This window comes from Alphaproteobacteria bacterium (assembly GCA_019695395.1).
Taxonomy (GTDB): Bacteria; Pseudomonadota; Alphaproteobacteria; order JAEUKQ01; family JAIBAD01; genus JAIBAD01.
In genome coordinates, this window is sequence record JAIBAD010000002.1 from 1 (window position 1) to 87485 (window position 87485).

The window sequence follows — 87485 nt, forward strand, 5'->3', positions numbered from 1 at the left end:
ATATTTTGTTATAGTTTTTAAATTTTTTGAAAATAAATTAACTTAAAAAATTTTTAATAGTAAGTTAATTGAATAATAAAAAAATTCATCTGATTACAGATACATGTAGTAGAATTTAGGGATTTATTATTAAATTTAAAAAATAATTTATATATATATTTGAATCAATATATTATTATAATAATGTATAAAATATTATATTTTAAAAAATTAATTGTTTTTTAACTATTACCCAATCAAATTAAAATATATTTAAAAATATTTTTTTACTATAAGGAATAATGCAATGGTTAACAAAAAAAATATTCTAATGCTTTCGCTCTTATCTATTATATTAGTATCCTGTGGTGACAAAACCTATGGTCCTCCAAAGTCAGCCTCACCAGTCTATGATACTTTTTATAATGAGATGGATAAATGGGATATTAGACGTGATATTCTCAGTAATGATAATGAATCTAAAGAGCGGGATACCCAAGTTGAAAAGAATGGTAATCCCGGACCAAATTCTTAATACACAAATTAATTTTTGTTAAATCGCCCCGGATTAATTTGGGGCGATTTTCTTTAGATGATAATTTTAATTAACGGTGATTCTAAAATTTTATATAATTACGGTTTCATAAAATCATAATATTAAAATTATATTATCTAATATATATTTATAATATAAATATACCGTTAAATTGTAACAATAATCCGTACTTTCAAGGAGGATTATATATGATAGTCACCAACAAAATTCTTCTAATTTTAATAAGTATGATTTTAAGTGTAAGCGCATGCCAGGCACAAGAATATAATCCAACTTATAATTCTACTGATAGAAAAGAACCTTTTTATAATGCAAGAAAAAATAGGGACATTAAAGAAAGAAACAATTTATGGTATAACACCACAAATGATCATATCCAAGAATATAATCCAACTTATGATTCTACCGATACAAGAGAACCTGTTTCTAATGCAAGAAAGAATTGGGATATTAAAGAAAGAACAAATTTTTGGTATAACACCACAAATGATAATGATAAAAAATAACATACTTAGAACTTTAGACATGACATCTCTTTTTTTGTTCAGTAACCTTAGGATAGATTTTTTAAACAAAAACATCAGATATTAGAATCCATTTACTTACATAATAAGTAAGAACCATAAACCTCATAAACGAAATGTTGAAAAACGAACCTTACAAAGCTAGCCCAAATACTTAATCCAATTTAATTAGATTGTTGAAAATGCTTCAAAAATATCTGGGCATTTTTTTATATAAGAGAAATAATTGATGTTCATATATTAGTATGAGTTTATATACCCATATTAGTATTATTAGATAGATAGGCCCCCAAAGGTAACTTTGGGGGTTTTTTTATGCAATAATAGGGACTATTGTATTTTCTTTTTTCCATTGATTTATATAATCCCGGGTTTGGGGTACAGCGTCACGTTTTTTGGTGATTTGAATTTGAAAAACAACAGATGTCCCAAATTCAAATGAAGCTTCACATCCAGCTAGATAAAAATCCCACATTCGGCAAAAACGTTCATCATACATAGATTTAACTGTATCCCATTGATTATGGAAACGTTCCCGCCAATGATGTAGGGTTTTAGCATAATGCAATCGCCATATTTCAATATCTGTAATAAAAAGATTTTGTCGTTCAATGGCCGCTGTTACTTCAGATAATGATGGGGTATAGCCACCTGGAAAAATATATTTTGTAAGCCATGCTGCATTATTTCCCGGTTCATCCATATGACCAATAGTATGAAGAAGCATCACACCATCATCTTTTAAAAGATCACGGGATTTTTCAAAAAATTTATCATAATGCATAACACCTACATGTTCAAACATCCCAACGGACATAATACGATCAAATTGATCATTAATATGGCGGTAATCTTTAAGTTCAAATTGAACCCTATTTTGTAACCCCAATTTTTGTAATCGTTCTTGGGCCAAATTTAATTGCCGCGCTGAAAGAGTAATTCCCTTGATTTTTAAATTTTCTAACTGCGCACAATAAAGGGCCAGTCCACCCCACCCGCACCCTATATCTAATACACTATTACCTGGTTGTAACCGTAATTTGGATGCAATATGCTGTTTTTTATGAAGCTGGGCAGTTTCTAAATCATCACTATCATATTCAAAATAGGCACAACTATATTGCATATCTTGATCCAAAAAAAGACGATAAAAATCATTACCCAAATCATAATGATGGGCTACATTACGTCTTGATTCCAAGGGGGTATTAAGATTCATTAAACGTTTACGAAAATAACGAATGACTTTTTCCAGATTCGTAAGTTTTTTTCCTTTAATTAAACCGCGGGCATAAATTTCCATTAAAGAATAAATATCACCATCTACTGTTAACGTCCCATCCATATAGGCTTCGCCCACAGCTAAACCTGGATTAAAAGCTATTTTCCAAAATGTTTTCCAATTATGGATACGTACTGTTACCTCTGGACCTTTTTCAACACCTTCGATTACATGGTTTTTTCCATCAGGGTCAACAATGATTAAATACCCATGACGTATATAATGTTTTAAAAATTTTTCCACCAACATGAAAGTTCCCCCTCGTTTGTTATAAAAATAGGACTTTTTTAATTTATTTTCTACAGCTTTTATTTATTGCTTAATAGTTTTTTAATGTTTAATTTTTATATTAAAAACAATTTTATTATTAACATTTTACTTTTTTAAAGGATTACTAATGTCTTATAAAAAAAATTATTTTTATTTAATAGTTCTATTCTCTTTATCCCTTTTATCCGCTTGTGGCAGTAAAACTTATGGTCCTCCCTCTTCTGCACATCCAGTTTTTGATCGTATTGACAGTTGGGGACCAGAAGATCTTAAAGATCCATTTCCCAATATAAATTATACAACCAGTAATGATAACGAAACTAAAACACGTGAAGTACAATCAGAAAAATCCAGTGATATTAATTTAAGACCATAAATTAAAGTTTTATTAGCTTCATTCTAAAAATATCCTAATATTAAAATTATTAGGATATTTCTTTTATGTATCGAGCGATCCATTATTTCTAATCAGATTTATTTTTAGCAACCCCAACCATGGCTGGACGCAAAAGCCTGTCGTGAAGTTTATAACCCGCTTGTAAAACCTGAACTACCGTTCCATCTGTTTGTGTTGTATCTGGTATTTCAAACATCGCTTGATGATGATGACTATCAAATTTTTCATGCAAAGGTTCAAATTTTTTAACATGATGTTTTTCAAAAGTTGCTAATAATTGACGCTCTGTCATCTCAACCCCATCTAGCAAAGTTTTAAGAGGACCATCCTGCAATTGATCACGGTCCGTAACACTTTCAAGTGCCCGATGTAAATTATCAGCAACATTTAAAAGATCCCTGGCAAAAGCAGTAATTGCATATTTCTGGGTTTCTTCCTTGTCTCTTTGGCCACGTCTTCTAACATTTTCTACTTCAGCCAGTGCTCTTAAAAGCTGATCTTTAAGACCCGCAATTTCTTCTTGGGTCTTGGATTGATTCTCATCTACAAATTCTAATTTTTCTTCTTCATTCATGGATTTTTTTAAATCATCTTCCGTGCTTTCTACCTTCAATTGATCATCTTCTGAAAAGAAAGCTTCTTCATCATTATGTATTTTATGTTTATCCATTCTTAACACCTAGTTTTGTTGTCTATTATTATCTTAATTCTATCTTATACATCATATATAAATGATATGAATTTTAAATTAGCTCATTAACCTACTTATAACCTTAGCTGTATAATCTACCATAGGAATAATTCGAGCATAATCAAGTCTTTTGGGTCCAATCACCCCAATAGCCCCAATCAGTTTTTTTTGATTATTACGGTAAGGTGCAATAACCAAAGAACACCCAGCTAAATCAAAAAATTCGTTTTCTGATCCAATAAAAATTTGAACACCTTCTGCCGATTCTGTCACATCAATAAGCCTTAAAAGAGCTTCTTTACTCTCTAAGGCCGTAAATAACATTCTAATTCGTTCTAAATCAGCCATAGCTGTAATATCATCAAGTAAATGTTGCTGACCCCGAACAATAAGTGCCCCATCTTTGCTATCACCCGACCAAATAGCAAGACCAGACTCGACAACTTTGCGGGTTAGAGAATCAAGTTCTGCTTTATCGCGATCCAATTGAGTTAAAACCTCTGCGCGTGCTTCATTCAGACGCCGTCCTACCAAATGGGTCGCTAAATAATTGCTGGCTTCAACTAAAGCAGAATTTGGAAGTCCCCTTGGCACATCAAGAATACGGTTTTCAACTTGGCCATCTTCTGTAACCATAACAACTAAAGCTCTTCCTGGCCCTAAATGGACAAATTCTATATGTTTAAGGGCCAAATCTGTTTTAGGCGCCACAACTAATCCCGCACATTTAGAAAGCCCGGATAAGGTTCTGGTTACTTCATCTAAAACTTCGGTAAAACTTCGCCCCAATCCTGCACATTGATGGTCTAAACTTTGCCGTTCTTCTTCAGTTGGTCCTCCTACTTCTAAAAGGCCATCCACAAACATATGTAATCCTTGCTCTGTAGGTAATCTTCCAGCTGATGTATGCGGGGCATAAAGAAGACCCGCTTCTTCTAAATCCGCCATCACATTACGGATAGTGGCCGCAGATAATCCCAACCCTAAGCGATGTGAAATTGTTCTAGAGCCAATTGGTTCACCCGTCTCAACATAAGCATCAACAATATGGCGAAATATTTCACGCGAACGTTCATTAAGTTTTGTCCCAAAATCTGGATTTTTTCTTTTAGGAATAATAATCATTATAATAGTCCATAATTTTCTATACAATTCTAGATAATTTATCCTTATTAAAAGTCAATAATTACAAAGAATTTTCTTTTTATTATAGCTAATTTTGACCCTAAGACCCAAATAGAAAATCAAGAATTTTCAATAAAAAAAGGCAAAAGTAAAAATTAGGGTTTTTATTTTTTTAATTTTTAGCTATGAATAAGACTATGAATGCTTTCCCCCCTAGACCATCAGGTCGCGCCGATGATGCTTTGCGTGCTGTTTTTATTGAAACAGGCGTTAATAAATTTGCCGAAGGTTCCTGTTTTTTACGAATTGGTGACACTCAAATTTTATGTACAGCAACTGTCGAAGATAAAGTCCCCCCTTTTCTTAGAAATACAGGGCGTGGATGGATCACCGCAGAATATGGTATGTTACCACGAGCAACCGAAATACGTATTGATCGTGAAGCAAGCCGGGGGAAACAAACTGGCAGAACCCATGAAATTCAGCGTTTGATTGGAAGATCTTTGCGTTCTATTACCGATCTTAATGGATTTGGTGAAAGACAAGTTAAAGTTGATTGTGATGTTGTTCAGGCTGATGGGGGAACTAGAACTGCATCTATCACCGCAGGTTATATTGCGCTGCATTTAGCTTTCCAAAAAATGCTTGAAAGAAAAGTAATCAAAACCATTCCTTTAAAAGACCAAATTGCCGCCATATCATGTGGTATTATTGGTGGAAGACCTGTTCTTGATCTTGATTATCAAGAAGACAGCCAAGCAGATGTCGATGCCAATTTTGTTTTAACCGGTAATGGAAGCTTGGTTGAAGTTCAATCAACAGCAGAACATGCTTTATTTACTGAACAAACGCTTTTAGAAATGTTATCTTTAGCAAGATTAGGTATTTCCATTTTAATGGATCAGCAACGCAAATCTTTAGGATTCAAATCTTAAATCTATTTATCTTATTAAAGCTTTATGACCCATCGTAGCTTTACCCATGATTCTTTAATTATTGCTACCCATAATAAAGGTAAGCAAAAAGAAATTATGGTATTGTTTAAACCTTTTGTAAAAAAACTTTTTACTGCTCAAGATTTTAATCTCTCAGAACCTGAGGAAACAGGTCTAACTTTTATAGAGAATGCAGAATTAAAATCCCTAGCCGCATCTATGAAGACCAATCTTCCCGCTTTAGCTGACGATTCTGGATTGGTTATTCCTGCACTTGATGGGGAGCCTGGTATTTATTCGGCCCGTTGGGCTGGCCCCCAAAAAGATTTTAATTGTGCTATGGATCAAGTTCAACAAAAGCTTGAAAAAAAAGGAGCACATACGAAAGAGCAACGTAAAGCATGGTTTATATGTGTTTTGTCACTTGCTTGGCCTGACCACCATGTTGAAAATTTTGAAGGTAGAATTGATGGCCATATTACGTGGTCCCCACGTGGTCATAATGGATTTGGCTATGATCCCATTTTCGTACCAGATGGATACGATATAACCTTTGGTGAAATGGACCCAAATCAAAAACATTTAATAAATCATCGAGCGTTAGCTTTTAATCAACTTATTCAAAATTGTTTTTCATGACAGAAAAACAACGCCCTTTTGGTCTTTATATTCATTGGCCTTTTTGTTTATCTAAATGTCCTTATTGTGATTTTAACAGTCATGTTCGTAATCATGTTGATTTTTCTTTATGGGAAAAAGCTTTGTTGGCTGAGCTTGAGTATTATGGCAAACAAACGAAGGGTAGAATTTTAACATCAATTTTTTTTGGAGGTGGAACACCTTCTTTAATGCCCCCTTTTCTTGTGGCTAGACTTATTGACCAATGTTCTGTTTATTGGAATCTTAATCCATCCCTAGAAATTACCCTAGAAGCCAATCCTACCTCAAGCGAATCTTTATCTTTTAAGGCTTTGGCCAAGGCTGGCGTTAATCGTTTATCCTTGGGTATTCAAGCCCTTAATGATCAAGATTTACATTTTTTAGGAAGACAGCATAAAGCAGAAGAAGCACTTAATGCGTTATATATGGCCCAGGATATTTTTCCCCGTTTTTCTTTTGATTTGATTTATGCAAGACCCAACCAGTCTTTAAAAAATTGGGAACAAGAATTAAAACAAGCCCTTGCCCTAAAATCAAATCACCTGTCGCTTTATCAACTTACGATTGAGCCTAATACAGCTTTTGCAACCTTTGTACATCAAAAAAAATTTATTCCTCTTGATGAAGAGCCTTCTGATAATCTTTATGATTTAACCCAATCCATGTTAGAAGATCATGATCTACCTGCTTACGAAATTTCCAATCACGCACGTAAGGGGCACGAATCTTTGCACAATCTTATTTACTGGCATTATGATGATTATATTGGTATTGGACCAGGTGCACATGGAAGGCTTACTTTAGATAACATTAAATATACCACCTATCAAGAAAGATTGCCAGAAACTTGGCTTAAAACAGTTTTACATCAAGGTCATGCCACCCATACTAAATCGTTATTAACCTTTGAAGAAAAATTTCAAGAATTCATGCTAATGAATTTACGACTTAAAGATGGGTTTACCTTAAAACGTTTTGATGCGGAATTTAATCAATCTTTTGATACTTTGTTAAATCCCAAAATAGTACAAAATCTAATTGATTATAATCTTGTGGTTAAGAATGACGAAAATTTTTCTTTAACTAAAAATGGTTTCAAAAAGTTAAATGCTGTTCTTTATCACCTTTTAGCTTAAGAGCTTTAATTAATTAAAGGATCTAAACTTTGAGGAGCAGGGTCCCGAATGACAATTTGGCCAGATTGTACTTCAAAAATTGCCAATCCTCGTTCAACTAATCCATTAGGTGTAAGTCTAAAAATACCATCAATTCCTTCAAACCCATTTCTTTGTGTAAGTGTTGGTAAAGCAAAAGGATCGTTCATATTTTTTTTGGATAAAAGAGCAGCCATCGCCACCATATCATAAGCAAGCGCTGTAAGTCTGGGAGGATCATTTTTATACAATTGACGATAACGAACTTGAAATTGATCCCATTGTTCCGTAGGGGGGGCCGCATACCATCCACCTTCCAATGATTGTTCTCGGCCAATATTTTCGTTGGCCCAAAGACTAGTTCCTAAATAGCGGATTTTTTTAGAATCTAATTCATGGCTATTTGCTAAAAAAGCAAGGCTTCTCAATTTTTGTCCTTCTTCAGCAAGAAGAAGTGCATCTATAGATTTTGTCGGATCACTTTTTAATTGATTTATAACGGGCATCAAATCACGATTTTGAGGATCATAAAGTATTTGATTAACAGGAATTAATTTTAAATTTGCCAAGGTATTTTTTGCCGTTTCAACAATAAGCCTTCCATAAGGGCCAGCAGGGGCAACCACTGCAAAATTTCTAAGACCTTGGCTATAAGCATAAGTTAAAATACGATTAACCTGAAGTGACGGAAGATTACCAATAATATGAACACCTTTGGTTACTGCTGAAGAATCTGTCGAAAAACTTATAACATGAATATTGGTGGGATTTGCAATAAGTGAAACAGGCAAAACTTCACTCCCGAAAACAGGGCCCAAAATCAACCGTGCCCCTTCACGTATAGCTTCACTTGCGGCTTGGGCAGCACTTGTTGGGGTACCTCCCGTATTTTTTATAATAAGTTCAAATTCTGGTCCCGCATGATCAAAAACTGCTAATTCGGCTGCATGGCCCATTGCTTGTCCTAAGGCCATATTTTTACCTGATAAAGGTAAAAGGAGAGCAACTTTAACAGTTGGTGAATTTAAAACTTGTTGATTAACAGATTTAGGGGCAGGGGTAAGAACAGGTTGAGAGCGTGTCGGATATGATTTTGATGGGACAGAGCGATCAAAAGCTTGACAGCCTGCTAAACTCATTAATAAAAAACAACAAAAGACAGATTTTTTTAAAATATACATGATATTTAGATCCTAAATGATCAAGGTAATAAATAACTTTCATCCTAATTTAACTCTGTTAAGATTTTAAGTAAACTAAAGTTTTAAGTACAAATCATAATCATGACCAAAGTTTTAGATACTTCATTTTTACCTAAATTAGATTTAGAGTTAACCGAAAAAAACTCCCAAGCAATTTCTTCGGGTCTTTACTTAGTTGCAACCCCAATTGGTAATTTACAAGATATTTCACTTCGAGCTTTAACTACTTTGGCCAAGGCTAATCTTATTGCCTGCGAAGATACACGAATTACCAAAAGATTACTTAATAAATACGGTATTACAACACCCGTTTTATCCTATCATGATCATAATGCTGAAAAAATTCGTCCGATTTTATTAACAAGATTAGCCCATGGTGAATCGATTGCTTTAGTCAGTGATGCTGGTACACCTCTTATATCTGATCCTGGATACAAACTTGTCCGGGCTTGTATAGATAAAAAAATTATGGTGACAACTATTCCTGGAGCTTCTTCTTTGCTTTCTGCCCTTCAGTTATCTGGTCTACCAACCGATCGATTTTTCTTTGTTGGGTTTTTACCCCCCAAATCCCATGCACGTAAGGTTATTTTGCAAGAGATAATCCACATACCTGCAACCTTAATTTTTTTTGAAACAGGACCAAGATTAATTGCATCTCTGCAAGATATGGCTGAAATATGGGGTGAAAGGCAAGCATCTGTGGCAAGGGAGCTTACAAAAGTTTTTGAAGAAACCAAACGTGATACACTTGCCAACCTTTACACTTATTATAACCAACATGGTCATCCTAAAGGGGAAATTGTTATTGTAGTGGGGCCCCCTTCAAATGAAACATTGAACTATGACATTGATACTTTATTAAAAGAAGCCTTAGCAACAATGTCCTGCCGCGATGCTGTTAAAGAGATTGCCCAAAAAACAAATATATCAAAGCAAAAAATATATAAACAAGCTTTAAAGAAAAATATAGAATAATGATAAAACCAGCTTTACATAAACAAAAATATTATGCATGGAAAAAAGGAAAAAAAGCTGAATTTTTAGCGCGATGGTATCTTCGAATTTGTGGGTACAAAATACTTGATTATAATATTAAAACGTCATTAGGCGAAATTGATATAATTGCCCGAAAAAAATCTTGTATCTTTATTATTGAAGTAAAAGCCAGAAAAGATTTAGATAAAGGATTAGAAGCTATTCAACACTATCAACAAAAACGTATTCACAAAGCAACTTTATTGTGGTTACAAAAAACACCCCAATTTGGTGACTATTCAGTAAGATTTGTTGCTCTTTTAATTATACCTTTGCGTTTACCCAAATTAATTTTAGATGCCTGGTTCATTGAATAAAAATAAATTTTATTTAAGTTATTTAATTTTATATTCTCTCTTCCTAGATGGATGCAGTTGGCAAAGTGCTGCCACCGGTACAGCTGCAACCATCGGCATTATGGCAACCCAAGAACGTGGATTTGGTGATACTGTAACCGATAATACTATGTGGCTTGCTCTTAATAAAAAATTATTAAGCTATTCAAACTTCATTTTTTTACATGTGGATAGTATTGTTTATGAGGGAAGAGTTTTATTAACAGGCTATGTCAAAAACCCCCACCACAGATTATTGGCTGTCAAACTAGCTTGGCAAACCCAGGGGGTTCAAGAAGTTATTAATGAAATAATTATTACAAAAAAATCTGATCTTTTAGATTATGCGCATGATGCATGGATTATTGGGCAATTAAAATCCAAAATTCTTATTGATCAAAAAATTCGTGCTATCAATTATGCAATTGAAGCAGCAGGGGGTATTGTTTATTTCTTGGGTATTGCCCAAGATCATGACGAGCTTCAACAAATTATTAATCATGCCCGTGATATACCCTATGTTAAAAAAGTTGTAAGTTATGTACGAATAAAAGAATTATGATTATAATTTTTTGTGATATTACATTTTTGTAGAAAGTATAAGGAATGTTAAAAATAGCCCTACAAATGGATCCCATTGAAACAATCAATATTAAAAAAGATAGCACCTTTCTTTTAGGACTAGAGGCACAAAGACGTGGGTATGAGCTTTTTTATTATAATCCTAAAAATTTAAGTTTAGAGGGAAAAAAACTATATGCCACAGGGCATTTCATATCTTTATACAATAATGCTGATAAATTTGTGGATTTAAAAAGTGTAGAAAAAATTGATCTTAGAACTTTTAATATTATCCTTTTGCGCCAAGATCCACCCTTTGATATGGCATATATTACAACAACCTATTTTTTAGAGCGTCTTCATCCCAAAACTTTGGTTGTGAATAATCCTTTATCTGTTCGTAGCGGTCCAGAAAAACTTTTGACAATGGATTTTGTTGATTTTATTCCACCAACTTTAATCACATCTAATACGGATGATATTATTAGTTTTCGTAAAGAACACAAGGATATTATTATTAAACCTCTTTACGGCAACGGAGGAGCAGGTGTTTTTCATATTAAATCTGATGACGAAAATTTCAAAGTTGTTCTAGAATTTTATGGTCAATTTTTTAAAGAACCCGTGGTTGTGCAACAATACATACCAGATGTACGTTCAGGAGATAAAAGAATTATTTTAATTAATGGTAGTGCAGCAGGTGCAATTAACCGCATTCCACCCATGGGGGAGGTACGTTCTAATATGCATATAGGGGGATTGCCCCAGGCAACCACATTAACCAAGCGTGACCAAGAAATTTGTGAAGCTTTAAAACCCATGTTAAAAAAACAAGGTCTTATTTTTACAGGCATTGATGTTATTGGAAACTATTTAACAGAAATTAATATCACATCACCTACAGGACTTCATGAAATTAATCATTTTGATCATGTTCATCTTGAGCGTATTTTATGGGATTCAATAGAAGAGGTTTATACGCAAACTAGATCATCATAAAGATTTAACTTGGCGTTTAATAGTTTCACGGTGCGCAATATAAAGCCCACTTGAAATAATAATCACAGCACCTAATATAAGCGTAAAAGTTGGCGTAAAATGCCAAATCAAATAATCAAAAATCATAGCAAAAACCAAATGTAAATATTCAAAAGGTGCAATGATGGATACAGACGCAAAACGAAATGCTTGTGTCATTAAAAGTTGGCCACATCCCCCCAATATGCCTATAAGAGCCAACATAAAAAAATGAAAGGGTGTTGGTAAAACCCATCCCAAAGGCCAAGTTGCAAGACCAATAAGAGCTGCAAAAAAGGTAAAATAAAAAACAATTCTTTGGGGTGGTTCTGTTGCCGTCAATTTACGAATAGCAATCATAGCAAGTGCGTAAAAAAAAGCACCCATAATAGGAAGAAGTAAAGTTAAACGTAAAGATTCTATATCCCAAAATCTTGTCATAATAAGAACACCAACAAATCCAATAATAACGGCCATCCATCTTCTGATACCTACTTTTTCTTGAAGGAGAGGGATAGAAAGTACTGTTAGAAATATCGGACCTGAAAGACCAAAAGCAGTCGCTTCAGCCAAAGGCAAAAAGGAAAGTCCTGCAAAAAAGCCCACCATGGATATCACCCCATACAAAGAGCGAAGCAAATGATTTTTCCACTGGCTAGCTTTTAAAAGGCTAAAAATATCTGAACGGAAAAAAAGAACACTAATGGGAATAAAAGCAAAAAAATTACGGCAAAAAACAATTTGCCCTGTGGGATAATATTGGGAAATCCATTTAATAACAACATCCATACAACTAAAAAAAATTACAGATAAAACCATAAAAATAATACCTTTGGATGGTTTATTATCATGATAGGTACGAGACAAAGATGTCATAGAATAAACTATAAGTTAAATTTATTTTTAAAAATTACATTACAAAACCTTTAAGCTTTTATTCAAAAAGCTTAGATTTTTTAAATTTAATTGAAGATGAATCATCAAAGAAAATTAAAAATCATTCTATCTAATTATTGACATGAATGCAATCTATCAGAAGATTTTTTAATGGATTTTATTGAAAAATAATTTAGATTTTAAATTGCTTCTAAATTTTAAAGTAACGTAATAATTATGGTTGCACACATAAAAACAGTTGCCTTTCGTGGTATTGATGTTCTTGAAGTTGATGTTCAAGTTCAATTATCTTCGGGTCTTCCAAGTTTTACCTTGGTTGGATTACCCGATAAAGCCGTTGGTGAAAGTAAAGAGCGAATTAGGGCTGCTTTTAATGCTCTGGGGTTAGCTTTACCTTCTAAAAGAATTACCGTTAATCTTGCCCCTGCTGATCTTTTTAAAGAGGGAAGTCATTATGATTTACCAATTGCAGTTGGATTATTGGTTGCTTTAAACGTTTTACCAGCTGAAGAAATCAGTGAGTATTATATTTTGGGTGAGCTTGGCTTAGATGGTAGTATATCTGCTGTCACAGGGATTTTACCAGCATCTATTCAAGCTTATGCAAAAAATATGGGACTTATTTGTCCCCTCTCTCAGGGAAGTGAAGCTGCATGGTCAGGATCAAAATCTATTTTAGCAGCTGCTAATATTTTAAATCTAATCAATCATTTTAAGGGTACCCAAATTTTATCCCCACCAGAAGCAAAATTAACCAACCATTCTGAAAAATTTTCTGATCTTCAAGATATCAAAGGCCAGAATTCTGCTAAAAGAGCCCTAGAAATCGCTGCTGCAGGTGGCCATAATTTGGTTATGATTGGTCCACCTGGATCAGGTAAATCCATGTTGGCATCAAGATTACCAGGTTTACTTCCGCCACTTTCTTCACAGGAAGCTTTAGAAATAAGCATGATCCACAGTTTGGCAGGGCAATTAAATACCAATGGACTTGTTCAAACAAGACCTTTTCGTGAGCCCCATCATTCGGCGTCTCTTGCCTCTATGGTGGGGGGTGGAAATAAAGCAAAACCCGGTGAAATTTCATTGGCCCATCTTGGGGTTTTATTTTTAGACGAATTACCAGAATTTTCCAGACAAACTTTGGAATCATTACGTCAACCTCTTGAAACTGGATCTGTTACAATTGCCAGAGCATCTCATCACGTGACATATCCCGCACGTTTTCAATTGATTGCTGCTATGAATCCATGCAGATGTGGATATCTTGATAATTCAAAGCTTGCTTGTACCAAAGCACCCAAATGCGCCATGGATTATCAAGCAAAAATTTCTGGGCCCTTTTTTGATCGTCTTGATCTTTATTGTGATGTGCCTGCAATTAAACCTGATGATTTATCTTCTTCACCAAAAAGTGAACCTTCAGAACAAGTGGCAATGCGGGTTTTAAAAGCACGACAAAAACAACAGGGACGATTTCAATCTCTCCAAACAAATTATATTCCAAGATATAATGCAGAAATGACAAGTAAACTAGTTGATGAAACATCAAAGCCTGACACAGAAGGATTAACCATGCTTAATCAAGCTTGTGAAAAATTCCATCTTTCAGCAAGATCTTACTATCGCATTTTAAAAGTAGCGCGAACCATTGCCGATCTTTGCGACGAACCAGCTGTTAGAAAAAACCATATTGCTGAAGCTTTAACCTATCGCCGCCTTGTTTACAATTAAGTATAAATCAGATTTCTTTTCTTTTAACTGAAACCATAGGCCCCAATTCTTGCCCCCCCATCAAATGCACATGAAAATGGGGAACCTCCTGATGTGCGTTTTTTCCATGATTAGCAATAAGCCTATACCCATCTTCATCAAGGCCAAGATCTGTGGCAATTTTTCCGACAGCTTTGATAAAACCAGCCATTTCTTGGTCTGATGCCTTTTTTGAAAAATCAGCAAAAGAAACATAGTTTTTTTTGGGTATAATTAAAATATGGTGTTGAGTTTGAGGTCTAATATCCTGAAAAGCTAAAACGTGATCATTTTCATAAATTTTAGCACAGGGCAATTCACCCCGTAAAATACGGGCAAAAATATTTTGTGGATCATAAGATATCATACTTATCTTTCAATTTTTAAATTAATATTTTACATATTTATTTTAATTACTTTTTATATCTTGAACTGATGATTTTTGTAAAGGTATACAGAGATCTGTTAAAAGATCTGGTTCTGGTGTATTTGTCCAACTATTTAAATAAATATCCAAACAAGGTCTTTCATTATCAATTAAATAGGGGCTTTGGGGCAACCAACTTCCTATCATTTGTTGAAAAATATTTCCTATTTTTGTATAGGATCCTTGATGTCTGGTTATAGCCCAATATCCACCTGGAAATGTACCAAACTTCATAGGGGGTTCAATCTTTATATCTTTTTCATTATTGATAGAAAAAGCAGCATCATAGCGCAATTGATGGGCTGGTACTACAGAAGGATCATCCCATGAAAATCCATAGATAGCTGTATCTCTTTTAATGTATCCTCGTGATCCAGCCCAGGGAAGCAATTGTTTAAAAACATTTCCAACCTCATTATAAGGACCAACATGATGGATATAAACAATAGGATGTGATTTAATTTCTTTAATTGTAACGTTCATAGGAGATTCCTTTATAACGGGTTCAAATGTTAATTTTAAGGGTGAAAATTCTGCACGAACTGCATAATTTCCAAAATTATAAGGACCAGTCTTTATATCATGAGCTAACAGGTGCGACGGATTAAAACCAAAATATTTTTTAAAAGCTCGGCTGAAAGATTCCAAATTTTCATAGCCAATTTCAAATGCTGTTTGGGTAACATCCAAATGACCTTGGGTTAAAAGATGATATGCATATTCTAATCTTAAACGACGGATTAAATCTGCAACTGTTTCACCTGTTAATCCTCGAAAAATTCTATGAAAGTGAAAAGGTGAAAAACATGCAACTTCAGCAAGTTTATCCAAAGATATATGTTGGTTAAGATTTTGACATATATAATCAAGAGAACGTCCTATACGATCAATATAAAACTCTGTTGTCTTTTTCATTTTCATAAAATTTATATCTCTATTAACTTGTTTAAAAAATGATCCTTTTTCAAATAACCTTATAGAAATTATATTTTAATGCTTGATGAAGTTTGCTATTTTAAAAAATTATTTCAATACTTGTTCATGAAATGTATTGTCATAATGGTTTTTGTAAAATACACTTTCATTTTATTTTTACTCAATGAAATAAAACCTTTATATCTTTAAGTAATTTTAAAATATTTAAACACACCCCTTGAAGTATTATAAAATTTAGCCTATTTGAAACATATGTCTTCTTCTGAACAACAATGGCACGGAACCACAATTCTTTCTGTCCGCAAAAAAGGGCAAGTCGTCATCGCTGGTGATGGCCAGGTTTCCTTTGGATCAACTGTTATCAAATCTAATGCAAAAAAGGTAAGACGTTTAGGTAAAGGTAATGTTATTGCGGGGTTTGCAGGAGCAACCGCAGATGCTTTAACTTTATTTGAGCGCTTAGAAGCTAAATTAGAACAATATCCAAGCCAATTAGCTAGAGCTTGTGTTGATTTAGCTAAAGATTGGCGTACAGATCGATATTTACGAAGGCTTGAAGCTATGATGGCGGTAGCTGATGATACCGTTAGTTTAATCTTAACAGGTACAGGTGATGTTTTAGAACCTGAAGATGGATTAATTGGTATTGGTTCTGGGGGACAATTTGCCCTTGCTGCAGCAAGAGCTTTACTTGATCAAGATTCTTTTTCTGCAGAACAAATAGCCAGAAAATCTATGAAAATTGCTGCAGATATTTGTATTTACACCAACACCAACATTCTTATTGAAACATTATGAGCTTTGATACACCCCTACCTATGGATGAAGCTACATCCCATAGTTTTACACCACGTGAAATTGTTTCCGAATTGGACAGATTTATTATTGGTCAAAATGATGCCAAGCGTGCTGTTGCTATTGCTTTACGTAATAGATGGCGTCGGCAACAATTACCCGACGATCTTAAAGAAGAAGTTTTACCCAAAAACATTTTAATGATAGGACCCACAGGTGTAGGTAAAACAGAAATTGCTCGGCGTCTTGCCAAACTTGCCCAAGCGCCCTTTATAAAAGTTGAAGCAACAAAATTTACCGAAGTAGGGTATGTAGGACGTGATGTTGAGCAAATTATCCGTGATCTTATCGAAATCAGCATGTCTATTACCAAAGAACGTCTGCGCCGCCAAGTAGAAGCCAAAGCCGAGCTTCAAGCAGAAGAACGTGTTCTTGACTCTTTGGTTGGTGACCAATCAACCCCAGAAACACGATCGAAATTTAGACGTATGCTTAGAAACGGTGAATTAGATGACCGTGAAATTGATCTCCAAGTTAAAGATACGTCCTCTAACAAAATGTCCACTTTTGAAATCCCTGGCATGCCTGGGGCAAGTATGGGCATGCTTAATCTTAACGATATTTTAGGTCAAACCTTAGGGGGTCAACGTACTAAAACAAAAAGATTAAAAGTTAAAGATAGTTATAAAATTCTTATCGCTGAGGAAAGCGATAAACTTCTTGATCAAGAAAAATTAATTAGTTTGGCAATTCAATCTGTTGAAGAAAATGGCATCGTTTTTATTGATGAAATCGATAAAATTTGTACAAGATCAGAACGGGTTGGTGCTGATGTAAGCCGTGAGGGTGTGCAGCGTGATTTATTACCTTTAATAGAAGGAACCCAGGTTAATACAAAATATGGACCTATTAAAACAGATCATATTTTATTTATTGCATCGGGGGCTTTTCATTTGGCAAAGCCTTCTGATTTGCTTCCTGAACTTCAGGGAAGATTACCCATTCGTGTTGAACTTCAAGCTTTAGACCGGCATGATCTTAAAAAGATTTTAATTGAACCAGAAGCAAGTTTAATTAAACAATATAAAGCTTTACTTAAAACAGAAAATGTTACCTTAAACTTTACGGAAGAAGGTCTTGATAAACTAGCAGATTTGGCCGCAGAAATTAATGCGCAGGTTGAAAATATCGGGGCTCGAAGATTACACACGGTTATGGAACGGTTACTTGAGGAAATAAGTTTTTCTGCAACAGATCAAGCGGGAAGTGAAATTAAAATAGATTCAGATTATGTTGAGAAAAAAGTTTCTATCCTAGCCAAAAATACAGATCTTAGTAGATTTATTCTTTAAGTTATTTTTCTTCTTCCAGTATAAATAATATTTGGTTGATTTGATCTAAATTAAGCTTTCCTATTTTTAAGGCTAATTTATTAGCTAATTCTGTTGCCTGGGGTATAAGACCTGCTGTTTCTATAGTGATTTTGGGGTCTGATAAATCTGCCAATTTTTTTAATTCATCCACATCATCCCATACTAAATTAAAATAAGCAGCAATTTGTTGAATTAAACCACTGCTGGGTTTGCTGCGCCATCCATGTTCTAGAGCAGAAAGATAAGCCGATGAAACTTTTAAAGCTTGAGCCATATCTTTAAGGTTAAGATTTTTTTTTGCCCGCAATTCACGTAATTTTTTACCAAATGGCGTCATGATTTTTTCCTTTTAAGTAAAACATAAAAAGCACCTGTACCCCCATGTCGATTTTGGGCATAAGAAAAACTTAGAACTAAGGGTCTGATATCTGGTAAATTAAGCCATTCAGGAACTTTTTGATTCAAAATCCCCTTGCCACTTTTAGTAAAATTTCCTTTCCCTGCAATAATAAGAACACATCGTTTTCCTTGAAACGCTTGCTTTTTTAAAAAGATGGACAAATAATCCAAAGCTTCGCCTTGGGTCATTCCATGCAAATCTAATGTGCCATCTAATAACAATTTACCCTTAACAAGTTTTTTACCTAAATTTTTATCAACTTCTTTTCGGTCACCTAATTCTAAATAAGAAAGTTGACGCGGTTTTTTTTGACCCATTAAAGGTTCTTGTTTTAATTTTAATAATTTTTTTTCTTCGGGTTTATTGTCTATTTTTTTTTCTATTAAATTTTTTTTCTTTAAGGGTTTTATATCTTGACGATAAAATTCCCACAAAAGATTTTCCTGGTCATTTTGTTTTTGCTTGCTCATCTACAAGTATCACATGCATATGTTTTGTTTTGTCAACATTTTGCACCGTATTGGTTTCTGTATTCATTTCACAAATAATTTCAACTTTTATATCATAATTTTTTAATTCTTCATGCAAAAATTTATCGCATTGTTTCCATGCTTCTTCTAACCTAGTTACAATTTGATCCCCACGCACAACCACAACATGTAGATTGGGTAAATGTATTTTTGATATTTGGGCATCCGGCCCAGAAAATAACATTAAACTTCCGCTATCTACAATACCCGCAAAAACTGTTGAAACAAAAATTTTATCAAATTCATCAAGAAATCCAGTTATTATATCAAATTTAGGATATTTATTCCAAGGAAGGTTTAATAAAAATGGATCTTCGTAAAGCTTAAGACTTAAAGAAAAATTATGAGATGAAAGAAAATTATAAAGGGCACCAGGAATATGATCAAATTTTGCTACCCGTGATAAAGTTAATGTTGTTTTTTCAATTTTTTCTTCAAACAAATCTAAATCTGAACGAAAAACCCAGGGGACTAGAGGAGGCATCCAAAAATTGCCTTGTTTTTTTTCTGTATTATTTTGCCTAAACATAAAAGAGGGTGGATGAAAATCCGATCCAGAGGATTTAAATTTTTTAAAAAAATTCCCTAAGGAGGTTTTTATTTTTCGAATAAAGCGCATAAAAATTTATAATCTATTGGTTTTTATACCTTGGGGTAACAGAATATAATAAGTTCCATAATTTTTAAACGAACTGGCCTTTACCATAGCTTGATCCGCTGTACCAAAAAATATATCTCCTCTTATTTTACCTTTAATTGCTCCACCTGTATCTTGTGCTAAAACCAATTTTTGCCATGAGCTTTGACCTTCTTTTAAATCAACCCATAAAGGTATACCTAAAGGTATATAAGAAGGATCAACAGCGATACTTCTCTCTGGCGTTAATTCAACACCTAATGCACCAATAGGCCCATTTTTAGATCCATTTATTTCACGGAAAAAAATATAACTTGGATTTAAATACATTGTCTGTTGGGCTTGGTTTGGATGGGCGCGTAGCCAATCAACAATACCCAACATAGATACGGTATCTTTTGTAAAAAAACCATCATCAATTAATTTTTTTCCAATAGGAAAATAAGGATGACCATTTTTGCCATCATACCCAATTCTTATTTTTTCCCCTTGACCTAAACTTATAAGACCTGAACCCTGGATAGAAAGAAAAAACGCATCAACCCTATCTTTAAGCCATATAAGCTCCAGATTTTTAGCAGATAATGCCCCTTGATCAATTTCTTCATATTTAAAATAGGGTAGTAATTTACCTTTAACATTTCTACCCCATATTGTTCTTTTTTCTTCTTGTATAAATTTAGCAAGATTAACCTCAATCAGATCGGGGGGACGGCGGTAAAGAGGCACTTGATACAAAGATGTTTTGACACGCGATCCTTGAAGTAAAGGTTCATAATACCCCGTGAACAAACCTTCAGGCTCTGATTTAAAAACATAAGGGATAAACCATTTTTCAAAAAATTTTCTTGCATCATTTTGGTCTGAAATTTTTAAATTTTTAGCATTATCACAAAGATCAAACCAGTTATATGAAAATTCTATATGTTCAATGCGGTTTTTTTGATTAAAATTATTTTTTTCATAAGCCTGGCATGAGGCAAGCAAAGCGGGCAAAGCTTGATCTTGCTGATCTTTATTCCATCCAGGTAATAAAGCATAAGAAATAGGGTAAAAATTATTAGTTTTTAAAGAAATTGATTGATCTATTGTATCAGAAGATGAACAACCTGCTAATAGAATTACACCGCATAACATACTACCTAAAAATCTTTTCATCAAAAACTAATCTGATACGTTTTTAGTTGAAACTAAAACCCAATTTGGGTTTGATGAATTAACATGTCGGCTAAAAGTCCATAAATTTTTAACTTCAAAAATTTTTGTTGGATGACCTTCTTCAACTTCTTTATTACTATTATAAACAACATCAATTTGTTCAGAAACAAAAAGAACAGATATAAATGCTTTTGAATTATTTATAAGAATATCTGAAATTTTAACCTCTTTAAATCCAACAATTGTTAGATGATGGGATAAATTTTGGTCTTTATATTTTTTGATTACATTTTCAAAGTTTTTAAAAACCTGATCATCTAAAAGTTTTTTCAAAGATTTTAAATCTCCATGGGCAAAAGAAGATAATATTAGTTCAAAAGCCGTTTTTGCCCCATCTAAAAATCTTTTAATATTAAATTTTGGATCTACTTTTTTTAAAGCCTGTAATTTTTCAAAAGTTTGAATGGGATCAGATAGATAATCTTTTTCTTGATCGCTGGTTAAACCTTCATCCATCATCACTTTTTTAGTTGGAAGTTTTGCATAGGGAGAATTTTGTTTTTCTACTGTTTTAAGCCATGAAATCCTTTTTTTCTCTGATCCTGTTCGTTGACCCAAAACGTTACGTAATTTTAAAACAAGCAGTAAAGTAATAACTGCAAAAATAAGAAGTTGAAGTAAATCGTAAGTCGTCATAATAAAAATCCCGGATTTCATTTTTTAGATTATATGATCACTAAATAAATATAAGACGAAAATCATAAAAATACTAAAATATTTTTATTATTCTTGTCATATTTAAGTATAATTTGCTAGTTTAGGGTCAAACATTTTTGCTTTAAGGTTTTCATATGTCTGATCCTACCTCTATAAATTCTGTAAATAATACTATTACCTACAAACTTATTGCTCAATACCTTAAAGATCTTTCTTATGAAAACCCGCATGCTTTAGCCATTGTGGAAAATTCCAAAAGAAATTATCAAGGTAATTTTACTTTTAATATAGTACCTCAACAGGTTAATGTGAACCATTATGAAGTTAGTTTAAAAATTAAAAGTGTTCTTGAATTTGAAACAAAAGTCTTTTGTTTATTGGAAATGGATTATGCGGGGCTTTTCTATATTGCAACAGACGACAATGATATAAAAAATGCTTTTCTTATGGTTCAAGCACCTCATCTTATTTTTCCTTTTGCCCGTCATATTTTCAGTACAATTTCTAAAGAAGGTCTTCTTCACCTTCCCCCACCAGAACCTATTGATTTTTTAAAAGTTTATGAACAGCAAAAAGCAACAAATCGCCTTAAAGAAGAAACATCATCAAAAGAAGCTAGTATTCATTAATTTTTAAATAATAACCATTTGGCATCTTTTAATTTTTGGATAAGAAGCACATGAGCTTCATATTCTTCTGTGGTGGGGTTAAAGGGTCGTGCTGGACGAGATATTTTTTGATAACGCAATGCCAAAGTTTCATTATTAATTAAATTACCTTCATAATCAATACTTTGGTTATTGGTTTCTGTTTGAAAAATTTCAAATTTAACCTGTCTACCACCTTTTAATTCTAAATAAACATCAGCTAATAATTGTGCATCTAATAAAGCACCGTGATATGATCTGGCTGAAAGATCAATATTAAATCTTTTGCACAAAGCATCTAAACTTGCGGGCGCACCTGGAAATTTTTTCCGAGCCATGGCTAACGTATCAACAGTTTGCTCTTTAAACAAAAGAATTTTTTCTAATCTTTGAAGTTCAGCATTAATAAAACCCAAATCAAATTCGGCATTATGAATAACTAAAGGTGTTGTCCCAATAAACGTTAATAAGTCATCAACAATATCTTTAAAAAGAGGTTTATCTAAAAGAAATTCCGAACTAATTCCATGGACAGCTGTTGCTTCAGCAGAAACAGATCTTTCTGGATTTATATAGCTATGCCAATGTTTACCGGTAGGAACATGATTAATTAATTCTACACATGCAATTTCGATAATTCTATCCCCATTCTTGGGATTAAGACCTGTTGTTTCAGTATCAAGAACAATTTCGCGCATATATTTTCCTATTGGTTTTTTTTGAATAATTTTGTTTTAAAAGATAGAAAAGTTGATAGTGGGTATGTCTTTTAGTCAAACTTGTTTTTACCACATAATCAGCATAACGTCGTTTACGATAATCTGACCATTGATTTTTTTCAATAAGTGATAAAAAATCTTTTGTCATACCCAGTCTTTTTTCTAATCTTAAAAGTTGAATAAAACGGGGGGCTGTGACCACAATAACTTCACTGCAAAAACGCTCTGCCTTTGTTTCATAAAGCAAGGGTATATCTAAAACAATTAAAGGTGCACGGTGGCCACGCCAAAATTTTATAAATTTTTGTTCATAATGACGGATTATAGGGTGAAAAGCTTCTTCTAATTTTTTTAAAAGACTGGGATTTTTTATAACCTCTTCTCTTAATTTATGTCGATCTAATTTATTATGTACAAATAAGTCTTTATTGTTTGAGGATAAAATTTCTTTCATTTTTTTTTGCCAGTTATTTTGCCATAAATGAATATACTGATCTGCATCAAATACCGGCACTTTTTTTTGCTTAAAAAAAAGTAACGCCGTACTCTTCCCCATACCTATAGAACCAGTTAGTCCAATTATTCTCATGTGATTGCTTTTTGGGTTATAAATTTTTGTAATTTATCGTCAATTGAAGGATATATACCGTACCATTTTTCAAAAGCGGGTGCTGCTTGATACATAAGCATCCCAAGCCCATCAATAATCTGATATCCCTGATTTTTTGCCTTTTTTAAAAAATTGGTTTGCAGGGGATTATAAACTAAATCATAAAAAATCGCATCAGAATTAAACATTTTATAATCAAGATTAAAATCTTGAAACCCATTCATTCCAAGATTTGTTGCATTAACAATTAAAGAAATATCTGAAGGAAAGGATAAATTTTCTTCCCACGCAAAGACAGAAAGTATATTGTATCTTTCAGAAAAATATTTTTGGGTTCTTTCTTTATTTCTTGCCACAATTATAATGGATTTTATATCTTCTTTTATCAATGTACCAATAATTGCTTTTGCGGCCCCACCTGCGCCAAAAATTAAAACAGATTTTATTTTTTTTCTCCAATCTGGAATTTTTTGTTCAAGATATTTTACGAAACCATATCCATCTGTATTATCTCCAATTAAACCTTTTTGCGGATCTTTCATGACAACATTAACTGTTTGAAGATATTTTGCTTCAGGTGTTAGATCATTTAAATATTTAATTATACTTTCCTTATAAGGCATCGTTACATTAAAACCCAAAAAATCTTGTGCTATAAAATTTTGGATTTCTGATGATAATTTCTCAGGTGCAACAGGATATAAAGTATATGATCCTTTGATCTTATATTTCTTCAACCAATATGTATGAATATAAGATGACAAACTGTAGTGAATTGGCCATCCAATTAAACCTGTTTTATAAAAAGGTTTTTTAATTTCCATAAATCATTCATTTCAGAAGTTATAGATTTTGCTGTTCATCTCTTTCATGAAGCATTTGCATAATTGTAGCTGCGGTTTCTTCGACAGATCTTCTGGTAATATCAATAATTGGCCAATGATGTTCTGCACATAATTTTTTAACTAAAGAAAGTTCTTCCGACACAGCATTAAAATCCACATAACTTGTGTTATTTTGCATCAAAAAACGTAATCTGTTTTGCCTTATTTCTATAAGCCGGTCTGGTTCTTTGGTTAAACCTATTATTAAAGATCTTTTATTATGACGAAGATTATCTGGCATTATAAATCCAGGAACAATTGGTATATTGGCAGCTTTAATCCCACGATGAGCAAGATAAATACATGTGGGAGTTTTAGATGTTCTTGAAACACCTATTAAAATAACATCTGCTTGATCATAACCTTCAGATCCTAAGCCATCATCATGAACCATCGCATAAGTAAGTGCATCTATCTTTTGGAAATATTGATCATCCATTTCATGTTGGCGACCTGGTTGTCCCTTAGCCTGATGACCAACGATATTACTTAAAGCCAGCATTAAAGGATCAAGAACTGAAACAAAAGGAACTTTCAGTTTTTTACATCCCTTCTGAAGTTGCTCACGTAAATTATCATTAACCATTGTAAAAACGACCAACCCTGGTTTTTCTTTAACAGAATCCAAAATTTTATCTATTTGACTAGGGGTTCTTATAAGCGGCCAATGATGTTCTAAAGGTATAAAGTTTTCAAATTGAGCTATACACGCACGTGTTATGCTATGAATAGTTTCCCCTGTTGCATCGGATACAAGATGTATATGATATTCTGACATTTTTTATCTACATACTTATCTGGATAATTTGTGGTTAAACTAACTTTCTTTATTTAAAATAAAAATCATCCTTTTTAAACCTATATTTATAAACACTTATAATAACAGCTGAATAATTTTATCCTAGTCTTGTTTATAAAATTAATTGTAAAAGAAGTTTGTATTTAATTAAAAAAAACTTTGTTTAAAAACATGGTTTTACATAAACTTCGCTATAAAAAAGATTAAATATATAATAAAAATTACCTCTTTATATTTTTGGGGATAAAATAAAAAATACTTTTTATTCAACCTTCCCACAATATACTACCACTACTACTACCTAATTATAAGTATAATAGATGTAAAAATATTTTAACCTCACATAGAAAGAAAATAATTATTTTGTCTAAAAAAAGCATTTTAGATCTTTTTCAATCTAATAAACCTTTGAATAAAAAAGTCCCTTTTTGGTTTATGCGCCAAGCTGGAAGATATCTTCCAGAATATTTGGTCTTAAGACATAAACGAGAAAAATTCCTGGATCTTTGTCTTGACCCAAAATTAGCAACAGAAATTACTTTGCAACCAATTCACCGATTTGATATGGATGCTGCTATTCTTTTTTCAGATATTCTTATAGTACCCTATGCACTTGGTATCCCAGTTGATTTTAAAGATGGATTTGGTCCTAAATTAAAGTCTTTAGATCACAAGGATGATATAAAAAAAATTAATCAGAAAAAGTTTTTAGATTTATGTAGCCCAGTTTTTGAAACGGTTCAAAATATTTCAAAAAAACTTTCCCCAAATAAAACCCTTATTGGTTTCTCTGGGGCACCTTGGACATTAGCAACTTATATGATAGAAGGCCAAAGCAGTAAGGATTTTAAAAAAACGAAATTATGGGCCTATAATGATCCTTATTCTTTTCAAAAACTTATTGATATCTTAATCGAATCTATAGTTCTTTATGTATGTGAACAGATTAAAAATGGGGCAGAAATTATTCAAATTTTTGATAGTTGGGCAGGCGTATTGTCATGTAGCCAATTAGATTTGTGGTCTATAAATCCTTTAAAATCTATTATTGAGCAAGTAAAAAAATATTATCCCCATATACCTTTTATTGTTTTTCCCAAGGGGGTTGGGGTTAATTATTATAAATATGATTTTTGTGATGGATTAGGATTTGATTCACATACACCAAGATCATGGATTTTAGAGAATATACCGAATAAAATTGTTATCCAAGGGAATTTAGATCCCCTACTTTTAGTCACAGGAGGGACAAGCATGGAAGAAGAAACCATTAATATTTTAAATACTTTTTCCAAGCGAAAATTTATTTTTAACTTAGGTCATGGCGTTCTTCCAGAAACACCTATTGATCACATGGCTAGACTTTGTCAATTAATTCGCCAATATAAAAAATATGAATAGAAAAGATTCGGTGAAATAAAAATTTAGGAGAGTTTAAAGTTTTGGTTCGTAAAAAATTAGCGGTGGTTTTATTTAATCTTGGGGGTCCAGATAGTTTGGATGCAGTTAAACCATTCTTATTCAATCTTTTTTATGATAAAGCCATCATTAATCTTAATAATCCATGGCGATGGTTACTTGCCAAATTGATTTCTTCTAGAAGACATAAGAAAGCGCAAGGTATTTATAGTAAAATAGGTGGTTTTTCACCGCTTTTGAAAAATACGCAAGCTCAAGCTCTTGCCTTAGAAAATGAATTAGCAAAACAATTTGATTGTGAGGTGAAAGTTTTTATAACAATGCGATATTGGTATCCACGTGTTGAAGAAACCACCGACAGAGTAGTAAATTTTAACCCAGATGAAATAATTCTTTTACCTTTGTATCCTCAATATTCAAAGACAACAACAGGATCAAGTATAAAGGATTGGAATTTAGAAGCAGCTAAGAAGAAGATTAATGTACCAACAAAGATTATTTGTTGTTATCCTTTACTAGATGGTTATGTTAATACAATATCTAAAATTTTATCTGATAAATTGGTGGAAGCAAAAAGAACATTTCCTAAAGTCAGAATTTTATTTTCTGTTCATGGGTTACCGGAAAAAATTATTAAAGAAGGTGATCCTTATAAATTTCATATAGAAAAAACCGCAAAAAAAATTGTAGAAAATGCTGGAATTCAAAATGAAGATTGGATTGTTTGTTATCAAAGCAGGGTTGGTCCGGTGAAATGGATAGAACCTTTTTTGATTGATGAAATAAAAAGAGCAGGAAAAGACAAAATACCTGTTCTTGTCGCCCCTATAGGGTTTGTTTCTGAACATTCTGAAACATTGGTTGAATTAGATATAGATATGAAACTTTTATCTGAAAAATTGGGGGTTCCAGCTTTTTGGCGGGTTCCAACTGTTAGTACAAGAGATACCTTCATTAAAGGCTTGGTAAAAATGGTTAAAGATGTTTATAACAGATCAGAGATATGCCCACAAAATATAAAAGAATGTGAAGATCACTATTTATTATGTCAAAGACGGTTATTAAATATTCCAAGGTGATTTATGATTGAAAATAGTTATTTATGGTTGAAAATAGGTCATATCGTTTCAATTGTAACCTGGATGGCTGGTATGTTTTATCTACCAAGACTTTATGTTTACCACGCCCAATTAAATTATAATGACCAGGCTTATGAAATATTCAAAACAATGGAAAGGAAACTCTTAAGAATTATTATTAATCCTTCTATGGTTATGGCATGGGGTTTTGGATTATTATTAGCTTGGCAGGCTAATTATTGGATGCAAGGTTGGTTTCACGCAAAATTAACTTTGGTTATTATTCTACAAATTCTTCATATTTGTTTAGCAAAATGGCGCCGCGATTTTGAAAAAGGAAAAAATAGGCATAGCCCACGTTTTTATAAGTGGATTAATGAAATACCAACTTTGGTTCTAATTTTTATAGTTATTCTTGTAATTTTGAAGCCTTTTTAAAAATAGTGTTGACATTGTGTTTTTTTTGCGTTAAGGCGGACAGAGAACATTTCAATATATTCATCTTTAATTATTCACCAGGGTTTTTTCTTATATTTACATAAGCATCATCGAAGATATAAAGTAACCCCTTTTTTCAATTTCTCTTTCAATTTTCCCCATAAATTATTTAGGTTTTCATGAATCTTCAAGAATTAAAACGTAAGTCACCTGCCGAACTTTTAGCTTTTGCTGAAGAATTGCAGATAGAAAATGCCAGTAATTTGCGCAAACAGGATATGGTTTTTGCTGTTTTAAAAAGGTTAGCAGATAATGGAACCGCCATATTTGGGGATGGTGTTCTTGAAATTTTACAAGATGGATTTGGTTTTCTTCGCTCACCAGAAGCTAACTATTTACCAGGACCTGATGATATTTATGTAAGTCCAAGCCAAGTTAGACGCTTTGGGCTACGTACAGGGGATACGGTTGAAGGTCAAATTCGTTCTCCTAATGATGGGGAAAGATATTTTGCTTTATTAAAAGTTAATACCATAAATTTTGATCAACCAGAGAAACTTCGCCACCGAATCAATTTTGATAATTTAACACCTCTTTATCCTGAACGACGTTTAAAATGTGAAATTGAAGATCCCACCCGTAAAGAATTAACCACAAGGGTTATTGATCTTATAGCCCCTTTGGGTAAAGGCCAACGTGCTTTAATTGTAGCCCCACCGCGTACGGGTAAAACGGTTATGTTACAAAATATAGCCCACGCTATTTCAACCAATCATCCTGAATGTTATTTGATTGTTTTATTAATCGATGAACGTCCAGAAGAAGTAACCGATATGGCACGTTCCGTCAAAGGAGAGGTTATAAGTTCCACTTTTGATGAACCAGCAGCGCGCCATGTTCAAGTTGCCGAAATGGTTATAGAAAAAGCAAAAAGATTGGTTGAACATAAACGTGATGTTGTTATTCTTCTTGATTCGATAACAAGATTGGCAAGGGCTTATAACACGGTTGTCCCATCCTCTGGTAAAGTTTTAACAGGAGGGGTTGATGCCAATGCCCTGCAACGTCCCAAGCGTTTCTTTGGGGCGGCAAGAAATATCGAAGAAGGTGGATCTTTAACCATTATTGCAACGGCTTTGATTGAAACAGGAAGCCGGATGGATGAAGTTATATTTGAAGAATTTAAAGGAACAGGGAATTCAGAAATTATTCTTGATCGTAAAATTTCAGATAAAAGAACATTTCCTGCTATTGATATTACCAAATCTGGAACCAGAAAGGAAGAATTGTTAGTTGATAAAGCTACCCTTTCTAAAATGTGGGTCTTGCGCCGTATTTTAATGCCTATGGGTGCTGTTGATGGGATGGAATTTTTACTGGAAAAATTAAAGAATGCAAAAACCAATAATGATTTCTTTAATTCTATGAATCAATAATTTATAGATTTATATAAAAATTTATTTATAGATCTTAATCTTTTTGCCATAGTTTTTTTGATTGATTAATCATTAAATCAAGGTCTTCTTTAAATTTTTCAGTTGGGCCCTTTACTAAAAGAGATCTGGATGCAATGGGAATTAATCTTTTTCGATTTGGCCATGTTTCCAAATCCTTAATACTAGCCCCTTGTGCACCAATTCCAGGGCACAGAACAAGGGCATTTCCCAATTTTGACAAATCATTTACCTGAAGATCACGTCGTGTTGCCCCGATAACCGCACCAATTAAAGGCTGAGCTAAATTATTTTGATTATAAAGGTTAATTTCATCTAGTAAATGTTGCATAATAGTACGCCCATCTTTTAATTGGGCTTGCTGAAGTTTTATCCCATCAGGATTGGAAGAAGCAACAACCACAAAGATACCAGTACCATCTTTTTTTGATTGGTCTAAAAAGGGACTAAGAGAACCAAACCCCAAATAGGGATTAACTGTTAAAGCATCTGCTTTAAGATAACTGTTGGGACCCAAAAGCCCATCTGCATAAGCTTTGGAGGTTGATCCAATATCCCCTCTTTTGGCATCAAGCAGGATAAGAATATTATTCTTATGGGCCTTTTCAATAAAGTCTTTTAAAACAAACCAGCCATCGCCGCCAAATCGTTCAAAAAAGGCAATTTGAGGTTTAAGTAAAGATATTTTTTTCTCTAGGGTTGTAAGCAAGCTTTCACAAAATTTGGAAAGTCCTTCAGCCGTATCAGGTAATTGCCAAGCATTCAAAATTTCTGAACTAGGATCAACGCCTAAACAAAAAGGTGATTTACTTTGGGATAATTTTTCAAATTGTTCGGTAAAATTAAACATGGGTAAACTTAAACATAAAATTTTATATAAAATTAGAAACTTAATTTTTTGATAATATCATTAAGCTGCTCCGGCTTGGAAAAATAAATAGTTATATGTCCTGGCTCACGCCCCTTGATATTTGCATTGTAATCAAGCGAAACACGTAACCCTAAAAATTGAGAAATATTCTTTTCAAGTTCAAGCGTTTCGTCATCTTTGCTGTGGATGGATATTTTTTTTCTTCTGGGGGAAGAGTTTGGTTTTGTTCTGGTCAGAGACATTATTTTTTCTACTTGCCGTACAGATAAATTTTTATCAATAATTTCTTTGGCAAGAGGAACAGGGTCTTTACTGTTTAATAAGGCACGTGCATGACCAAAACTTAAATGGCCCGTTTTAATCATTAAACGAATTTCTGCAGGTAAATTTAAAAGACGGATGATATTGGTAATATGGCTTCGGCTTTTACCAACATGTTTAGCAATCGTTTCCTGTGTATGTCCAAATTGATCTTGAAGTTTGCGGTAGGCTTCCGCTTCTTCCAAAGGGTTTAAATCTTGGCGTTGAACATTTTCAATGATGGCCCATTCTAAGGCTTGATTATCATTAAGGTCTTTAAGAATAATGGGTACCTGATGCAGTTGTGCAAGTTGGGCTGCCCGCCATCTGCGTTCTCCTGCAATAATTTCGTAAAACCCATTTTTATCTTTTTTGGGTCGAACAAGAATAGGTTGAATAATACCATGATGTTTAATGGATTCAGCTAAGGAAGAAAGTTCTTCTTCATCAAAATAGGTACGGGGTTGGCTTACACCTGGCATCAATTTTTCAATGGACACTATAGACGTGGATTTACTTTCCTGATTTTCTACCAAAGGACTTTCATTACTTGGAGAAGTAATAAGAGCAGAAAGACCACGTCCCAGATTTTTTTTGGTGGAAGAATTTTGCATAAGAAATATCCTTTGATTTTAGATTATGCGGAAAGTTTATTAAAATTATTGTTTTGTGCCAAAAGTTCGGCTGCAAGATTGATATAAGCTTGCGATCCTTGGCAGCGATGATCATAAACAAGAACGGGTTGGCCATGGGATGGTGCTTCAGAAATACGAACATTACGCGGGATAATGGTTTGATAAACTTTATCCTTAAAATAGGTACGAACATCATCAGCAACCATATCACATAAATTATTACGTTTGTCATACATCGTTAAGACAATCCCCTGAAGATCAAGAGTTGGATTTAAGGATTTTTTGACCATATCTATGGTTTTTAAAAGTTGGCTTAATCCTTCAAGCGCATAAAACTCACATTGAAGAGGAACAAGAACACTATGGGCGGTGGTTAAAGCATTAAGGGTTAAAAGCGATAAGGAAGGTGGACAATCAATTAAAACCGTATGGTATTTTGCCAAATTCATATGTTTTAAACTATTTGACAAGCGATATTCGCGCCTATCTATATCAACTAATTCAATTTCTGCCCCTGATAGGTCAAGAGATGCAGGTATGATATCAAGATTCGCAATAGATGTTGGAAGAATAGATTTTAAATAATCTTCACTTTGGACTAATAAATCATAACTAGTTTTAACCCGTTGATCGTGATTAATACCAAGCCCGGTGCTGGCATTTGCTTGGGGATCAAAATCAATAAGTAAAACTTGTTTATCACACGCAGCAAGAGCTGTGGCAAGATTTATGGCGGTTGTGGTTTTTCCAACGCCACCTTTTTGATTAGCAAGGGCGATAATTTTTGTCATAAATGGGGCCTATTCTTTATTTATATCTTTACCAGGAAAAATATTAAAATCATAGTAAAACTATTAAACCGAATTCATCTAAAATATAGACTAAGAAACTTTTTGTAAGTTTGAAATTTTAACAATAATTCCTGTGGGGTCAGAAATGCTCGGGAAAAGATCAATTTTTGCGTGCCAGTTTTTTTTCATTTCTTCCAATTCTTGGGGTACATTTTTTCCTTTAAGAAAGAGAGCATATCCTTTATTTTCAATAAAAGGATAGGCATAAAAAACAAGATCATCCAATTTTGTTAAGCCACGTGCTGTTATAACATCGATAGTATGGTTTGAATTTTGTGAATCGTGAATATTAAAATCTTTTAAATCAATATCTTGTATAAGCTTTGGATGGATTTCCACTTGATTACTAGGTAATTGATGCCCAGATGATTTTAAATTAGAATACTGATTTAAATTAAGATGTCCATTTAAATTAAGATTTCTGGCAAGTTCATTTAAAAAAGCAGATTTTCTTTGATCAGATTCAACAAGATGGACTTTTTTAATTCCCATCAGGGCTAAAACCATTCCAGGAAATCCAGCCCCACTTCCTAAATCCATAAGAGTAGCATTTGGATCTATATAAGAATAAAGTTGAGCAGAATCCAAAAAATGTCTTCGCCAAATATATTTTAGGCTTTCTGGGCTAACCAAATTTATTGATTTTTGCCATTGTTCTAAAAGAGATTTATAAATTTTGAACCTATCTAATGTTTCACGTGAAACATGGATGATTTTTTGAAAATCATCAGATGTGAAAAAAGAATTCATTACGCAAATTTTTTATCATCATCCAGATTTTTATTACTCAACACGCGATCTTGGCGTGCAAAACGTAAAAGAGCAGTAAGAGCCGCGGGGGTAATTCCAGGAATTCTAGCAGCTGCACCAAGCGTAGTGGGCTTTATTTGTGATAATTTTTGTTTAAGTTCATTAGAAAGACTTGAAATTGCAAAATAATCAAGATCATTGGGTATTTTAAAAAAATGATCTTTACGATAGTTTTTTATATCAGCTTCTTGTCTTTTTAAATACCCAGAATATTTGGCATCAATTTCCAATTGTTCTGCGATAATGGGGTGAATTTCTTTTAGTTCGGGCCAAATTTGCCCTAATTTATCCATAGATAGATCCGAATAACTTAAAAACTCTAATGCTGTCCGGCGAACCCCATCATGATTTATAGTAAATCCTTTATTTTTTAATTCATTAGGGGTAAGGGCAAAAGATTCCAAAAGCAACCGCGCTTTTTGAAGATCATTCATTTTTTTAGTAAAACTTTCTTTTCTTGACAAACCAACTAAACCAATAGATATACCTTTTTCTGTGAGTCTACGATCCGCATTATCCGCACGTAAACTTAATCGATATTCAGCTCTAGATGTAAACATGCGATAAGGTTCTGTGGTGCCAAGTGTTACAAGATCATCAATCATTACCCCAATATAGGCTTCAGCCCGATCGAGCGTAAAAGTTTTATCTTGATTACCAGTGCAAAGGGCTGCATTTGTGCCTGCAATTAATCCTTGGGCAGCAGCTTCTTCATAACCGGTGGTGCCATTAATTTGTCCTGCAAGAAAAAGATTAGAAACCTTTTTAGTGGCCAATGTTGGATATAGTTCACGTGGATCGACAAAATCATATTCTATGGCATAACCATGGCGAATAATTTTTGCTTTTTCCAATCCTGGAATTGTTTGAATAAAAGCGTCTTGAATATCAGCAGGAAGTGAGGTGGAAATACCATTAGGGTAAATTGTAGAATCATCTAATCCTTCTGGTTCTAAGAAAATTTGATGACTTTCTCTTTGACCAAAACGAACAATTTTATCTTCAATGGATGGGCAATAGCGTGGGCCAGTGCTTTCAATTTGTCCTGAATAAATAGGTGATGCATGGATATTTTTTTGAATAATTTCATGAGTCAAATGGGTTGTTTTGGTAATATGACATGCAATTTGGGGTGTTGTTATCTTGTCGGTTAAATAGGAAAAGGGTAAAGGGGGCGTATCACCTTCTTGAAGAGTAAGATTAGCCCAATCAATAGTTTTACCCTCTAATCTTGGGGGTGTGCCGGTTTTTAAACGACCTAAAGAAAATCCTAAACGCTCCAAGGTTAAAGAAAGACCCATAGAGGGTGCTTCATTAATGCGACCAGCGGGTATTTTTTGTTGACCAATATGAATTAAGCCTCTTAAAAAGGTACCTGTTGTTAAAACCACAGATTGGCAAGTAAAAATTTGACCATCCGCCGTTTTGATCCCATCAACTTTTTTAGTGTCAGATGAAAGAATAAAATCTTCAACCGCGAAAGAATAAATTGTAAGGTTAGGGTAATCATGGAGCGCATCTTGCATGGCTTGACGATATAATTTTCGGTCAGCTTGGGCCCTTGGTCCGCGAACAGCTGGACCTTTGCTCCGGTTTAAAAGACGAAATTGAATACCAGCTTTGTCGATAATTTTACCCATTAATCCATCGAGGGCATCTATTTCTCTGACCAAATGTCCTTTACCCAAACCACCAATGGCGGGGTTACAAGACATTTCACCAATTTTTGCTGCATCATGGGTTAAAAGAAGGGTTTTTGCCCCCATTCTTGCTGATGCAGCTGCAGCTTCGCATCCAGCATGGCCACCCCCCACAATAATAACATCAAAAAGATTACTTTTAGAATTTTCGTATTTCATTATGTTTCACGTGGAACAAAATCATTTGCCTAAATTATTTACCTATACAGAATTCTTTAAAAACAACATCCAAAAGATCCTCGATATTGACCGCTCCTGTAATTTTACCCAGCGTGCGCAAAGCTAGGCGCAGATCCTCTGCAATCATTTCTTCAGTTTCGGTGGTCAAAGCACGATGAATAGAATCGTGACATTCTTGTAAAGCATTCTGGTGTCGTTGTCGAGTAAAAGCAGGAATTTCATAGGAATTTTTACCAAGATAATAATTAATCATCTGAGAAAATTGGTTATGAAAAGAATCAAGACCCAAATTTTCCTTTAAGCTTATAAAAACCGGCTTGGTTGAAAGAGTTGGAAAAATTTTTTGATAATCAATATGTCTATTTTTTAAAAGATCTATTTTATTAAAAACAATCAAGGTTTGTGGATCAATAAGATCAACTAACCTTTGATCTAGATTAGATAGATTATCAACGTCAATAAGAATAATTTTTAGATCTGCTTCATAAGCTCGATCCAGACTTCGTTTTATGGCTTCATTTTCAATAGGGTGCTTAGTTTTATGAATGCCGGCTGTATCACATAGCAAAATAGGAATCCCATCTAAATCCATTTTTATTTCGATACTATCTCTGGTTGTTCCAGCAATTGGGGATGTAATCGCTGTTTCTTTCTGGGTTAAATAATTTAAAAATGTAGATTTTCCGGCATTAGGTGGGCCAAATAAAACAATTTTAATCCCATCACGAATATGAATCCCGCGTTTATCTTGAAGATGGGAAGCAATTTGGTGTTTTAATTCTTGCAAAGAAATAAAAATTTTTTCTTTTAAATCCTGGGGTAAATCTTCATCCGGAAAATCAATTAATGCTTCAAATTGAGCCAAAGCATAAAGAAGAATATGCCGCCATTTTTGATAAAGATTAGATAATTGTCCCTGATATTGTTGAAATGCTTGACGATGTTGGGCAACTGTTTCTGCAGCAACAAGATCTGCCAGTCCTTCAACTTTAGTTAAATCTAATTTTTGATTATAGAAAGCTCTTTTTGTGAATTCTCCCGCTTCTGCCATTCTTGTTTGGCCAAATGTTTGAAGAGCATCAAAAAATAAATTTAAAACTGCGGGTCCCCCATGAAGATGAAATTCAACACTATCTTCTCCCGTAAAACTTTTGGGGCCTGGAAACCACAAGATAAGAGCTTGATCAATAATTTGTTGGTCGCTGGGGTGATAGAGATATCTTAAACTTGCCAGCCTAGCCTGTGGCACAGTTTTTTTGGTTAAGGTTTCTAAAATGATAGCAGATTGCGGTCCTGAAACACGAACCACCGAAATAGCAGATTTCCCCATACCGGATGCAAGTGCAAAAATAGTATCAGTCATAAAAGGACGAAGATTATTAAACCCTATTAATTTTTATCAAGAAGCAATCTTGTAACCACTTTACCTTGTTTTAAATGGGTATCTAAGATTTCTTCAACATCTTCGATAGTTTGATAATGATACCATACGCCTGCAGGATAAATAACCATAACAGGACCTTTTTCGCACTGATCAAGACATCCAGAATTATTAATGCGCACATCGGAAAGGCCAATTTCCTTTGCCCTTGCTTTCATATAATTTCGAAGCTTTTCAGAATTTTTATTAAGACAACATCCGCGGGGATGCTGATCTGGTCTTTGGTTTGTGCAGCAAAAGACATGCTGGTTATAAATATTTTGTGAGTTCTCAATTTGTTCTTTTGACATGATAACCTATAAAATATGGAAATTACTTTTTAAAGTTTGAAGAAAAAAAATCTTTAAAGTAATTCTGCATAACATCTGTTTGTTGTAAACCATTATTCAACCATTGTTGCATCATGGTGGTCATATCTATTTTACCAAGACCTTCTTTCATTTTTTTTTGGGCTTCTTTGATAAAATCATTTTGCAAAGGCTCAAAATCGATCATACCTAAAAATTGCCGTGCCTCTTTGGGATCACATTCAATATCAATTTTTATTTTCATCAGCAAATCCTTTCTTACTTGACCTCTTTAAAGATACAATATTTACTTTATTTTTTAAATTGACTTAATTTTATAACAAGATACCTTCCAGCTTTGAATTATTCATGGAGAATTTTTCCTTGAAGAAGATGGGGAATTTATAATCATGGCGGATATAAAGATTACAAGCAAGGATGGAGTTTTTTCTGCTTACTTGGCTGAGCCTAAGGAAAAGCAAGAAAGAAATGCCACCATTATTGTTATTCAAGAAATTTTTGGGGTAAATCAAACTATGCGTGCCCTATGTGATGAATGGGCCTTGCAAGGATATCGGGCAATTTGCCCAGATTTGTTTTGGCGGCAAGAACCAAATCTTCAATTAAATGATCATATTGATGAAGATCGGCAAAAAGCTTTTGCCCTTTACAGCGAATTTGATGAAGATAAAGCCATTGAAGATTTAAAATCTGTCTTGGCTTATTGTAAATCACTACCTGATTCTAATGGTAAGATTGGAAGTGTTGGGCATTGTTTAGGGGGCAAGCTTGCCTATTTAATGGCAACACGAAGTGATATTGATTGTAGTGTTGGATATTATGGTGTTGGTATAGAAAAAGCTTTAAAAGAAGTTAAAATGATCAGAAGACCGTTGCTTCTTCATATTGCTGAAGAAGATGAATTTGTATCTAAAGATGCCCAATCAGAAATTATGGTAGCTTTAGCAGGTCGCCCGCACATTCAAGTTTATAGTTATCCTTTGGTCCATCATGCGTTTGCCAGACGTGGGGGCGATCATTGGAATCAAGAAGCGGCCCAATTGGCTGACCAACGCACAAGAGAATTTTTTGAAGAAAATCTTCAATAGAGAATTTTATAAATAAAGCTATCGAGATTTTATCCTATACTTTAAAATCAACTCCCCGTGGTGATTTTCACAAAATTATGCAGGAAACTAATGTTTCCTTACATAAAAATGGGAATAGAAATTATTATTTTGGTAATTCTCTATATACCCCAGATAGGTTATTATTAATTCGAGCTTATAAAGATTTAAAACAACTTAATTTGTTGGAAGATCGTTTTTATGGAAGTGATGTTTGAAAAAAGGGCCACGTACTGATGAACGCATAGTACCTAGTTTCAAAATCGTCATGTAGGCCAATCTAGATAGTTAAAGAGTTAACATTCTATAATGAATAAATTTTTATAAATTTAAAGTTTTGAAATGAAAACTAAAAGAATATATATTGATACTTATGGCAAACCAGATGTTTTACGTTATGGTGACATAGCTATTGATGAACCCGGTATAAATGATGTGCTTATTCACCACAAAGCAATAGGTGTTAATTATATAGATATTTATCATCGCACGGGACTTTATCCTGTATCCTTGCCAAGTGGATTAGGTTTAGAGGGTGTTGGTATTATTGAAGCTGTTGGCAAAAAGGTAAAAGATTTATCTGTTGGTGACCGTGTGGGGTATGCATCTGCCCCTATTGGGGCTTATGCCGAAAAAAGAATAATGCCCGCAGACCGATTGGTTAAACTTCCAGATTTTTTATCTGATGATGAAGCTGCCACAATAATGTTACGGGGATTAACGGTTGAATATCTGGTCCGTCGTACGTTTAGTTTAGAAGCCCATCATACTCTATTGCTTCAAGCCGCAGCAGGGGGGCTTGGTTTATTATTATGTCAGTGGGCAAAATATATAGGAGCAACAGTTATTGGAACTGTAGGATCAAAAGAAAAATATGAAAAAGCTAAAATGGCCGGATGCGATCATGTTATAATATCTTCAGAAGAAGATATCGCACAAAAGGTTAGGTTATTTACAAATGATCAAGGGGTTGATGTCGTTTATGATGGGGTTGGTAAAGCAACTTTTGAAAATTCTCTGGACTGTCTTAAACCCCGGGGATTAATGGTAAGTTTTGGTAATGCGTCGGGTCCTGTGGGTCAAGTTGATTTAGCTATGCTTAATAAAAAAGGTTCTTTGTTTTTAACACGACCATCCTTGGCCCATTACACATTAACAAGACAAGAGTTATTGGAAGGTGCAGATGCCCTTTTTGATGTTTTAAAGAAAGGTGCCGTGAAAACCCAGTTGGCTTACCGTTATCCACTAAAAGATGCGGGTTTAGCCCACAAAATGTTAGAATCAAGGAAAGTGACAGGTTCAATCATTCTAACAGTTTAATTTTAAATTAAACTATACTTTTATATAGAATCTATTTTATACGAGCTATTTTATAAAGGGTTTGTTGGCATAAGGCATCCATAGGAAACCCAGTTTTTTTACATTCTTTTTCGGCATCAATAAGATAGCTAAAGATAGATATGATATGGTCAAAGGACCAGGCATTAACCTGTTTACAAAAACGCTCTTTCATTTTAAAGAAAACGGGTGGTTTTAAAAGAAGCAAAGCTTTATCAAGATTAGGTGTATTAATCAAAGAGATTTTAACGGTTAAGATTCTTAAAAAATGTCGATTTATAGATCGTAAAATGGTGATGGGATTGTGACCATCACTAAGACATTTGTAAAAAATTTGATCAAGATTTGAAAGATTATTATCCCCCACCGCATATACTAAAGAATCTAAGGAAAAACCAAGATTATCACTATAACATTCTATAATGTTTTTGGAGGTTAAGGGTAAAGATGGCTTAGGATCATGATGATAAAGGGCAATTTTTTCAATTTCTGAACGGGTAATTCCACGATCACTGCTTACATTTTCCCCGCTCAAATTTTCTTTTAAAAAAGACAGGGCTTCTTGGTTAAGTGAAAGGTTATATTGCTTTAATTGGGTTTTGATCAATTGTTCTAAGGCACTTCCTTCATCATGATAACACGCAAGCGCTGCCCCAAAATCTGATGTTTCAAATAATTTTCTTAAAGTAGATTTAGGGCCAAGATCACCTGCTGTCACCAAAATAAATGAACCTGATGGCGGACTAGATAAAGATGTAAGAGAGTTAAAAAAATGATCAATTAAAGAGGTTATTTTATCTGTCGCATCTATCAGTCTAATTAATCGTCTTCCCCCCATCATAGGAATTTCAAAAAAACTATCGGATAAAAGACTTGGGTCATCTGACAATTGTGATACAGAAAGATCAATAATACGAAAAGGATCTGTTATATCATCAACAATTGCTTTGGCAATTAAATTGGCCCGCTCTAATTTAACACCCGTATCGGGTCCGTAAACTAAGGTTGCGCAAAATCTTTTATCAGGATTTTTAGCAAAACTATCAGCAGAATAAGAAGTAATTTTCATAACTATTTAATCGAAAAGCTTTTTCAAACATCATGATGATTTTTAAATCAAGGCTTTGTTGTTTCAGATAAAAAAGCAGCAAGTCTGTTACGTATCGTTTCACTTAATTCAATGGCCCCTCTTCGATATGCTTCTTTGGCTGAAGAAGCAGATGCAAAAGCTGAGGTTAGATAATTGTAATTGGTAAAAGATTGAACTCTACCTTTAGTTAAAATTTGATTTGTTTGGATATTTTTTAATGTATATAAGGCAGTTAATGTATAATTAACCCTCGTGGCTGTTTCATCGCGTGTAAACCCAACTTCATCCTCATCAGATTCTAAAGTGACATCAAGTTGATATAATGGATAACGAGGTGGACCAGAAGGGTTAAGCCTATCCCGCAAATTATTATAAAGGATTTGCCCCGTCCGATTAGCAATCGATGATATTTTTATGGCTGCCAATAATTTTACAATAGATGTATCATCATGCTTTTGATATTGATACATAGGGTGAAATCCACAATTGTTTAAAAAAACACTGATCACTATACATAATAAAAATTGCCAAAATCTGTGGATCATTATGGTTCCTAGATAACTATATTGACGATACGATTAACAACAACAATAATTTTTTTGATAGGTTTTCCTTCAAAAGATTTTTTAAATTGGATATTTTCTAACGCCAATGTTTCAAGCTCTTTAGCCGATAAATTATTTGGAACATCCACCGTTGCTTTAAGTTTGCCATTAAGTTGCAAGGCAATAGTAACCTTAGTTTCTTGCAATAAATCTTTATTAAAAGATGGCCAAGCTGTTTCTGCAACTAAAGAAGAATGTCCAAGTTTTTGCCAAATTTCTTCAGCAAGATGGGGCATCATCGGAGATATAAGTAAACATAAAGCTTCTAAAGCTTCACGAAGAACAAGGCCTTGATCTTGATCTTTACTTTGACTTTTAAATTCTTCAATGGCGTTGACAAGTTCATGAATACGCGCAACCGCACGATTGAAATGAAATTTTTCTATATCCTCCCCAACGGCACAAATTGTTTTATGAACAATATGACGTAATTTTTGATTCTGATCATTAAGGGTAGATGGAATTGGCACCCCTATTTTAGAGAGCATGGGATAAGATTCATCAACAAGGCGCCATAATTTTTGGTTAAAACGCCAAGCCCCTTGAATACCGGCATCGGTCCATTCCAAATCCCGTTCTGGGGGGCTATCTGATAAAATAAACCATCTGGCTGTATCTGCCCCATAAAGATCAATAATATGGTTTGGATCAACCACATTTTTTTTCGATTTGCTCATTTTCTCGGACCTGCCTCTATGGACAGGTTGACCGGTTTTTTCATGAATATATTGTGTATTTTCTTTTTTTACTTCATCAGGATATAACCAATTTCCTGAAAGATCCCGGTAGGTTTCATGACATACCATACCTTGGGTAAATAAACCTTGGAAAGGTTCCTCTAAATCAACATATCCACAATCTTTAAGGGCTTTGGTAAAGAATCTTGCGTAAAGAAGATGCAAAATAGCATGTTCAATTCCACCTATATATTGGTCAACAGGTAGCCAATGCTTAATAGCTTTTTTATCCAAAGGATTGGGTGCTGTTTGGGGCGTACAAAATCTGATAAAATACCAAGATGATTCAAAAAAGGTATCCAGTGTATCTGTTTCTCTTTGGGCTTTTGTTTGACATTTGGGGCATAAAACGTGTTTCCAGGTTGGATGATGATCCAAAGGATTACCTGGTTTATTAAATTCAACATCATCAGGTAATAAAACAGGAAGATCATTATCAGGTATAGCAACAGGTCCACATTGTGGACAATGAATAATGGGTATGGGGCATCCCCAATAACGTTGTCGTGAAATTCCCCAATCGCGTAAGCGATAGATGGTGGTACCTTCGCCCTGGCCTATTTCTTTTAATTTTTGGATAATTTTTTTCTTGGCTTCATCGGTTGACATACCATCAAGAAAAGAAGAATTAATCATAACCCCTTTATCAGTGAAAGGTATTTTAGGTGATTCGGATGATGTGGAATGATCAGGAATCACAACTGTTTTAATAGGTAATTTGTAAAGAGTTGCAAATTCAAAATCACGTTGATCATGGGCAGGGCATCCAAAAAGAGCACCTGTTCCATAATCCATCATCACGAAATTGGCAATATAAACAGGTAAATATAAATTAGGTATAAAAGGATGTTGAACCTTAAGATCTGTATCGATGCCCTTTTTTTCGATTGTACTTATGGCTGATTCTTGGGTGGATGATTGATTAACAATTTTAATAAAATTTTGGACGGCAGAATTATGGGCAGCAATCTTTTGGGCCAAAGGATGATGGGCAGAAATAGCTATAAAAGATGCCCCAAATAATGTTTCTGGCCGGGTCGAAAAGACTTCAATAAAATCTTGGCTATCCGATAGATTAAAGCGGATTTTTGCCCCCATGGATTGACCAATCCAATTTTCTTGCATTAATCTAACTTTTTCTGGCCATCCCTCTAATTTTTCTAAATCTTTTAAAAGGGCATTTGTTTTATCAGTAATTTTAAAGAACCATTGGGGCAATTCACGTTTTTCGACCAAGGCCCCTGAACGCCACCCTCTTCCTTCGATAACTTGTTCATTGGCTAAAACTGTTTGATCAACAGGATCCCAATTTACAATTCCCTTTTTTTGATAAATAAGATTATGGCGATAAAAATCCAGGAACATTTTTTGTTCATAACGGTAATAGTCAGGATGACATGTTGCAATTTCCCTGGACCAATCTATAGATAACCCCATAGATTTAAGTTGCTCCCGCATCGTTTTAATATTTTGGTAGGTCCAAGTTTTAGGATGAACATTTTGGGCAATGGCCGCATTTTCTGCGGGTAATCCAAAAGCATCCCATCCCATAGGATGCAAAACATTATACCCTTGGGCCCGCTTATAACGGGCAATAACATCACCCAGCGTATAATTACGGACATGCCCCATATGGATTCGCCCAGATGGATAAGGAAACATTTCCAACACATAATATTTAGGCCTAGAATAGGATAAATCGCTTTCAAAACAGTGACGATCAAGCCAAATTTTTTGCCATTTTATTTCTGATTCTTTAAAATTATACCGCGACATAAATTTACCCTAAACTATTAATTATTCCCCATTTTGGGCAATACGTAATTCTCGGGCTTTGACCAGAATGGCATTTTCAAGATTGGTTAATGTGTCATTGCTTACATTACTATCCAACCATTCTTCACCTGTTTTTTCTTGTCGAAAAACGGATGCGCTAATTCCATCGGCCCGCAAATCCCTACTTAAAATACGCACGTTTACTTTAAATCGTTCATTGGGTGATTCTGGTGGTGAATACCAATCTGTAATAATAACCCCCCCAAAAGGATCAGCAGATGCCAAAGGCATGAAAGCAAGCGTATCAATGGCAGCGCGCCATAAAAAACTATTAACGCCTATACCATTTCCTGTATTTTCATCTGTGGGTTGATCAGTTTTGCCAAAAAGCTGTAGCCCTTCATCCCCCCAAATTGTACCCGGAGGTTGCTTCGCAGCCCGCCGTCTTTTAGCACCACTTGATTCTTCAATGGGGTTATCATAAGTGCCAACCGAAGAACAAGAAACACAATAAAAACTAAGACATATGATAATTAAAAATCGAATCCCCTGTTTTTTGTTAAAAAGGTGATTAAGAATTGGTTTGATGAGGATTTGATCAAAAACAAAGCTTTTTTTAAAAAAATTGATGAAAAGTAATAAAAGATTACTTAACAAACTATTATATTTCATACCAAATCCTTATGATTAATCTGGAAATTAAAATAAATCGAACAAAGGGATTATTTTAACAGTTAACTAGGCTTACTGATTCTTGAATTTTTAAATTCTATTATAATGACATAAAACAAAATTTTAAGAAAATCTAGAGGTTTCAAATTAAAAAACCTTAAAAAACTGGGTTTTTTTCTTAAAACAAGAAAGAATAACTTAGCCCTTAGATAGGTCAAAATCTAAATTTCTTGGATTGTTGATTATTAATTAATTTTTAAACTCTATTCTTTTAAAATTGATTTAATAATTATTATATTTTTTTGATCTTTTATCAGGTTAGTATACAATAAAAGTATAATATTTTTGAAATGTAGGGGAATTTTCAATTATTTTAATTTTAAATTGGGTTTTTTTAAATGGGAAGACAAAATTGTGTCTTGCGCGCAACAGTATTTTTTAAAACCCTTAATTTTTAGTTAAAACATTCTTGACCCTGCCTTTCAACTCTATAGTATCGCTAAAGAGCAAGGGTTTTATTCTTGTTAAAGATTAAAATCAATGCACGTCTGGTGACGCCGCAAGGCAAGAATATGGGGGCTGGCCCTCCAGGTTAAGACGCCAGTCAACCATTATAGTTTAAAATAGTTTTGTTATAGGGAAGTGTACGATGAAACAAATTCTTTTCGGAACAACCGCTCTTGTAGCTGCCGGAATGCTAACGGGAACAGCCTTTGCGGAAGATCCCATAAAGCTCAGCCTTGGGGGTTTTTATCAGGCTGCTATGGGTCACGTTTTTGATGATGGCGAAGAAAATGATAGTGAACGCTCTGCCAATGACCATCATGATTATGCAATTAAACAAAATATCGAAATTTACTTTTTAGGTAGCACAACATTAGACAACGGTTTAACAGTTGGTACCCGCGTTGAATTAGAAGGTCAAAACAACGGTGACCAAATTGACGCTGCTTATGCTTATTTCCGCGGTGGTTTCGGGGAAATTCGTGTGGGTGATTTCGGTTCTGTCGGTGGTTTGATGTGTCTTGAAGTACCATCTGCCGGTCTTTTTGGTGCTTCTGGTATGAATGCTGCCTTTATCTTCACAAACGTTCAAGGCCGTGTTGCTGATGGTGGTGGTCGTTTCCCAGCACAAGAAATTGATAACAATACAATGTGCGACACTGTAGGAAGCAGTGATAAAGCAACCAAAATTGCTTACTTCACCCCTGTTCTTTCAGGTTTCCGTATGGGTGTTTCATATGCACCAAACGATGCTGAAGACGAACCAGCTAACCAAAATGGTACAAGAAGTGACAAAGACGAAGGCCAAAATTCTGAACAATTGTCCTTGGGTGCAGAATACTCTAATAAATTTGGCGCAGTTGGCGTTAATATGGCAGCTTTTTGGGAACGCGCTTTCAAACGTGAAAAACGTGGTGGCGGTAAAGATGGCCAACATATGGGTGATAATGAAACTTGGGGTATTGGTGGTACAGTAGGATTTGCTGGCTTTACCTTGGGTGCCAACTTTAACCAAACAAGTAACATTGACAATATTGTAGATGATATTGATTCAACCAAATGGGGTCTTGGTGCCACATATAATTGGGATGAATGGACACTTGGTTTAGGTTATGCCCATGGTTCATATGATGCCGTAAGTCTTGATGGTCTTCACAAAAATGGTCACGATCGTGATACATTGGATACAGTATCATTTAGCATGCAATATGCCTTGGGACCAGGGATTACTCTTGATGCGGGCTTAAACTATGATGTTTATGACGATGCAAGAGACGAAGGTCAAAATGATTTAGATGGTGATTACAAAGGTGTCAGCATTGCCACTGGTTTTGGTATTACATTCTAATAAATTTACCATTTAGTTACAGAAAAGGGGAAGCTTCGGCTTCCCTTTTTTCATGTGGATTTCATTTTAAATAAAATGGTACATTAATATATGTGCGTTATTCTAAAAATAAATTTGTCTGGATTAAATAATGAATGACACAAAAAATTTAATTGAACAGCAAGAAATTATTAAACAAAGATTTTTTCAAATTAAATCCCAGATAGAAGAAAAAATTAAATCTAAAAAAAGTAACACAGTAAATAGCATTAAAATCTTCCCTAAAATTGCACTTGCGACAAAAACCCAACCCCCTGAGTATATAGAACCTTTATTAAAAATTGGTCATCGCTGTTTCGCAGAAAATAAAGTCCAAGAAGCTTACAATAAATGGCCCTTATTTCGGCAGGATTATTCCGATATTGATTTACATTTAATTGGTCCATTACAAACCAATAAAATAAAACAAGCCCTAACTTTATTTGACGTTATTGAAACCATAGATCGTATATCTTTGGCAGAATCAATGGCAGTTTTATTAAAAAAAAATCCAAAGAAAATAAAATTTTTAATCCAAGTTAATACAGGAAATGAACCACAAAAGTCTGGGGTAAAATTAAATGACACAGAATATTTTATAGATTTTTGTCTGAAAAAACTTGCTTTGCCAATCGTTGGATTGATGTGTATCCCACCTTATGGCCAAAATCCAATACCGCATTTTAAATTACTAGCGGATTTAGCCCACAAATATAAATTTCAAGAATTAAGTATGGGGATGAGCAACGATTTTCTACAGGCTCTTGATGCAGGGGCTACTGAGGTACGAATTGGCACAGCGATTTTTGGTTTAAGAAAATAGCCTAAAAATTTTTATAAAACTATAGGCATTCTAGCTTTTAAAACTAAGCTGCATTTAAAAATAAATTACTTATCCTTTTTAATATGTGAAGGGTTAAGTTTTCGTAAAAATGATAATAAAACGAATCTCTCACCCTGTAATAAAGGTTTTGCTTCATGCAAAATTGTTGTTGAAAAGATTAATGCAGATCCAGCTTCTGGACGATAATCATTGAAACCATATTCAGGAAAATAAAGATTACCTCCAACAAAATCGTCATTTAGATTAAGTGACATTGCAAATACCCGGTCGCTTGTTTCTTCTGATGCATCATCACGATGCGGTTTGAAATAGTCACCACGTTCTGCATTATAGCAGGTCAGATGAAATTGGTCGAAATAAAAACCTTGAAACCGAAAAACTTTTTGTAATTCTGGGGCGATGCGTCTACCAATTGTAAAACTTAATTTTTGAATAAGATCGGGCTCTTTAATAGGTTGATAACGATTTTTTTTCAAATCATAATGAACACGTTCAACAGCTTGACCATCAATTACAGATAAAACTTTACCTTCTTCAATGGTCTCTTTATTCCATCTTTCAATTAAACTTTGGCATGTGTTAAAATCCAGAACCCTGGGTAACATTAAAACGGGGGCAAAATTGCTTAAAATATGGGATGAAAAATTTTTATTTAGAGTATCAATTTTGGATAAAATAATATCCCATATTTCAGAATTTTCTTCATATATCTGAAGAATTCTTTGATTAGGGTCAAGTAAAAGACCGAGATTCTTTTGTCCATGATTTTTTTCCCCATGATTTTTTTGGGAAGATAAATCTACAACTGCTTCAAAGTAGGCTTTTGAAATTTTACCCAAGGGATCAGATAATAATTTTATATCGGAATTTGTATTAATTGTATTGGCAAATTTTGTTATTACTTCTGGGCTGGTAACAATAATGATATGTGCTTTTTGATAAAATTTTTCTTGATGATCAAAAAAATATTTGGCTTTAATTTCTGCGTCAGAATTGTTTGATTGAATGAAATATAACAGAATATATTGACCTTTGACCAAATCATAAAAAGATCTTAGTTTGCCTAAAGAATCAGGAAGGGCAAAATTGGGTGCTCTATCGCCTACTGTTAAAATTAATTTTGAAGGATTCATGAAAGTATCTGGGGTACAGGGTTATTTATTAAAATTTATCTTATGGTTCATTTTTTCTTGTTTAGCCTGAAGGTAATTTTTATTATGAGTATTTGGTTTTATATTGATTAAAGTTTGATTGGCAACATGGATACCGTTTTTTTCCATATGATTAATTTTTTGCGGGCTGTTGGTCAAAAGATTAATAGTTGTAATATTAAGCATTTTTAAAATAGTTGCGGCAGTTTCATAAGAACGTTCATCTGCATCAAACCCCAAAAATTGGTTGGCCTGATAGGTGTCAATCCCTTGATCTTGCAATTGATAAGAACGTAATTTATTAATTAAGCCAATGCCCCGACCTTCTTGATTTAAATAAAGCAAAACACCCCCATCATTTTGAGACAAAGTAATTAAAGCTTGATGAAGTTGTTCACCACAATCGCATCTAAGGCTGGCTAATAAATCACCTGTAAAGCAAGAAGAATGAATCCGACAAGAAACAGGATTAGATGATGGTTCGTAATTAACTAAAATGGCTAAATGATCTTTTAAATGGTCCGAGGTTCGAAATACTAAGATTTTAGCTAATATATTATGAGCCAAGGGAAGGTTGGCTTCGGCTATTTGGGTTAATATTTCTTCTTGATTTAGTGTAATATCTTTAAGAATTGCGCCATCTATATTCAAACATAAAGATAAATGAAAAAAAGAATTAAAAATTGATTCATCCTGTTTTTCAATTTTAAAAAAGATAAAAGAAGGTAAAAGGTCGGCTTTTTTTACTAAAAGAAATATTTTGTCTAATAAAATTTGATCAATTTTATTCCCCTTTTTATCTTGGGGTAAAATTTTACCGTCAGCTTTTGAAATTTTAACAATAGGATTGATAAAAGATTGAAGATCATCCCATGTTGTTGATGTATCTAGTGAAAAAAGTGTAAAGCCATTTTCATGTGAAGGTAAAAAATTATGATTAAGAAATATAGGACTATCTTCCAAAGATTTAATTCGGGGATTTGATAAAACAAAATTAAGATCAATAGAATGATTTTTTAAAAAATAAAATGTGGATGGATCAATTGTTTCCGAAGCTATAATTCCCCATTTACATTGATTATGGGTTAGGAGAATCATATCCCCTTGTTTTAAAGCTGCTTGGATACGATTTGTAATAAAATGATTGGGCATAATTTAAAAGTAAAAGTTCGGCAAAGATAAAAAAATATGATATAATATCAAGATTATCATGATATAGATAATTTAAGTAAAATACTAATAAGATTCTGTAAAATTATGAACAATAAAATAAACTTTCAGCAAAAAAAAATTTTGGTTTTTGATCCTTATCAAAAAATTTCCTTATTAATTGTTGAACATCTTGGTTTATATCCAGAATTTGATGTGAATGAAGTTGAAAAGATTGATCATGCACTGGACATGTTAAAACATGGTCATTATGACCATGTTTTTGTTCATGCTGAAACTTTGAATGATATAAGCTTAGATTTTTGTAAATTAGCTTATAAAGAATTTCCTAATATTTTTATTATTCTAATTGCAGATTCAAAAATTTATAAAAATTTGAACCCATTTTTGGTAAGTGGTGTTCGCTATTTCCTGGATAAACCTTTTCATATCAATCAGCTTATTGCTTTGTTAAAAGAACAGAATTTAACCCATGCTGATACATCTTATCCAGCTTTATCTATAGGCCCCTATGATTTTTATCCCCATCTTAAACTTCTTCTCCATAAAAAAAATAAAAAGGAAATAAGGTTAACAGAAAAAGAGTCAGCTATTTTAAGATTTTTATATGACCATGAAGGGATAGCCATGGATCGCGAAACTTTGCTCGACAAGGTTTGGGGTTATAATTCTGGTGTTTCGACACGTACATTGGAAACTCATATGTATCGTCTTCGTCAAAAAATTGAACTTAATCCGATTGAGGCGTCAATACTTATTACAGAAGAAAAAGGATATCGCCTTGTTAGTTAAATAATTAATTAAAATAAATAAGGATAATGCAAAATGTTTGTACGTTTTTGGGGGGTCAGAGGTAGTCTTGCTTGTGGCGGAAAAAACTACAGCAAATATGGAGGGAACACCTCATGTATCGAAGTAATGTGCGGACCTTTTTTATTTATTTTTGATGCAGGTACAGGTATCAGATCTCTGGGTTATAATTTAATAAATAACAAATCATCTTCTAATATTGATTTAGATCTTTTTCTAACCCATTGGCATCTTGATCATGTTGTGGGATTACCTTTTTTTAAACCTTTATATTATCAAAATAATCACATAAACATTTGGACTGCTGATTTATGGAAAAATAAATCTACAAAAGATCTTGTTAAAGATTTAATGCAAGAACCTTTTTTCCCAGTTACACCTGATATTTTCAAAGCTCACGTTCATTACCATACTATTCCCATGCACAATATAATTGAACCCAGACCCGGTGTTACAATTCAAACATTAAGATTGAACCATCCAAATGAAGCTGTGGGATATAGGCTTACCTATCAAGGACGATCAATTTGTTATTGTACCGATCATGAACATGGAAATCAAAAAATGGATGACGCTTTGATAGATTTTATTAAAAATGCAGATATTTTTATCTATGATTCAACTTATACAGATGAAGAATATAATCGTTGTTGTGGGTGGGGGCATTCTACTTGGCAGGTGGGTATAGATTTTGCTAAAAAAGCTGGGGTTAAGACTTTTGTTGCCTTCCATCATGATCCAGGTCATGATGATTATTTTCTAGATCAGGTGGATATAGATCTTAAAAAAACATTTTCTCAAGCTCATATAGCTTATGAAGGTTTAATACTTCCTTTATGATAAAATTTTATCAAAAATATTTTCTTTTAATAAAAAGGTTCTATTTTAAAATTGCTACAATTTTGGGTTATAAATTCTATGGATTTTTTGTACCTTATCGTTATATGGATGTTTTTTTAGAAGAAAGAAAAAATATTTTCTATAATGATATCTATACTAAATTCTTAAATTCTAAAGATTTTTTTAAAAATCTTCTTTTAAGAATAGGTCAGTTTAGCCAGGAATTACAAACAATCACAATTAATGAAGCAAAGGCCAAGAATGGAGGGAGAAATCTACCAAGATGGCATCAAGATTGGTTTCCAAGATTAGATGCTGCGGTTGCTTATACGCTTACAAGATTATATAAACCCAGCAAAATTATTGAAATTGGATCTGGCCATTCAACAAGATTTTTTATAGAAGCTATTCGTGATGGTCAATTACGCACGCATATGACGGTGATTGACCCAAAACCTCGCGCCTCTTTTGATGTAGCGTCTATGGAATTTATTCAAAGTAATTTAAAATTAAAGCACAAAGATATTTTTATATCATTAAAAGAAAATGATATGGTTTTTATTGATTCAAGCCATATTTTAATTCCAGGAAGTGATGTTGATTTATTAATCAACGTCATTTTACCTCAATTGCCCTCCGGGGTATTAGTTCATATTCATGATATTTTTCTTCCCCAAGATTATCCAAAATCTTGGGCATGGCGGGGATATAATGAACAATTAATTATAATACCTTTAATTTTATCTGATCAATGGCAAGTTATCTTTGCGAGCCATTTTGTTAAAACCCAAATGATGGAAGATTTAAAACATTCTATTGTTGATACATTACCTTTATTACCAACGGCTTATGAAAATAGCTTGTGGTTACAGAAAAAATAATCTTATCTTTTAATGTGTTTTATATGGATCTGCGACATCTCTTAGACCATCCCCAAAAAAATTAAAAGCTAACACAACAAGAATAACAGGAACAGCAGGAAGCAAAAGCCAAGGATATAAAGCAACGGCATTCATATTTTGGGCTTCAGTTAAAAGCACACCCCAACTTGTAATGGGGGGGCGCAAGCCCAGACCCAGAAAACTTAAAGCTGTTTCACCAAGAATCATACTGGGAATAGATAAAGTTATTGATGCAATTAAATGACTTGAAAAATTTGGTAAAAGATGACGTGTAATAATTCTTTTTGGCTTGGCCCCCAATAATTGAGCTGCTGTACAAAAATCTTCTTCACGTAAAGATAAAAATTTAGAACGTACAGCCCGCGCCAACCCTGTCCAATCAAGAAAACCTAAAATAACACTTATGCCAAAAAAGACTAAAATTGGGCTCCAGGTAATAGGAATAATGGCAGATAACGCAAGCCAAAGGGGAACTTGGGGGAGGCATTGGATAATTTCAATTAAACGTTGGGATATGGTGTCAACCCATCCCCCATAATATCCAGCAATGCCACCAATAAATAGACCCAATAAAAAACTTATGGTTACCCCAATTAATCCAACGGTGAGCGAAATTCGTGCGCCATAAATAATACGTGAGAGCATGTCACGTCCCAAACGATCAGTTCCTAATAAAAACAAGGTTGCTTTATCATTACTAGGTTCCGGACAAATAAAATGCCAATTAGAATCAATAAAACCCCATAATTTATAAGAATCCCCACGGCAAAAAAATTGTATTTTATGGATGATTGTATTATCTCGTTTATAATCACGTTTTAAATTTTCCATATTTAATGAATAACGATACCCATACGTAAATGGACCGATAAATTGCCCTTCGTGAAAAAGATGAATAGATTGAGGTGGGGCGTAAATAAAATCAATATGACGTGTATGTAAATTATAGGGGGCCAAAAATTCGGTCATGCATATAGCTATATACATAAACAATAAAAATAACCCAGAAATTAAAGCTAATTTATGTTGACGAAATCTCCACCAGATAATACGCCATTGGGATGCTTGATAAAATTTTTCTTGCCCCTCAGAAGTTTCACTTTGATAGGGGTCAAAAGGTTGTTGATTAACATAATGATTTAAAGTCATAAAAACCTAACACAAATAAAAATCATTTTTTTATAACCCCACCCAATCTGATTCTGGGATCAAGTAAAGCAAGAAGAATATCGGATATAAACATACCAATGATCGTTAATACAGCAAGAAACATTAAAAAAGAACCAGCCAAATACATATCCTGACTTAACAAAGCTTGAAGTAACATAGGACCTGTTGTGGGAAGCGATAAAACCGCAGAAACTACAACAGCACCCGATACAATATCAGGTAAAATAGATCCAATATCCGCAATGAAAGGATTCAAAGAAAGGCGCAAAGGATATTTAATTAAAAGTTTATTTTTTCTTAATCCCTTAGCTTTTGCTGTAACTACATATGGTTTTTGTAATTCATCTAAAAGATTGGCACGTAATCGTCTGATCATAGCGGCTGTCCCTGATGTTCCAATAACAACTACGGGCACCCACAAATGACTTAATACAGATAAAAATTTATTTATATTCCATGGTTGATCAATATATATAGGATCCATTAATCCACCGATGGACGTATCAAAAAACACATTACTTAAATAGAGTAAAATCAAAGCTAAAAGAAAGCTTGGTATAGCCAATCCAAAAAAACCTATCAAAGTTAAAATATAATCTAAAAAATTATAAGGATGGGTAGCTGAATAAATTGCAATAGGAAAAGAAATAATCCATATGAAAATAAGGGTGCTAAAAGATACGAGTGCAGTTAATTCTAATCGTTCCCCGATAATATGGCTGACAGGTTGATTAAATTCAAAAGAATAGCCCAAATCCCCTTGGATTAAGCCGCTAACCCACATAAAATATTGTTCAAAAAAGCTTTTATCCAATCCATATTGCTCTCTTAAAAAAGCAATTTTTTGTGGATCAACCGCTTCTCCTTGACTTTGAAGTTCATTGATATAGGTGGTTAAATAATCACCAGGTGGTGCTTGGATAATGGCAAAAATTAAAAAACTAATGGCACATAATGTTATGAATGTAATGCCTAATCTTTTTATTAAGTATTTTACCATGCTATTATTTCTTTACCTTATTGATCAAACCAGAAAGTATCAGGATTATACATACCAATATATCCACCTGGTTCCCAACTATAAATACCTTGCTCTGGTATGTTATGTAGTTTTTTACTGATTACTATAGGTTGGGGTGTTTCAGAAACAGTACCAATAGAATAAACCTGATCACTAAATATTTCTAACATCTGATGCCAAATACTTTCTTTTTCAGAACTTGATGTTGCTTTATACCATAAATCAAGTAAATCCATTAATTTTTGGGCTTCCGGATCTCTAACAGGTTGGCCTGATTCCCCATTGGTTTCAAAATATTGCCCCCATTTTGGCCATTGAAGATGCTGTTGGGATGTAGGTGCTAATTCTGCAGGGCTAAAAGAAGTATTAGGTAGCCCATTTTCTAATCCTGTCCAAACAGAAAGCATAGTTTGACCAGAAAAAATACGATTGCGAAAATAATCTCTTTCTAAACTTTTAATGAAAATTTTAATTCCAATTTTTTTCCAACTATCTCCAATTAATTGTAGAATATCAATTTCTTCAGGTACTTGACCTGCTGCTTCTACGATAATTTCTAAGGGTCTTCCATCTTTCAGTAATCTTATACCTTCATCATTTTTTTTATTAAGTCCTAAATCATCTAAAAGCTTATTTGCCATGGCTGGGTCATAAGTTGCCCATTTCTTTTTGTAGGTATCTTTAAATAAGGGGCTTTGCTGTAAAATAGTATTAGCTCCTTCTTCAGCTAATCCATAATAAATAATTTGATTAATCTCGTGTCTATCAATGCCTAGTGATAAAGCACGTCTGAAATTAACTTGGTTAAAAAGATCATGCCAAATTTTATCATTAATATTAAGATTAGGATACAAGGCCATAGCTGACCCTGTACTATTTTTCCAAAGATTGACTTTGTAAATTCCTCTTTTTTCGCTTTCCTTTAAAAAGGTATAATTATCAAATCTTAAATATCTGGCTTGAAGCAAAACCTCACCAGCAGCTACCTTAGCTGGGACGATTTTGTTATCAGTAATATTCCAAATAACTTCATCTATATAAGGTAATTGATGTCCTTCTGGATCAATTTTGTAATAATAAGGATTGCGTATAAAAACAAATCGATCAGCTGGAGGTTTAGTTGACAAAACCCAAGGATCAAGAGTAGGTAGATCAGGATTGTCATTTCTGTACATATTATCTTTTCGATTATGGAGTGGTGCCCAGTTTCGAAATCTTTCTTGCTTGATTAAAAGATCAAGATCTTCTGCCTTGGTATAGTTTTTGTGAAATTTTTTTAAATAATGACTTGGACGGTAAAGATATAAAGGATTAGGTCCAGCTAACATAGGTAGGAAATTATTATTAGGATTATTCCAACTATAGCGTATGGTAGTATCATCTATAATCTCTACTTTTGGTTTTTCACCTTTAACCAAAAAATTTAAAGGTGGTCCGTTGGGTGATAAATCTTCATTGTTTGCAATATCTTCCCAATAATAACGAAAATCTTCAGTTGTAAAGGGATATCCATCAGACCATCGATGGTTAGATCTTAAATGAAAAGTAAAAATTTTATTATCTTGAACATCAAATGATTCTAAAAGATCGGGAACTAAATTAAAATCTTTATCATAGTTAATTAAACGAACATTGCTATATACAGTCATTAATCTGGTATCTTTGCTAGTAATACCTAATGTTGTAAGTACACCCCCATAAGATCCTGGTGTTTGATTGGGCCATGGTAATGTTGCTATAGCAGGGTTTGTTGGTAACCGCTCTAAAAGACGGGGTAATACGCCTTGGTCAACTTTTACCTTTAAGGAGGGTGCTTCTTGATAAGAAAAAGTACCTGCAAAAACATGTAAGGATAAAACAAAAAAAATTATTAAAGAAAAAAAGAACCAATTTCTTTTAAAAACCTTTGTCACTAAAACAGTTATTTGATTATTAAACAGCATGATGAGCACGAACAAAATGATGAGATGCAATTTCGATTAAAGGAACATCTTCCCCATGTTTAATGGTGAAAGGATGGGGCCAATTTTCTGCATTTCCATAATCAGAGTTTTTAAACCTTTTAAAATCTAAAGGATAACGTGGGTCAGGTTCGGGTACAGCTGCCAATAAGGTTTGAGTATAAGGATGAATGGGATTTTTAAATAAAATATGTTTAGGTGCCATTTCAACGATCCGACCTGCATGCATAACAAGAATCCGATCCGCAATATAATCCACAACTGCCAGATTATGGGATATAAAAAGGTAGGTTAACCCCAATTCTTTTTTTAATTCCTTAAGAAGATTAAGGATTTGGGCTTGAATAGAAACATCTAAAGCTGATACAGGTTCATCACATAAAATAATATCGGGATTAAGAGCTAATGCTCTTGCAATACCGATACGTTGACGTTGACCACCAGAAAAACTATGGGGATAGCGATTAAGATAATTAGGATCAAGACCTACAATTTCCATAAGTTGTTTGGCCAATTTTTTTCTGCTCTTGGCTGTACCGATTTGATGAATTAATAAAGGTTCTTGTAAAATATCACCAATAGTCATTCTTGGATTAAGCGAACTAAAAGGATCTTGAAAAATAAATTGCATTGAACGTCTAAGTTTAAACGATAAAGAAGAAGATACATTTAAAAGATCAAATTTCTCTCCTTTCTCATACATAAAAATACGGCCTTGATCGGGACTTATGGCGCGGAGAATGATTTTACTTAAAGTTGTTTTACCACACCCACTTTCTCCTACAATACCAAGACATTCACCTTGATAAAGGGTAAAGCTGATATCATCGACAGCCCGAATAAGCGAATGCCCATAGCGGTACGTTTTACAAATATTTGAAATTTCTAAAAGGGGCTGTTTACTGGGGGCAACAGTATTTTTTTTAATAAAGCTTTCTGGTACAGTTTTATGACGAATAGCCCGAAGAGGAATTAATTTTTCACCCTCTCCCATATGAAATCTTGGGATGGCCTTTAGTAACCCTTTAAGATAAGGATGTTGTGGATCATAAAATATATCATCAAGGCTACCTTTTTCCATGATAGTACCGTGATAAAGAACCACAATATTATCAGCCATATTTGCAACGATTCCAAGATCATGGGTAATCATTAAAACAGCCATATTTAATTCTTTTTGTAAATCGCGTATTAATCCCAAAATTTGGGCTTGAATAGTAACATCCAAAGCAGTTGTTGGTTCATCTGCAATTAAGAGACTTGGCCTACAAATAAGAGCCATGGCAATCATAGCACGTTGGCGAAGCCCACCTGATAATTCAAAAGTATATCGGTTAAATGCCTGTTTAGGGTTTTTAAAGCCAACCATTTTTAACATAGAAAGACAAAGTTCTTTCGCAGCTTTGTAATTAATTTTTTGATGAATAAAAAGAACCTCGCTAATTTGATCCCCTATGGTGTGTACGGGCGAAAGCGATGTCATAGGTTCTTGGAAAATAATAGAAAGATCTTGCCCTTTGATAGAGAGCATGCGTTTGCCAAAAGGATTTTGATCTAAAATATTTAAGGATTTTGTTTTTTTGCCATTGAAAATAATTTCTCCTCTAATAATTTTAGCATTAGGGGGTAAAATATTCATAATAGCTTGAGCAATAACGGATTTACCTGACCCTGATTCACCTACAAGGGCAACTGTTTGCCCAGATGGAATGGTAAAAGAAATATCTTTGACAACATCAAAACTATATTGGCCTAAACGAAAAGCCAAAGAAAGATTTTTAATATCTAATACACAATCCATTTTTTTTCTTTAATAAAATGTCCTTATATTAATCAGAATTGAAATTTATGCTCTTGTCAAATGTAATAGTCATTTTAAAGTTCATTTAATGAAACTCTTTAAACTGATCCATTGGATACAAGAATAATTTTGACTAAAATCCAGTAAATTTTGGATAAAATTCCAGCAATTTTTATCATGAATAAGATGATGAGTTAATAATCCCAAAGGATTATGGGATGACGAATTAAAACGTCTTTTTTGTATTTCATGAAGGATCATATCTATAACTTGGCTTTCTCCATAAAAGCTTTTTCCTTGATGCCAATTTATAGGGTCAATATGACAGTTCCATTGAAGAATTCCTTTTTTTAATCCAATCTTATCTGTACCAAAAGTAGATAATCCTTTAAATCCCAGAGATGGAAGATAATCAATAATCCTATCATCGATACGATTCCAGGGTGGTACCAAAACTGGTAAAGCATAAGGTCCAAAAACTTTTTTCATTAATAGCTGTCCTTCATGCAAATCATCTATTGAGTCTGATAAAGAACGATTAAGACCAAATTCACTTTTTTTTGTGGGATATGTTTCATGATTATGATGGCGATATCCATGTTGTACAATTGATAATTCATACTCATTATGGATCATGTCATCTAATTTTAATTGATTGGCATAAGGAATAACAGCCAAGGTAATTGGACAGTGGTTTGTTTTTGCCAGATTTAAAAGAAGCTGCAGCTCAGGGGTAAATTGAACGGCATCATCATCACGCCACCACATATATATGGATAAATTATGGGAATCCCATAAAATTAATTCTTGTTTAAGATCACTCCAACTAGCCATTTACATACTTTTAATAAAATTGATGGTGTTCGGAATACCTTGAAGATTAATAAGTATATCTGGAATTTCTTGGGGTAAATGATCAAGGGATTGTGCCAAAGATAAGGGGGTTAAGTCATCTTCGTGTAAAATATGTAAAAACCCAAATTTTTCAAAAATTTTTGCTCTAATCATTTGTTCGCTTTCATTTTTTTCCATAAAAGGTATAACCAAAGATGGTATTTTAGCTTGAAGAAGATCCAGGGTTGTATTATACCCTGCCTGTGAAATAGAACAAAATCCTTCTTGTAAATGTTGATAAAAATTATTACCGAATCTTTCAAAAATCATATCAGATGATTGATAAGATTTTATCATATTGCGATGCTGTTCAGATATAAACGACCCAATAAAAAAACGCCATGTATAGTTTTTAAATTTTGATATTTTTTTTGCTTGTAGAGCACATTGGAATAATTTTAATGAAGCACCCCCCCCACCTGCAGAAATGATTATTTCTTTATGTCTTTGCAGAGATTTAAGGGGGATAAAAGAATAATTTGGGTTTGTTATATAGCCTGTATAAATGATTTTATGATGAAAGGTTTTTGTATCGGGAAATGTTTGTTCTAAGGTGATAAAATTTGGGTCCCCATGGACTAAAATATAATTAAAATAATTTTTAATAAAGCAAAGCGTTTTTAAGATTTTTTTGGGGTTGGTCGTGGGGAGTAAAATATCACGAACAGAACATAAAATTTTTGGTTTATTTTTTTGAGATGATGCTTGATCTAAGAAAGGAATAAGTTCAAATTCAAAAAAATGACGACCAAAGGGAAAATGTTCAATTATAATAATATGGGGATTAAAATCCTTTAATTTTTTTATCAAAATTTCTTGCCGGGTTTTTTTCCATAATTCATTAATAGGTTGATCCCGCCCATCAACATATGTTTTGAATGTATGATCCAAACTTCTGACAGGTGGAAGCTGAACGAAATTAAATTTTCCTATTTGTGGATGATCAGGAGACATACCCCCTGATGCTAAACATATTTGAAATCCTTGATTATGTAAGGCCTGGCACAAAAATAAAGCACGCTGCCAATGACCAATACCTAATAAATGTTGAACATAAAAAAATATTTTTATTTGTGCCATAAAATTATTTTAACATAATATTCATAGTCTCAATAGCCGGGATTCCATCATGATTTATTTTAAACAGATGAAGACAATTGGGTTCAATTGGAAAAGGTGGTTTGCCAATCATATCCCATCCTGTTGCTAATGCCATAATATTTCGAATAACACCACGATGGGTAACAGCAATAGTATTTTTTTTAGATTGTCCAAGGGAATATAACCATGGTTTTAGGCGATTTTGTAATTCCCTTGGTGTTTCACCTTGGGGAGGGTGAAAATCAAGACCTAATTTTTCACGCTCGTGAATAGTGGGATCAAGATTATTTCTTAATTCTTGTAAAGTATGACCTTCATAAATTCCCCAAGACATTTCTTTAAGGTTAGGAACAATTAATGGTTCTATACCCAATAAGGATGCAGTTTCAAGACACCTTTTTAAAGGGCTTGATACCCATAAAAAATTTTTAAATTTTTCAGGAATAATCCAATTTTTAACTGTTTCTTGACCCCTAGGGCTTAGAGAGATATCTGACCAACCTTGAATTTTTTTTGATTCATTCCACGAGGTTGGCCCATGTCTTATTAATCCAAGTAAGGTCAAAATTAATTCTCTTTCTCATGTAATGAAACAATTTGATGAAGTAATGTATCAATTTTTTTTGATGCAAAAGAAAGACTGTGAAATTTTTTTGTCATTGTTTTTGCCTTTTTGGACATAGTCCTTTTTAATTCTGGATTAGACAAAAGTTTTTTAATATTTTTTGTAAAATTTTTAATATCACCAGGTTTATTTAATAATCCTGTTTCATTGTGATAGACAATGGAAGAAACGCCGCCATAATCACCCGCCACCACCGGAAGACCAGATGTTTGTGCTTCTAGAAGGCTCATCCCATAAGCTTCATTAATAGCAGGCCATACAAAAATATCGGTCATTCTATAAAAATTAATTAAGGAATTTGAATCCTGTTGACCAACAAAAAAAACCTTTTGATCTTTACTTAAACTTTCAAAGCTCTTTTCTATTTCTTGTCTTGCTGGGCCATCTCCCACGATAATTAATTGCCAAGGTATAGATTTTATTTTGACTAAAGCTTCAGCTAAAAAATTGTAGGATGATAGTTTATCCCCAAAACGCATCATGGCCACTGTTAAAAGCCAGGGTTGTGTTGGATTACAATTTAATTTTTTTGCCAGTAATTTTTTTAATTTTATAAGCTGATTTAATTTTTTTTGGAAGATTTGAGTTTCTAAAAACGGGGCAAGATTTGTAATTTTATGATCATTTCTCAATAAATCTACAAGACCAAAATTATCACGAGGGTTAAGTGTTAAAATATGATCAGCTTGATTTAAACTCTCTATAACTTTTTTTGCATTAAAAGCCCATGGTCCTTTTAATCTTTTACGCGCATGGGATGCTTCTGCCACAATATAAGGGATATTTAAATGATGGGATACAAAAGGTCCAATTAAATCAGGTGCCTTATAATAAAGGTGGTAGGTAAACCAAATATGGGGGCGTTTTTTTAAAGGCCTTTTTAAAAAAATTTGAATTAAATTATCACATATTTTTTTAGCTTCCTTAAATTTTCTCTGTTGGTAGATTAATGACCCTTTATCTTCAAAACTTCGAAAAGAACTTGCAATTTCGACATGATGTTGTTGCATTTTTAATGCTTTAATTAATAATCGTGCCATTAATCGATCACCTGAAGGAATTAAGTGATCTGGTGATTTTAAAGGGGCATAAAAAGCTATATTCATAAATCTTTAGGTAAAAAATCAGAAAATTTTCGAAGAAGATCTTGGATACATTGGTTTAAAGAAAAATAATCTTGAAGCCTCTTTTGTCCATTTTGGCCTAGAACCTGCCGGAATTCAGGTTGGGTTATCAATTTTATTAAAGATTGAGCCAAATTCTTGGGATCATTGGGATTAACTAATAATCCTGTTTGAGTGTCCAGAATGAATTCATCAATTCCCCCGCTATAGGTTGATAAAACAGATAACCCTTGGCTTTGTGCTTCCATCAAAACATTGGGTAATCCATCTTGATCCCCGTCATGTGAAGGTTTGCTTGCAAGTACAAATATATCAGCCTTTTGGTAAAAGGGAAGAATGAAATCTTGGGGTTTTGCCCCGTACCATGTGATTTTAGATTGAAGTCCAAGCTCATGGGCAAGGATTTTTAATTTTTCTTTTAAAGGTCCGTCCCCTATATGAATAAAATGCCAATAAAGTGTAGAAGGAAGCAGGGAAAAAGCTTGGAGAAGATCATCATATCCTTTTTTATCAACCAGTCTTCCAACTGAAAAAATAATAACCGGTTTAGTTGGATCGGAACCTTGATTATTATTATACAAAGGTGTTGCTAAAGGAAATCTTTTTAAATCCAACCCATGGTAGATTAATGATATTTTATTTGGGTCCGCACATAATGATTTTAAATATGTACACCCTTTTTGTGTACAAGTGACAAGCCATGTTAAGGAAGATAATTTTTTCTTAATTTCCCATATGGGTGTTGTCCATATATCCTTGGCATGGGCTGAACAGCTCCAAGGAATATTAAGAATAAGAGATGTATAAAAAGCAACCGAGGCAGGTGTATGTAAAAAATGGGCATGAATTTGACCAATATTTTCATATTTAGTTTCATAAACAAGAACCAAGGCTTGCCCAAATCTGCGTATGCGATTGAAACTAAAATCTTTTAAAAAATCACGGATCCAACTTTTAAACGCCAAAGAATAACCAGGATAATTTTTTCTTACATAAAGCCAAGATTTAAAAACTTTAAAGCAGGCATGTGATAAATATTCAGGCAAGTAAAGTATAGATGCTTTAATTTCTTGATGAATAGGATGGGTATATGTATCAGTTGGTTGACGTAAGGAAATAATTTTTATAGGTAATCCATTTTTTTCAAGTTCCAGTATTTCTTGCGCAATAAATGTTTCTGAAAGTCTTGGATATCCTTTTAAAATAAATAAGATTTTTGAGGGTAATGTAACGGGTTCCACACATTATACCCTTTTCATTTTAACCACAGATGATTTTTCTGGAATAGATGAATTTCTACGTTGATTTTTTAAGGTTAGCCATTCTTTGGCTAATTTTTGTACATTATTTTGTCCCTCTAAAAGACCGGGTATGCTTACGGTTGACGGTAAATTTTGTTTAGGTAAATTTTTTAAATATTTAATCATAATTTCTGTATCCTGATATTTATTTTCAGGGAGCATTTTAATAAGTCCCAGCTTTTCTGCACGTTCTGCCCGTATATATTGCTCTAATCTTGGTTTTACACGTGGAATAACTAAAGCTTTTTTATCAAAAGATAAAATTTCACAAAAAGTATTATATCCCCCCATGGCAACAATACCCTCAGCTTTCATCATAAGATGTTCAATATTTGTATCGAAACTTATAATTTTTATTTTTTTCAAAGAAACGGCACGTGTTAAAAATTCAGCTTGACGGTGGGATGGCATAAAGGGCCCCAGAATTAAAACAGCTGGTAAAAGTCCAGATGAATTTTTTTCATAAGCACGAAGCACCCAATCAATCATGGTATCTCCATCACCCCCTCCACCTGTTGTTACCAAGATATAGGGTTCTTTAATTGATAATGTTTTTCCGTAATGAGTTGAGATGGATGGCAAATGTCTTTTCAAATAACCTGTATAAAAAATTTTCTCTTCAATTTTTTCTGAAAGTTTAATACCAGATAAGGGATTACAAATTTGGGGTAATCCATAGACCCATATTTGATCATAATAATTTTGTAAGGCAGGAATAATATTTTTTCGTTTCCACTCGGGTGCAAGACTTTCTGGATCATCCATAATATCTCTTAAGCCTAAAATAATAGGCACATCTTGCTTTTTTAAAAGATGTAAGGTTTTCTCAACTTCCCCTCTTAACCCTAAAGGTTCTTTGTCCACAATAAAAAGATCTGGCCTGAAACTTTCTGCTGTATGGCGAATAATAGATTCACGCATCGCAAGTGTTTCTTTAATATCAATATGAAGATTTAAAGATGTATAATCCCCATTGCGTAACTTAATTACACCGGGTATTCTAACAAAATCAACTCGGGCACGAAAATCAAAGCTTCCTATAATGGGGGATCCAGATAAAATTAAAACAGATAAATCTTTGTTTTTTTCAACTAAAGTGTGGGCAATCGAACGGCAACGACGTAGATGGCCCAATCCAAATGTGTCATGGCTATAGATTAAAATGCGGAAATTTTTAGGACGCAATAATTTTTCCTTTATATAATTATGCCGAATGATTTTAGCATATAAATATCTTTAATGAATAGCTATGATAAAAAATTAAAATGAAATAAAAAGTCAAAAGATTATGGATCAAAATCTTTTCAAATATATTATACGCCATAGTAAATCGGATCAATTTATTATCTTGGGTTGGGTTTTATTATCCCAGGTTTTTTATTTTATATCTTTGGATTTACCTAAAACCATTGTTAATGAAGCGATTTTAGGAAAATCTTTCCAACATTCACAAACAGCTTCGTTATTCTCTTTATCTATAACTGTCCCTGATTTTTTGAAATTCTGGGAAGGTCCATCCCAATTTATATTATTTGAAGGAATTAATTTTGAACGGCTGACTTATCTAACAGTTCTAAGTTTAATCTTTCTGCTTTTGGTTATGGTAAATGGTTGGTTTAAATATTATATCAATACCCAAAAAGGACGTTTGGGCGAACGTATGTTACGGCGGTTGCGATTTGAATTATTGGATAGAATTTTAAGATTTCCTCCCTTTTATTTTCGTAAAGTTAAACAGGCAGAAATTGCCACAATGATTAAAGATGAAGTTGAACCTTTAGGTGGATTTATTGGGGATGCTTTTGTTCAACCTGTTTTTTTAGGAGGACAAGCTTTAACGGCCTTATTTTTTATTGTGTTGCAAAGTACATATTTGGGATTGGTGACAGTTGGCGTCCTTTTGATCCAAATTGTAATTATACCTAGGATGCGACGCAAGGTTTTAGAGCTAGGTAAACAAAGACAAATTACGGCCCGTCAACTTGCTGGTCGTATTGCAGAATGTGTTGATGGTATTGTTGAAATTCGCACCAATGATACATCAAATTATGAACGTGCTGAATTTTCATCAAGATTAGGGTTGATTTATTTTATTAGATTTGAAATTTATCAACGTAAATTTATGATTAAATTTTTAAATAACTTTTTATCTCAAGTAACACCCTTTTTATTTTATTTATTTGGTGGATATTTAGCAATTAAAGGATATTTAGATGTAGGGGGGTTAGTTGCAGTTATAGCTGCCTATAAAGATTTACCAAGCCCAATTAAAGAGCTCATTGATTGGGATCAACAAAGACAAGATGTCCAAATTAAATACCAGCAAGTTATTGAACAATTTGATACGGATGATATTAGCCCAATTGAATTTCAAAATTTAAATCCAGAAACATTACAATTAGAAGGTAAAATTACTTTTCAAAATGTTGATGTCGTTGATGATCATCATCATAAATTATTAGACGCATTTAATGCTCAATTAGATCTAAAAAAACACATTGCGGTTGTGGGACCAGCAGGTGAAGGAAAAGAACAAATAGCTTTATTGCTGGCAAGATTAGTTCAACCTAATATGGGCAAGATATTAATAAATGATCAAGATTGGTTTTTGTTACCGGAATCTATGGTAGGCCGTAGAATGTCCTATATTGGTCAGGATTCATATTTGTTTTCAACAACAATACGTCATAATATTCTTTACGGTCTTAAACATTATCCTATATCTGAATATGAAGAAAAAAAATCAAAAGACCAATTTTTTATTGAAGAAGCGCAACGCTCAGGAAATGTAATTTGGGATATTCATGATAACTGGATAGATTACAAAGTTTGTGGATTTCATAATTCCCATGAACTTGACCAATATTTGCTTGGGTTGTTAAAGTTCGTTGGCTTAGAGGAAGAAATATATCGTTTTGGTCTTCGCACCGTTATTTCACCAGAAGGTTGGCCCACCTTAGCTGATGATATAGTAAAAGCGCGTAAAATTTTACGTGAATATTTTGATAAACCAGAATTTAAAACAATTATAGAACCTTTTGATTATCGTTATTATAATCGTTCTTTGGCAGTTGGCGAAAACATACTTTTTGGTATTGCTTTAGATAACTCTTTTACTGAACAAAACCTTTCTTCTAATTCTTATATTCATGATGTTATTAAAAAAGCTGGATTATGGGATGATTTTTTATTAATGGGTTATAAAATTGCCCAAACATTGACGGAGCTTTTATCTGATCTTCCTACGAACCATCCATTTTTTGAACAGTTTGGTTTTTTTGAAGAGGAAGATTTACCTTATTATAAAAGTTTAGTTGTACGTGTTAATGACAAGAATATGAATTCTTTATCTAAAATGGATAAAAATCATCTTATGAATTTAATTTTACGTTATAATGAAATGCGGCACCGTCTGGGTATTGTTACACCTTTACTTCAAGAAAAAATAGTTCAAGCAAGATTAATTTTTTCTAAAGGCTTACCAGAAAAGTTTTTCGATTCGGTACGATTTTATGATGACAAAGCTTACAATCCCGAAGCTACATTACAAGATAATGTTCTTTTTGGTAAACTTGCTTATGGGCAATCTCAAGCAGCATTAAAAGTGCATCAATTGATGACAAAGGTTTTAGATGAATTAAACTTGCGTCCAAGTATTTTACTTGCTGGTCTTGATTTTGAAGTAGGTGCGGGTGGAAAAAAACTTGCGGCTAATCAACGTCAAAAAATTGGAATTTTGCGTGCCCTTTTTAAATCTCCTGATCTTTTAGTTTTAAACCAAGCAGCGTCTCTTTTTGATCCCGCAATGCAACAATATCTAGTTGAATCAATTTTAGAAAAACAAAAAAAATGTGCAGTTGTTTGGGTATTACACCATGCTGAACTTGCCAAAAAATTTGATGTTATTTGGGTGGTTAAAAATAATCAAATAGTTGAATCAGGAAGTGTAGAAGAACTTGATAAAGATGGTACCCATTTTTATGCTATGATTTCATAATAGTTAAGGATTAAGCATGATGAATTTAGATCAAGAAGTTGAAGCTTTAAAAAGAATAAAAATGTTTGCAAATATAGAGGCAAGTAAACTTAAACTTTTAGCTTTTGCGAGTGAAAGAGTTATATTTGAACCAGGTGAAAAATTATTTAGCCAAGGCGATATGGCAGATGCTGCTTATATTGTATTAGAAGGACACGCGGATATTATTATTGGCCCTAAAGACCAACAAATCAAAGTTCATGAATGTGGGCCCAATAGCTTAGTAGGAGAAGTTGGTATTTTATGTGATGTACCAAGGACAGCAACAATTTTGGCAACAACGCATTTAATTGCTTTGCGTATAAGTAAGGATATATTTTTTCAAATGATAAAAGATTTTCCAACTTTTTCTATTGAAATAATGCGTGAGCTTGCCCATCGTTTGGAACAAACAAATATTCTTTTATCACGAAATGGAAATTCTGATTAGGTTACGAAAAGGGACTTTGCTTATTATAGCAAAGTCCCTTTTATAAAAAGTCTAACTATTATTTACCTAAAACTTTGTCTAAAACATCTTTAGTTTTACTAAGAGTATCTTTAACGGCACCGCCTGCGCCATCGACGGTTTTACCAACAGCATCAGCTACGTTACCACCACTGCTGCTTCCTCCACCGTTGCCGCCATTATCAGAGCCGTGGCTATTACCTATTTCTGCATTAAACATTCTATTTTGGCTAGAAGGAAGAAGTGGCAAATTACCTGCTGATGAAGTGTTAACCTGAATTGGGCCATTTTGATTGCTATGAGTTATACCCGTATTTATCCCAACCAATCCACCTTGACCACTATTGTTGCCGGATAGAGTACCAACACCAACTAGGCCACCATTGCCACTGTTATTACCGGATAAGGCACTAGCACCAATTAAACCACCGTTGCCGCTGTTATTACCGGATAAGGCACTAGCACCAACTAAACCACCGTTGCCGCTGTTATTACCAGATAACGCACTCACACCAACTAAACCACCATTGCCGCTATTATTACCGGATACAGCACCAACACCAACTAGGCCACCATTGCCACTGTTATTACCGGATAAGGCACTAGCACCAATTAAACCACCGTTGCCGCTGTTATTACCGGATAAGGCACTAGCACCAACTAAACCACCGTTGCCGCTGTTATTACCAGATAACGCACTCACACCAACTAGGCCACCATTGCCACTGTTGTTACCGGATACAGCACCAACACCAACTAAACCACCATTACCATTGTTGTTACCAGAAAGAACACCAACTCCTGCTATGGTGCCATTGCCAGTGTTATTTCCACCGCCAAGTGATATGCCAATTAAAGGTAATCCACCACCATTATTTCCATTATTGTTCCCGCCATTGTTGTTGTCATCACCATTATCAGAAGTTTGTTGACCACCTCCATTATGGTTACCATGATCTGGTGATTCACCTAACCCAGAATTTACAGGGATGGGTAAAAGATTTAAAGCGCTTATGAATAATTGGTAACATTGCTGGCTTCCGACCCCCTTATGTGATTGAGGAAATTGGGCCACCCAACAATCAAAATTTACCTGGGCTTTGGCCGCTGCCATAGGATTGATTGTGCGTGCTCCTTGATTAAAACTTTGGATGAGATAACTCCGCATTCTCTGTGCATGTTCAATCATGGAACTAGGCATAGACCAGGAATTTGGACTTTCTGGTTGAATAAGTAAGTTTTGATCAGCTTTTAAAGCTTTTTGATAAAAATATTCTTTTTTTCGTAAATCTGGTGTTGGTTGCATAGTTCCCGCGAAATTTGAAACTTCAACGTAACCTTGCGTTAAATAGGTATTAAAATCAGTATCAGATTTTGCATAGCTTGGTGTAATACCAAACAAAAATGTAGAAATGATTAAAGTGTTCGTAAAGCTAATTGATTTTGAAGATTTATTTACCATTCTATCTTTTATATCTTGGAAAACCATTTTCTCTCCTCTTTCTCTCCCCTAAGTATATTCTTGGAAAAGTTTGTTTTATAATTAATTATAGGATTTTATTTATTTAAAAATTGTAAATAAAAAGTCGAAACTTTAAAAATTCATATTTTACATGAAACCAATGATTTTTTTTATAAAGAGGTTTATTTTTCTATATATAGTAGATACCTATCTACTAATCAAAAATATAGAAAATCCATGAAAATAAATAATGAAGTTATTTTCATATTTTAGAATAATAGTATATTTTTTTAGATAAAATTTGATTTAGAATCAGAAATAATTTTAATCAATAATAGGTTTTGTAATTTCTTCCCTATTTTGTTTACGTAAAAGTAAAACCATAGGGATAATAGCTATAACCATCCACATCATAAATTTAAAATCATTAATATAACCTATAGTAAAGGCTTGTTTAGTAATTTCATTATTAAGAACAGCTAACGCTGCTTTTTCGTTATGTACCATTTTTGGTGCTATTGAATGTATAACATGTGTCTTGTTATAAAGTGTAATGTCTTCAACAAGATAAGCATGGTTAATTTTTGCATTTTGACTAAGAAGAGCAATAACAATTGATATTCCAATACTGCTTCCTATATTACGCATTAAACTAAAAAATCCAGCAGCTTCTGTTCTATGAGATCCAGGTAATGTCGCAAAAGCTATGGCGCTTAAGGGAACGAAAATAAAACCTAGCCCAAATCCTTGGATTATCCCGCTTGAAATAATTAAATGAACAGGGACAAAAGTTGTAAATTTTGTCATTTCAAATAAGGAAAAAGCAGTTAACATTAAGCCAAAAGTAATTAAAAATCTTGGATCTATTTTTCCTGTCATTTTACCAACGATAATCATCGCAATCATGGTGCCAACTCCGCGTGGTGCTAGTAATAGTCCAACATCAACAACTGGATAGCCCATAATATTTTGTAAAAATGGTGGAAGAAGTGCCATAGTGGCCAATAGAATAATTCCAACAAAAAATATAAAAATTATTCCTGTAACAAAATTACGATCTTGAAACATAAATATGCTAATAAAAGGATGTTGAACATAAAAAATATGGACAAGAAACATCCAAAAAGAAATAGCTATTAAGCCTGCATAAAAAATAATTTCCCATGAATGAAACCAATCGGCTTGTTCACCCCGGTCTAACATTAATTGTAACCCTCCAATGGCGATGCTTAATGTTAAAAAACCAAAAATATCAAGAGGTCTGTGACGTATATCATCTTGGGCAAGAAAAGTATATATGCCTAAAAAAGAAATAATACCAATGGGTAAATTGATATAAAATACCCACCGCCAACTATAATATTCTGTTAAATACCCACCGAGTGTTGGCCCTAAAATAGGTCCAATCATAACCCCTAATCCCCACAAAGCCATAGCTGCCCCATGTTTTTCTTTGGGATTTATATCTAATAAAATAGATTGGGATAAAGGGACTAAAGCTGCTCCAAAAACACCTTGAAGAAGTCTGAAAGCAACTATTTCTCCAAGGGATGTAGATATACCACAAAGAAGTGAGACAAAAGTAAATCCGGCAATAGAAATTAATAAAATATTTTTTCTACCGAAATTTTCGGTTATCCAACCTGTGCATGGTGTCATAATAGCAGAGGCGACAATATAAGATGTTAAAACCCACGAAATTTGATCTTGAGTTGCCGAAATACTACCTTGTATATGAGGAAGGGCGACATTAGCAATAGTTGTATCAATAACTTGCATGACTGTGGCAAGCATAACGGAAATAGTGATCATCCCCTTATAGGGTACATAGGTATGTTGGGATACAGTCATAACAAAAAATTATTATTTAACCATGAAAAGAAAATAAATTAGAAAAAAAATGTTGTTCCCCAGTATCAATAATAACATGACTGCTCATCCCACCAGCTAAGGGAGGGTTGCCCTGGTAATCGGTTAATTCTAATCTTACCATGATACGTTGAACAACCTTAACCCAATTTCCTGAACTATTTTGTGGGGGTAGAATAGCAAATTCTGATCCAGTTGCAGGTGTAATGCTAATAACTGTAGCTTCCCATTTTTCTTGGGGATAGGTATCAATTTTAATTTCAGCTTTTTGGCCAGGTCGTACATAAGTTAAATCTGTTTCTTTAAAATTTGCCTCAATCCATAATTGATTATCATTAACCACACTAAAAAGTGGTGTGCCTGCATTAACATATTCCCCTTCTTCAAGCGTGACGTTAGCAACAACCCCATTTGTTGGGGCATAAATTTCTACATGCGACAAATCTAATTTTGCCTTTTCAAGCTCTTGCAGGGCTTGCTTATAACGAGGGTGATTTTCAACAGGTAAATTTGGATCGTTAGCTAATTTTACCTTTTGGGCCAAAACATCTTGCTCGGCTGCATTTTGTGCCGCAATCGCTGCATCTCTTTCATAAACGCTTTGATCATATTGGGCCATAGCCATGACATTGGTTTGGGTTAATTGTTTATAGCGTTGATATTTACGTTCTTGAAAACGAACCTCCTCTTTTGTTTTTTGAAGTTCAGCAATTTTATGCAAATAATCCGCTTTCATACTTTCAATTTCGCTTTGTATATTAGCAAGATTGGCTTCAGCCCGTGTAACGGCAATTTCAAAAGGTTTTTTATCTATTACAAATAATTTTTGCCCTTCTGTAACACGTATATTATCCTTGATGGTAACTTCGATAACACGTCCATTTATTTCTGGGCTGATAGGTGTTTTAGCAACTTTAACATAAGCATTTTCTGTTGATACATAACGATCCCCAAAAAGATAGAAATAACCTCCTGTGAAAATAATTAACAAAGGAATAATTAAAATAAAAATATAACGACGATAAATATATAAATTTTTTATCAAACTATTTACTTTTTTTGTCACAATAAAATCTCGTTTTTTTAAATATATGGTTTATTTTGATATAAAATGTATTAAAAAGAAATTGGATGTTGTTTATGAAGATATTCTACCATTCGACGTCCTACTTCACGGGGACCCATAACAGCTAGATCAACATTTTGTTGAATAAAATAATCCATCTCTTCGTCATTATGGGCTCTTACCAATACTTTAATTGAAGGCTTAAGTGTTTTAGCCACCTCAACAATTTTACGTGCTTCAAAAGGGTTGGGAACAGCAACGATAATGGCAATAGCTGATTCTATGGCTGCTTTTTCTAATGTTTCTGCATGACTAGCATCCCCTACAATTGCATGAAATCCTTTATTTCTCAAAAGTTCTATTCGTTCCCTATTCGCATCAATCACAACTAAATTAATATGGGCCGATTTAAGATTATCAGGTATATATTGGCCCACACGACCATAGCCCACTAAAATAACCAATTCTTTTAATATTTTTTTTTCATCTATAGCCAAGTAAGATAAAGCATCATTTCTTTTTGTAAGAAAGCTAAAAATTTTGGATTTTTTAGTTATAAAATCATAAATAATTGTACTTAATTGAAAAAGGGCCGGATTTAAAGAGATAGAAATCAAAGCACCTGCTAGAATAAGATCTCTTCCTTCTTCAGGTAATAAATTATGCTGAACGCCAAGATTGGCTAGGATAAAAGAAAATTCACCAATTTGGGCTAATCCAGCAGAAACTAAAAAAGCAGTTTTTAAAGGATAGCGTAATAATAGAATAATTAAACTTGCTGCTAAACCCTTACCAATAATAATAACAGCTAGAACAAGAAGTACTTGAAAAGGATGATCAAGTAAAATTATAGGGTTAAATAACATCCCAACTGAGACGAAAAAGAGCACAGCAAAAGCATCTTGTAAAGGTAATGCTTTTTCAGCAACTTCATGGCATAAATCGGATTCTTTGATCATCATACCTGCAAAAAAAGCACCTAAGGCAAATGAAACATCAAATAATTTTGCAGCTCCAAAGGCAACGCCAATGGCAACAGTAAAAACTGCGAGCGTAAATAATTCACGGGAATGGGTTCGAGATACAGCCATCAGTAACCATGGTAAAAAACGTTTTCCTAAAACCATCATAATGCCAATAAATAAAGCAACTTTACCGATAGCCCAAAAAAAATCTTTAAGAGAGCTTACATAATGTAATGTTTCATAATTTTTAGCTAATGCAGGTATTAAAATTAAAACAAGAACCATAGCTAAATCTTCAATAATTAACCATCCTATTGCAATATTTCCATTAACAGATTGGAGAAGATTATAACTTTCTAAGGCCCGAAGAAGAACAACAGTACTAGCCACAGATAAGGCTAAACCTAAAACCAAACCACTGGCCAAGGGCCAATTCCAAAAAGATGAAATCAAGATACCAAGAAGCGTTGCAACAATGATTTGGACTAAAGCACCTGGAAGGGCAATATGTTTTACTTCTAAAAGATTGGTAGTCGAAAAATGCAATCCCACGCCAAACATCAATAATAAGATACCAATTTCTGACAAAGCTTCAGCAATAGAAGCATCAGCAACCAACCCAGGTGTGAAAGGCCCAATGGCAATCCCTGCAATAAGATATCCAACAATAGGCGAAAGTCGTAGTTTAGATGCAATAAGTCCGCAAAGAAAAGCAGCAGAAAATCCAACAGCTATTGTAGAAATAAGCGGTAGTTCATGGGGCAAAGTCATTGATGAAGGTTTCTTAAAATAAGGTAAGAAGCTAAAATCTTAATTATTAAACTATAATTTAAAATAGCAAAAATGAATAGTTTTTTATTTTAAGCAGATATAATTTTTTTTGAATGATTTGATTGTCTGATATTTTGTAAAACAGATTCCACAGAATCCATAACTTTGTTTAAAAGGTTCATGCCTTGGCCACATGTAATACGTAAAACACAAGCATCAGGATCGTGATAAAAGTATGATAAAGGAAAAAGAGCAATATTTTTTTCTGCTAAAAGATAGGCGGCCACATCAACATCAGTTTCAACTACGCCTGATGTATTATACGTACCTAAAATTTCTTTGGTTTTTGATGTTAGGGATAACCCTTTAAATTCAGATAAATCCATTAAGACATAAAAAATTTGGGGGTGATGATTTTTTTTGGGGTAAGCAATACCCAATTCTTCTGTTCTTTCAGTAATTTTTTGAACTTGGCTTTGATAAAAATCTCGCATATCTTGATGATGTTCCTGTTGATGGTTCTCGTACCATTCCATAACCTTGGTATACCCTGCTTGAATTTCGGGTGCGACTTTAAAATAAATATGGATGTTTGGATCCATAATTTCTTGAATACGTTTTTTGCTGGCTGCTACAATACCCACCCGGTATCCGGTTGCTGAAAACCCTTTACCGATGGTACGAATAATTGTAATTCGATCTTTTAAATCAGGTGCAACTTCAATTAAAGAAACATGTCCATTAAATGCAACTTCAGCATAAGCTTCATCAAGGGTGATGCTAATATTTTTATTTTCTGGGCGGCGCAGGATAATGGCTACTTTTTCCCAAACCTCTCTTGACGTTGCATAACCCATAGGATTATGGGGATCACATAATCTTATTTCATGAATGTTACCATGTTGGTTTCTTGCTTCTTTAATTGTTTCATCTAATTTTTCTGCTGTAAATCCGTGCTGGCTGACATCCATGGGAAACATTTTAGGTGAATGGTGCCACATATGACATGGAAAGGGTAAAATAACCAAAGCATCACGTGTAATATGTTGGGTTAATGCACTAAGACTTCCCGTGGCCCCAGCAGTAAATAATATTTCATCTGCTTTATAACCAGTATGAGATGATAATTTATAAAGTTTGTTAAGTGTTATAGCGATACGTTCTCTGTACCTTTTTTCTCCTTGGGGATCGCCATATCCTTCAACTGCCCGCATGTTATGTTCATCTTTAAACTCTGCAACTTTATCAAAATCTTTATTTTTCAGATGCGCTCTTGCCACAGTAATAGCTTTTTGCTGCTGATCAAGATATTCTTGCATACCTGTTAAAAATTCAGGACGCATAGGAAGAGAAGGTTCTCCTACAATTGTCATTTGTATACCACGTTGTTCAGCGTTATAATAAAATGACATGAAAGGTAATAAAGATCTTTTTGGTTTATACATGTGTTTTAAATAACCTTTTATTTAATAATTTTTTATCTATCTATAAGTAATAAAACGTAATTTAGAATTATAAAGATCTAGTTTAATTCAAGCAAGTATGGATTATTTTGTATTATATATACAAAAAAATAACAGATAAATGGTCCAATTTTATAAACTATAATTGCTTTAAATTTGCAATTGCCAATTTAATAAAAAAATGGTGCCGACGGCGGGATTTGAACTCGCGACCTACTGATTACGAATCAGTTGCTCTACCTCTGAGCTACGTCGGCTTAGCTAGTAAATTTCTAAATTACCCTAATTAACTAATCTAGCAGCGTCAACCGAAGTTTGCTCTTCTTTTAATTGCTGTTGGGAAGGATTGATATCTATAGTATTCTTATCAATCTCTATAGACTGCTTAAGATTATTTGGATCATGAGGGTTTTTGATATTGACGATAGGTTCTTGATAATTAATTTGATTTAAAGAAAGATTATTTTTGTCCATAGCAATAATTAAAGTGGATGCAAGGCGCCAATCAATCGTATCAAAATTATGGCATCTTGGACAGCAAGCTTGCCAAGAATTATTTTCATAATTGCAACTTTTACAAACCCACCCGTAATTGGGTTCTGCTTTAGATAATTTATCTAACCAGTGATTGACTTGAACTGGGTCATGAAATCCTTGTTCTTCAATTTTTATCATAAGGTGACATAATTCAATAGTTAAAGGACCTGTATGTTGGGCTTGATTTAATGAAGTACGTGCAATATCCCATTTCTTTTCTTGAATAGCAACTTTAGCAATGGTTATAAAACTTATATAATGGTTGGGATTAAAAGAAGCTAATTTTTGTGCAGCAAGGATAGGAGATTTATTTTTATCAAAATTTTTAATGTATAAATCAGCTAATATTGGATGTGGTGTAACACCCCAATTCTTCTCTATATATTTTAAAAGTTGACGAGGCGTAGAAAGTTGATTTAAAAACCAGCTTTTTAAAATGACAGCAAATATTAAATGAGGTGCCCATCCTAATATACGTTGTAAAAGATCTAAATTTTCTTTTATTTGATCTGAATTATTAAGTATGGAAGATAATTTTAATCTTAATTGTTCGGTATAAATAACGGCCCGATAACGAATTGCTTCTATCTGGGTTAAAACACCTATTTTTTTTGCCTGGTCCAAAATATCAAGACAATTTTGCCAGTTTTGGAGACGAAAATTAAGATTAAGATATGTTTTAATAAGCCAAGGGTTCTGGCCATTTTTTTGCATGGCATTTTTGGTTAAGAGTAAAGCTTGATGAATATCATCATGTTGTAAAGATTGGGTAATTAATCCTCGGCTACCTAAAAACTCTGTTTGGTCATTTTGTTGCATGGACAAAAAATATTTTTGTGCTTCTTTTTCATCACCAGCTAATTGGGCTATTTGAGCCGATAATAATAAAGTTAAAGGTGAAGTACCAAGATAATGAACAGATTGCTTAATTAAAGAATTTGCTTTTGTGGTATCTCCTGCGGCAATTGTTAAAATTGTTTGAGATAAAATAGCTAAACCTTTTTCTTGATTTTTTTGTTTTTTCTTCAACCGCCATTTTGCAGGAAAATGAATGATAAAATTGCCTAATGCTAAAATAAATGATAAAGCAAGTGTAAAAAACACAAAAAAGAAAACGAATAGCCAACTTGGCATACCTATTTGATATCCAAACCATTCCATAGTTATTTGACCGGGTTGATTGGATATCCAATATGTTGTTAAAATGATAAAAAATAAAAAACAAAATATAATGAAAGTACGGATCATAATGTCCCTTGAGATAGCTGAGCTGTTAATAAATCAAGTTCAAATATAGCCATTTTTTGTAAAATTATCTGTGCGGATATATAATTCTTGGCTTTTTTTATCCATTCCGCGAGATTAGATGTGGATTCAATAGATGATGAAAGAGTATCCAATTCCATCATAGCTAAATCCCAATTTCCAACTTCCATATAGTCTAATATTTTTATTAAATGCTCAGGAACAAGGGTTTCTGATTTATGAATAGTATTTATGGGACGAATAGTGATAAGATTTTTAAATGACTCTATAATCTTTTTAATAGAACTTTCAGATTGATCGGATGTTATGTCAGGAGGTTGATTATAATCAGTTTTTAATTTTAATAATTCTTTTTTTAAAGTTATAAAAGTTGGAATGCCTTGCTCTGCCCATGGTTCTAAAGATTGAATAATTTCTTTAAAATTAGAAATATTTGGGTCCTTATTTTCATTAAATTTATGGAATAAAGTGCTAAAAGGCACACCTTTGTTTATAAAGGTTCGAAGAGTTTGGCTATAAAGTATAAGAGAGATAGCTCGATTTTTTTCTTCAAAGATTGCTAACGTTTCATTAATTTTGGTGATGTTAAGAAAGTCATCAATCTTATCAAGCCGCGTTTTGATATTTTGCCATTGATCATTTTGTTGTTTTAATTCATCAAATACTTTATTTAAATCTTGGGTTCGTTGCTGGTTATTTTCATTCAATTGATTTGGATTTGAATTAGGGACATTATTTTCAAGATTAGAAAGAGCTATTTTTTGATGAATATCATCAAGTTTCTTATTTAAATTTTCTAAAGTTGATAAAGGAAGTGTGTTGTTTTGTTCTGAATTAATAGGGGATGATGTTGATAATTGAGTTTGCTGGTGCATTTGTTGAGACCAAAATAACCAACCGGTAATTGCAAAAAATAATATGATAAGAATAAGAAAAGAAATAAAAAAAATGACCAGTCTAGTGCGGATTTTGTTATTTTTAGGATTATCCATAAAAATTGACCTTAATTACAGTTAGGATTTAATTTTATATCAAATAATTTGAAGAGAGAAAGCAAAGAATTTTGATTAGCTTCTGAAGCTATAAGTATTTTTTTCCAAGAAAACAAATCAATTTCTTTTGATATTTCTGGGCTTAAACATAAAGCAAATATATTTTTACATGCTTGGACCAATTTGTAATCATTTTTAATAAGATTAACAAAGATAAAAGCAGTTCTTGGAGAAAAAAAAACAATATAATGAATAAAATTTGATTGGATCATCATCGTTGTCTGAGGAGTTAATTCTTGAAGAGGTAAAGCTTGATAAAGAATTATTTTTTCAATTTCAAACTTTTTCAATTTCAAAGGCGTAATTAAATCATGGGCAACCATTTCACCTGCCAGATAAAGTAATTTCCCATTGCGATAATCTAAAGTTTCTAGCAGGGGAACTAAACTTAAAGCATTATTTGATCCACAAATTATTTGGGTGAAGTTATAAGATTGCGCAATATTTGAACTTCCTTCGCCTACAACAAAAATTGGTATATGACGCTCTGAATAAAGAGAAGCAAAAGCTTTTATGGCATTCTTACTTGTAAAAATAAGAGCTTGGATTTGATCAAAATTAATGGAAATATTTTTTATAGGGTTGATGGTAATTAAGGGTTCAATTTGTATATTAAGATCATAGGTTGCTAATATTTGGCATAAAATGTCACTATCATCCTGGGGACGCGTTAAAAGAACATAAGGTTTGGGTTGAATATCTTGCATGAATGATGAAAGCTTAATCCTTAAATCTAAATTGATCAAATTTTTTCCCTAGGCGACTTTTTAATTTTTTCCCTAATTTTCTCCCCAACTCTTCTGCGTGGGTACATGATCCCAATTCTTCTTCTTTTTCAATAATACTTCCATCAGGCATAGCAATTAAAACTTTAAGGTGTAAGGTATGATCAGATATTAATTCTGCATAAGCTGCAATAGGTGTTTTGCAAGATCCATCTAGTTCGGCAAGACATGCCCGTTCAGCTGTAATTTGGTGGCGTGTTTTAAGATCATCTAAAGGAGAAAGAAGTTCTTTTAAAGCAAAATTATCCTGCCGTATTTCAATACCAATAGCTCCTTGAGCTACAGCAGGTAGCATTTCGTCGAATGATAAAATTGTAGCTTTATCCATATTTTTGTGAAGACGGTGAAGACCAGCAACTGCTAGGACAATGGCCCCCACTTCTCCTTGAGATAGTTTTTGGAGGCGCGTTTCAATATTACCTCTTAAAGATTTAATTTGTAAATCAGGTCTTTGGGCTAAAATTAAGGCTTGTCTGCGGAGAGAAGAAGTTCCAACAATAGTGTAGGGGGGCAAATCTTTTAAGCTTTTGCCCTGAGATGAAAACAGGACATCATGAGGATCAGCTCTTGGTAAAAAAGAAGAAAGTTCAAGTTCTAAAGGAAGTTCTGTGGGCATGTCTTTCATAGAATGAACGCCAAGATCTATAGTTTTATTAATTAATGCTTCTTCTATTTCTTTGGTAAATAATCCTTTACCTCCTAAATTGGATAAAGGTTGTAGGAAACGATCCCCTGTTGTTTTAATGGCAACAATTTGAATAGCCCCGGTTTGAGATAAAAAAGGATAGTGTTTGATTAAAGAATCTCTTACTTCAAATGCTTGGGCTAAGGCAAGAGGACTTTTTCTTGTGCCAATCTTAATAGGTAAAGGATAGGTGAATAAACTATTCATATTTTATTTATAATTTGATCTAACTAATTTTTCATATAAAGATGAAACAGAAATTTATTAAGAGTTTGTTATTTACTAAATAAACCTAACGGTCAATAATCAAAAATCCGATAAGTATGTTTTAAAGAAAGGTTAAAATAATGGATATTATAGATATCAGGACAGAATATATGAAAAAGATGATATTTTTTACTAAAAAATCCTCGATATTTATATTTTTAACTGCCTTGTTATTAATAACATCCTGTAAAGAGGAAAAAGAAAAAAATATGGTTTGCGACAAAATTGATCACATTTTAGAATGTGTGCTCAAAACGACCAATGCAATATCTATTGATGAAATAACGGATTATAAACTTCGAGCTGTGATTATGGCTAACACGGCTTTGGGGCAAATGATTGCTAAAGATCCACGTGCTAATAATAATTTAATTGGAGCTTTAGATGCAGCAGAAAAAATTAGTGATATAAGACAAAAATCAACCATTTTAAGACAAATAGCCGTTTCATTAGCTACATCTCAAAGATTAGATCAAAATTATGAAACTAAAATATTTGATATTATTAAAACAATTCAACATCCAATTGATAAAATAAGAGCTTTGATGGAAGTAGCATCTGTAAAACAATCTTTGGGACACAATGAAGAAGCGCAGAAAATTTTGTCTGTAGTTATGGAAAATTTAAAAGATATAGAAGGTCGTCCAGATGAAGCATGGTTGATTATGGAAGCTGGGACATATTGGCGTTTGTTAAATAATAAAGATATGGCAAAAAAGCTTTTTCTTCGAGCGCTCCATCTTGAACGAAACTTAACGGATCCTTTGGGACGTATTTTAATTTTAAGTGAAGCAAGCCGTCGTTTATCTTTACTGGGTGATCAAAGCCAAGCAGAAGAATCTTTAAATAAAGCAACAGCATTATTATCTTTGATAGAGAGTGATGGGGAAAAAATTTTAGCTGAAAATACAATTGCACTTGCTTATGCAGCTTATGGGAAAACATCAATATCCATAGATTTTTTAACAAAGGCTTTTCAAGAAATAAAAGGCATTAGTGAACCTGCGTTCAGAGCACGACTTTTTTCAAATATTGCTTTGGTTCAATGGCGTATGGGTGATGTTGTTGAAGCTACCAAAACAATGGCAGCAGTGAAAAGAGATCTTAATTTAATTAGTAATGAAAGTGATCGGGTGTGGGCGGAACAAGATATTTATGATGGATGGGCAACATCTGCCGTAGAACTTTCTATGGAAAATAGGTTTTTAGAAGCAGCAGATATGACAGATATGATTGAAGACCCAATTAAGAAAAGCTGGACCGAAAGACGTATCGCTATTTTTATGACACAAGCTGGTGATCAAAAAGGCGGTCAGCAAATTTTATTTAAATCTCTGATGTCGGCGAGCCATATTGCAAATAAATGGGATCATCAAAAAGCCTTTTCTGAAATTATTCCCACGGCTTTAGAATTAGGTATAACGCAGTGATTATTTTGGGATTGGAAACAAGTTGTGATGAAACAGCAGCGGCTTTAGTAAATGATCAAGGTGATATTTTAGCCCATCAAGTTTTATCCCAATTTGCATTTCATCAACCTTTTGGCGGGGTTGTCCCCGAAATTGCAGCACGCAGCCATATTGATCATTTAGACCAAATTATTAAGAATATTTTAAAAGAAAGTAATATTAAACCTGCTCAAATTGATGCAGTTGCTGCAACTGCAGGCCCGGGATTAATTGGGGGATTGTTAGTGGGATTGACAATGGCAAAATCTTTAGCTCTAGTTTGGGATAAACCTTTGATCGCAGTTAATCACTTAGAAGCTCATGCATTAACAGCAAGATTAACGCATAAAATTTCATTTCCTTATCTACTTCTTTTAATATCAGGCGGACATTGCCAATTGTTATTTGTCAAAGGTATAGGAAATTATTGGTGCTTGGGAACAACGCTTGATGATGCTTTGGGGGAAGCTTTTGATAAAGTTGCTAAACTTTTAAATCTCGATTATCCAGGTGGTCCGGCCCTTGAAAAGGCAGCGCGGAAGGCTAGAATACGTCAATCTTTCAATAAGTTTGATCTTCCCCAGCCTATGGTTGGAAAAGATAATTGCAACTTTTCATTTTCGGGTCTTAAAACAGCTGTCCGTCATTTAATTACATCTTTAATTGAAACCCAAGGTTTACTATCATCAGAAGATCAAGAAAATATCGCGGCCTCCTTTGAAGAGGCAGCTTTTAATTCAATTATTGATCGGTTAAAAAAAGCAAAAGCCTATTTAGATAAAAAAGAAATTTCATTTTCCACCTTAGTTGCAGCGGGCGGTGTTGCAGCTAATCAAACATTAGGTCAACGTTTAAATGATTTAGGTCAAGAATTTGGATGTTCAGTTATTATTCCCCCTCCATCTTTATGTACAGACAATGCGGCGATGGTTGCTTGGGCAGGGGTTGAAAGATTTAAAATGGGATTAAGCGATTCTTTGGATTTTGCTGCGCGTCCTCGTTGGCCACTGGATCCTAATTATTTAGGATCCAGAACAAAAAACTCATCCTAATTATTTAGGATCCAGAACAAAAAACTCATCCTAATTATTTAGGATCCAGAACAAAAAACTCATCCTAATTATTAAAAATTTAAATAAATACTATTTTATTTTTTAATTTATTTTAAGTTATAATTTTAAAATTCTAATAATTTTATATCTTTAAATATTCTTCCAATAGATTATGCATAATAAATTTTATAAAAGGATTATATTATGCAAAAGATTAAAGTAATTTTTTTAATTATATTACTTGTTCTAAGTACAAGTTCATTTTCAGCCTTTACTTCTTGTCCAAAGGGGTATGTAGAAATGGCTCCCAATAATTGTGTTGCCAATACATTTAGATTACGTTTGGAAAAAGCTCGATTCCAAATCAGATGGCAAAGAACGTTCGGCTTCGGAATCAAGGTCATCCCCAGAAATTGAGAAAGAAACTCAAAAAGTAGAAAAAGCTCCTAAAAATTAAGAATTAAATATTATAAACTGTAAGATTCTTTAATTAAAAATCTTACGGTTTATAAATAAAGTAAATATTTTAATTATTTTTTAACTTATTCTAGGTAATCTTAATATGATTTAGATTCATTTTATGTTGAATATTTCTTATATTGTACGTATAATGAATAAATGAATAATGGAATAAATAATTTTAAAGGGTACAAATATGCAAATAATTAAAATAATCTGTGCGGGATTATTGTTAATGGGTGTAAATTTACCCTATGCTTATGCTTATTGTATAAATGGCTATACAGAAGTTAGCACAAATATTTGTGTTGAAAACTCAATTAAAGCCCGCCTAGACGAATTTCAAAATAGTAAAGATAATGGAAAAGACAGATCCTCTTATGATAGAGAGAGAACAGCTTCTGAATCAAACCGTTCTGTAGATGTTCAAAAAGAAAAGCCAGAAATCGCCAGAACTCTAAGATAATTTAACTAATCTTTTATATAAAAAAGCCTTTTAATCCTAGGATTAAAAGGCTTTTTTATATAATTATATTTAGAAAAATTATGGTATTGACAATTTAATTGTCATTAATTAATATGACAAATATATTGTCAAATATAGGAGATTTTATGGTTAATATATCTACTTTTTTAACTATTTATGGTGAAGTGCTTCAATATGGTATGTTTTTTGGATTATTAATTATATTTGGTTTAGGCGAAATATTTAGCTACAAACCCAACTGGCAAAAAAATAAAACAAGGTGGTTCAATAACATATTTTTAACATGTCTTAATATTTTTACTTTAGGGTTTTTACCTATCACCGCTTTAGGTACAGCAATTTGGGCTCAGAATCATAATATTGGATTTTTAAATAACTTAAATTTTTCTCTAAATATAGAATTACCAATTTTATGCCAAATATTGATCGGATTCTTAATCCGGACTTTAATTGGTTATTATATTCACTATGCAATGCACAAAGTTTCTTTTTTATGGAAAATTCACCGCCTTCACCATACAGATACAGATATGGATGTTAGCACAACAGTGCGGTTCCATCCACTGGAATGGTTTGTTTCTTTGCCTTTTGTGGTTTTTGGAATTATTCTTACAGGTATATCTCCCTTATCTATAATTCTGTATGAAATTTTTGATGCGGCATGGAATGTTATAACACATACACGATTAAGATTTCCAGAAAAAATAGATAAAATCTTAAGAATTATTTTTGTGACACCTTCAATGCATGCCTGGCATCATTCAGATCAACAAATCCAAACTGATAGTAATTATGGGTCAATATTTTCTTTATGGGATCATATTTTTGGAACTTATTATGAAAACCCAAAAAAACAAGATGGACCTAATCATTATGGATTAGAGAATTATAAAACTTTACCTGTCCATTCTTTAAGTTTTTCTTTAAAATTACCTTTAAGAAATTAATTATATAATTAGGAGTTTATGTGGGATCATTTGAAAAAAATTTAATTGATGTTATCCGCAACATACGGATTTGTTTTCACCGATTAAAAGCCGTTGCGGATGAGCTTCATCAATCAACGGATATAACGACGGCGATGCGGGGGGTATTGGAAAGTTTATTTGATTACGGAATGCAAACAGTTCCCCATATTGCTGGGTCAAAAGGTGTTTCACGCCAGCATATACAAACTTTGGTAGATCAACTTCAAGATAAAGGATATGTATCTTTACAATCTAACCCCCAACATCAACGTTCATCTCTAGTTACCTTGACAGATAGGGGACGTGATTTATTCAAAGAAATGCGAATGAAAGAATCACAAGTTTTAATGACATTGGCCCAAGAACTTTCACCTATGGATGTCAATGTTACATTAAAGACATTAAAACTATTGGATAGTTTTTTACAAAATCAATTACCTGAAGGACAAGAAAATGACGATACTATGTAATTATCAACATAAATCACAACGTATAAGAAGGGTAGTTCACATATTTTTATGATGGTATTGTTTTCTGTTGGTATTATGTGGTCGTATAGCTTTTGATCTGTTCTATGTATCAATTATTCAATATAAACATGCTTATCTTTTGGGATAGAGACATTGCTGCTTTTTCTTTATCATAAAATTCGTTTTTTATTTTTAAAGAAGAGGTTATAAAATAATATAATTTACACATTATTTTTTAATCTCTACCACAAAAAGCTCCCCAAGATCTAAGTTAATTTAGACCTTGGGGATTGGTTATTGGTTTTAGAAATTAGTAATTTAAATCTAGATTAATATCTGTTTCTTTAACAGTTGGCCGTTCACGTACAGCATTATCAGCTGCATTAGAATATAATCCTCGTGCTGTTGTTCCAACTGATGAAGCTTGATTAAATGGACTAGGTGGGACAACACGAACAGTAGATCCGTCACGCATAGCATTATTAGCTGCATTAGAATATAATCCTCGTGCTGTTGTTCCAACTGATGAAGTTAGATTAAATAGGCTAGGTGGGGCAACACGAACAGTGGATCCACCAGTACTCCCCATATATTTAGGTGCAATTGTATGAGTTATTTTATTGAAAAGGGCCTGAACAATATATTTACCCTGAGCAGTTGGAAGCCCCTTAAATTCAAAGGTTATATTACCTTTAGGATCTTTAATAATATATCCACCTAAGTCTTTATATAAAATAAAAACAGTTCCATCAAGGTATGTTTCAATACGATCGCCATTTTGATAATACGCAATAGATTTAGTAGGTTTCCCTAAAGTACCAGTTTGTCCATTGGTGCTTGTTGATTGAGGTTTGGGGTTACCTTGACCGCCAGCTCTTAATAAATCACCATTTACTACATCACTAAGTGTTTTATTAAGAAGTGTTCCAGCTGGAAGTGTACCTCCAATTGTATATAGTCGACGTGGAGGACTTAAGAGCGGTTTAGTAGGATCATCAAAAAGGAATCTTTTAATATCAAGAGTGTAGGTTTGTAATTTTAGTTTGCTACCATCTCCGAAAGTTCTTTCTTCAATATTAAAACCATCTTTTTCACTTGTGGAAGAATTATAGATTATTCTCTCCATAGAAGGAGCAGCCCATCCACTATTAATGAATATAATGGAAATTATAAAATAGCATAACAATTTAATAGAAATAGAAGTGTAATAAGATATATTTTTCATTAAAATCTCCTTAAATAAAATAATTTAAAATAAGAAATTTTATAAATGACAAAAGTTAATAGATGATTAATTTTTGAAACTATTTTATATAAAATATATAAATCTAAATTTTTATTAAATTTGAAAAATTATTTTTCAATAAAATTTTTTTCAATTAAATTTATTTATATATGATTAATTAAATATGATAATAAAACTATACAAACTTAAATTTTAAAATGAAAAAAGTCTTTCGCCATGGGCGATATAGGACAAGTCTCTTCTGAACATAAGATACGACGTACAATTAAATGGATCATGTCGTTTTTATCGCAGCATTATTATTATCTATTTGTATGATGTGGATATGGAATAGCATGGTCGTTGATTTATTTCGTATACCAATTATTCAATACAAACATATGGTATCTTTTGGAGTTTTTTTTACCCTTGTATTTTCTATTGTTTTAAGAAGAAAAGTGTAATTAAAAAAGTCAGGGTTTTATGACCCTGACTTTTTAACTGTACGAATTTACGAATTTGGTTGACGTTCTACCGTAGCTTTTGATCGCTCATGCACCCCATTATCAGATGGTTTTGAATATAGACCGGGATTAGAATTACCAATGAATGAATTTTGATTGAAAGGCCCCGATTTTATTAATGAACTTGTTCCAGTATTAATTATTTCTGAACTTAATTTAGGTGCTTCTATTCGAACAACTTTGGGTCTGTCTAAATAGAGAAAGGCGGGTGCTGGAACGGGCTTTTTAGTTCAGGTGGTGCTATATGGATAGTCTGTTTATCTCCATAGTTATAAGCAATTGTCTTTTTAAACGTAAGTTTACTTATAATGTCTGCAACTATATATTTACCCAATTGACTGATATACCCTTTAAAATTAAAAGTTAAATCACCTTTAGGATCTATAATGATGTGCCCTACTAGTTCACTATAATAAGTAAAAGTTGTCCCATCAGGATAGGTTTCAACACGGTCACCATTTTCATATTCGGTAATTGATAGGGTCGTTTTTGATAAAGTGCCCATTTGCCCATTGGTTGTTTTAGATTTAACCATACCATTTTTACCACCTGGTAATAAATCACCAAAAGCAATAGCTTTTTGCAATTCTTTATTAAGAATACTGGCATTTGGAAGTGTACCTTCAAAACTATATAATTTCGCTGGTGTATTTAGTTCTAAAGGTTTGTTTAATTATAAAGTTGAACCTGGAAAAGGTTGATACTTACTGTAATTATAAGTGGTTGTTTGATGATACTTCCATCTTCGAAAAGCCTTTCTTCAAATGTAAACCCATCTTTCTCACTTCTTGTTGATGTGTAAAACACTTTGTCGGTTAGTGGATCAGCATGGCTAATATTAATAGATGAAATAGAAGAAATATAACTAAATGTTATAAGTAAAATTATTTTTTTGTTAAATATATTTTTCATAAATACTCTCTTAATAAAAATTAAATAAATAAAATAAACTAAAAAAAATTTAGATAAAATATAGTTAACAAAAGATTAATTTTTTACCAAATATAATTTGATAAATTATAAATTAAAACAATAAATTGATAAAATATATCAAATTTCATGCATATAAAATTTAATACATTTATATAAAATATTTTATTGTAATATTTTATGAATTTGCCAAATATTTACTTGTATTTTTTAAGTATTATTTGTTCAAAAATATTTATATATAATTTTTTTAAATGAAAAAAAAATCTTGACAAGAATGAAAAAATAGTGTAATAAATATGACATACTAGAAAAGTTTTATTTTCAATATAAACCCGTTGATTTGGAATCAACGGGTTTTTTTATGTCCGGAGGATATCAAATGACCCCTTATGATTCAACTATTGGAGAAGAAATCGCTTTTAAACTATCAACGGGATGTGATTTAACAAAAGCAGCGATGGATCTCGGATATGATCCAAATCAAATTAAGAGATGGTTTTTTTATGAAGAAGATTTTAGGAAATTATGTCATTATGCTTTTGTTTTAGCTGCACATGAATGTACAGCCAAATCTCTAGACATAGCAAAAAATATAAATCCCAATCATGATAAAACAAAATTAAGCCAAGATAAATTTATAGCCCGGCATTTTTTATCAACCAGTATCAAAATGATGCAATTGTCAAAAATGCTTATAGTAAAAACAAAAAAACAATCTTTGATCCAAAATCAATCAAAACCTTTTGAATTAGATAGGGTTAATTTAGGAGAACAAGAAATTGAAGTTAGAAGACTATATAAACAACAAAAATATGAATCTGGATTTACACCTGATAATCCAAATT

General features: G+C 33.2%; 86 protein-coding genes and 1 tRNA gene. 35 read left to right on the forward strand and 52 right to left on the reverse strand.

What is annotated here, in order from left to right; all coding sequences use genetic code 11:
* The first annotated feature begins 286 nt into the window (after positions 1-286).
* Together K1X44_00500 and K1X44_00505 are read left to right on the forward strand one after the other, a co-directional pair.
* Positions 287-514 (forward strand): hypothetical protein, encoded by a 228-nt coding sequence (locus tag K1X44_00500; protein MBX7145767.1) that lies wholly within the window; start codon positions 287-289, stop codon positions 512-514.
* A gap of 209 nt (positions 515-723) precedes the next feature.
* The gene (locus K1X44_00505) at positions 724-1041 is read left to right on the forward strand and encodes a hypothetical protein (protein MBX7145768.1); all 318 of its coding nucleotides are present in this window, start codon (positions 724-726) and stop codon (positions 1039-1041) included.
* Between the two features lie 331 nt (positions 1042-1372).
* On the opposite strand, the gene K1X44_00510 is transcribed toward K1X44_00505, so the two are convergent.
* Positions 1373-2590, reverse strand: coding sequence for a cyclopropane-fatty-acyl-phospholipid synthase family protein (locus K1X44_00510; GenBank protein MBX7145769.1), 1218 nt, complete (start codon positions 2588-2590; stop codon positions 1373-1375).
* Between the two features lie 148 nt (positions 2591-2738).
* On the opposite strand from K1X44_00510, the gene K1X44_00515 reads away from it, so the two are divergent.
* The gene (locus tag K1X44_00515) at positions 2739-2987 is read left to right on the forward strand and encodes a hypothetical protein (GenBank protein MBX7145770.1); all 249 of its coding nucleotides are present in this window, start codon (positions 2739-2741) and stop codon (positions 2985-2987) included.
* A gap of 88 nt (positions 2988-3075) precedes the next feature.
* On the opposite strand, the gene grpE is transcribed toward K1X44_00515, so the two are convergent.
* Both grpE and hrcA read right to left on the reverse strand, forming a co-directional pair.
* Positions 3076-3678, reverse strand: coding sequence for a nucleotide exchange factor GrpE (grpE, locus tag K1X44_00520; protein ID MBX7145771.1), 603 nt, complete (start codon positions 3676-3678; stop codon positions 3076-3078).
* A 78-nt stretch (positions 3679-3756) separates the two neighbouring features.
* Positions 3757-4824: a heat-inducible transcriptional repressor HrcA gene (gene hrcA / locus K1X44_00525; GenBank protein ID MBX7145772.1), complete on the reverse strand. Its 1068-nt coding sequence runs from the start codon at positions 4822-4824 to the stop codon at positions 3757-3759.
* A 197-nt stretch (positions 4825-5021) separates the two neighbouring features.
* On the opposite strand from hrcA, the gene rph reads away from it, so the two are divergent.
* Genes rph through hemW form a run of 3 tightly spaced genes read left to right on the forward strand, consistent with a single transcriptional unit; the run spans position 5022 to position 7555 of the window.
* Positions 5022-5759, forward strand: a complete 738-nt coding sequence (gene rph / locus K1X44_00530) for a ribonuclease PH (GenBank protein ID MBX7145773.1) — start codon at positions 5022-5024, stop codon at positions 5757-5759.
* 24 nt (positions 5760-5783) lie between these two features.
* On the forward strand, positions 5784-6398 hold the full coding sequence (rdgB, locus tag K1X44_00535; GenBank protein ID MBX7145774.1) for an RdgB/HAM1 family non-canonical purine NTP pyrophosphatase: 615 nt from the start codon (positions 5784-5786) through the stop codon (positions 6396-6398).
* Entirely contained in the window at positions 6395-7555 is a 1161-nt protein-coding gene (gene hemW, locus K1X44_00540) for a radical SAM family heme chaperone HemW (protein MBX7145775.1), read from the forward strand. Before rdgB ends, hemW begins: the two co-directional genes overlap by 4 nt.
* A gap of 5 nt (positions 7556-7560) precedes the next feature.
* On the opposite strand, the gene K1X44_00545 is transcribed toward hemW, so the two are convergent.
* Positions 7561-8754 (reverse strand): penicillin-binding protein activator, encoded by a 1194-nt coding sequence (locus K1X44_00545; protein MBX7145776.1) that lies wholly within the window; start codon positions 8752-8754, stop codon positions 7561-7563.
* 102 nt (positions 8755-8856) lie between these two features.
* On the opposite strand from K1X44_00545, the gene rsmI reads away from it, so the two are divergent.
* The 4 genes from rsmI to gshB are packed head-to-tail and all read left to right on the forward strand — an operon-like array spanning position 8857 to position 11708.
* Positions 8857-9753 (forward strand): 16S rRNA (cytidine(1402)-2'-O)-methyltransferase, encoded by an 897-nt coding sequence (gene rsmI / locus K1X44_00550; GenBank protein MBX7145777.1) that lies wholly within the window; start codon positions 8857-8859, stop codon positions 9751-9753.
* Positions 9753-10130, forward strand: coding sequence for a YraN family protein (locus tag K1X44_00555; GenBank protein ID MBX7145778.1), 378 nt, complete (start codon positions 9753-9755; stop codon positions 10128-10130). Before rsmI ends, K1X44_00555 begins: the two co-directional genes overlap by 1 nt.
* Positions 10111-10710 carry a BON domain-containing protein gene (locus K1X44_00560; GenBank protein MBX7145779.1) on the forward strand — a complete coding sequence of 200 codons (600 nt, stop codon included), beginning with the start codon at positions 10111-10113 and terminating at the stop codon, positions 10708-10710. The genes K1X44_00555 and K1X44_00560 overlap by 20 nt, the downstream gene beginning before the upstream one ends.
* Positions 10711-10754: 44 nt before the next feature.
* The gene (gene gshB / locus K1X44_00565) at positions 10755-11708 is read left to right on the forward strand and encodes a glutathione synthase (GenBank protein MBX7145780.1); all 954 of its coding nucleotides are present in this window, start codon (positions 10755-10757) and stop codon (positions 11706-11708) included.
* Here the strand turns inward: gshB and K1X44_00570 are convergent.
* Positions 11703-12602 (reverse strand): DMT family transporter, encoded by a 900-nt coding sequence (locus tag K1X44_00570; protein ID MBX7145781.1) that lies wholly within the window; start codon positions 12600-12602, stop codon positions 11703-11705. The genes gshB and K1X44_00570 overlap by 6 nt on opposite strands.
* 237 nt (positions 12603-12839) lie before the next feature.
* Between K1X44_00570 and K1X44_00575 the strand changes: the two genes are divergently transcribed.
* Positions 12840-14357 (forward strand): YifB family Mg chelatase-like AAA ATPase, encoded by a 1518-nt coding sequence (locus K1X44_00575; protein ID MBX7145782.1) that lies wholly within the window; start codon positions 12840-12842, stop codon positions 14355-14357.
* A 7-nt stretch (positions 14358-14364) separates the two neighbouring features.
* Here the strand turns inward: K1X44_00575 and K1X44_00580 are convergent, their stop codons facing one another.
* Both K1X44_00580 and K1X44_00585 read right to left on the reverse strand, forming a co-directional pair.
* Positions 14365-14742 (reverse strand): histidine triad nucleotide-binding protein, encoded by a 378-nt coding sequence (locus tag K1X44_00580; protein MBX7145783.1) that lies wholly within the window; start codon positions 14740-14742, stop codon positions 14365-14367.
* Positions 14743-14784: 42 nt separating this feature from the next.
* Positions 14785-15723, reverse strand: a complete 939-nt coding sequence (locus K1X44_00585) for an AraC family transcriptional regulator (protein ID MBX7145784.1) — start codon at positions 15721-15723, stop codon at positions 14785-14787.
* 267 nt (positions 15724-15990) lie between these two features.
* Between K1X44_00585 and hslV the strand changes: the two genes are divergently transcribed.
* Both hslV and hslU read left to right on the forward strand, forming a co-directional pair.
* On the forward strand, positions 15991-16536 hold the full coding sequence (gene hslV, locus K1X44_00590) for an ATP-dependent protease subunit HslV (protein MBX7145785.1): 546 nt from the start codon (positions 15991-15993) through the stop codon (positions 16534-16536).
* Between the two features lie 20 nt (positions 16537-16556).
* The gene (gene hslU, locus K1X44_00595) at positions 16557-17885 is read left to right on the forward strand and encodes an ATP-dependent protease ATPase subunit HslU (protein ID MBX7145786.1); all 1329 of its coding nucleotides are present in this window, start codon (positions 16557-16559) and stop codon (positions 17883-17885) included.
* A 1-nt stretch (position 17886) separates the two neighbouring features.
* Here the strand turns inward: hslU and K1X44_00600 are convergent, their stop codons facing one another.
* Genes K1X44_00600 through K1X44_00620 form a run of 5 tightly spaced genes read right to left on the reverse strand, consistent with a single transcriptional unit; the run spans position 17887 to position 21327 of the window.
* A complete protein-coding gene (locus K1X44_00600; protein ID MBX7145787.1) occupies positions 17887-18243 on the reverse strand; it encodes a helix-turn-helix domain-containing protein in 357 nt (118 codons plus the stop codon).
* On the reverse strand, positions 18240-18776 hold the full coding sequence (locus K1X44_00605) for a Smr/MutS family protein (protein ID MBX7145788.1): 537 nt from the start codon (positions 18774-18776) through the stop codon (positions 18240-18242). Before K1X44_00605 ends, K1X44_00600 begins: the two co-directional genes overlap by 4 nt.
* Positions 18754-19455: a lactate utilization protein gene (locus K1X44_00610; protein ID MBX7145789.1), complete on the reverse strand. Its 702-nt coding sequence runs from the start codon at positions 19453-19455 to the stop codon at positions 18754-18756. Before K1X44_00610 ends, K1X44_00605 begins: the two co-directional genes overlap by 23 nt.
* A gap of 6 nt (positions 19456-19461) precedes the next feature.
* The gene (locus K1X44_00615; protein MBX7145790.1) at positions 19462-20610 is read right to left on the reverse strand and encodes an MltA domain-containing protein; all 1149 of its coding nucleotides are present in this window, start codon (positions 20608-20610) and stop codon (positions 19462-19464) included.
* Positions 20611-20637: 27 nt separating this feature from the next.
* Positions 20638-21327, reverse strand: a complete 690-nt coding sequence (locus K1X44_00620) for a Tim44/TimA family putative adaptor protein (protein ID MBX7145791.1) — start codon at positions 21325-21327, stop codon at positions 20638-20640.
* 155 nt (positions 21328-21482) lie between these two features.
* Between K1X44_00620 and K1X44_00625 the strand changes: the two genes are divergently transcribed.
* Positions 21483-21977 (forward strand): protein-export chaperone SecB, encoded by a 495-nt coding sequence (locus K1X44_00625; protein ID MBX7145792.1) that lies wholly within the window; start codon positions 21483-21485, stop codon positions 21975-21977.
* On the opposite strand, the gene dnaQ is transcribed toward K1X44_00625, so the two are convergent.
* The 4 genes from dnaQ to K1X44_00645 are packed head-to-tail and all read right to left on the reverse strand — an operon-like array spanning position 21974 to position 24986.
* On the reverse strand, positions 21974-22693 hold the full coding sequence (gene dnaQ, locus K1X44_00630) for a DNA polymerase III subunit epsilon (GenBank protein ID MBX7145793.1): 720 nt from the start codon (positions 22691-22693) through the stop codon (positions 21974-21976). The genes K1X44_00625 and dnaQ overlap by 4 nt on opposite strands.
* Complete coding sequence (gene coaE / locus K1X44_00635; protein ID MBX7145794.1) at positions 22674-23303, reverse strand: dephospho-CoA kinase; 630 nt, start codon at positions 23301-23303, stop codon at positions 22674-22676. The genes dnaQ and coaE overlap by 20 nt, the downstream gene beginning before the upstream one ends.
* On the reverse strand, positions 23300-24148 hold the full coding sequence (gene aroE / locus K1X44_00640) for a shikimate dehydrogenase (GenBank protein ID MBX7145795.1): 849 nt from the start codon (positions 24146-24148) through the stop codon (positions 23300-23302). Before aroE ends, coaE begins: the two co-directional genes overlap by 4 nt.
* A 19-nt stretch (positions 24149-24167) precedes the next feature.
* The gene (locus K1X44_00645; GenBank protein MBX7145796.1) at positions 24168-24986 is read right to left on the reverse strand and encodes a kinase/pyrophosphorylase; all 819 of its coding nucleotides are present in this window, start codon (positions 24984-24986) and stop codon (positions 24168-24170) included.
* A 384-nt stretch (positions 24987-25370) separates the two neighbouring features.
* Between K1X44_00645 and hemE the strand changes: the two genes are divergently transcribed.
* The 4 genes from hemE (at position 25371) to rho (ending at position 29379) form a co-directional block, all read left to right on the forward strand.
* The gene (gene hemE / locus K1X44_00650; protein MBX7145797.1) at positions 25371-26408 is read left to right on the forward strand and encodes a uroporphyrinogen decarboxylase; all 1038 of its coding nucleotides are present in this window, start codon (positions 25371-25373) and stop codon (positions 26406-26408) included.
* Between the two features lie 41 nt (positions 26409-26449).
* Positions 26450-27505 carry a ferrochelatase gene (gene hemH, locus K1X44_00655; GenBank protein MBX7145798.1) on the forward strand — a complete coding sequence of 352 codons (1056 nt, stop codon included), beginning with the start codon at positions 26450-26452 and terminating at the stop codon, positions 27503-27505.
* A gap of 3 nt (positions 27506-27508) precedes the next feature.
* Complete coding sequence (hemJ, locus tag K1X44_00660) at positions 27509-27943, forward strand: protoporphyrinogen oxidase HemJ (GenBank protein ID MBX7145799.1); 435 nt, start codon at positions 27509-27511, stop codon at positions 27941-27943.
* A gap of 179 nt (positions 27944-28122) precedes the next feature.
* Positions 28123-29379 (forward strand): transcription termination factor Rho, encoded by a 1257-nt coding sequence (rho, locus tag K1X44_00665; protein ID MBX7145800.1) that lies wholly within the window; start codon positions 28123-28125, stop codon positions 29377-29379.
* 34 nt (positions 29380-29413) lie between these two features.
* Here the strand turns inward: rho and pyrF are convergent, their stop codons facing one another.
* From pyrF to K1X44_00705, 8 genes are all read right to left on the reverse strand, one after another.
* Positions 29414-30247, reverse strand: coding sequence for an orotidine-5'-phosphate decarboxylase (gene pyrF, locus K1X44_00670; GenBank protein MBX7145801.1), 834 nt, complete (start codon positions 30245-30247; stop codon positions 29414-29416).
* 32 nt (positions 30248-30279) lie between these two features.
* A complete protein-coding gene (locus K1X44_00675) occupies positions 30280-31182 on the reverse strand; it encodes a ParB/RepB/Spo0J family partition protein (protein MBX7145802.1) in 903 nt (300 codons plus the stop codon).
* Between the two features lie 23 nt (positions 31183-31205).
* The gene (locus K1X44_00680) at positions 31206-31994 is read right to left on the reverse strand and encodes an AAA family ATPase (protein MBX7145803.1); all 789 of its coding nucleotides are present in this window, start codon (positions 31992-31994) and stop codon (positions 31206-31208) included.
* Positions 31995-32084: 90 nt separating this feature from the next.
* On the reverse strand, positions 32085-32804 hold the full coding sequence (locus tag K1X44_00685) for a 16S rRNA (guanine(527)-N(7))-methyltransferase RsmG (GenBank protein MBX7145804.1): 720 nt from the start codon (positions 32802-32804) through the stop codon (positions 32085-32087).
* On the reverse strand, positions 32804-34723 hold the full coding sequence (mnmG, locus tag K1X44_00690) for a tRNA uridine-5-carboxymethylaminomethyl(34) synthesis enzyme MnmG (protein ID MBX7145805.1): 1920 nt from the start codon (positions 34721-34723) through the stop codon (positions 32804-32806). Before mnmG ends, K1X44_00685 begins: the two co-directional genes overlap by 1 nt.
* A 34-nt stretch (positions 34724-34757) precedes the next feature.
* Positions 34758-36107 (reverse strand): tRNA uridine-5-carboxymethylaminomethyl(34) synthesis GTPase MnmE, encoded by a 1350-nt coding sequence (gene mnmE / locus K1X44_00695; protein MBX7145806.1) that lies wholly within the window; start codon positions 36105-36107, stop codon positions 34758-34760.
* Between the two features lie 26 nt (positions 36108-36133).
* On the reverse strand, positions 36134-36475 hold the full coding sequence (locus K1X44_00700; protein ID MBX7145807.1) for a (2Fe-2S) ferredoxin domain-containing protein: 342 nt from the start codon (positions 36473-36475) through the stop codon (positions 36134-36136).
* A gap of 22 nt (positions 36476-36497) precedes the next feature.
* Positions 36498-36737: a hypothetical protein gene (locus K1X44_00705; GenBank protein ID MBX7145808.1), complete on the reverse strand. Its 240-nt coding sequence runs from the start codon at positions 36735-36737 to the stop codon at positions 36498-36500.
* A 145-nt stretch (positions 36738-36882) separates the two neighbouring features.
* On the opposite strand from K1X44_00705, the gene K1X44_00710 reads away from it, so the two are divergent.
* The 3 genes from K1X44_00710 (at position 36883) to K1X44_00720 (ending at position 38919) form a co-directional block, all read left to right on the forward strand.
* Entirely contained in the window at positions 36883-37581 is a 699-nt protein-coding gene (locus K1X44_00710) for a dienelactone hydrolase family protein (GenBank protein MBX7145809.1), read from the forward strand.
* A gap of 77 nt (positions 37582-37658) precedes the next feature.
* Positions 37659-37817, forward strand: coding sequence for a hypothetical protein (locus K1X44_00715; protein ID MBX7145810.1), 159 nt, complete (start codon positions 37659-37661; stop codon positions 37815-37817).
* Between the two features lie 124 nt (positions 37818-37941).
* Entirely contained in the window at positions 37942-38919 is a 978-nt protein-coding gene (locus K1X44_00720) for a quinone oxidoreductase (protein ID MBX7145811.1), read from the forward strand.
* Positions 38920-38950: 31 nt separating this feature from the next.
* On the opposite strand, the gene holA is transcribed toward K1X44_00720, so the two are convergent.
* From holA to K1X44_00740, 4 genes are read right to left on the reverse strand one after another with little or no spacing between them, the layout of a single operon-like run.
* The gene (holA, locus tag K1X44_00725) at positions 38951-40006 is read right to left on the reverse strand and encodes a DNA polymerase III subunit delta (protein ID MBX7145812.1); all 1056 of its coding nucleotides are present in this window, start codon (positions 40004-40006) and stop codon (positions 38951-38953) included.
* Between the two features lie 47 nt (positions 40007-40053).
* Positions 40054-40572 (reverse strand): hypothetical protein, encoded by a 519-nt coding sequence (locus K1X44_00730; protein ID MBX7145813.1) that lies wholly within the window; start codon positions 40570-40572, stop codon positions 40054-40056.
* An 8-nt stretch (positions 40573-40580) separates the two neighbouring features.
* Positions 40581-43145 (reverse strand): leucine--tRNA ligase, encoded by a 2565-nt coding sequence (leuS, locus tag K1X44_00735; protein MBX7145814.1) that lies wholly within the window; start codon positions 43143-43145, stop codon positions 40581-40583.
* A 21-nt stretch (positions 43146-43166) separates the two neighbouring features.
* On the reverse strand, positions 43167-43817 hold the full coding sequence (locus K1X44_00740; protein MBX7145815.1) for a DUF3576 domain-containing protein: 651 nt from the start codon (positions 43815-43817) through the stop codon (positions 43167-43169).
* Positions 43818-44466: 649 nt separating this feature from the next.
* Between K1X44_00740 and K1X44_00745 the strand changes: the two genes are divergently transcribed.
* The gene (locus tag K1X44_00745) at positions 44467-45669 is read left to right on the forward strand and encodes a porin (GenBank protein MBX7145816.1); all 1203 of its coding nucleotides are present in this window, start codon (positions 44467-44469) and stop codon (positions 45667-45669) included.
* Positions 45670-45799: 130 nt separating this feature from the next.
* Positions 45800-46510 (forward strand): YggS family pyridoxal phosphate-dependent enzyme, encoded by a 711-nt coding sequence (locus tag K1X44_00750; protein MBX7145817.1) that lies wholly within the window; start codon positions 45800-45802, stop codon positions 46508-46510.
* Positions 46511-46575: 65 nt separating this feature from the next.
* Here the strand turns inward: K1X44_00750 and K1X44_00755 are convergent, their stop codons facing one another.
* Entirely contained in the window at positions 46576-47664 is a 1089-nt protein-coding gene (locus K1X44_00755; GenBank protein MBX7145818.1) for a 2OG-Fe(II) oxygenase, read from the reverse strand.
* A 21-nt stretch (positions 47665-47685) separates the two neighbouring features.
* Positions 47686-48834 carry a GTP cyclohydrolase II gene (locus K1X44_00760; protein MBX7145819.1) on the reverse strand — a complete coding sequence of 383 codons (1149 nt, stop codon included), beginning with the start codon at positions 48832-48834 and terminating at the stop codon, positions 47686-47688.
* Between the two features lie 105 nt (positions 48835-48939).
* Here K1X44_00760 and K1X44_00765 point away from each other — a divergent pair, with 105 nt between their 5' ends.
* Genes K1X44_00765 through K1X44_00775 form a run of 3 tightly spaced genes read left to right on the forward strand, consistent with a single transcriptional unit; the run spans position 48940 to position 51383 of the window.
* On the forward strand, positions 48940-49644 hold the full coding sequence (locus tag K1X44_00765) for a winged helix-turn-helix domain-containing protein (GenBank protein MBX7145820.1): 705 nt from the start codon (positions 48940-48942) through the stop codon (positions 49642-49644).
* 33 nt (positions 49645-49677) lie between these two features.
* A complete protein-coding gene (locus K1X44_00770) occupies positions 49678-50502 on the forward strand; it encodes an MBL fold metallo-hydrolase (GenBank protein MBX7145821.1) in 825 nt (274 codons plus the stop codon).
* Positions 50499-51383, forward strand: a complete 885-nt coding sequence (locus K1X44_00775) for a class I SAM-dependent methyltransferase (GenBank protein MBX7145822.1) — start codon at positions 50499-50501, stop codon at positions 51381-51383. The genes K1X44_00770 and K1X44_00775 overlap by 4 nt, the downstream gene beginning before the upstream one ends.
* A 9-nt stretch (positions 51384-51392) precedes the next feature.
* Here K1X44_00775 and K1X44_00780 read toward each other — a convergent pair whose 3' ends face one another.
* From K1X44_00780 to K1X44_00825, 10 genes are all read right to left on the reverse strand, one after another.
* A complete protein-coding gene (locus K1X44_00780; GenBank protein MBX7145823.1) occupies positions 51393-52553 on the reverse strand; it encodes an ABC transporter permease in 1161 nt (386 codons plus the stop codon).
* A gap of 22 nt (positions 52554-52575) precedes the next feature.
* Positions 52576-53574, reverse strand: coding sequence for an ABC transporter permease (locus tag K1X44_00785; protein ID MBX7145824.1), 999 nt, complete (start codon positions 53572-53574; stop codon positions 52576-52578).
* A 17-nt stretch (positions 53575-53591) separates the two neighbouring features.
* A complete protein-coding gene (locus K1X44_00790) occupies positions 53592-55538 on the reverse strand; it encodes an ABC transporter substrate-binding protein (protein MBX7145825.1) in 1947 nt (648 codons plus the stop codon).
* Positions 55528-57357 carry an ABC transporter ATP-binding protein gene (locus K1X44_00795; protein MBX7145826.1) on the reverse strand — a complete coding sequence of 610 codons (1830 nt, stop codon included), beginning with the start codon at positions 57355-57357 and terminating at the stop codon, positions 55528-55530. The genes K1X44_00790 and K1X44_00795 overlap by 11 nt, the downstream gene beginning before the upstream one ends.
* A gap of 81 nt (positions 57358-57438) precedes the next feature.
* Positions 57439-58191 carry a hypothetical protein gene (locus tag K1X44_00800; GenBank protein MBX7145827.1) on the reverse strand — a complete coding sequence of 251 codons (753 nt, stop codon included), beginning with the start codon at positions 58189-58191 and terminating at the stop codon, positions 57439-57441.
* Complete coding sequence (locus tag K1X44_00805) at positions 58192-59331, reverse strand: hypothetical protein (GenBank protein MBX7145828.1); 1140 nt, start codon at positions 59329-59331, stop codon at positions 58192-58194.
* A gap of 4 nt (positions 59332-59335) precedes the next feature.
* The gene (locus tag K1X44_00810) at positions 59336-59917 is read right to left on the reverse strand and encodes a histidine phosphatase family protein (GenBank protein MBX7145829.1); all 582 of its coding nucleotides are present in this window, start codon (positions 59915-59917) and stop codon (positions 59336-59338) included.
* 2 nt (positions 59918-59919) lie between these two features.
* The gene (locus K1X44_00815) at positions 59920-61083 is read right to left on the reverse strand and encodes a glycosyltransferase family 4 protein (GenBank protein ID MBX7145830.1); all 1164 of its coding nucleotides are present in this window, start codon (positions 61081-61083) and stop codon (positions 59920-59922) included.
* A complete protein-coding gene (locus K1X44_00820) occupies positions 61080-62342 on the reverse strand; it encodes a glycosyltransferase family 4 protein (GenBank protein ID MBX7145831.1) in 1263 nt (420 codons plus the stop codon). Before K1X44_00820 ends, K1X44_00815 begins: the two co-directional genes overlap by 4 nt.
* 3 nt (positions 62343-62345) lie before the next feature.
* Positions 62346-63587 carry a hypothetical protein gene (locus K1X44_00825; protein ID MBX7145832.1) on the reverse strand — a complete coding sequence of 414 codons (1242 nt, stop codon included), beginning with the start codon at positions 63585-63587 and terminating at the stop codon, positions 62346-62348.
* Positions 63588-63690: 103 nt separating this feature from the next.
* On the opposite strand from K1X44_00825, the gene K1X44_00830 reads away from it, so the two are divergent.
* Positions 63691-66399 (forward strand): ABC transporter ATP-binding protein/permease, encoded by a 2709-nt coding sequence (locus K1X44_00830; protein MBX7145833.1) that lies wholly within the window; start codon positions 63691-63693, stop codon positions 66397-66399.
* Positions 66400-66418: 19 nt separating this feature from the next.
* Positions 66419-66868, forward strand: a complete 450-nt coding sequence (locus K1X44_00835) for a cyclic nucleotide-binding domain-containing protein (GenBank protein MBX7145834.1) — start codon at positions 66419-66421, stop codon at positions 66866-66868.
* Positions 66869-66926: 58 nt separating this feature from the next.
* Here K1X44_00835 and K1X44_00840 read toward each other — a convergent pair whose 3' ends face one another.
* The 10 genes from K1X44_00840 to hemC all read right to left on the reverse strand — a co-directional run bounded on the left by K1X44_00840 (position 66927) and on the right by hemC (position 79014).
* Positions 66927-68375 (reverse strand): hypothetical protein, encoded by a 1449-nt coding sequence (locus K1X44_00840; GenBank protein MBX7145835.1) that lies wholly within the window; start codon positions 68373-68375, stop codon positions 66927-66929.
* A gap of 297 nt (positions 68376-68672) precedes the next feature.
* Entirely contained in the window at positions 68673-70199 is a 1527-nt protein-coding gene (locus tag K1X44_00845; GenBank protein MBX7145836.1) for a DHA2 family efflux MFS transporter permease subunit, read from the reverse strand.
* Between the two features lie 16 nt (positions 70200-70215).
* Complete coding sequence (locus K1X44_00850; GenBank protein MBX7145837.1) at positions 70216-71283, reverse strand: HlyD family secretion protein; 1068 nt, start codon at positions 71281-71283, stop codon at positions 70216-70218.
* Between the two features lie 50 nt (positions 71284-71333).
* Positions 71334-73013: a Kef family K(+) transporter gene (locus K1X44_00855; GenBank protein ID MBX7145838.1), complete on the reverse strand. Its 1680-nt coding sequence runs from the start codon at positions 73011-73013 to the stop codon at positions 71334-71336.
* A gap of 95 nt (positions 73014-73108) precedes the next feature.
* Positions 73109-74464, reverse strand: a complete 1356-nt coding sequence (locus tag K1X44_00860; GenBank protein ID MBX7145839.1) for a pyridoxal phosphate-dependent aminotransferase — start codon at positions 74462-74464, stop codon at positions 73109-73111.
* 200 nt (positions 74465-74664) lie between these two features.
* Positions 74665-74739: transfer RNA gene (locus K1X44_00865), tRNA-Thr, on the reverse strand.
* A gap of 25 nt (positions 74740-74764) precedes the next feature.
* Entirely contained in the window at positions 74765-76267 is a 1503-nt protein-coding gene (locus tag K1X44_00870) for a hypothetical protein (protein ID MBX7145840.1), read from the reverse strand.
* Positions 76264-77277, reverse strand: coding sequence for a hypothetical protein (locus K1X44_00875; GenBank protein MBX7145841.1), 1014 nt, complete (start codon positions 77275-77277; stop codon positions 76264-76266). Before K1X44_00875 ends, K1X44_00870 begins: the two co-directional genes overlap by 4 nt.
* Positions 77278-77288: 11 nt before the next feature.
* Complete coding sequence (locus tag K1X44_00880; protein MBX7145842.1) at positions 77289-78083, reverse strand: uroporphyrinogen-III synthase; 795 nt, start codon at positions 78081-78083, stop codon at positions 77289-77291.
* Positions 78058-79014, reverse strand: a complete 957-nt coding sequence (gene hemC, locus K1X44_00885; GenBank protein ID MBX7145843.1) for a hydroxymethylbilane synthase — start codon at positions 79012-79014, stop codon at positions 78058-78060. Before hemC ends, K1X44_00880 begins: the two co-directional genes overlap by 26 nt.
* Positions 79015-79283: 269 nt before the next feature.
* On the opposite strand from hemC, the gene K1X44_00890 reads away from it, so the two are divergent.
* The 5 genes from K1X44_00890 (at position 79284) to K1X44_00910 (ending at position 83958) form a co-directional block, all read left to right on the forward strand.
* Positions 79284-80504 (forward strand): hypothetical protein, encoded by a 1221-nt coding sequence (locus tag K1X44_00890; GenBank protein ID MBX7145844.1) that lies wholly within the window; start codon positions 79284-79286, stop codon positions 80502-80504.
* On the forward strand, positions 80501-81574 hold the full coding sequence (gene tsaD / locus K1X44_00895; GenBank protein ID MBX7145845.1) for a tRNA (adenosine(37)-N6)-threonylcarbamoyltransferase complex transferase subunit TsaD: 1074 nt from the start codon (positions 80501-80503) through the stop codon (positions 81572-81574). The genes K1X44_00890 and tsaD overlap by 4 nt, the downstream gene beginning before the upstream one ends.
* Positions 81575-82229: 655 nt before the next feature.
* The gene (locus tag K1X44_00900) at positions 82230-82499 is read left to right on the forward strand and encodes a hypothetical protein (GenBank protein MBX7145846.1); all 270 of its coding nucleotides are present in this window, start codon (positions 82230-82232) and stop codon (positions 82497-82499) included.
* 146 nt (positions 82500-82645) lie between these two features.
* The gene (locus K1X44_00905) at positions 82646-83467 is read left to right on the forward strand and encodes a sterol desaturase family protein (protein ID MBX7145847.1); all 822 of its coding nucleotides are present in this window, start codon (positions 82646-82648) and stop codon (positions 83465-83467) included.
* A 20-nt stretch (positions 83468-83487) separates the two neighbouring features.
* Positions 83488-83958 (forward strand): MarR family transcriptional regulator, encoded by a 471-nt coding sequence (locus K1X44_00910; GenBank protein MBX7145848.1) that lies wholly within the window; start codon positions 83488-83490, stop codon positions 83956-83958.
* Between the two features lie 310 nt (positions 83959-84268).
* Here the strand turns inward: K1X44_00910 and K1X44_00915 are convergent, their stop codons facing one another.
* Positions 84269-85183, reverse strand: a complete 915-nt coding sequence (locus K1X44_00915) for a hypothetical protein (GenBank protein MBX7145849.1) — start codon at positions 85181-85183, stop codon at positions 84269-84271.
* Positions 85184-85473: 290 nt separating this feature from the next.
* On the opposite strand from K1X44_00915, the gene K1X44_00920 reads away from it, so the two are divergent.
* Entirely contained in the window at positions 85474-85647 is a 174-nt protein-coding gene (locus K1X44_00920) for a hypothetical protein (GenBank protein MBX7145850.1), read from the forward strand.
* Between the two features lie 250 nt (positions 85648-85897).
* Here K1X44_00920 and K1X44_00925 read toward each other — a convergent pair whose 3' ends face one another.
* Positions 85898-86293 (reverse strand): hypothetical protein, encoded by a 396-nt coding sequence (locus K1X44_00925; protein MBX7145851.1) that lies wholly within the window; start codon positions 86291-86293, stop codon positions 85898-85900.
* A 726-nt stretch (positions 86294-87019) separates the two neighbouring features.
* Between K1X44_00925 and K1X44_00930 the strand changes: the two genes are divergently transcribed.
* Positions 87020-87485 (forward strand): hypothetical protein (locus K1X44_00930; GenBank protein MBX7145852.1); only part of this gene is annotated, 466 nt, incomplete at its 3' end.

Excerpts from the sequence above, each read along its gene's own strand:
- K1X44_00500 (MBX7145767.1), top strand. The coding sequence starts at position 287 with ATGGTTAACAAAAAAAATATTCTAATGCTTTCGCTCTTATCTATTATA.
- K1X44_00505 (MBX7145768.1), top strand. The coding sequence starts at position 724 with ATGATAGTCACCAACAAAATTCTTCTAATTTTAATAAGTATGATTTTA.
- K1X44_00510 (MBX7145769.1), bottom strand. The coding sequence starts at position 2,590 with ATGTTGGTGGAAAAATTTTTAAAACATTATATACGTCATGGGTATTTA.
- K1X44_00515 (MBX7145770.1), top strand. The coding sequence starts at position 2,739 with ATGTCTTATAAAAAAAATTATTTTTATTTAATAGTTCTATTCTCTTTA.
- grpE (MBX7145771.1), bottom strand. The coding sequence starts at position 3,678 with ATGGATAAACATAAAATACATAATGATGAAGAAGCTTTCTTTTCAGAA.
- hrcA (MBX7145772.1), bottom strand. The coding sequence starts at position 4,824 with ATGATTATTATTCCTAAAAGAAAAAATCCAGATTTTGGGACAAAACTT.
- rph (MBX7145773.1), top strand. The coding sequence starts at position 5,022 with ATGAATGCTTTCCCCCCTAGACCATCAGGTCGCGCCGATGATGCTTTG.
- rdgB (MBX7145774.1), top strand. The coding sequence starts at position 5,784 with ATGACCCATCGTAGCTTTACCCATGATTCTTTAATTATTGCTACCCAT.
- hemW (MBX7145775.1), top strand. The coding sequence starts at position 6,395 with ATGACAGAAAAACAACGCCCTTTTGGTCTTTATATTCATTGGCCTTTT.
- K1X44_00545 (MBX7145776.1), bottom strand. The coding sequence starts at position 8,754 with ATGTATATTTTAAAAAAATCTGTCTTTTGTTGTTTTTTATTAATGAGT.
- rsmI (MBX7145777.1), top strand. The coding sequence starts at position 8,857 with ATGACCAAAGTTTTAGATACTTCATTTTTACCTAAATTAGATTTAGAG.
- K1X44_00555 (MBX7145778.1), top strand. The coding sequence starts at position 9,753 with ATGATAAAACCAGCTTTACATAAACAAAAATATTATGCATGGAAAAAA.
- K1X44_00560 (MBX7145779.1), top strand. The coding sequence starts at position 10,111 with ATGCCTGGTTCATTGAATAAAAATAAATTTTATTTAAGTTATTTAATT.
- gshB (MBX7145780.1), top strand. The coding sequence starts at position 10,755 with ATGTTAAAAATAGCCCTACAAATGGATCCCATTGAAACAATCAATATT.
- K1X44_00570 (MBX7145781.1), bottom strand. The coding sequence starts at position 12,602 with ATGACATCTTTGTCTCGTACCTATCATGATAATAAACCATCCAAAGGT.
- K1X44_00575 (MBX7145782.1), top strand. The coding sequence starts at position 12,840 with ATGGTTGCACACATAAAAACAGTTGCCTTTCGTGGTATTGATGTTCTT.
- K1X44_00580 (MBX7145783.1), bottom strand. The coding sequence starts at position 14,742 with ATGATATCTTATGATCCACAAAATATTTTTGCCCGTATTTTACGGGGT.
- K1X44_00585 (MBX7145784.1), bottom strand. The coding sequence starts at position 15,723 with ATGAAAATGAAAAAGACAACAGAGTTTTATATTGATCGTATAGGACGT.
- hslV (MBX7145785.1), top strand. The coding sequence starts at position 15,991 with ATGTCTTCTTCTGAACAACAATGGCACGGAACCACAATTCTTTCTGTC.
- hslU (MBX7145786.1), top strand. The coding sequence starts at position 16,557 with ATGGATGAAGCTACATCCCATAGTTTTACACCACGTGAAATTGTTTCC.
- K1X44_00600 (MBX7145787.1), bottom strand. The coding sequence starts at position 18,243 with ATGACGCCATTTGGTAAAAAATTACGTGAATTGCGGGCAAAAAAAAAT.
- K1X44_00605 (MBX7145788.1), bottom strand. The coding sequence starts at position 18,776 with ATGAGCAAGCAAAAACAAAATGACCAGGAAAATCTTTTGTGGGAATTT.
- K1X44_00610 (MBX7145789.1), bottom strand. The coding sequence starts at position 19,455 with ATGCGCTTTATTCGAAAAATAAAAACCTCCTTAGGGAATTTTTTTAAA.
- K1X44_00615 (MBX7145790.1), bottom strand. The coding sequence starts at position 20,610 with ATGTTATGCGGTGTAATTCTATTAGCAGGTTGTTCATCTTCTGATACA.
- K1X44_00620 (MBX7145791.1), bottom strand. The coding sequence starts at position 21,327 with ATGACGACTTACGATTTACTTCAACTTCTTATTTTTGCAGTTATTACT.
- K1X44_00625 (MBX7145792.1), top strand. The coding sequence starts at position 21,483 with ATGTCTGATCCTACCTCTATAAATTCTGTAAATAATACTATTACCTAC.
- dnaQ (MBX7145793.1), bottom strand. The coding sequence starts at position 22,693 with ATGCGCGAAATTGTTCTTGATACTGAAACAACAGGTCTTAATCCCAAG.
- coaE (MBX7145794.1), bottom strand. The coding sequence starts at position 23,303 with ATGAGAATAATTGGACTAACTGGTTCTATAGGTATGGGGAAGAGTACG.
- aroE (MBX7145795.1), bottom strand. The coding sequence starts at position 24,148 with ATGGAAATTAAAAAACCTTTTTATAAAACAGGTTTAATTGGATGGCCA.
- K1X44_00645 (MBX7145796.1), bottom strand. The coding sequence starts at position 24,986 with ATGTCAGAATATCATATACATCTTGTATCCGATGCAACAGGGGAAACT.
- hemJ (MBX7145799.1), top strand. The coding sequence starts at position 27,509 with ATGATTGAAAATAGTTATTTATGGTTGAAAATAGGTCATATCGTTTCA.
- rho (MBX7145800.1), top strand. The coding sequence starts at position 28,123 with ATGAATCTTCAAGAATTAAAACGTAAGTCACCTGCCGAACTTTTAGCT.
- pyrF (MBX7145801.1), bottom strand. The coding sequence starts at position 30,247 with ATGTTTAATTTTACCGAACAATTTGAAAAATTATCCCAAAGTAAATCA.
- K1X44_00675 (MBX7145802.1), bottom strand. The coding sequence starts at position 31,182 with ATGCAAAATTCTTCCACCAAAAAAAATCTGGGACGTGGTCTTTCTGCT.
- K1X44_00680 (MBX7145803.1), bottom strand. The coding sequence starts at position 31,994 with ATGACAAAAATTATCGCCCTTGCTAATCAAAAAGGTGGCGTTGGAAAA.
- K1X44_00685 (MBX7145804.1), bottom strand. The coding sequence starts at position 32,804 with ATGAATTCTTTTTTCACATCTGATGATTTTCAAAAAATCATCCATGTT.
- mnmG (MBX7145805.1), bottom strand. The coding sequence starts at position 34,723 with ATGAAATACGAAAATTCTAAAAGTAATCTTTTTGATGTTATTATTGTG.
- mnmE (MBX7145806.1), bottom strand. The coding sequence starts at position 36,107 with ATGACTGATACTATTTTTGCACTTGCATCCGGTATGGGGAAATCTGCT.
- K1X44_00700 (MBX7145807.1), bottom strand. The coding sequence starts at position 36,475 with ATGTCAAAAGAACAAATTGAGAACTCACAAAATATTTATAACCAGCAT.
- K1X44_00705 (MBX7145808.1), bottom strand. The coding sequence starts at position 36,737 with ATGAAAATAAAAATTGATATTGAATGTGATCCCAAAGAGGCACGGCAA.
- K1X44_00710 (MBX7145809.1), top strand. The coding sequence starts at position 36,883 with ATGGCGGATATAAAGATTACAAGCAAGGATGGAGTTTTTTCTGCTTAC.
- K1X44_00715 (MBX7145810.1), top strand. The coding sequence starts at position 37,659 with ATGCAGGAAACTAATGTTTCCTTACATAAAAATGGGAATAGAAATTAT.
- K1X44_00720 (MBX7145811.1), top strand. The coding sequence starts at position 37,942 with ATGAAAACTAAAAGAATATATATTGATACTTATGGCAAACCAGATGTT.
- holA (MBX7145812.1), bottom strand. The coding sequence starts at position 40,006 with ATGAAAATTACTTCTTATTCTGCTGATAGTTTTGCTAAAAATCCTGAT.
- K1X44_00730 (MBX7145813.1), bottom strand. The coding sequence starts at position 40,572 with ATGATCCACAGATTTTGGCAATTTTTATTATGTATAGTGATCAGTGTT.
- leuS (MBX7145814.1), bottom strand. The coding sequence starts at position 43,145 with ATGTCGCGGTATAATTTTAAAGAATCAGAAATAAAATGGCAAAAAATT.
- K1X44_00740 (MBX7145815.1), bottom strand. The coding sequence starts at position 43,817 with ATGAAATATAATAGTTTGTTAAGTAATCTTTTATTACTTTTCATCAAT.
- K1X44_00745 (MBX7145816.1), top strand. The coding sequence starts at position 44,467 with ATGAAACAAATTCTTTTCGGAACAACCGCTCTTGTAGCTGCCGGAATG.
- K1X44_00750 (MBX7145817.1), top strand. The coding sequence starts at position 45,800 with ATGAATGACACAAAAAATTTAATTGAACAGCAAGAAATTATTAAACAA.
- K1X44_00755 (MBX7145818.1), bottom strand. The coding sequence starts at position 47,664 with ATGAATCCTTCAAAATTAATTTTAACAGTAGGCGATAGAGCACCCAAT.
- K1X44_00760 (MBX7145819.1), bottom strand. The coding sequence starts at position 48,834 with ATGCCCAATCATTTTATTACAAATCGTATCCAAGCAGCTTTAAAACAA.
- K1X44_00765 (MBX7145820.1), top strand. The coding sequence starts at position 48,940 with ATGAACAATAAAATAAACTTTCAGCAAAAAAAAATTTTGGTTTTTGAT.
- K1X44_00770 (MBX7145821.1), top strand. The coding sequence starts at position 49,678 with ATGTTTGTACGTTTTTGGGGGGTCAGAGGTAGTCTTGCTTGTGGCGGA.
- K1X44_00775 (MBX7145822.1), top strand. The coding sequence starts at position 50,499 with ATGATAAAATTTTATCAAAAATATTTTCTTTTAATAAAAAGGTTCTAT.
- K1X44_00780 (MBX7145823.1), bottom strand. The coding sequence starts at position 52,553 with ATGACTTTAAATCATTATGTTAATCAACAACCTTTTGACCCCTATCAA.
- K1X44_00785 (MBX7145824.1), bottom strand. The coding sequence starts at position 53,574 with ATGGTAAAATACTTAATAAAAAGATTAGGCATTACATTCATAACATTA.
- K1X44_00790 (MBX7145825.1), bottom strand. The coding sequence starts at position 55,538 with ATGCTGTTTAATAATCAAATAACTGTTTTAGTGACAAAGGTTTTTAAA.
- K1X44_00795 (MBX7145826.1), bottom strand. The coding sequence starts at position 57,357 with ATGGATTGTGTATTAGATATTAAAAATCTTTCTTTGGCTTTTCGTTTA.
- K1X44_00800 (MBX7145827.1), bottom strand. The coding sequence starts at position 58,191 with ATGGCTAGTTGGAGTGATCTTAAACAAGAATTAATTTTATGGGATTCC.
- K1X44_00805 (MBX7145828.1), bottom strand. The coding sequence starts at position 59,331 with ATGGCACAAATAAAAATATTTTTTTATGTTCAACATTTATTAGGTATT.
- K1X44_00815 (MBX7145830.1), bottom strand. The coding sequence starts at position 61,083 with ATGAATATAGCTTTTTATGCCCCTTTAAAATCACCAGATCACTTAATT.
- K1X44_00830 (MBX7145833.1), top strand. The coding sequence starts at position 63,691 with ATGGATCAAAATCTTTTCAAATATATTATACGCCATAGTAAATCGGAT.
- K1X44_00835 (MBX7145834.1), top strand. The coding sequence starts at position 66,419 with ATGAATTTAGATCAAGAAGTTGAAGCTTTAAAAAGAATAAAAATGTTT.
- K1X44_00840 (MBX7145835.1), bottom strand. The coding sequence starts at position 68,375 with ATGGTTTTCCAAGATATAAAAGATAGAATGGTAAATAAATCTTCAAAA.
- K1X44_00845 (MBX7145836.1), bottom strand. The coding sequence starts at position 70,199 with ATGACTGTATCCCAACATACCTATGTACCCTATAAGGGGATGATCACT.
- K1X44_00860 (MBX7145839.1), bottom strand. The coding sequence starts at position 74,464 with ATGTATAAACCAAAAAGATCTTTATTACCTTTCATGTCATTTTATTAT.
- K1X44_00870 (MBX7145840.1), bottom strand. The coding sequence starts at position 76,267 with ATGATCCGTACTTTCATTATATTTTGTTTTTTATTTTTTATCATTTTA.
- K1X44_00875 (MBX7145841.1), bottom strand. The coding sequence starts at position 77,277 with ATGGATAATCCTAAAAATAACAAAATCCGCACTAGACTGGTCATTTTT.
- hemC (MBX7145843.1), bottom strand. The coding sequence starts at position 79,014 with ATGAATAGTTTATTCACCTATCCTTTACCTATTAAGATTGGCACAAGA.
- K1X44_00890 (MBX7145844.1), top strand. The coding sequence starts at position 79,284 with ATGGTTTGCGACAAAATTGATCACATTTTAGAATGTGTGCTCAAAACG.
- K1X44_00900 (MBX7145846.1), top strand. The coding sequence starts at position 82,230 with ATGCAAATAATTAAAATAATCTGTGCGGGATTATTGTTAATGGGTGTA.
- K1X44_00905 (MBX7145847.1), top strand. The coding sequence starts at position 82,646 with ATGGTTAATATATCTACTTTTTTAACTATTTATGGTGAAGTGCTTCAA.
- K1X44_00915 (MBX7145849.1), bottom strand. The coding sequence starts at position 85,183 with ATGAAAAATATATCTTATTACACTTCTATTTCTATTAAATTGTTATGC.
- K1X44_00920 (MBX7145850.1), top strand. The coding sequence starts at position 85,474 with ATGGATCATGTCGTTTTTATCGCAGCATTATTATTATCTATTTGTATG.